Genomic DNA, 115,343 nt, shown 5'->3' with positions numbered 1-115,343 from the left:
AAAATCTACACTGAAAAAGACGCCAGCCTGGCCCCTCTGAAAGGCAAAACCTGCGCCGTCATCGGCTTTGGCTCCCAGGGCCATGCTCACGCCCTTAACCTCAAGGAAAGCGGCGCCAACGTCATCATCGGTCTGTATGCCGGCAGCAAGAGCCGCAAAGTCGCCGAAGAAAAAGGCTTCAAAGTCTATGACACCGCCGAAGCCGTGAAGCTGGGCGACGTCATCTTCGTCGCCGTTCCCGACACCAAAATCGGCGGCGTTTACAAGGCCGACATCGAGCCTAACCTCACCAAGGGCAAGACCCTCCTCTTCAGCCACGGCTTCGCCATCCATTACAAGACCGTCGTTCCTCCAGCAGACGTCAACGTCATCATGGTCGCCCCGAAAGGCCCCGGCCACATCGTCCGCCGTCAGTACACTGAAGGCAAAGGCGTTCCCGGCCTTATCGCCATCTATCAGGACCCTTCCAAAAAGTCCAAGCAGGTCGCCCTTGCCTGGGCACATGGCGTCGGTTGCACCCGTGGCGGCGTCATCCAGACTGACTTCAAGGAAGAAACCGAAACCGACCTCTTCGGTGAGCAGACCGTCCTTTGCGGCGGCACCAGCGCCCTCGTGCAGGCTGGTTTCGAAGTCCTGGTCGAGGCCGGCTACTCCCCTGAGATGGCCTACTTCGAGTGCCTCCATGAGCTCAAGCTCATCGTGGACCTTATGAACGAGTCCGGCATCGCCGGCATGCGCTTCTCCATCTCCGAAACCGCCAAGTGGGGCGACGTCAAAGTCGGACCCAAGATCATTGACGCCAGCGTCAAGAAGCGCATGAAAGCCGCGCTGAAGGAGATCCAGAACGGCAAGTTCGCCAAAGAGTGGATCAAGGAAACCGAAACCGGTTACAAGACCTTCAACAAGCTCCTCAAAGACGGCGAGAAGCACCCCATCGAAAAAACCGGTGCCCGCCTCCGCAACCTCATGCCCTGGATCAAGAAGCGCGACTTCAAAGGCCAGCAAGCCAGCTACGAGTGATGCCAAGGGTACCGTGGGCACTCCTGCCCTCGCTTCCCCCCTCACAAATCATCCGAAGGCACGGGACCGAAAGGCCCGTGCCTTTTTTTGAATTGTCACTGCATTTAACGAAACCGTTTCGTCAAAACCAGGGCTCTCTTTTCCGTGTGTTTCGTGTTTTCCGAGGCTTGTAAAACTCCCCGTCCTGGAACGGATTGCCTACCCCACATACTGCGTGATGAAACCCTCATTGCCCTCCGGGTCCCGGTAGCGGCCTAACAAAATGGGCTCTCCTTCCCGCTGATTCGGCGCATCCAGGATCTTCCCGCCCGACTTGGCAATCAGCGCCGCCACATCAAACACATCCTCAAACTGCAGGCTCAGTCCCGTCGGATTCACCGACCCGTCATGGCCGCCATGCAGTGCCAGGATGGCATCGCCAAAGGCCAGTTCCGACCAGAAATCGCTCACAAACACCTCCTGAAAACCCAGCACAGTGGTGTAAAAACGGACCGCGCGACGCATGTCCGCCGCCATCAGCATGAATTTGACTTTCTCAGGACGCATCCCCGGATTATGCGCTGCCGCAGCCACTCGTCAGTAAAAATCACGCATGTCAGCCACCTCCCAGCCCCTGGATGTAGTCTGCGCCATCATCCGGCGTGCGGATGCGCAGATCCTCCTGGCCCAGCGTCCTCCTGGCAAGGCCCTCGCCGGCCTTTGGGAATTCCCCGGCGGAAAAATTGACCCGGGTGAAACTCCTGCCCAAGCCCTTCATCGTGAACTGATGGAGGAGCTTGGCTGCCGAGTCACTCTCCTGCAGGCAGGTCCGCCCGTTTTGCATGAATATGGCTGGGGTTTCATCCGGCTTTTCCCCTTTTTATGTGAGCTGACAGCCTGTAGTCCGGCCCCTCATCCCCATGAGCACACCGCCCTACGCTGGGTTTTTCAAAAAAATATTTCAGAGCTGGATCTCGCCCCAGCCGACCTTCCCCTGATCAAATGGCTGGCGGACCTGGCCTGACTCTTGCGTCATAAAACCTTGGTTACAAAAGCGTTACGCATCACATAGAGATGTGGAAGCCAGGCTCGGTGATGTTCTAAAACGACAATGCTTTAGTTTTATTAATATTATTAATATTTTAAACACTTTCCATAATTATTTGATATTTGATACAAACCATGACAAAATTCTGACAAGCTTTCCACTTTGCCATGCACACTCCCGCACCACTCGTCAGTCCAGAAACAGCCTTCGCCAGCTTTGACCTCCTGAGCTTTGGTAAGATTCTCGTCCCGAACCATCCCCTGCGTTTTGGATTCCAGCTGGATATCGTGCCTTCAATGAATTCCTGCACGCAGGTCATCCTGGCACTTATTTCCCAGGACCGCGATGTACGCGACGGCGTCAGCCACAGCCATGGTTTCGCCGTGCGGGTGGATCTGGAAACCGGGGAAATTTGGGATCTTCTCAATGGCAGTGGCCTTGTCGGCTGGATTGAGCAGTCCATGGACAGCTTCACCGATGAAGAACCCCTCCTGCTGAGCTGGGAGGTGGAGCATTACGGCTCCGCCCTCATTCCCAAGCTCCAGATCGCCAGCGAGGTCTTCCTCTACCCTGCCCTCCGCCATACCCCCGGCATGGTCATGGACACCGTCGCCGGCAGCGAGTCCGGTGAGCTCTCCGCCTCCACCTTCATCCACCCCGCCGTGTGGAAAGAGTCCATGTAAGGTCCAGGTTCCTGCCCACAGCCTTGGTTAAAAATGACCCTGCCGGTTCCTCGTCTGGCAGCAAATGATTCCCGGGCTATCGGGTCTGGAGCGCTTTGAAAATGGCCGTGGTGATGGCTCCGGGATCGCCAAAGCCGCAGTTGGTCATGACGACAATCCCATTCTTCTGTTTGGGATAAATGACCAGGCGGCTCGTCGCTTCATTCTGCTTGCCGCCATGGGAGACGCGCAGCCCGTTTTGCCCGTCAATGGCGAAGCCGAGACCGTACCCGGCGGTTGTGCCGTCGTTGGTTTTCTGCGCGGTCCACATCGCCGTCTCCGTCTCGGCAGCAATCAGGCGATGATTCAGCACCGCCTGCGCCCAGAGTGCGAAATCCTTGACGTTGGATTTGTGTCCGCCTGCACCATGTTTCCAATAGTGCGCCTCCTCCTTTGCACGTGTCACCTGCCCGGCAGCGTCCTTGACATAGCCCGCTGCCCAATGCGGCTGGCGGTCATGATCCATGTCAAGCTGCAGGCTGGTCATGCCCAGCGGTTGGGCGATGCGTTTTTCTATCTGCCGGGGATACGGCTCCTTGCCGACACGCTGGACAACGGCACTGGCGAGAATGTAGGCATATGAGGAGTAGAGCTCCTTTTCCCCCGGTTTGGAGACCAGGGCGGTGCGGTTAAAGGTATCCAGGGCAAGCACCGGATCCAGATAAGGCGTCTTCGTTGGGTAGGCACGGCGGGTGGGAATGACCTTGCCATAGTGCGTGATGCCGCTGGTATGGCTGAGCAGATGCCGCATGGTGATGACGCCTTCTTTTTGCTTGGGAAATTCAGGCACGTATTGCCGCACGTCTGCGTCCAAATCCAGCAAGCCCTTTTCCATCAGTTGCATGGCGGCCATACCGCAGAGTGGCTTGGAGTTGGAGGCCCAGTTGAAGACGGTCTCGTCAGTCACAGGCTCGTTTTTCTCCCGGTCCGCCAGCCCGTAGCCCTGAAGATAGACCACTTCGCCTTTCTGCAACAAGCCCACGGCCACGCCGACCAGGTCTTGCCTCTCCATTTCCTTCGTTACCGCTGCATCCACCCTGGCCGCCACGTCAGCCGCCAGCCTGCCCGTCCCGGAGGCAGGCACCTTCTCTTGCGCGGCAAGCGGCAGCGCCACGGCGGCAAGCAAAAGCAGCCAGTGCAGGGCCAGACGCCTGGAGCAGCCTGTGAATGGATGACGGCCACTGCCAACATTGAATTTGTTCCATGGATGATGCATGAGAGAGAGATGAGGGAAAGTTTCGATTCGGCCAGCAAGACGGATGTGTTGAATCATGCATTCAACGACCCGGTTTAAGATGCATTAGCAACTCATTGACGAGAAAGTGTATTCGATTGCCTCCCCGCCACCTAACATCAAGTGTTTCGAAGGATCTCCAGCGGCGGATGGGTGGTGATTCCCCGGCTGAGGGCGAGGCCGCCAAGAATGGAAACGGCGGTGGTGATCGTGAACGTGGCCGCGATGACCGTCACATCCGGCGTGAAATCCGTTTTGAAGACGTAACTGGCCAGGACCGAGGTGGCGGCTCCCGCAAGAAGAGTACCGGTAAGCCCGGCGAGAAAACCAAGAGCTGCAAACTCGATGACAAGAATGGTCCGCACCTGCCTGGCAGAGGCTCCGAGCGTGCGCAGCAGCACGCTTTCGCGGAGGCGGACGTCCCGCCCGTTGAGCAGGGTGCCGGTGACGATGGGCAGCGCGGCGAGGAGCGTCAAGCCGCCAAGGAGGGTAACGACCTGTGAAATCTTGGAGAGAATATCGCTGACGGCTTCTAAAATCTGGGACAGGTCAATGGAGGTGACATTGGCGAAGTCGCGGGTGAGGTCTTGCAGAAGACGCCCCACTGCCGCCGGATCCGGAGTGCGGGTGGTCACCACGTGGAAGCCCGGTGCTCCTTCGAGCGCTCCGGGCGGGAAGACCATGAAGAAGTTAAGGTTAAAACGGCTCCAGTCCACCTTGCGCAGGCTGGTCACACGGGCTTCCAGGGCGATGCCCTGCACATCCAGCGTCAGGGTATCGCCGATGCTGACACGCATGTCTTTGGCGATTTGCTCTTCCAGCGAGACCGGGATAGGCCCCTCGGCATCCGGCACCGTCTCATGCCACTCTCCAGCGATCAGAGATTCGCTGGAGTTGAGATAGGCACGGTAGCTGGAGCGAAATTCACGGTTGGCGATCCAGCGCGGAACGCCTTCCGCCTTGGCAATCGCTACACCCTTCAATTCCATAACGCGCATGGTTACCATGGGCGCGGTTTCCAAAACCGGCAGCTCATGGCTTTTGACCAGCGATGTGACGCCCTCCACCTGGTCGGGCTGGACATCAATGAGGTACAGATTGGGACTGTCATCGGTGTTGGCAATGTGGAGGCGCTGCTGCAGAAGATCACCCGCAAGAAGGATGGTCAGCAGGAGAAAGGTACCCAGCCCGAGCGAAAGCAGAAACAGCAGGGTCTGGTTGCCAGGACGGTGAAGGTTGGAGATGCCCTGCCGCAGCAGATAAGGCCAGCCCGGCCGGACGATGCGGCGTGTGACAGCCATCAGCCCGCGGGCCACCGCAAGGACCAGGGCAAAGGCGGCAGCCAGCCCGCCCACCAGGCCCAGCGCCCGCCTCCAGTCAGCATCGTTGGTTAGGGCCAGCAGGATCAGCAGCGCGGTGAGCAGCAGGTAAACGGGGACTGTGCGGAGGGCGCTGCCGGGGAGCAAACCACCGCTGCGCAGAGTGGTGGCAGGTGAAATGCGGTGAATTTTCAGAATGGGAATCAGAGCAAATCCGCAGCACACCGCAAAGCCGGCCAGTGTGGTACGGAAGACGGTCTCCCACTCAGGGGAGGGCGTCACCGCAATGGGCAGACTGTCCCGGAACAGGCTCAGCAGACCCGTTTGCAAAAGTATCCCGATCCCCGCTCCAAGGACCGCCCCGAGCAATCCCAGCGCCGCACTCTGGGCGATGTAAACAGCGGCCGCGAGCTGGCGGGGCGCACCGAGACATTGCAGAATAGCGATGGTGGCCACCCGGCGGTTGATGTGAGACTGAACCGCTCCCGCCACGCCCAGCGCACCGAGAGCCAGCGACGCCAGCGCCAGGAGGCCAAGGTACCGCTGAAACAGATCCAGCGCATTGCCCAGGCTTTCCTGGCGGTCCTCCGGCGTCTCCAGCCGCCAGGAGGTCGAAGGAAACTCATTGCGCACGCTTTCCTTCAGTTCGGCCGAAGACGTTCTCTCGGGAATCTCCAGATGGAGAATGTGTGTCACCATGCTGTTGGCACCGATGAGCCCGCTCTGATGAGTATCCGAAAGGCGCACATAAACTTCCGGAGCGATGGCGCTGAAGCGGCTGGCGCGCGGAGCTGTTTTGTGAATGGCTCCGAGGATTTTCAAAGGCCTGCGCCCCAGCTCGATCATGTCGCCAGTCTTCATCTGAAACTGCTCCAAAAGGGAGGCTTCTAACAGGATGCCAGGTTCAGCGGATCTGCCCTGCCAGGCATCCGCCGGAACCGTTTCCACCGTCCCATAATAAGGATAATCACCTTCCAAAGCCCGCACATGCACCATCCGGGCACCGCCATTGGGAAAGGTCATCATGGTGGGAAAGGCCAGCTCGCGGGTGGTGCGGGTGGCCATCTGGGAAAGGCTGGCAGCATCGTCCGCAGAGATCGGCCGGGAAGAGGAGACCTGGAGATCCGAGCCGAGCAGCTCCTTGGCCTGCGACTGGATGCCCGTTTCCACACTGGCCTTTAGCGAGTGGATGGCGACGAGCGAGGCAATGCCGGAAACAATGGCGAGCGAGAAGATGAGCAAACGCACACGCTGCGTGCGGCTGTCACGCCAGGCCATTTTCCAGGTCCATGGATGGAGCAAGGCGGAGACCAGACCGGCAGGCAGCGGACGGGGATCAGACGGCATTTTCTTCCTCCGCGATGATCGTTCCACCGTCCATTTTGATGACGCGACGCGCTTTCGCCGCCAGGCCCGGATCGTGAGTCACGAGCACCAGAGCGGTGCCCGCCTCGCGGTTGAGGCGAAAGAGCATCTCCACAATAGGCAGGCTGGTGGCGGCATCGAGATTGCCGGTGGGTTCGTCAGCGAGCAGGATTTTCGGGCGATGAATGAAGGCCCGGGCCAGGGCGACGCGCTGTTGCTCGCCGCCGGAAAGTTGGGCTGGGTAGTGATCCAAACGGTCGCCCAGGCCGACCTCGCGCAGGAGGGCTTCAGCCACTTTTTGCTGGCCCCTTTCACCGCGCAGTTCCAGCGGCACGAGGACATTCTCCACCGCCGTGAGGGTCGGGATGAGCTGGAAGCTCTGGAAAACGAAACCGACAAGCTGGTTGCGCAGAGCCGCACGAGCATCCTGGGAGAGATTTTCGAAAGCGTGGCCGTCCAGTTTCATCGAGCCGGACGTGGCGTCATCAAGCCCGGCGCAAAGGCCCAGCAGCGTCGTCTTGCCACTGCCGGACGGGCCGGTGATCGCCAGCGTGTCTCCCGCCTCCAGCTTGAGGTGGATATCGTGCAGCACCGTCAGTTCATGACTGGCGGTGCGATGAACCTTTTTGAGTGCCTGGATCTCCAGGATGGGCCGTTTGACAGCCGGAGGCGATGATTCTAATCTGGCAGATGACATGGATGAAATGGCTGGTGTTCGTACTGCTGATGTCAGCATCGGGCGGCGGAATGGGTACGCTGCTGGCGCAAACCGCAGGCGAAGGAAAGAAAAGAATTCTCATTCTGGGCGACAGCATCACTGCGGGTTACGGGCTGGCCCGTGAGGAGGCTTATCCCGCCTTGTTGCAAAAGAAAATGGACGCCGAAGGGCTGCCTTATGAGGTGGTGAATGCAGGCGTCAGCGGCGATACCACCGCCGGCGGGCTGCGGCGGATTGACTGGGCGCTCGGCCAGCGCGGTGCGGACGTACTGGTCATCGCACTCGGCGGCAATGACGGCCTGCGCGGCCTGTCTCCCGAGCAGACGGAAAAGAACCTCGTCGGCATCGTCGCCAAAGCACGGGCCAAAAGCGCCTCCATCAAAATCCTCATCGCCGGCATGCAGATGCCAGACAACCTGGGACCCAAATACGTCGAGTCCTTCAAAAGCGTTTTTCCCAAAGTGGCAGAGTCCCAGAAAACGGAACTTCTTCCCTTCCTCCTCGAAGGCGTCGGCGGCAATGAAAAACTCAACCAGGCTGACCGCATCCACCCCAATGCCGAAGGGCAGCAGAAGATCGCCGAACTCGTCTGGCCGAAGCTCAAAGGCATGCTGTAAGCGGTTTGCCCGCCTTCCCAGACTTCAGTTCAGCCCCCTGGTCCTGATAAGCATCCCCGTATGGCCTGCTTCCCCAGCCGCAGAGCGGCGTCCGTATCTTAGCCTCACCTTTCAATTGGGCATCCTAGCCTTTATCCTTGATACTCCGCTTTCGAGCGGTGTGCTGCATTGGTTTTTGAGCCTCTTCTGCTTGCTCTTGAGCTGGGATGGCTGGGACATCTTCAAGGTCAGTCGCGCCAATCTCAATGGCACGTTCATGCAAAGCATTTTGGAGATCTTCCCGGATAAGATCAGGTTTAGTTTTGCAAACCCGTTGCACCACTTTGTAGGGATTAAGGATGAGGACATAGCTCAATGGTCCATTTGGACCTGAGGCAACTTTAATAAAACCCAGTTTGTCCAATATTTTGATTCGCTCGGACCACGTTTGGACTGCCCTCTGACCAGAAAAACCGGAATGAAAGGCCATTTCTGGCTGCTTATTCAGAACCACAAAACACTCATCATATGCTCGGCACCACAAGTCGAAATATGTCGAAGAGACAGGCTTATTCTTTGACAAAGAATCCATAATGACTGCCATTAGAGGCAGTATTCTGGGAATTGTTGTAAATCCGACGCGCGCCTTGCGAATCCAAAGGTCTTCTTCAGTAATGTCCGGCCATACCCTTTGACGAAGCGCGAGCTTTTGCTCTGAAATCTTAGCTTTGGTTTTTTCCGACATGGATGTATTTTAGAAAAGATTGGCGGACTGCGGCTTGGACCCCGCAGCCCTACAAACAGTGATTTTTTGCGAAACCTGCGGCGAGCGTTGTTTGGGGTTGGAATCCCATTCGGCGCTCGCCGCGCTGTTTGATACCTTTGATCCTACTTTCAGATACATTTTTAGCAATGTATTGTGCATAAAAACTCACCGAGTGACGCAGCATCATCGCTGATTCACCATCATGAGTTCAATTAAAACGTAAAAACTCAGATATTGAGATGCGATGAAAAATAATTCAAAAATTCTGCAAATACTTGAAAACCAAATGTTTAGCAATCCTTTCACCTGTACTCACAAGTTTTCAATGTACTGGATATGTGCTCACCTTGTTCTCCTGGTAGTCGTGGTATGGAGGGGTTGGAAAGGGGAGGATCTTGTCGCGTCCGAGTGGCACAATAAGAAAGTCGGCTTCGTCGGTCTGTCTGGCGCTATGGAGCTGACATCATATCTGCGGCATTACCACGCTACTGATTATCCCTTAACCCCTCCCCCCAAAATGGCCGCCTTCCCCAGCCGCAGAGCGGCGTCCGTCTATTAGCCGCGCCTTTCAAAGGCGCGCTTTCGCCCCCGCTGCACCTACCCCTCATCGCGTCGCAGCGCGACGCCCGAACCGCCTCGGTTCCCTTGCCCCCCATATCTCCACCCATAAACACCCAAATTTCACTGCAAAGGCATTACCAGGCGAAATTTGATCGCCGGACGGGTCTGACCGAAGCTCAAAGGCATGCTGTAAAGAGGTCAGCCAACGGTCCATTTCCACACGAACTGCACGTCCCATCCCGCATCCTGAGCCCAAACCGCAAAGTGAGAAGTTGCAGCCGCCGCTCCTCCTCGCTATCCCCTGTGCATGTCACTTAACCCTGAAAGCCGCATTCTCGTCACCGGTGGCGCCGGATTCATCGGCAGCGCCCTCGTCTGGGAACTCAACCGTCGCGGCTGCGAAAACATCATCATCTCCGACCGCCTCAGCACGGACGAAAAATGGAAGAACCTCGTCCCTCTGCACTTCCATGACTACGTGGACGGCGGCGACCTGGAAAAGCACATCCGCAGCTCCCCGGACAGCCTCGGCCAGTTCGATGTCATCCTCCACCTCGGCGCCTGCTCCGCCACCACCGAAAAGGATGCCGACTACCTCATGCGGAACAACTATGAGTTTACCAAGATCCTCTGCAAGTGGGCCTTGGAAAACGACACCCGCTTTGTCTATGCCTCCTCCGCCGCCACCTATGGCGATGGCACCCTGGGCATGGATGACCAGCTCTCCGATCTCCACTCCCTCCGCCCGCTGAACATGTATGGCTACTCGAAGCACCTCTTCGACCTCCATGCCAAGCGCACCCGCATGCTGGACAAGATCGTCGGCCTCAAATACTTCAACGTTTACGGCCCCAATGAAGACCACAAGGCCGACATGCGCAGCGTCGTCCACAAAGCCTACGGCCAGATCCTGGACCAGGGCAAAGTACAGCTATTCAAATCCCACCGGCCCGACTACAAGGACGGCGAGCAGATGCGCGACTTCCTCTACGTCAAGGACGCCATCCGCATGACCCTGCATTTGGCCGAGACCAAGACCGCCAACGGCCTCTTCAACCTCGGCTCCGGCCAGGCCCATACCTGGGTCCAGCTGGCCCAGGCCATCTTCGCCGCCCTCGGCAAAGAGCCTGATATCCAGTTCGTGGACATGCCGGAGCACCTCCAGTCCAAATACCAGTACTACACCTGTGCGGACATCACCAAGCTCCGCGCCTCCGGTTACACCCAGGACCTCTATACCCTCAACGACGCCGTCCGCGACTACGTCCAAGGCTACCTCACCGGCGACAAACGCCTGGGGGATGAAAGCTGAGCCGCCGATGAATCAGCCATCCTCCTCCCTGTAAGCTTGGCAGGATGGACAACCATTACAGGTCCGTCCGTTGCCGGTCAATCAGCAGCCATTCGATTTTGCGCGATGAATGGAACAATGACTCCATGAGCACCTTCGTTATTCAGACCAGGATCACACCTTCGGTTTGATGAAGAGGACCTCGGCGCGGTCAATCCAGCCCTTTCTCAAATCCATGCGGAACCATCCATCGCTGTTCTTTTTGTGAATGCGGCAGCCGGAGCGCGGGCCAAATTCCTTGAGGTCGTATTGCGCCCAGGTCTGGCCCAGGTCAGGAGAATAGATAATGCCGGTGGCATAGGTGGACGCCGGGGCGCAGTGGGTGGCGATCATCACGCCGTCCTGGATGAGCATGTTCGCGGATTCGAAGCCGGGATTGAACAGCATCTTGTGCGCGGCCTTGTTAGGAATGTCCGCCGGGGCGCAGGTAAAGATGCCCCGGTCATGCAGCGGGCCAAACTTGGGGCCGTTGGCATCGGCGATCCAGTAAACCTGGCCGTCCACAAAGTTGATGCCGCCGGACTTGAAACGGGAGTTGGAATTGACCGAGATGACCACCTTCCAGTCCCAGGCATCCGCCTGCGCATCATACGTGCCGCGCAGCCAGTGGCATTCGTTGCCGTGACCGCGATCAATGTCCCCCGTGCAGGCATAGAAGGCCTTTTCGGCCAGGTTATAAGTGACGTTGTGGATGTGCCGGGCAATGAGCTTGTTGGCCGGGTTGCCCAGCATCTCCTCGGGCGTGCTGCCCTTCTGCTGGAAGTGCGGATTCTGGCCAAAGGCGTAGGCGATTTTCACCGTCTCGCCGCTGTCGGTGGAATAGTAAATGTTCACCGGGACCTGGCCGCCCATGACATTGCAGTAGTTGCCCCAGACCAGCATCTCCTTCCCGTCCACGTCCCAGACATGCTCCCCATCCAGCGGATGGAAATACCAGCCGGGCATGTCCGGGTTTTTCGGCACATGCGGCAGGTAGTCGCTGCCGTCCGTGTTCTTCACCGTGATGGCGCGGTGGGTCTTCAGGTTGTCCGTGCTCAGAAAAAGCCGGTTGCGGGTGGCAAAGAGGACGTTACCGTTTTTCAGCAGGCAACTGAAGGTAATATTCTCCGCATCCTCAAACGCCGCGCTGTGCGCCCAGGTCTTCGCATTGTCCTCGGACAGGAAAATCTTGCCATCGGCATAACCAAAAGCGCGATTGTCCCGCTGCGAATCAATGTAAGGCCCCTCTGGTGCCAGGCGATACCAAAAATGATCCGTCGAGGCCACCTCGCCAGCGGCGGCATTCAGGCGCAACGCCTGCGGCAAAAAAAGCCCGCCCGCAGCTGTGGCAGTGGCTGCAAGAAACTGACGCCGACGAAGGGAGTGGGATGGATTCATGGATCGGTGAATGCGTGGATAGAACACTGATCAAACGGTGATCGAGACCGTGGAATCTGGTTCAAATATGAGGCTTGCCGATACTTTGCCGCCCATGGGGCAGGCCGGTACCGCAGCATTACACTGCAACGCTCCTACTCCCTAAATTTCCCTTACCCCATTCCCCCCGTTGCCCCGGAGCTTCCCGCACGCTAGGCTCAGGGCATGTTAAAATGGCGTTACTGGCTCATGCAGCTCCGCACACGGTTGTGGATCAAACCCGCACTTACCGGCCTCGCCGCCGTCGGCTGGATCGAGATGGCCTACCTCGCCAGTTCCTGGCAGATGAAGCCGCCCTTCGAAATTGACCGGGACGTGATGCTCAGCCTCCTGCAGATCCTCGCCTCCACCATGCTCACAGTGGCCATCTTTGCCGTCACGGCCATGGTCAGCGCCTTTTCCTCCGTCACCACCACCGCCACGCCCCGGGCCAGCCGCCTGATCATGCAGGACCGCAGCTCGCAAAACGCCCTCGCCGCCTTCCTCTCCGCCTTCATTTACGCCATCGTGGCCCTCGTCGCCGTCAGCGCCATTCCTTACGGCACGCTGGGCCGCTTTTTCCTCTTCGTCGGTTACGTCCTCATCATCGCCTGGGTGCTGGTCTCCTTCATCCGCTGGGTGGACCAGGTCTCCAATCTTGGCCGCGTGAGCGATACCATCCGCCGGGTGGAGACCGCCTGCCTGGAGGCCTTTACAGACCACGCCACCGCTGGCACCCTGGGCGCACGCCCGGCCCCCGCAGACGCGCCGGAAACCGGGCTCCTGCTCACCACCCAAAAAATCGGCTACCTCCAGTTTGTGGATGTGGAGGCACTCCAGGCTGCCGCTCACGAGTGGCAGGCCACCATCCGCCTGCATGCCCGCCCCGGCGCGTTTCTGGACCGCTGCCGCCCGCTCGCTTCCGTCATCGGGCCAGCCTCCCTCGTCCTGGATGACGCCATGAAAGAGCGCCTCCTGAAAGCCTTCACCCTGGGCGAAGAACGCCAGGCCGAATCCGATCCCCGCTTTGGCCTCCTCATGCTCGCCGAGATCGCCGACCGCGCCCTCTCCCCCGGCATCAATGACCCCGGCACCGCCATCGCCGTCATCGGCAGCCAGGTCCGCCTGCTCTGCCGCTGGGCCGATGCCACCCGCGAGTCCGAGGAAATCAAATACCCTGATGTCGAAGTGCCCCCGCTCACCGCCGCCGACCTGCTGGACGATGCCTTCACCCCTATCGCCCGTGACGGAGCCGTCATGTATGAAGTCGGCATGCGCCTGCAAAAAGCCTTCCTCGCCCTGCAGACCACCCATCACACCGGGCTCGCCACCGCCGCCCGCCATCACTCCCGCCTCGCCCTGGAACAGGCCCTTGCCAAACTCCCCACCGCCTACCACCGCGACAAACTCCAGGCCCTCGCCGAGCGCCCTCACTGACCGCCCTCTTCTGGCATCATTCATAGGGCCAAAACAGCTCCGCTGAATGCCCCATCAAGAAGGGTGTCACAAGCTGCGAAAACCGTCCACTCAGACGCTCTGAAAAGCTCCGTCAAATCATCCCCCAAGACACTCTACGCGGCCTTCCACAAGACGCTCTACATGAAGCTCTACAAGGGGTGCAAAAAGGGCCTCAAAACGCCCTCTTGTCGGCCTCCTCACCACCCACCACCCACCACCCACCACCCACCTCTTTGCAAAAGATAAATCTTTTGCTGTTGGGCGCAGCGCTTCGCTTGCCGCCCCAGCTGCGGAAGGGGAGCTAAAACTCTCGTTTTTTTGCATCTTTTGCTGGCATTACTTCCGGTTATGCGGCATCTTCTTCCTGACAAGAATCGCGAACACACTTTTGGTTATCTTTTCACTCTTGGTGCTGACCTTGACAGCCCTGGGAACGACTGTCAGCACCTCTGCGGCGGATGCGCCAAGCGATGAAACGAACGCCCCCCTGGGAACCCCAGGAAAACGTCGCCACGCTTCCCGGCAAGGCGGGCGTAAAGCTCGTGGATCGAGGCTTCTGGACCCAGCCTGACCCCCATGCGCCAAGCCTGTTCCATGCGGCGGCTGCAGGTATGGGCAGCCAACCGCCCCCTGGGAACACCCACCCCCAGGAAAATCAAACCAGGGGACAAATCTCGATCTCCAACGCAACGAGCCCGGGCGATCCGCAGCCCCCACCCTTCGGAATCCCCGCTACCGATGCAAAAGGCCAGCGCTCCGCAGCGCCAGGAACTGACCGCCTTTTCAGCCAGCCGAAGAAGGCTTTAAACCGGCCCGCAGGCTGAGGTCATGCCTGCACCAGCGGCCCAGGGAGTTCCCCAACCAGGCTCCCGTGGAGAGGCAAAACAGGCCGAGCATCTTCGCGATAGGAAAGCCGAAGCCTTTCTTCTGGCTGCTGTGCTGCGGCCAGCGCTTCTGGTTGGCCGCCGTTGCCAAATGCCGCCACCGACAGCGAACTAAATTCCGCAAAGGTAAATGCGAACGGCCAAATTGGAGTTGACAGGCTTACTGAACTCCTTCCTAGAGAAACCATGTCATCATTGGGAAAAAGACTTTTGCCGGCCAGCTTCCACGAGCGCCTCCAGGTGGAACGTTGGCATGTGCATCAGTTTGTCCGGACAGAGGCCATGCCTCTCATGAAATCAGGAATCAGGGTACTGGATGCGGGATCAGGACGCGCTCAGGAGCAGTTTCTGAGGGAAGAGTTACTCGCGACCGGAGCCACTCTGGAAACTTGTGATTTTTGTGAAGGCCCCGGTGTGGACTTTGTGGCGGATGTCTCCAATCTGCCGATGGCCGACAATACCTATGACATTGTGTTAAGCACGCAGGTGCTGGAACATGTAATGGATCCGCAGAGTGTGGTGGAAGAAATGGCCCGGGTTTTAAAACCCGGCGGCGCGTTATTCTTGACCACCCCCCAGTCCTCCCCACTCCACAATCTCCCCTGGAACTTCTTCAACTTCACCAACCTCGGGCTTCGGCTCCTGTTTGACAAGGCAGGGATGGTCGTGGTCAAAGAGCAGCCGCAGGGCGGGCACTTCACGTTGCTTGCTTACCAGCTTCACTGGACCATGAACCTGCTGCGTAAGTCCAACATGCCAACCCCGGTTAAAACACCATTGGAGATCATCGGACGCCTGACGTTAGGCTTGTTCCTGAAATCGATACTTGTATGGATGGATCAGTTCGACACAGAACGATTGAACACCCAGGGGTGGAACATTATGGCCCAAAAACCGCTGTTAGATAGCAAAGACCGTACTATTGCAAACGACATTAACTAGCTCATCTGCAAGCAGGCGATGCTGGCCAAGTAGTTGGGATTGCGGACGAGCTTGCGGGAGCGTTCATTGATGTTTTTGACGCTGTAGCCGGCGTGGACGTAGGCGGGAGGGGGTTCAGTTTTCGGCCTGCGGTTATCTTCCAGCGGAAGTGGGATCAGTCCGCGAAAGCTGGGTTGAAGTGTAGTAGTAATGCTTTTGGCTACTTAGGGTATGGAGAAGCAGAGTGGAGGTGAGAGGGGGGTTGGGGAGCAAAGCGGCTCCGCTGCGAAAAGGCTAGCTCCTGAACACTTCCTGCTGCAGGTCGGGGAAAAACTCGGCGAAGTCCTTTTGCAGGTGGTCATACTCACGGATCAGCAGGGGCATGGCGCCGGCGAGATGCACGGGCTTTTTGAACCGCCGTCCGATCCGGCCCAGGGTCTTTTCCAGAGATTCCAGGTCACCATAGGAGCCCAGCCAGTCCCATTTGCTCATGCCCTCCAGCGGAGGCAGTGCATTCATCGGCAGCTCGTGGCGGTGGTCTTTAAACTCCTCATAAAACTGGGCGGTGAACTCGGCCAGGGGCTGCCTGGAAAACAGCTCCCACTGGCGGCACAAAAAGTGGTCATAGAACATGTCCATGAGAATGCCGCCGTATCGCCGGTAGTCCGGGCCGAGCCTCATGATGCTGCGATGCACCACGGGATGCGAGTCAGTGTAGGCATCAATGCGAAGGTGCTGCCGGATGCCGCGCTGGTATTTCTCCGGCAGTCCGGCCAGATCTGGCAGACGGACGAGATCCGGCAGCACATTGCCGATCTTGAAGGCCGGGCAATGCTCGGAGAGAAAGAGATGGGCCAGCCAGTTCACGGAGAAAAATCAAGGAGGAGGGGCATGAGAGTTCGTCAGAGACCCTCGCACGAATGATGCCGTCGGACAATGGAACGTTCCTGGGCTCAGCCTGGATGTACGGGGGACAGGCGGCGAGGTATTTTTCGGTTATGCGATGACAGCATTTTACCACAGATGACACAGATGGACACAGATGGTGAAACAGGGCGGCGAGGCTGCGGACTCTGGACTCAGGGCATCTGTGCTATCTGTGACATCTGTGGTTCACTTTGGGTTATGCCGAAGACCGGTTTAACTCCAGATGTCACGGAAGGACACCGATAGGGATTGAGCCGATGTCTGCCTTTGGTCGTGGGAATGTGGGCCTTGGGGATGGTTATGGGTCACGAGCCTTAACCGCAGAGAGGCTCAGGGGCAGAGATGGCGGAGGATGGATCGGACCGCCTCCGTTGCTTGTTTGGCAGGCATCTTAATCCTCTTAATCCCAGATTCTGACTCCGCGCCAGCATCGAGGATATGATCCAGATTTAATGCGTTGATTGCCAATTTTTTAGCCTTTGCTTCTTTACTGCTTGCCTGGCATCCTATCTTTTATCTTTTATGGCAAAAGGTGACCCGTTCTCTGATGAGGAGTCAACCGGCTGGCGATGAGCCATTGGGTGCGATTAGATTTTATGCGATGAGTTTTTGAATTTGAGCTCTCGATCTTGGGTAGGCGTGCTCTCTCAACGTGCCCCGGCCACCCTGATCTGGCCCTGCTCTTTGAGAACGAAAATCTCAAACCGTCTCTCCTCGCCATGCCGAGACTTGAAGGTCCTGACGAAGGTCCAGCCGACGGAGTCCTTTTCAGGGGGCAGGTAATGGGATTCTCCTCCTGGGCTCATGATTGGAAAGGCTTTAAACGCCGGAATCATGTTCTGCTTGTAGTGCTCCTTCAGCTTTGCGCGACCGCCCATCCTGGCAACCGTGACTTCGCTGGTGAGAGCAACCATGGCATCCGCGTCGCCTTGGGAGGCGTGTCTGACGAAGCTCTTGAAGACCCGTTCATAATCCGCCGGATTCTCTTGCTGCATCACTTTTAAGACCCTCTCCATGTCGCGCTTTCCTGCGACGCACGATGGGATGAAAACGGGGAAGACGGCGAGGGCGAGCCAAGCGAATCGGATCTTCATGGCGGCAAAATGGGGTATCAAGTTATAATAACCTAACACGCGGCCTGTGACAACACACGCAGTATTTCCTTGCTTCTACGTGAAGAAGCGGGGGCTTCTCGCCCGCGACTTTCAACAGCGGTGCCGTAGTTCGCTGAAAGCGTCAGTGTAGAATCTGGCAGGCATCATATCCATGGCACATATCCACAATACTCTTTGCCTAACATCTCATCTTTGTTCTCCTTGGAGGTGCTTGGACATCGCGAAATTCGGAGCGGGATGGCCTATGATCACATTCGACCGGGCTTCGGTGACGATGAAGCCGCGTGACTCGAAAAATGCTTTCGCGCTCAGGCTGACATCAGCCTTCAGTTTGGAGAGGTTCATCCCGATGGCCTCCGATTCAAGTCTGGCGAGCAACATGGAGCCCACTCCTTGTCCCTGGAAATCAGGACTCACGTAAAAATAGTCGATGAAGCCATCCTCTTCGAGTTCTGCCATCCCCACGATTCGATCTTCGAGGATCGCCACGAAAGGATTTTTCTGAATGCAACGCTCACGCCACTCATTCATGTCCTGATCTGCCGGAGCCCATCGGTTGAGCAGATCGGCATGATAATCGCGCGAATTGGATTCGTGGGTCGCCCGGAAATAGACGTCCCAGATGGCGCTCTCATCACCGGGTTGGTATCGTCGAATGATCATGTCGCGGTTGGTGTCTTCCTGACGTTCCCATGTGCTGCCACTGCTGAACCCGCGCCAGGAACGAGGATCATGATGTAAATTAATGCGTTGATTGTCAATTTTTTAGCTTCTGCTTTCGTACAGTGAGCCTGGCGTCTTATCTGCTTGGCGTCTTATCTGCTCTCACGTTGCTTGTTTGGCGTGCAACATCATCATCTCATTCCCACCTTTTAGCTTTTGACTCCGCGCCAGGTTCGATGATATTGAATTGGATTTAATGCGTTGATTGCCAATATTTTAGCCTCTGCTTTTTTACGGTTTGCCTGGCATCTTATTTCTTTGAATTTTTACTCGACCCTGAATACAGTATGTTGCGCGTGTTCATTATCATAGTTTTCGCCTTTAGTTCTATGAGTTTCGGGCAATCCCGTATTCTACAGGAACCAACTTATGCAAGCGTAGAAATTTTTCACTTGGCGTTAAGAGCTTGGTGCGGTGCGGATTATGACTTACACTTTGACAGTGCTTTGACGCGCACATCAGGAAGAGAAGGCAGACCGGCCAGTCGGTGGATTATCAAAGCATCTGCAAAGGCAGATCCAATTGAGATTGAGCTTTCTACAGAATTGTCACCTAAGGCTATCCGGTTAAAGACATTTTACGGGGATGTGTGGTTCCGAATAATTAGCCCAGACGCGCAAACGGAAGCTTTTCTTAGACTGCGAGACCTCCCGACTGTTGACTCATGGTCGTACGCATTGCAGGTCCAAGTTGATCGTCTTGGTAGTATGGAGGAATGGAAACTAAAAAATTTCTCGGAACCGCAAAAGGGCGCTGTTTCGCAGCCTGCCAAGTAAGTTTGGCAGCGGTAGGGATATGGGATCCCCATGCACTCCTCACTCGAAGGCTTGCCGGTCACCGGAGCCGCAAGCATCTCCCGTGCTGCCTGATTCTACACCTTGATTTCATTGACGAACTTTCGACAAGCTTGTAAGCGGCTATTTAGTTTTAGTCTTTAGCTTGTATTTGGCCACCCTTGCCAACTCTGACAAGGTGGTGCCTCGCTGGGTTCCAAACAAATGGAGTTCCGAAAGTGCTGGATCACCTAATTTTTTTAAGTCTAATCTATACTGATCCGCTGTTGTCAGCCAATCTGGAACATTGGTAACCTGAGCTGTGTGTGAATTGATAATTTCCTCAAGAACAGATTCGACTCTTGGATCGGATGTTCCATATTCATATATTGCCACAATCGCCCGTCCGCAAGCTATTATGGTAGGATCATTGTAATCCAGCTTAACTTCCGATTCCTTTATAGCCTGCCAGTGAACATTTGCTAAACTTGTCAGGTTTAAAGTTAGGTCAGTTCGATCATCGGCATGCATGATTTGAAATGAAAATACCATGGTTATGAATATTGCCAGATGCTTGAAAAGCGGGATCTGGGTTCGGCAATTGAGAAAAGAGATGATCATGAGTGTTCTTGGAGTTTGATGCAGGCTTTCAACGGCTCGGACAGCCGACCTCTCTCACCGGCTTTTTCCAGGCGACGGATTCGCTGGCTCACATTGGTGGCGCTGCTCATGGGCAGTTTGCTGGCGATCCATTCACCTCTGGCTGAACCTTGGTGTGCGCGCATGTTCGAGTATAGTGTGCCTAGCATGGGTGGTTTGGCAGCTACGGGTGCCGCTGACTGGTCATTGCTTCCTTCTGAGAACCAGCGGCGCGACGCAAAACGAGAAGAAGAGTACAGCGGTTACCAACAACGGTCCCTTGAACTCATCAGATTCTGTCGCTGGCGATCTTGGCTCATTCGCTACAGCCAACCAAAGGATGATTGCGACCAAAAAGTAACTGAATACTGCAAAAATAAAAGTACACCCGAGTCTTTTTGTGTACAAATATTTTAGTTTTACAAAGTATGAATCTAATATTTTCTTCATGCTGAGCTAGTCTTCATTTATTTTTTGGCGGGCTTGCCTGGATAAGCCCACTCCCTGACCGCATGAATACGGAACTCCGAACGACTGAACTCAGCCCACCACCAGCGCATACCGGTCACCGCGTTCTTCGAGTTCGACGGGGGCGCCGTAGATTTCGCTTAACGATTCGCTGGTGAGGATGTCGGTTTTTTGGCCCTGGCTGTGGACTTGGCCGTCTTTTAACAGGAGGACGTGGGTGAGGCAGGGGAGGATTTCTTCGACATGGTGGGTGACCATGATGAGGGAGGGGGACTCGGGCCAGGTGGCGATCTCGGCCATCCAGGTGAGGAAGTGCTCGCGGGCGACGGGGTCGAGGCCGGCGCAGGGTTCGTCGAGGATGAGGACGGTGAACTGGGCCATGAGGGCGCGGCAGATGAGGACTTTTTGGCGCTCGCCCTGGGAGAGGGTGCCCCAGAGGGATTTGCGCAGGTGCTGGCTGCCGGTGGCTTTTAACAAGGTGGCGGCCTGGCGCTGCCAGGCGGGGGGCGGGTCCTGCCAGAGGTTCAGCTTGGCCTCGCGGCCGCTGGCGATGACGTTGATGACGGGCTCGGACGGCTCGATGAAGGTGGTGAGGGTGTTGGTGACGAGGCCGACGCGCTTGCGGACGTCCCGCCAGTCGCTGTTGCCGAACTGGTCCTCGCCGATCTGGATGTCGCCGGAGGTGGCGGGCTCGTAGCCGGTGATGAGGTTGATGAGGGAGGTCTTGCCGCAGCCATTGGGGCCGAGGATGCACCAGTGCTGGCCGGGCCGGACCTCCCAGGTGATGCCTTTGAGGATGCGGCGGCCGCCACGGACGAAGGTGGCGTTTTGAACACGGAGGACGGAGGTCATGGGGTGTCTGTAGCGCGACAATGGCGGGGCTGCAAAGAGCAAGGGGAGATTGATCTGGAGGCTTCTGGGGTGTAAGGTGGCACGCAGAATGCGCGTATCCGTACTATTGTGCGGCCTGTGGCCGTTCGGCATCGAATCCCCCTCAGATGACTTTTCAGAATCCTTTTTTCCTCCGGCTGATCGGCGGCAGTTTTGCCGTCGCCGGATCTTTTGCGGCTGCGGCGGCCCCGGCTGCGGGGAGCTTTTCGCCGGAGCAGATTGAGTTTTTCGAGAAGAGTGTGCGGCCGGTGCTGGCGGAGAACTGCTATGACTGCCATGGCGGGCACAAGCATGAGAACGGGCTGCGGGTGGACCTGAGGAGTGCGATCCTGCGCGGGAGCGACTATGGGAAGGTGGTGGAGCCGGGGAATGCGGCGGCTTCCAAGCTGATCAAGGCGATCAACCACGCGGACGGGGTGGAGGCGATGCCGAAGAAGGCGGACAAGCTGAAGGCGGGGGACATTGCGGCGCTGGAGAAGTGGGTGCAGATGGGCCTGCCGTGGCCGGAGGAGAAGCTGGCCGATGAGCATGAGAAGAAGGACCCGATGCAGCACTGGGCATTCCTGCCGGTGAAGAAGCCTGCGGGGACGGTGGACAGCCTGATCGGTGAGAAACTGAAGGAGGCGGGGCTGGACTTTGCCCCGGCGGCGGATGCGGCGACGCTGTGCCGGCGGATCCATGTGACGCTGACGGGTCTGCAGCCGACCTTTGCTGAGATGAAGGCCTTTGAGCAGGCGATGGCGAAGGACGCGAAGGCGGCGACGGAGGCGCTGGTGGACCAGCTGCTGGCGAGCCCGGCCTATGGCGAGCGCTGGGGCCGGGTGTGGCTGGATGTGGCGCGCTATGCGGACACGGACGGCTACCAGGTGGCGGGGAAGAACACGCGCTATCCGTATGCGTATACTTTTCGTGACTGGGTGGTGAAGGCGCTGAATGAGGACATGCCGTATGATGAGTTTTTGAAGTATCAGCTGGCGGCGGACAAGATGGTGCCTGCGGGCAGCCAGGATCCGCATCTGGCGGCGCTGGGGTATCTGAGCGTGGGGGACCGGTTCATCAGCAACAAGGATCTGCAGACGGATGACCGCATTGATGTGGTTTCCCGCGGGATGCTGGGGCTGACGGTGGGCTGCGCGCGCTGCCATGACCATAAGTTTGACCCGATCCCGGCGCGGGATTATTACGCGCTGTATTCGGTCTTCAACAGCAGTGAGCTGCCTGAGGCGGACGCGTTTCCGGTGATCGGCAAGGCGGCGAAGGAGGAGGATGCGAGGGACTATGAGGCGAAGGTGGCGGCGATCGCCCAGAAGGAGCTGGACTTCAAAAAGAAGGTCCATGATGAGATCCGTGTGCCGGAGCGGGTGGCGGAGTATCTGGCCTTTGCCCAAGAGGCGGCGACGATCAAGGACCGCAACACGCTGAAGGGTCGCGCCGGGGCGCTGAAGCTGCGGGACAAGGTGGCGGACCAGTGGGGTGACTTTTTGAAACGCCATGCGCTGAAGAGCAAGCCGCATCCGGTGATGCTGGCCTGGAAGGAATTTGCGGCGCTGCCTGCGGAGGAATTTGCCGCGAAAGCGCCAGACGTGGTGAAGGCGATGGTCAAGCCGGACAGCAATCTAAATGCGGTGCTGCGGAACGAGCTGGCGAAGCGGCCTGCGCCGAAGAAATTTGAGGACGTGGCGGCGCTGTATGCGGATATTTTTAACACCTGCCTGGCGGGCACTGAACCGGACAATGCCGACTGGAAAGAGGTGCGCGACATTTTGCAGACGGACCCCTCCCCGATGGCGGTGCCAGTGGAGCAGGCGAATCTGTTTTTCACCCGCAAGGACCTGACGATGACGGTGAAGACGGCCAATGAACGCGTGAAGCTGGAGACGGAGCACCCCGGTGCGCCACCGCGTGCGATGGTGATGCTGGACAAGGAGAAGCCGGCGGACATCAGCATCTTCATCCGGGGCAATCCGAGCCGGCGCGGTGCGGTGGCTCCGCGTGGCTGGCTGACGATGTTTGGCGGTGAAAGCTTCAGCGATGGCAGCGGCCGCCTGGAGCTGGCGGAAAAGATCGCCAGCAAGGAGAATCCGCTGACGGCGAGGGTGATGGTGAACCGGGTGTGGACGCAGCATTTTGGCAAACCTTTGGTTGGGCAGACGAGCGACTTCGGCGTGCAGACGGACCAGCCTGTGCAACAGGATGTGCTGGACCTCCTGGCCGCCACTTTCATGGAGGAAGGCTGGAGCCTGAAGAAGCTGCACCGGCGCATCCTGAACACCCGCGCCTATCAGCAGGCGGCGGTGAGCTCTGAGGAGAAAAATGTGAAGGATGCGGACAATGACCTCATCAGCCGGCAGAACCGCCAGCGCCTGGACTATGAATCCATGCGTGATGCGATGCTGCAGGTGGCGGGGGATTTGAACCTGGGCCAGATGGGCGGACGGGCCGTGATGCTGAATGACAAGCTGGCGGACAGCCGCCGCAGCCTGTACCTGCTGGTGGACCGCTATGAGCAGGCGACGGTGCCGGCGATGTTTGACTTTGCCAATCCGGACAACCACAGCCCGATGCGCTATGTGACCACGGTGCCGCAGCAGGCGCTGTTTCTGATGAACAGCCCGTTCATGCAGCAGCGGTCCATGAAGCTGGCGGCGGCCACGCCGGTGAAGGGCAGCACCATTGATTCTGAAGCGATCCGTGCGCTGTATCAGCGGGTGCTGCTGCGCAGTCCACAGCCGGAGGAGGTGGAGCTGGCGCAGCGATTCTGCAACGATGCGGATGCCCTGAGCAACCGGTCAGCGGCGTTTGTCTGGCGCTACGGCAGCGGTGTGGTGGAAACGGCTGCTGCGAGCGGCAAGGTCAGTCTGGTAGGGTATGCGCCTCTGCCGCACTTTGGCAAGGTGGGCCAGAGCACGCATCGCTGGACACCGGAAACGGTTTATCCGAGCAAGGAATTTGGCCATCTTTACATCGGCGCAGGCAATGGCCATCCGGGCAAGAAAGGGGCCGCCGTGATGCAGTGGACATCGCCTTTTGAGAAGGAAAAGATCCGCATCAGCGGCACAATCAAACGCAGCAGTCCGAAGGGCAACGGCGTGCGCGCCTGGATCCTCTCCAGCCGCGCTGGGAAGATCCGCGAGGAGCTGGTGAAGCCCGCCGGCAGTGTGGATCTGAATGCTGAGATCGAAGTGACCCAGGACGAGGTGCTGAGCTTCGTGGTTGACTGTGAAGAAGGCAGCACGGACAGCGACAGCTACTCCTGGGCGCCGAAGATCGAGCGCATGGATGCCACCGGCACGGTGACACCCGTGACCCGCGCCGACACCGATTTCTGCGGCCCCGATGCTTGGCCCGTGAACCGCGACAAACCCCAGTCTCCCCTCGCGCAACTGGGGCAGGTGCTGATGATGTCCAATGAATTCCAGTTTGTGGACTGAAGCTGACGAATGCCATTTTAACCGCCTGACAAACTCCCCCGCCCATGTCCCATCACGCCCCCAATCTCGAACATCATTTTCTCACCCGCAGGCAGTTGCTGGGACGTCTGGGCATGGGCCTGGGGACCATGGCGCTGGGGGATCTGATGGGGGCTGGCAAGGCGGAGGCGGCGCTGAATGCCAACAATCCGTTTGGTGTGCGGCAGTCGCATTTCAAACCGACGGCCAAGCGGGTGATCCACTTCTTCATGAACGGCGGGCCGTCGCAGGTGGACACGTTTGATCCGAAGCCGATGCTGGACAAATACGATGGCAAGCCGCTGCCGAACGTGCTGAAAACGGAGCGTCCGACCGGCGCGGGTATGAAGTCGCCCTTCAAGTTCCAGAAGTATGGCCAGTGCGGCCTGGAGGTAAGCGAGATCTTTTCCCGCACGGCGGAGTTTGCGGATGACCTGTGCGTGATCCGCTCCATGCAGGCGGATGTGCCTAACCATGAGCCTTCCCTGGGCCTGATGAACACGGGCGATGGCCGCCTGCAGCGCCCGAGCTTCGGCTCGTGGGTGACTTATGGACTGGGCTCGGAAAATGAAAACCTTCCCGGCTACATCTCCATGTGCCCGAAGGGCATGCCGACGCGCCGCACTAAAAACTGGCAGTCTGCCTTCCTGCCGAGCATCTACCAGGGCACCTACATCAACACAGAAAACACCGATGTGGACAAGCTGGTGGAGTTCATCAAGAACACCTCCCTGGACATGAAGCAGCAGCGCCGCCAGCTCGACCTGCTGTATGAGCTGAACCACAACCACCTCATCCAGCGTGACAAGGATCAGCAGCTGGATGCGCGCATCCAGAGCTATGAACTGGCCTACCGCATGCAGATGGAGGCGACGGATGCCTTTGACATCAGCAAGGAGCCTGAGCACATCCGCAAGGCTTATGGCGAGAACAACTTTGGACGGCAGACACTCATCGCCCGCCGCCTGCTGGAGCGGGGTGTGCGCTTCATCCAGCTCTGGACCGGGGCCGGACAACCCTGGGACAGCCACGATGAAATCCTGGACCATGCACGCCTGGCCAAGGATGTGGACGGTGCCATCGCCGCCTTCATGGCGGACATGAAGCAGCGCGGCCTGTTTGATGATACGCTCATGATCTGGGGCGGTGAATTTGGCCGCACTCCGGCGGTGGAGCTGCCGACGCCGGGAGCCAATGCGGGCAAGCAGCGCGGTCGTGACCACAACCACTACGGCTTCACCAACTGGCTGGCCGGTGGTGGCACCAAAGGTGGTTATACCCACGGCGCGACCGATGAGTTCGGCTTTGCCGCTGTGGAAAAACCGGTGCACGTCCACGAGCTGCACGCCACCCTGCTGCGCGCGCTGGGCTTCGACCACTCCAAGTTCACCTTCAAGTATGCCGGCCTGGACTTCCGCCTGACCGGGGTAGAGGACTGCAAGATTGTGCCGGAGCTTCTAGCCTAACCATAAGTTTACAAACCCAACATCTGCAGCATCATCGCTTTGGGAATGACGCCGCTTTGCCGGGCCACCTCGCGGCCGTCTTTGAAAGCGATGAAGGTGGGAATGCTGCGCACGCCGTGCTTGGCAGCGAGCTGCTTCTGCAAATCCATGTCCAGGCGGATGACCTTGGCCCGGCCTGCCACCTCCACGGCCAGCGCATCTACCACCGGCCCCACTACCCGGCAAGGACCGCACCAGTCGGCATAAAATTCCACCAGTACCGGCACTTCGGATGTCTTCAAGACAGCCAGCGACGAAGCGCCGCCGCTGGGTGATTTCGCAGGTACCGCCATGTCCATCACGATCCAGGCCCCCCATACCAGGAGTGCGACCGTGAGCCAGATGCCGATGTTGGAGGCTTTCATGCGGAAAGCTCCGCTCACAAGCCGGGAATGCCAACTGATTTTGCAGTTCCGCGCTCGCTCACGTCATCATCGCGGGCTGGCCGGTGCTCTCCAGTACGGCATGCCAGAGCTCGCTATGCGGGTCCACTTTGCGACGGCCATGGGTCACCATGTCCAGCGGCAGATGCACAAAGGCATTGTGCCAGCGACCCACCAGCATGGAGGTTTTGCCCGCCATCGCCGCATGCACGGCAGATTGCGCGAGGCGTGAGCAATAGACATTGTCCTGCGGATTCGCCGGTACGCTGCGGACGATGTAGCTGGGGTCAATGTACTTCAAATTGACCTCCATGCGGCGGGCCTTGAAGAAAGCGTTGATCTCGTCCTTCAAGTGCAGGCCGATGTCGCCATAACGTTTGTTACCGCTGGCATCCGTGCTGCCGTTGTCTGAAAACAGCTCCTGCCCGGCCCCTTCTGCCACCACGATGACGGCACTGCCGCGCTTGGCCACGCGGTAGCGCAGTGCCTCCAGCAGGCCGGTGGTGCCTTCCATGGTGAACTGCACTTCCGGGATGAGCACAAAGTCCACATTGCTGCCGGCCAGCGCAGCGTAACAGGCGATGAAACCGCTGTCACGGCCCATCAGTTTCAAAAGCCCGATGCCATTGACAGCTCCGCAGGCCTCCGTGTAGGCGCACTTGACTGCATTGACAGCCTCGGCAAAAGCGGTCTCAAAACCGAAGCTCTTGTCAAGGTACATGATGTCATTGTCAATGGTCTTGGGAATGCCGACCACGGCCTTGCGAAGCCCGCGCACGGCAATCTCTTTGGCGATCTCTGAGGCACCGCGCAGGGTGCCGTCACCGCCGATGACGAAGAGGATGTCCACCCCCATGTCTTCCAGGGTGTCCACCATGTCGCCAATAAGCTGCTGGCCTCGTGAGCTGCCCAGGATGGTGCCGCCAAAATTATGGATCTGGGATACGGACTCCGGCCTCAGCATCAACGGCGTGTGACCGTACCGCTGCACCAGGCCCTCATAACCATAGCGGAATCCATACACCCGGTTGATGCCGTACTGCCGGTAGCACTGGTTGACGATGCCACGGATGATGTCATTCAGCCCTGGGCAAAGGCCGCCACAGGTAACGATGCCCACCGTGGTGCGTGGAGGATCAAAGAAAATCTTTTCGCGCGGCCCGGCTTCTTCGAAGCTCAGCGCGCTGTTTTCCTCCTGCAGGCCCTGCACCGTATTGGTGTAAAGAATGCGGTCCACTTCCGTCTTGTACGGCACCTGCACACTGCCGATCTGATGCAGGGGGGAATGGAACTGGCATGGACCTAGGGAGGAGATGTCAACATTCAGCATGGGACGATCAATAAAGAGCACATCGGGTGCCATGCACGATGCGTGATGGCGTTTTTTGCAGGGTTGGGTTTACAATGCTCAGGCGACCCCGAGGTCGCTCATGAGCTGGTTGACAAAGATGGCACGTTCTTCCTCAGTGATGGTGCCTTCGCGCCAGCAGAGCGTCAGCACCAGGCGGCCGTTTTTCTCATTGGTGAAGACGCCTGTGCCCGGAGGATCTGAGAAGCTGGGCACGTGATATGCATTGGTCACCTGCGCCCCGGCGAACTCGGTCAGCTCAGGGGCAAAGACGCCCGTGTTGGAATGGTAAAAGGAACTGAACTTGCCCTTCATGTGCCAGTTGATGAAGTGCATGTGCAGGCTCGGCGGCATGGGGCGCATCATCCACATCAGGTCGCGGAAGGCATCGCCAATCTTGTCCTTGATGAAGCGTGTGTGCTGTTTGTGCAGGGCACCTGCAGCGGCATCCAGGGTGGTCAGTTCATCGGCCAGCAGATTGCAGAAAAACATGGTCAGATGGTTCTGGAAAAGCGGACCGCGCGTGCCCTTGCGCCGCACCTGGATGGGAATGCAGCACATCAGCGATTCCGGCTGCTGGCCGCGATGCGTAAAGACGCTCTGGTGCGCACGCATGGCGCAGGCCAGATGGAAGGGCATGTTGATCAGCGGCCCGGAGATCTCCGCGCTGCGGCGGGCGGCCTCGGCGCTTTGCTCCTTGGTCAGGGTGATGACCTGGAAGTGTGCCCGCCCGGAGGAAAGCTTGGCGGAGCCCAGTGCCTCGAAGGGCTTGCTCATCACCGTGTCAAAGAAGGACGGCATCACCTTGGCCGTCTTCCACCGCTCGCCCCAACCGCGCTGGTCGTTCAGGTCTGTGAGGTCAAATCCAGGGACCGGCTCGCTCTTTCCACCTAACAAACGATTCATCTCCAGCAGGAAGAACTCCGCACCGATGCCGTCCATGATGAGGTGGCTCCAGGAGAAAACGAAAACGCAGGAGCCGTCAGCCTTTTCCACCAGGTCAAAGCGCACATTCATCCAGCCGTCTTCATACTGAGGCAGGGAGGTGTTGATGATGTCATCCAGCTTCGTCTGCACATCGCTGAAGGGTTTGGCCCCATGCGGCAGCAGCAGCCCGGCGGATTTTTCATCGGACCAGAGCTCCAGTTCCAGCGGCCTCGGATTCGTGGCGGGCACCCAGAGCGGCAGGGAGAAAAAGCCGGGCTTCTTGAGCTGCGCCGTCAGGATGGGGAAGGCAAAACGGTCATGAAGGCCCGCCAGCAGCGTTTTCAGCGCAGGCACGTCCGGTGCCCGGTCCAGCTCAATGAAGGAGCGGGCGATGTGTCCGCCCTGGCCGGCCTGGCGCAGCATTTCATCAAAGGCATGCGTGAAGAAATCGCAGTCGCGCAGCGGCAAGCGGTCAAATTTGGCCTCCGGTGCGGCAGGAACCGCCGCCAGCGGTGGCGCGGCCACTTCCGCCATCGCGGCGGCGGGTGCGGGTTCTTCAGGACCGCCTTCGACGATGGTGTATCCTTGCTGCACAAGCAAGGCGGCAATGGTCTGCGCACTCTTAAAATTGGCCCGCGAGACACTGCCTACCGGGATGGCGACGGAGTAATGCTCCTCCAGTAGCAGCAAAAGCTGCATGATGGCCATGGAGTCCAGGCCGGCCTCAAAGAGGTCAGACCCGGTGCCGAATCCAGGCGGGGTTTGGAGGACTTCGTCACGGACGAGATCGAGCACACGCAGCTCGAGTTGGGACAGGGTGGGGGTTTCAGGCATTACGGAGTGAAACTGCACCGTACAAGCAGCAGCCACCGGGTCAAGAACTGCCGCACCGCAGACCGTCAATCTCTTTAGGATGCCGGGTGCACGGACACTCGTTTCACGCCCGCCGTCTCATCCTCCACCTGAAACCTCACCGGCAGGAATTTTTCAATCAGTTCGATGTTCGTCCGCGTGTGGTCGCTGAGCGGCCGGGTGAGATATTGGCCACCGCCCGCCAGCGACATCGGCAGCAGGAGCTGGTCCGCCAGATGCACGCCCACGGGAGCGGACGATGCGAGATAGGATTTCAGTCCTTTCGCCGCCCCGGTGGCCACGGATTCCGCCGATTTTCCCATCTGGGCGATGCCGCTGCTGATCTCGCACACATTGGCAAAGCACGCGCCCAGCAGCAGGGCATTGCCCGGCCCGGTGCTGTCATTGGCGTAGCGCAGGGCAATCCGGTCCGCCTCCCATTCCAGCACGCGCGCCGCCGTGGCGATCTCACGCTCGGCGATCTCCCGGTGCAGGTGGGCATGCAGCACGCGACCAAAGGTTTCTTGCAGCTCCCCGCGCTCCATCAGTTTCAGCTTCTTCCATTTCTTGATGGGCGAAACCGACGCCGTCAGCACGCCGCCTCCTGCCTGCATGAATCCATGCTTTTCCAAAGCCACACTTGCCTTCACTCCCAGCCCGTGAAGCTGCGGCAGAAAACATTGCGCGATGAATTCAAACGGCGGTGCCAAGGGATTATGCGTCCCGCCTTCGATGCGCAGCATGCTGTCTCCAGCGGCATAAAGAAGCGCAGGCAGCAGTGTCTGGAAAACCAGCGTCGTGCTGCCGCCGCTGCCAATGCTGAAGGCATAGTCCCCTGCCCTCACCTTGCCCGGCGCAAAGACCAGCTCCACGGATCCCAGTGCAGCCCCATCCACCGCCGCCTCGCAGATCTCCGCCGCCGCCTTCACGCAAGTCAGGTGCTGCCTCATGAGGCCCGGCTTCGGGCGCTTGCCCCGGATGTTCACCATGCGGAATGGCGTCCCCGTGACCATGGACAAAGCCAGCGCCGAACGCAGCAACTGGCCACCGCCGGATTCGCCGGAGATTTGGAGGAGGGGGGAGGTTTGCATGGTTGATTATTGCTTGCGGGATTTTAGCTCAATCATCCGCCTCCGCTGCATCCTTGATCACGAAGCGGGCCTTCAGCTTGCACACTTGCTGGGCGAGACCGGCGGACTCGACGCTGCGGAGGACTTCTTTGAAATCCTTGTAGGCGTTCGGGGCTTCATCAATCGGATACTGGCGGGAGTTGAAGAGGATGTCGTTAGACTCGAAGTCGGCGTCCACGGTTTTTTGGTCCAGCGCGCGGGCGGCAGCTTTGCGGCCCATGCAGCGGCCGGCACCGTGGTTCACGCTGTAGCAGCTTTTCACGGCCTCCGGTTTGGCCACCATCACGACGGAGCCATCGCGCGGATTTCCGGGCAGCAGGATCGGGTGACCGGTGGCGGCAAACGGTGTGTCCTTCAGTGCATGATGGCCCCCAGGGAAGGCACGGGTGGCCCCTTTGCGGTGCACCCAGGAGAGCTGGTTATCCACCACCTCCTGACGCGCGATGTTGTGGCTGATGAAGTACACCAATTGCCCGGTTGTCCCTGGCAGGACTTCTTGGAAAGCCTCCAGCACCAGGGCATTGATGAGCATGTGGTTTACGGTCGCGAAGTTGGCCCCCAGGGCCATGTCATCCAGATAGGCGTCCGCCTCCGGTGTACCGAGCGGCGCATAAACGAGCTGCTTGTCACCGGCAGGGAAATCCAGTCCCCAGGTGCGGAAGAAACCTTCCAGCGCCTTGAACTGGCGTTGCGCCAGGATGTTCCCAAACCCGCGCGATCCGCAGTGGCTCAGGAAGGCCACGCGGTCATCCTGCAGGCCAAAGACTTCCGCCGTGGCACGCATCGTCGGGTCGGAATCAAGCTGCACCACCTCGCACTCACCGAAGTGGTTTCCACCTCCGTAAGAACCGAGCTGCATCATCTTGTTTTCAAAGTTGGGGAAGGCATTGAAGGCGCGCATTTTATCCAGCCGCTCATGCAGCGTGGAAACGTTCCCATCATGCCCGTAGTGCTGGCTGTCCTCGCAGCGCAACGCCCACTCTGGCGGAATCCCCAGCGCTTCGCAAACGGCTTTGCTGGCCCCTTCGGTGCAGGCTTGCACTCCCAGGGCCGCAGACACACGGCGGGACTTTTTGGCCTCGCGCTGACCTCGGCCTGGACCCGTCGGTGTGCGAGCTACGATGGCCTCAATGAGACGACGGCGCACCGTGCGATCCACGATCTCATCCGACGGGATGTTCATTTGCAGCAGGGACATGGAGCACTTGATGTCCACCCCCACCGGCCCTGGATAAATGTGCGTTGGCGAGGCCATCACACACCCCACAGGCGCGCCGTATCCGGCATGGGCATCCGGGTTCAGCACCAGGTCCGTCACCCCCGGCGCGGAACGCGAATTCAGCGCCTGCTCAATGCAGGTCTGGTCAAAGCCATTTCGGATGGCCTCGGTTCCGATCACGGTGATCGGCTTACCCTTGTTATCGCGGGCAGGGAGAAAGGCTTCGGCTTCGTTGATGATGTGGAAAGGGGAGGTCATATGAGTGTGAGAAAAAGGTGGGGCGACAAGGTTTTGATGAAACGTTGGCTCTGCTCTACCAGACTGAGCTACGGTCCCGTCGAAAGTGGGACCGGTGGGATTCGAACCCACGACAGGAGGATTTGCTAATCGTGTAGTTCCATCGGGCATTCGCCCCGTTTAGAAAGGTTGGTTTAAAATGAAGGCTGGCGACAAGGGGGTGAGTGACAGTCCCTGAGGTCTTCAGGGGTACGGGTTATCAAGCCGCCATGTTTTGGGATGTAGTCACTCTGGGCATTCGCCAGGTTAAGGGGATGAATAGGAAAGAGGTGGCGACAAGGGGTGGAGAGACATGATGAATGCCTGTTACTAAGACAGGTGTGGGTTATCATGCCCACTATTTGGTGATGTAGTCAGCTCCGGCATTCGCCAGGATTTGATTTTGAGTTTGAAAAAGGATTGGCGACAAAGGAGTCGAGAAACAATGCTGATGCTCTACCTGCTTGAGCTACAATCCCCCGTGAATGGGACTGGCAGGATTTGAACCTGCAACCGTCAGATTCAATGTAGTTCCTCAGGGCATTCGCCAAAATGGGTTAGAAAGGGTTTGAAGAGGAGGCTGGTGACAAGAGGTCGAGCGACGTTTTTTCGCAAAAATGTAGTCATCTCAGGCATTCACCAGCCTCCAAGGTCTTCAAAGGGGTGTGTTTTCGATCTCGCCTACCCAGTGGTCAGGGCCAAGCTGGCCGCTGGCAAAGGAGGCGATGACTTGAAACACCTGGTCGGAGAAACCGCCGATGTTCAGGATGTCCTCGCGTTCCTGCGCCTGCGTCGTCGCATAGGGCTGGATGTCCAGGCACACCAGACGGGCATTCGGATTGCGCTGCTTGAACACATTCCATTCGCTCATCGTGCGTGTTGGAGATCCACCAAACCGGCCATGAGCTGGCGTGTCCATCCAGGACTCATTATCGGAGACATAGATGACCAGATCGGCCTTCGCCTTGCGGGCATTGAGGTCAATGAGCACGGCGCTGCAGTTGGTCCCGCCAGCGGGCAGCGAGGCCAGCTTTTGGGCATTCGTCATCACCGAATCACGGGGATTCAAAGACACCGGAACCACCTTGGTTTCAAAGGGAAGCACCTCGGCATCACGGTTCTGGCGAAGGAAGGCGGCAGCCACCAGGGCGGCCACATCAATGCAGCGGATCTTGCTCGTGGCCCCTTTGCGCACGCCGGTCACCGGGGAGTGCATGGAACCGGACACGTCAGGTGCCACGACCACTTTTCCGCTCACGACAGGCACATTGGAAACCGCGATTTCCATGGCGTCCTGCAGCGCTTCCTTCACTTCATGCGGCACATCGGCCCCCACATTGAAATAGGCGGCCATGAGCTGGTAAGGGAAGACACGGGCACGACGCACCTGGTCCTCGCTGCGCAGACGGCTGGCGATGAGGCGGGTCACCTCGGGATGAGTGAACACACCATGACGGGCAAAGGTGTTCAGGTTCATCCGGGTGGTCTGCCAGGTGGCACGGCGGGCGATGGCAAGCCATTGCTCCGTGGTCAGCGGCAGCGCCGTGAGCATCTGGAAGGGCACATCCGGAGGCTCACCCTGCGGGTCCAGCTTCCAGGCTTCAAACTCGCGCACCAGAGGTGGCAGAGCCTCGGCCTGATGAGCGCGACCAATGAGGTAACCATATAGCGCCTCACGGGACGGCGACCCAGGATGCGGGTGCACCATCTTGATGATGTCCGCCACGGAAGGAGACTGGCCCACATCCGCACGGAACACGGCTTCATCCGAACGGTTTTCAAACCACTTGCGCACCAGACGCTTCGGCAGCGATCCCAGGGACTTACGGCCGGTCACCCCGGAACGCAGAATCTGGACAAAGTTGCGCAGAATCTTCGCATCGTTGATCACGCGGCTAAAGATGAGCTCCAGACGCTCGGCATCGCGGGCGGCAAGCACGGCGCAAAGCAGCGCTGGCACATCCTTCATAAAGCCTTTTTCACGGCAGTGAAGCGCAGTCCGGGCGATGAAGTCCGTTGGCACCTTATCGCAGAGAGCCAGGATCTTCTGAAGCTGGTCCTCGGCGGTGGCGTAATAAGTGTGGTTCAGGCATCCGGTGGCCGCGTACTGGGCCAGGGCATGACGCGGGGTCATCTGGTAAGCCAGGCCACCGGCTTCGTTGCGAGTATCCGCCTTGGGGGCGAGGGCTCCGGCGATGGATTGGAAGAGTGTTTTGCTGGCCATGATGTTTTTCGGGTTGTTACGTTGTGCCAATCAGTAATGCCAGGACCGTGCCAAGTTTTGGCACGGAGGGGCCCAATGGCGCTGGAAGCCTTATGGATTAAGGGAAAGAAAGTTTTAGGGCGGAATGTCTTCTCCGAATGGCTGGAGAGATAAATTCTTTTTTTCTATCTTTCTGTAGATTATTTTATCCTTTTGGATAAAGTATATAAAAACACATCGTTTCACCCTCATGAACTCGCTCATTGAATTGTTTTTCGGCAGGAGGATATTCTTTTTATGATCCTCGAAACCATTCCGGCGCTTCACCATTTGACGGTGGAACAGAAGATGCGGCTCTCTTGCGAGCTGGCGGAAGAGGTTTCCAAAAGCGTGGACTTCACGCCTGAGTTGAAGGCCTTTCTGGATCAGAGGCTGGATGCGCATGAGGCCGACCCTTCCGCCGTCAAGACGACTGAGGAAGTCACCGCCGGGCTCATGGCCCTCAAGCAGCGTCTTTCAACGACCGCCTCCCATCATGGATGATCTCGTCTGGACACTGGCCGCTGAGAATGATGTCCAGGCCATCTATGAACGTCTGGAATTGAGGGAGGATGGCGCGGGCGACCTGTTTTATGACGAAATTCTGAAAACTGTCCGGCTGCTTCAACGGTTCCCTTTGCTTGGCCCTGGCCTGGAACATCGCAGATTAAGAAGGGTATTGGTTTATAACAGGAACTATGGATTGTTCTATGTGTCTGAGTCGCGAGGAGTCGTGCTGCATGCCCTGCTGGATCTGCGACAGGCGCCTGAGATGATCAAACGCAGGCTGAATGAACTGCCATGAAATCCACCGTCGTTTTTGGCTTTTTAGGCACCTCGTTGGACCGGGCGCAGGGGGTGGATAGGTGGTCGCGGTGGCGACCGACGGTGTCCATGTGCCAGCAAGAAGATTTGCTGATTTCTCGGCTGGAGCTGCTGGTGGAGCCGAAGTTCATGGACTTGGCGCAGCAGGTGGTGGCGGACATTGGCCTGATCTCGCCAGAGACGACGGTGGTGGTGAATGAAATCTGCTTTGCGGACCCTTGGGATTTTCAGATTGTGTATGAGGGACTGTATGACTTCATAACCAAGTATGCGTTTAAATCAGAAAAAGAGGATTATCTCATTCACCTGACCACGGGGACGCATGTGGCGCAGATCTGCTGGTTCCTGCTGAACGAGGCCAATTTCATCCCGGCGCGGCTGCTGCAAACTTCCCCCACCCGCGTCAATGGACGCGACACCAAGGCTAGCGGGCGCTATGAGATCATTGATCTGGACCTGTCCAAGTATGACCGGCTGGCCACGCGCTTTGCCCAGGAGCAGGAGAAGACGCTGGACTTCCTGAAGAGCGGCATCGCCACGAAGAGCAATGCGTTTAACAAGCTCATCAGCCAGATCGAACTGGTGGCGGTGAACTCAAAAGCTCCAATGCTCATTATGGGGCCGACAGGTGCGGGCAAGTCCCTGCTGACCTCGCGCATCTATGACCTGCGCCGCACACGAGCTGGCCTAACCGGAAGGTTTGTTGAAGTGAACTGCGCCACGTTACGAGGTGACCAGGCCATGAGCGCGCTCTTTGGCCATCGGCGTGGAGCTTTCACCGGTGCGCAGGCGGACCGGCCAGGGCTGCTGAAGGAGGCAGATAAAGGGCTCATCTTTCTGGATGAGATCGGCGAGCTGGGCCTGGATGAACAGGCCATGCTGCTGCGCGCGCTGGAGGACAAAACCTTTCTCCCGCTCGGCTCCGACAAGGCGGTCTCCAGCGACTTCCAGCTCATCGCCGGGACCAACCGAGACCTGCGTGCCGAGGTGGCGGCTGGCAAATTTCGTGATGACTTGCTGGCACGAATTAACTTGTGGACCTTCACCCTGCCCAGCCTGGCAGAGCGGCGGGAGGACCTCAGCGCAAATCTTGACTTCGAACTGGAACGCTTTGCCAAATCCCACCGCCGTCAGGTGCGCTTTAACAAAGAGGCCCGCGAGGCCTTCCTGAAATTCGCGCGAAGCCCGGAGGCAAAATGGAGTGCCAACTTCCGCGACCTGAATGCCGCCGTTACCCGCATGGCCACGCTGGCGCCGAAGGGCCGCATCACGGTGGAATGTGTGGAGCAGGAGAAATCGCGGCTGATGGAGAGCTGGAGGGTTGGGGAAGCCAGTGCACAGTGCACGGTGCTCAGTGAGGAAGAGCGGTCGAAGCTGGACCCCTTTGATCTGGTGCAGCTTGATTACGTTCTCGGCATCTGCCGGGAGAGCAAAACGCTGTCGGATGCGGGACGGAAGCTCTTTGCTGTTTCACGCGCCAGCAAAGCGAAGGCCAACGATGCAGACAGGCTGAAGAAGTACCTGGCGCGATTTGGGCTGGACTGGGAGCGGGTGAAGTGATTCACCAACCCGGACTGGCGATGAATTTGCCTAACTCTTTGTTATCCTTCGATGAGCTCACCCGAACCTCACCGTCATGGCTGGCGGTGATGACCTTCTGCTTTTCACCTGCGCCGAAAACGAGCAGCGCATTCACGCGGTCTTCATGTTTGGCCAGGGTGCTCCTGGTCTTGCGCGTCTTGGCATCAATGACACTCACCTGGCCGCTGGCACTTCCGGTTAGGGGCGTATTGCCATCCAGATAGCTCACGGCCAGCACAGCGGAGCGGCCTGCCGGGCGCAGGGTGGTGTCTTTCACGCCTTTGCCATCCAGCCCCCAGGGCCGGGCCTGGCCGTCGGCATCGCCAGAGATCAGCGTCTGGCCATCGGGGGCAAAGGCGATGCTCAGCACGGGCACACTGTGCGCTGTAAAAGTGCCCTCGATCTCACGTGTGGCCGTCTTCATCACCTTCGCCGTGCGATCCCGGCTGGCGGTTGCGACGTGGCTGCCGTCCGGGCTCATGGCCACGGCGAGAATCCAATCCGCATGAGCTTCGAGGTTCCAGATTTCCTTCCCCTCCGGCAGGGTATAACAACGGATGCGGTTATCCGCGCCGCCGGAGACCAGATACTTGCCATCGGGCGAAGTCACCACGCCCAGCGCACAGTCGCGCATCTGCGCCAGGCGCTTGCGCTCCGTGGGTTTGGCAAAATTCACCAGCCAAACCTCACCGCTGCGCCCCGGAGAGCCGCCTGCCACGGCCAGCCAGGGGCCGCCTTTGACAAAGCTCAGACCCAGCACACGCTCCGGCATGTCCGACAGCCGCGTCCGCAGCTTGCCCGTCTCCGGGTCCCAGGCCAGCACTTCATGATAACCGCTGGTCACCAGCACCTTGCCATCGCCATTCAGCGCCATCGCCGTCACTGGAATGGGCTGCGGATACTTTTCGGGTGATTGATTTTTCTTTTGCGGCAGCAGGGAGGTCAGCTCGGCTTTGTCATCCTGGCCGTCGAACTTTGCCCCCTCATTGATCCACTGGCGGATGAGCGCGATGTCCTTTTCCGGCAGCGCGTCCGCCTTCTTCGGCATGCGGTCCGCATCATCGTCGGCCACCAGCAGCTCATACAGCTCGCTCTCCTCCGCCTTGCCCGGCACGATGGGAGCCGCATCGCTGTCGCCCGTTTTCAGCAACTGCTCAAAAGTGTCCAGCCGGTAAGAGCCCTTGGCCTTTTCCGCCCGATGACATTCCAGACATTGATCCGCCAAAATGGGCACGATCTGTTTGGAAAACGACACCGGCGCAGCCATGGCAGCGCTGGAAAAAAAGATACAGGCAATGACAAATTTCACTGGAACATCAACGTCTGCGAAGGAGCCATTTAAACAAAGGAAATCCTCCCTTCATCCGCCCACCCAGGCCGCCATCTCCGCCGGGATTGGAGCCTCCCAGGCCAGGGAAAAATCCGCCGCTCTCACCTCCAGCCGGTGGGAATGCAGCGCCTGCCGGGAAAAATGCAGCCGGTTCTCCAGATCAGGCGTCCAGCCGGTCTCGATGAAATCCAGATAACAGCGCTCATCTTTCCCATAAATCTTATCCCCCAGGATAGGATGGCCCAGGTGCGCCAGATGCACGCGGATCTGGTGCATGCGTCCGGTCACCGGCGCGGCCTCCACCAGCGCCAACGGCCCGGCCACCGGATGGACCGTCTTTTGTAAAAGCCGGAAGCGCGTCTGGCAGGCGGCCCCGTCAGGATGCACCATCTGCTTCACCCAAATGGGCGATTCGGCCACGTCACCCTTGCGCAAGACCGGCGCATTGAGGTCCAGCTCCCCCCACTCCGGCCAGCCATGGACGATGGCCATGTAGGATTTATGAAACTGCCGCTCCTGCATGGCGATGCCGAAGCGCCGCGCCGCCGGCTGGTTCTTCGCCACCAGCACCGTGCCACTCGTCTCCCGGTCCAGCCGGTTGATGATGGAGATCTGGCCGCCATTGGTCATCTCATAGGCCAGCAGTTCATTCAGACCGTGCCATAGGGTCCACGTGCCGTTTGGCGTGCTGGGGTGGACTTGCAGCGGCGCAGGCTTGTCCACCACGATGAAATCATCGGTCTCATCCAGGAGGGTAAAGTCAGTATTGACGGCGTGGCGCACAGGGATCCCAGGATAGCACAGCCTGCTGAAACAAGCATTCCCTGCTACAAGAATAATGCTTGCATTCAAACTCTTCCTCTGCAACACCTCCGATGCGTCCACCTGTTTGAGGGTTAGGTCCAGAAGTTCATCAGGTGAATGTTTCGTCGGTGAGGGTTCTGGCTGATCATAATTCAGTGACCACTCAGCTATTACCGAAATGAATACGAAAATGTATGTGGGGAATCTCCCCTTCAGTGCCACCGATGTTGATCTGCGCGATCTCTTCTCCCAATTCGGCGGCGTTACCGATGTCTTCCTGCCGATGGATCGCGAGAGCGGTCGCCCACGTGGGTTCGCCTTCGTCAGCATGGACACACCGGAAGCCATGACAGCAGCCATTGAAGGCCTGAATGGCAAAGACTTCGGTGGTCGCTCCCTGACGATCAATGAAGCCCGTCCGAAAGAAGAGCGTCCTGCCTTCGGTGGTGGCGGCGGCGGCGGTGGCCGTGGCGGCTACGGTGGTGGCGGCGGCGGCGGCGGTGGTCGCGGCGGCTACGGTGGTGGTGGCGGCGGCGGCGGTGGCCGTGGCGGCTACGGTGGTGGTGGCGGCGGCGGCGGTGGCCGTGGCGGCAAGAGCTGGGACCGCGATCGCGGCGGCAAGGGTGAAGGCGGCGAGCGCTGGTAATCCTTCCCTGGCCTAGCCAGTCGAACATTTTGAAGGCGGAATCCGTGAGGATTCCGCCTTTTTCGTGCCCGTAGCCGCGCTCACCAGAGCGTGGTTGCCGGGATCACATGGCTCTTCAGCCACCTGCTTGCGCAGGCAGCTGATTGTAGCCGCGCTCGCCAGAGCGTGACCTCACCTTACCACGCCGTGCCCAGATTCCAGCGTCCGGCCAAGGAAAGCAGCTCCGGCCGCATCGGCCACTCATCGGGCCGGGCTTCCTGGCCTTCGTGTCGCTGGCTCGCGCCTTTCAGCATCATACAGCCGGTGTTGTCGCCGATCTCGCGGATCTCCTCGACCTCCTCCGCGCTCAGCACGTTTTCAGCAGGCAGCGCCGCCAGCTCTTCCAGTTTGCTTTCGATGCTGCGGGCACCCTCGCCAGCTTCCTGGATCAGCGTTGGCACCACGCTCTTCACCGGCTCCTGGGCCAGATCCCACAGGCAGGCCAGTTGCAGCATGGTCAGTCCGTGCTTGTCGGCAATGTGGCGGATCTTCTCCAGCTTCTCGCTGGCATGGTCCACCCAGCCCGCCGGACGGTAGCTGCGGTGGTCGCCATCGCGGAACTTGTGCCCCGGTTTCACATCGTCATGGAAGATGCCGCCGTAGTCCACCACCCGTGTCAGGATATCCACCCCGTGCTTCTTGGCGGCAGGCAGCACATGCTGGCCGGGCCAGGGCTCCAGCGGGTTCAAAATGATCATCGCCCACTCCATCCGGTCACCAAAACGCTCAAAGCACTCGATCATGTCCAGCGTAAAACCGTTCGCCGGTCCCGGAGCGATGCCCAGTCGGTCTGTCAGCCCCTTGTCCTTCAAGGCGGCCAGCCCGTCCCACACTGCTTCGCTCGTATAGCCCACCGTATCCGGATTATGCAGCAGCAGGCAGTCAAACTTGCTGGCCTGGCAGCGCTTCAGGGATTCCTCCGTGGCCATTTGCAGGTAGCCTGCGTACTGCTCCGGCTGGTGCAGGCTGGCTTCAGTGAAGCGCGGATAGCCCTTGGACCCAGCCCGCTGGCCGGAGTAAAAGTCATGACCCACGATGCCCACCAGGCAGTATTCATCACGCGGCAGCCCCTGCAGCGCCTCTCCGAGCATGGAATCCGCACGGCCCACGCCATAAACATCTGCGGTGACGAAAGTGCGGACGCCTTTGTCGAAGGAATCCCGGATCATCTGGATATACCGGGCGTCATCCAGCATTTCGCCGAAGTGCATGAATTTGCCGCCACTCCAGGTGCCGTAAGCTGTGCGTGTGAGGTTCATAGGGGGTTGGGGTCGGGTTGTTCTGAAAAAATTAAGCTGCCGGGCAGTAAAACAAATCGAAAAGAATGGCTCTATCTTGCGCCGCCTGCGCCTCTCAGCAAGCCCGGACCCGCCATGCTCAGGGCTTTCTTCACGGTAGAAGCGGCAGGCCATGAATCTCGGTTCACAGTTCAGCGCAAGACGGTGCAAAAAAGCCGGAGCATATGCTCCGGCTTTTGGGAATTAGGATGAAGAGGGGGGCGAACCGGTTTCCGGTTCAGGGCGTCTCCTCGCCCAGGAAGAGGGCTCCCGACAGGATTTCCGGACGGCTGGCGCTGTCCTCCGGCAACAGGAAGAAACCTGCCCCGCCCAGGCCAGGCACCATCAGGCCATAGGCCTTGGCTTTCCTGACTTTCGTCCCAGGCTGCTCAAAACCGCCGGTGATGATCCCGGTTTTGGCATTGATCTTCAGTTTGGTCTTCTCCCCTGCATCAGTCACCGTCACTGCGTTTTTGGCGCTCAGGGTAGCAGGATAGACCAGATTCACATCCCCGCCTCCCCACAGTTCCAGGATGATGTTTTCAGGCAGGTCAAGCACCCGTGCATTCTTGGCCGGTGGTGTGTAGAGACCACCGAAAACGCTGCATCTGGCAAAAAATCCGTCAGCGTAGCCGGGGGTTTTGCCCGTCTGCGGCAGCTTCAGCCAGGTCATGTCACCGTCCACCTCAGTGCCAGGATCCACGACGACCTCCATGAGCAGGCTGCCAGTCTTTTTATAAAGTACCTGGTAAAGACCGGCGCTGCCATTGGCACCGAGGGTGCTGCTGCCGGTGATCTTGGTGCCGTCAGCCAGCAGCCCGGTCCAGCTCACCGCCGCCCTGGGCTTGACCTTCAGGATGGCATAACCGCTGCCTTCGGGCCGCACGGTCGCATTGCCGGTGATGTCGTCAAAAGCCAGATTGTAGGAGCCGGTGGCCAGGCCGGTTTCCTGGGCCAACCACGCGTCTATCGCAGCGTTCTGGCCGTCAAGGGAGACCTGTCCGGCCAGCCTTCCGGCATTGCCGCCGGTGGCATCCAGGGGATAGACGGTGAAGGTCAGGTCCAGAGGATTCAGGCCTTTTTTGCGGTTGATGGTCACGGTGGCTTCAGGATTGCCGCCGCCTTCTGGCACCTCCAGAAAGCCCTTGAAACCATGGGTGTCAGCACCGTTTTTCAGGCTGCCACTGAAGCTGCCCTTCGTAGAAACCACCACCTTGATGCTGCCACCAAAGCCGGTGTCCGACCCCGCCGCCCCGTTGACGGCGGCCTGCCGGGACACAAGGCCGTTGAAGGTGCCGACGATGCCGTCGGCCAGAGGGGTGACCAACCACTGGATGGGATCCGTGCTGGTACTGCCTTCTTTGTTTTTGGCCGTGAACACCACTTCATAGGGCTGCACCTGGCCTTTGACCAGACGCGGGGCAGTGGGTGCGCCCGTAAGCTCACCCGTGAGGGGGTTGATCTTGACGCCTTTGGGGAGCCCTTTGGCACTGTAACGCGTGGGGGACTGGGTGGCGGCGATGGTCTGGTTTACCGGCTGGGCCACGCTGCTAGGTCCGAGGGTGATGGGACCAAACACGGGCTTGCCGCCCACCTGGGCCGTGGCGGTACCGGTGAGCGCGATGTCGAAGGGATTCTCATCCGCGTCGTTGCTGGCGATCTGGAGCGTGGCGGAGAAATCCCCCTCGGCGGACGGGCTGAAGGTCACATCAAAGGTCAGGCTCTGGCCGGCGGCCAGGCTGGTCTGGCCCAGACCGGTGTTGCTGAATCCTGCGCCGTCGAGGCTGAGGACCAGCCCGGTCAGGGCTTCATTGCCGGCATTTCGGATGGTAAAGGTCCGGGTGGCGGACAGACCGGCGGAAACGCTGCCAAACGCCACCGCTGGCCCGCCGTCCGCGAGCGCGGCGGCACCCACCTCCACGGCGATTTCCGGTGCGGAAATGCCGCTGCCGTTCAGCGTCAGATTGAAGGGATTTTCATCGCTGTCATTGCTACTGATCTCCAGCTGGGCGATCACAGGCACGGCAGCCAGGGGGCTGAGCGTGATTTCCACCGTGGCACTGGCCCCGGCGGCAATGGTGGCCGGCGCGGAAACCGTGACAGTGTATTGGGGCTGGCCAATGACATTGACGGAAATGCCTGTGAGCGGAGCATTACCGGTGTTTTTGATGACAATCTGCTGGCTGCCGGAGCCGCCGACGGGGACATTGCCAAACTGGATGGTGCCGGAGCCGTCCACCAAATTGGTGCCGCCGGAGGTTTCCACCACGATTTCTGGCATGGCCAGGGAGGCTCCGGTCAGGCTGATGTCATACTCGGGCTGATCAGGATCATTGCTGCGGATGCGGAGGGTGGCGGTGCGGGTGCCCGCCTGGGAGGGGGTGAAGGAGACCACCAGGTTGGTGCTGCCGCCCTCCAGCAAGGAGGCACCGGGAACGAACACCAAGCCGTAATCATCTTTGGCCGCACCGACGATTTCCACCGAGATGTTTTCCAGGGTGGCGTTGCCGGCGTTGATGACATTCAGGGTCTGGTTGGGCGTGGCGACACCGAGGGCGCTGCTGCCGAAATCCACCCGGCCACCTGCGGCAACAGGCGTGCCATCCCCGGCCAGTTCCACCTGGAGATCCGGCTCCTGGATGCCTTCGGCGGAGAAGGTGATTTCATAGGTGGAGTCATCCCAGTCGTTGGAGGTGATGGTGAGCGTGGCTATATGCACACCGGGAGAGGTAGGCGCATAGGTGACGAACATGCCCGCCGTTTTATCTGTTGCCAATGAGCCTATGGGCATCTCCGTGAAGATGCTGAAGGCCGGGTCCCCGCTGAGGACGGCGGACTGGATGTTGAGATTGTCCGGCCCCACGCTGCGGGCGATCACGGCCTGTTTCCAGGATTCACCCACAAGCAGGCGACCCAGGTCCACAGAACCGGCGCTGGGGCTTTCCGGAAGAGCCATGCCTCGAGGAGATTCCACCAAAATCTGGGAGCCTTCAGGTGCGGGCCAGTTCACAATGGAATCCGTCTCCAAGGTCAGCATGCGGCCATAGCTGGCCCCGGCAGCGGTATGGACCACCGCACGGAAATAATAAGTCGTGTAGGGGGCCAGTCCGGAAAGGGTGGCAGTGGACATGATGCCGATTTCCGAGGCAGCGCCAGGAGTGGCCGTGACCGTATTGCCCAAAGCGGTGGTGGGCCCCCATTCGAATTCCCAGCCAGTGATGGCCTGCTCATTCGGACTCACCATGGCCCTCAGCGTGGCATTGGTGCGGCTGGCATACGAATGATACAAAGGATTATAGGCTGAGTCAGGCTTCATCACTGTGGTCACAGCCGGACCTGTGCGCACGCGGTAAAGCATGCCGCCGCCAGCCGGGCTGAGGTCGCGGTTCAGGCCGCGGGCACTGTTGATGCCATAGAGGAAGCCGTCAGAGTGGGCATAAAACGCACCCTGGGGTAAATTGGCCGGGCCTTCTTGATATATCACGCCTTCTTCCAGGACAGTGGCCTTGGCCGCCACTGGGGTGGCCTCGGCTGGGTCAATCTGAAACAGAACCTCGCGAGTCAGGATGAGACTATCTGAATTTCTGGCGCTCTCCGCGACCACGAAGTTCAGTTTCCCGTCCTGGTCCGTCCCCAGGGTGCCAGGGTAAGCTTTGAGGTTTGGATAAACGCTGGCGGAGACAAAATCCGTGAAAAAGTTTTCCAGGGTATTGGTGGCGGTGTTAAACCGGAAAACGCCGGAGGTGCTGGAATAGTTCCACATGCCCCAAAGGTGGCCGGTGGCATCCATAAACAGGCTGCCACGGGGACCGCCGGCACGGGTGGAAAGCGGCTGGCCGGAATCATTGTTAAAATGGTAAACCACGGTCGTTGTGCCTGTGGCCGGATCCACCTTGAAGATGCTGCCGTCACCGTTGGCTCCGCTAACGGTGGTAGTGCCCCAAAGAAATCCACTGGCATCTTCTACAAGCTGACAGTCAGGGCTGCGACCGGTGCTGGTACCCGACACGAACGCGAACACATTGGTAAAGGCGGAGGTGGCGGTGTTGATCTTGAACACGATGCCGTTGGTACCGTTATTGGCCACGCCCCAGGCATGGGAGCCGTCCCCAGGCAGGATCAGTCCGCGCGGGCTTGCCCCGTTGCCGCTGGCGGTAAAGGCATGGACCGAGGTGAAGACCGTCGTATCGGGATCATATTTGAAAACGGTGCCAAAATTTCCCGCTCCGCCCAGCTTGGTGGTGCCCCAGACAATCCCATCTGCCGCGATGGCCAGCGTGCCGGAAGGCTCGGCACCGGCGGCCGAACCACTGGTGCCGGTGAAATGGACCAGCGTTTCCATCTGCCCGTTGACGGGATCCACACGGTACAACGTGCCAAAGCCATGCAAACCGCCCGCCGAGGTGCTGCCCCACAGCCAGTTGCTGCCCGGGCTGCCCACCACACCCGCCTGCGGCGTGTAGCCGGTGAGCACCTGGCCCGCTGCCAGCCGTGTGAACACGGCACCATTCGGATTGAATTTGTAGGCCGCCCAGCCGCCGCTGGCGGTGGTGGCGGTGCCCCAAAGCTGGCCGTCCGGAGTGCGCACCAGTGCGGAAGCCGGGCCGGTGATGTCCGCATTGGCACCGCTGAGGGAACTGAAGCTGAATTCCGTGGTCAGCATGTCTGTGCCGGAATCCACCTTGAACAACGAGCCTTTGTTGACGCCGTTATTTCCGCCAGCGGGGGTATAACCCCAGAGATTGCCCTGGTGGTCTCGCATGAGCTGGACAGCCAGATTGTTGCCGTTTTTGTTATAATCGGCCACATGGGTGGCGTTGCCTGTGGCGGCTTCGATTTTATAGACACTGCCAAAGGTGTTGTCTTTGGAAATGGTTCCCCACAGGAAACCCCGACCATCCGGCACCAGGCTGTTATTGGGAAAGGAGCCTGTGATCTTGCCCTCCTGCGGATTGGAGCCGGCAAAGATGTTGTACACCGTGATGGCCCGTGTGGACATGTTGAATTTGAAGACCGAGCCTGAGCCGCTTGTGGAACCGTTCCCGGCAGCTCCTGCGAACTGGGTCACACCCCACAGGTTGCCATTGCCGTCATTATGGAGGGTGCCTTGCGGTCTTGCGCCGCCGCTGGTACCGCCAGTTCCTGGAAAGGAATGCACGCTTTCAAACTCCCCGGTGATCTCATGGATGCGGAAAATTGTGCCTGCACCCGTGTTGTTATTGGCGGTGTAAAAAGTAGTGCCCCACAGGTTGCCATCCGCACTGCGCACCAGACCGCCCTGAGGCCAGCTTCCAGGAAACAAGCCCGTGTTACCGGTAAAGCGGGCCATCACCTGGCACTCGCCCGTCTCCGGCCGCAGGCGGACGATGCCGCCAAGCTGCTGGGCATTCCCCAGCCCGTAATTGGTGTAAGTGGTCCAGAGCCAGCCGTCTGAGCTTTCCACAAATTCACTGCTGGGCCGGGAGCCGGGAAAAGCTTGTTCGTTTTTTTCTTCCGTAAAGGACAGGCCCTGGATGCGGCCTGTTTCATCCATTTCAAAAACCGTTCCGGCTCCAAATGCCCCTCCTGATTGCGAAGTGCCATAGAATTTCCCCGTGGACTCTTTATAAAAAAGACCTGCACGGGCAGGCTGGCCGGGGCCAACACCGAATCCGGCGACGGGTTCCATAGAAGCTGCCGTCTGGGCATGAGCCGCTGCGGCGGACAGGAATAACAGCGAGATGGTAAGATAACGCAATAGCATGGGTAAGAGTACACGCTCATTCCTCCATTCTGGTTACCACTTTCAACACCAAAAGAGGAAAAAATCTGATACTCAGCCTAATATAAAGCAAAATGCAATAATGCGCACTTTTCCTTACCATCACACATCCATTCGCCTGGCTCATCAATGAAAACACAGCTCCTAGAATGCATCGTTTACCTGCCTGATTCTAATAAATTAACTCATCATTAGTTAGGCCAGCCAGGAGCGCAGGAAGGACCCAAAGTACAAAAAATGGAGGCAGATCCGGTGGACCTGCCTCCAAAACACCATCAATCAATCATCAAACTTAGATCAAACCAGCTTCCTTCAACGTCTTGAAGGCACCGTTTTTATCCATCGTTTTCAGAGCGCGGGCGGTCAGCTTGACCGTGACCCACTGATTAAGCTCAGGAACGAAAATACGCTTGTGGCGCAGGTTCGGGTAAATGACACGCTTCACACGCTTCGTGATGTGCTTACCGATACCACCTTCCTTCTTAGCTTTACCGCTGCGATGAATGTGGTGGCCGCGTGTGACGCCGACTCCGGTGATTTGACAGACTTTAGCCATGTGATGATTCCTGGGAAAAAAATTTGGGGTGCGAAACTAGCCGAGGACTTTCTCACGTCAACCTCGGAAACATATTTTTACACCGATTGGGGTTTAGTAACTGAAAATTTCGCCATCCTTAAAGAACCGCTTCAGCTCCACGGCTGCGGCTTCCGGGGAATCCGAGGCGTGAACGACATTGGTCATTTTGTCATCACCGAAGTCACCACGGATGGTGCCTTTGGCGGCGGCTTTGGAATCCGTCGGGCCAAGAAGGTCGCGGACGTGGGAAATGACGTCCTCACCGCCCAGCGCCACCGCGATGACCGGCTTGCTCTTCATGAAGCCAGCGACCTCAGGGAAGAACGGCTTGTCGGCAATGTGGGAATAATGCTCCTTCAGGAGCTCATCCGTGAGCTGGATCATCTTGATGCCACGCACACGGAAGCCTTCGGCCTCCAGACGCTTGAGGACTTCGCCATTAAGGCCTTTGGCGACGCAGTCGGGCTTCAGCAGGAGGAGGGATGTTTCTTGGGCCATAGTGGGGGATTTGAAAAAGGGCGCGAAAGGTGCTGTCCATGTCACCTCCCGTCAAGCAGGTAACTTAGATAGTTATGCACAATGCCTTGTAGCCCAGCCCCACCGCCGCACCTCCCATTCACGTCCCCACGATGTCGTGGATCTCGATGAGGTACATCTGCCTCCCCTTGCTGTGGGGGGAGTCAATGCACACCAGCCGCCCATCCCGGCTGCTGCGCGGGTGCGTATCGCAGCGCCACTCCCCGGTGTAGAAGGCGGGGCTGTAAAAGTGCCCCAGGTCCACCCGGCGGTCCGTCGGGATGTGGTAAAGGTAGGGCGTCTGTTTGCGCTCCTTGTCCGGATAACAGTCGTTCAGCACCCATTCATTGTTCGTCTTCGGCACATAGGTGTTGTGGCCGTTGCGGGGCATCTTGTCCTTGCCCACCACTTCCACTTCATTCGTCTTGTCCTTGTAGAGATAAAACCGGTCGCCATGGCTGGGGTGGAAGGCCCAGGCAAACACATGCTGCGGATCCCGCCAGACAAAGTGGGAGGTACGGCCCAATGGATCCAGCACATAGAGGTCCGTGCCATCCGCTTTGGCGGTGAACAGCCGTGTGTTGAAGCTCTTGTCCCCGTCACCCTTCCAGCGGTGCAGGAAAATGAAGCGGCTGCCATCAGGGGAGAATAACAAATGATTGAACCAGTGCTTCGCATTCGGGCTAAAGCCGCCTTCATACGGAATCGCCGCCGCCTGGGCAAAGGTGATGATGAGCTCTTGCGCCCCCGTCTCCATGTTGATCTTCCAGATGCCCGCATCCTCCGGCACCAGCACGTCCTTGTTCGGGTCAGGGATGCCCGCATAACCATAGCCAGGCCGCGTGTCATTCAGCCGCCGGAAGTCCGGGGCGATGCCCCACTTGCCATCCGGGCTCAGGTTATACACGGGGTTTGGCAGGGTGCGCTTCTTCTGCGTCTTCACATCCAGCAGATGGCAGACAAACTTGTCCCCCTCCCGGTCATTCCACATCACCGTGCTCTCCGTGCCCGGCACCCACTGCAGCATGCAGCCCTGCTGCCAGTTCCACGCGCGGCTTTCCCCCAGCTCCGTCCACTTGTCGCCATCCTGCAGGTCCACCATGCCCACCTTGATGACGTCTTCCGCTGTGGGTGACCGGTGCTCAAAGTCCACCTGGTTTCCCAGCACATAGCGGTTGTCCGGACTGAACTGCTCCTTGTCGTAATAGGCGAACCAATGATACTTCGGCCCTTTCGTAATCGCCCGCACCTGGATCTTTTCCGCCTCCTGCGCCGTTAAACCTAGGCGTGAGGCAAAGAGGGCAGTGACAGACGTTTGCAGAAAGTGGCGGCGGTTGTTCATCCCAAAAACTAGACCTTCGATCAAAAGTTTGTCGAACTTAAAAAGGCGGTGCAAGGCAGGAATGGGAAGGTTGAAGGGTAAAAAAACAAGAGGCGGAAAAATTCATTTTCCAGAGCCTGCACACTTCTTGCCACGGAAGATCGCAAAAGACGCACAGCGATTTGTCTGGCTCTCCCGCTCGCAGACTGTATCGTGATGACCTTGACAAAAGCCGCGCCGAAAGCCTCGACACGCAAACTGCGGCTCAAAAAGGATGCCGCAGCACCGAGCCCAATGCCTGCTGCCAAGGGCGGTTTTCCCATCGTGGGTGTAGGCGCTTCAGCCGGGGGTTTTGAAGCCTTTCAGGATCTGCTGAAACATCTGCCGGTGGATACCGGCATGGGCTTTGTCCTGGTTCAGCATCTGGACCCGCAGCATGAAAGTGCCCTCGTGCCGCTCCTTCAGCGCAGCACCTCCATGCCAGTGCTCCAGGTCACCCAGGGGATGGTGGTGGAGCGGAATCACATTTATATCATCCCGCCCAATGTGCTGATGGAGATCTCCAAAGGCGCGCTGATTCTGACGCCGCGCGGCCGGGTGCGGGGGGCCGCCAGGTCCATTGACTGTTTTTTTGAGGCCCTGGCGGAGGACCAGCGGGAGAATGCCATCGGTGTGGTTCTTTCCGGCACCGCGACAGACGGCACGATGGGGCTGGAATCCGTGAAGGGCGAGGGCGGCCTGACGTTTGCGCAGGATGACACTGCCAAATACGATTCCATGCCTCGCAGCGCCATCGCTGCGGGCTGTGTGGACTTTGTGCTGTCCCCGGAGGCCATCGCGAAGGAGCTGGCGCGCATTGCCAAGCACCCTTTTGTGGTGGCCGCCGCCCTGCCCCTGCCAGAAACGGGACGACTGGCATCTGAGGCTGAAAGGGAGAACGACCAGAGCGATCCTCCGGGCAAGGCGCTGGCCTCCGGCGGAAAGGGCACTCCGCGCACGGACTCCCGCCAGGCGCTGACGGAGGCCAAAGCGGAGCCGGACAAGGCCCAACTGGAAGGCTATGCGAAGATCCTGGCACTGCTGCACAGACATTGCGGGGTGGATTTCTCGTTTTACAAATCCAGCACCATCCAGCGGCGTGTGGCCCGGCGGCTGGTGCTCAACAAGCATGAGACGCTGGCAGATTATGCCGCCTTTCTGAAAGGCAATACCCATGAGCTGGATGCCCTCTACTCCGATGTGCTGATCAGCGTGACCAGCTTCTTCCGCAATCCGGAAGCCTTCGATATCCTCAAGCAAAAGGTTTTCCCAAAGCTCATCGGGCCACCCAAACGCGACGGTCCGCTGCGCATCTGGGTGCTGGGCTGCTCCACCGGGCAGGAGGCTTATTCCCTGGCCATGACCTTTGCCGAGGCGGTCACAGACAAACCGAATCCGCCGAAGCTGCAAATCTTCGCCACGGACCTCAACGAGGCGCTGCTGGAGAAGGCCCGCGCCGGGCTCTATGCAAAGTCTCTGGCGCAGGACATCGGGCAGGAAAGGCTGCAACGCTTTTTTACCGAGGAGGAAGGCGGCTACCGGGTGAACAAGGCGCTGCGTGAGCAGGTGGTCTTCGCCCGGCAAAATGTGATGAGTGATCCGCCGTTTTCGCGGATGGACCTCATCTCCTGCCGCAACCTGCTGATCTATTTTGAGCCGGAGCTGCAGAAGAAGATTTTCCCTGCCTTCCATTATGCGCTGAAGCCGGACGGTTATCTGTTTCTCGGTGCCAGCGAGTCCATCGGGCAGTTCACGGACCTGTTCACGGCGGCGGATAAAAAGCAGAAGATCTTTGTCCGGAAATCGGCCAAGACCCCTTCCTTTCATTCGCCGCAGCCGAGGGAGCGCAATGCGCAACGTCCGGGTGGCAAGCGCAGCCTGGAGGAAGGGCCGTTTCTACCAGATGCCAATGGCGGAGAATTCAATGCGCAGCGCGAGGCGGATCGAATCTCCGTGAGCCTGTTTGCGCCGCCAGGAGTGCTGATCAATGCGGAAGGCCAGATCCTGCAGTTCCGGGGGGCCACGGGAGCTTTTTTAGAACCGCCAACGGGAAAGGCCAGCTTTGACCTGCTGAAGATGGCGCCGGAAGGGCTGATGCTGCCGCTGCGTGCGGCCATCCAGACCGCCCGGCGCGAGCACGTGACGGTGTGCCAGGAGAATGTGCAGATGCGTAAAAACGGCATCCTGCGTGCGGTGAACCTGCGGGTGATTCCGCTGCGGAATCTGAAGGAGCCGTGCCTGCTGGTGCTCTTTGAAAATACGGAGGCCGCCGGCCCGGCTGGCCCAGGACAGCCCAGCCAGCCGCCGACGCCCAAAGGAAAAAGGGAGGCGGCCAACCGCATCACAGAACTGGAGCAGGAACTGGCGGAGACACGGGACTACCTGCTGTCCATCCAGGAGCAAAATGAGTCCTTCACGGACGATTTGCAGGCCTCCAGCGAGGAACTGCAAAGCGCCAATGAGGAGCTGCAAAGCATCAATGAAGAGCTGGAAACGTCCAAGGAGGAGCTGGAATCCACCAATGAAGAGCTGACAACGATCAACGAGGAACTGGTACACCGGGATGCGGAACAGAGCCGGCTCAATTCAGACCTGAACAACCTCCAGGCGAGCCTCCAGACAGCCATCCTGCTGCTGGGCCGTGATCTTTCCATCCGCCGTTTTTCACCCTCGGCGGAAAAGATTTTCAATCTGGTGGCTGCGGACCTGGGGCGGAATTTTGTCGGCCTGAGGCATCATCTTAACCTGCCTGGTCTGGCGGACATGCTGACCGATGTGATGGAATCCATCAGCCCGCGTGAAATGGAAGTGCAAGACCGCGAAGGCCGCTGGTTTTCCCTGCAAGTGCGCCCCTACCTGACGCTGGACAAGCGGATTGACGGTGTGGTGCTGGTCCTCAATGACATCAATGACCTGAAGCACCAGCAGCAGCAGATCGCGGCGGCGCGGGACTATGCCGAGGCCATCCTGAGGACGCTGCCAGTGCCGTTTCTGATCCTGCGGGCGGACCTTCGCGTGCAATCCGCAAGCGATGTTTTTTACAAGGTCTTCGATGTGGACGCCTCCGAAAGCGAGGGGCGGTTGATCTATGAACTGGGCAACCGTCAATGGGACATCCCGGACCTGCGCAAGCTGCTGGAGGACATCCTGCCGCAGAAAAATCACTTCACCGGTTATGAAGTGAATCACGAATTTGAAACCCTCGGCAGCCGGACCATGCTGCTGAATGCCCGGCAGGTGGACAGCGCGGACGGCACGCCGGACCGCATCGTCCTGGCCATTGAGGACATCACCGACCGCACGCAGGCCGAGCGATCCCTGCGCCATGCCATGGCGGAGATCGAGCAGTCCTCACGTGCCAAGGATGAGTTTCTCGCGGCTCTCAGCCATGAACTGCGGACCCCGCTCACCCCCGTGCTGATGACAGCCTCCGCGCTGGAGAGCGATACCACCCTGAGTGACGACCTGCGCAGCCAGCTAGGCATGATCCGCCGCAATGTGGAGCTGGAGGCGCGGCTCATTGATGACCTTTTGGACCTCACCCGCATCAGCCACGGCAAGCTGCAAATCTCCCCTGTGGTCTCAGACATCCATGATCTGCTGGAGCACACGGCGGAGATCGTCCGCAGCGACGGCCCGGGCAAGCAGGTGCGCATCCGCTTCATGCTGGATGCGAAGAACCACCATGTTCTGGCGGACCCGGCACGGCTGCAGCAGGTGTTTTGGAACCTCATCAAAAACGCCCTCAAATTTACCCCCACAGGCGGGGCCATCACCGTCAGGACCCAGAGCGACAAGGATGGCTCCATCCGCATCTCCGTGGCAGACACGGGCATCGGCATCGCGAAGGAATCCCTGACCCGCATCTTCAACGCCTTTGAGCAGATCGAAGCCAATGGCGTGCATCAGTTTGGCGGGCTCGGCCTCGGCCTGGCCATCTCCAAGGCCATCGTCATGGCCCATGGTGGAGAGATCATTGCCGAGAGCCAGGGCGAGGGCCATGGGGCCACCTTTTCCGTGGAACTCGCCACCGGAAACGCCCCGCAGATTCAACCCGTGAAAGCCGACCCCCCCGTCGGCCCGGACCACCATCTGCGCCTGCTCGTCGTGGAGGATCACGAAGCCACCCTGGCCGTTCTTTACCGCCTGCTCACCCGCCGCGGCCACCAGGTGACCACCGCCACCAACTCCCGCGATGCGCTCACCGCCTATGCCGCAGCCAATTTTGATGCCGTCATCACCGACCTCGGCCTGCCCGACGGCAGCGGCCTGGACCTCATGCGCGAGATCCAGCGCCAGCGCCCCGTCCCCGGCATCGCCCTCAGCGGCTACGGCATGGAAGAAGACTTCCACCAGACCAAAGAAGCCGGATTCTTCGCCCACCTCGTCAAGCCCGTGAACCTGGACCAGCTCAGGCTGCTGCTGAACCAGCTCCCCAAAGGCGTGTGATATCACCTCCTGGGGATCTTTAGCACCGTGGCAAATCCACCGTGGGAGCAGCGTGCACAGTCCTGCACTCCTCCACGGTCCAATCCCCCCTTCACAATCCCCGCTTGCTATTTCCATAGGCTGTGGAATCCTGCTCACCGGTTTTTTACCGCTTCCCCACTTGGGGCCGAAGTTTGACATGTAGCCCGCCAGATCTGGTGGTGATCCCGTCTCCCTCTCACGAGACGCCCTTACTGCGACAGGTTGCCCGCTCACGGAAGCCTACACACCGGCACGTAAAATACATGGAAAAGACATTCGCAGATCTCGGCCTTTCGCCCGAGTTAATGAAAGCTATCGAGGCCCAGGGCTTCGAACAACCCTCCCCCATCCAGGCCCAGGCCATTCCCGTCGCCCTCACCGGCCGGGACGTCGTCGGCCAGAGCCAGACCGGCTCCGGCAAGACCCTCGCCTTCGGCCTGCCCGCCGTGGACCGCATCGATGCCAACAGCCGCGACACGCAGGTGCTCATCATGTGCCCCACCCGTGAGCTGGCCATGCAGGTCTGTGCGGAAATCCACAAAGTCGCCTCCTTCAAAGAAGGCGTGCGCGCCACCCCCATTTACGGCGGCTCCTCTTACGACCGCCAGATCCGCGCCCTCCAGATGGGCTCCCAGATCGTCGTCGGTACCCCCGGCCGTATCCTGGACTTCGTGGACCGCGGCACGCTCCGCCTGGACAACCTCAAGACCCTGGTCTTCGATGAAGCGGATGAAATGCTCGACATGGGCTTTGCCGATGAAATCGAGCGCCTCATGCAGGCGGTGCCAAAAGAGCGCCAGACCATCTTCTTCTCCGCCACCTTTGATCCGCGCATCCGCCGCCTGATCGACCGGTACACGAACAACCCGGCCACCATCACTATCGAGCAAAAGGCGATGACGGTGCCGACCATCGAGCAGCGCTACTATGAAGTGCAGGGCCGCAGCAAGACGGAAGTCCTTTGCCGCATCCTGGACATGGACTCCCCCCGCCTCACCATCGTCTTTGCCAACACGAAGAAGGCCGTGGATGATACTGTGGATGCCCTCACCGCCCGTGGTTACGCCGCCGACCGCCTCCATGGCGATCTCAACCAGGTCATGCGTGAGCGTGTGATGCGCAACTTCCGCAGCGGCAATGTCGAAGTCCTTGTCGCCACCGACGTGGCCGCCCGTGGTCTGGACGTGAACGACATTGACCTCATCGTCAATTTTGAGCTCCCGTATGACACGGAAGACTATGTGCACCGCATCGGCCGCACCGGCCGTGCCGGGCGCAAAGGCACCGCCGTCAGCCTCGTCGCTGGCCGTGAAATTTACCTCATGCAGCGCATCCAGCGCTTCACCAATGCCAAGGTCACCCGCACCAAAGTGCCCTCCCAGGAAGAGCTGGAAGCCACCCGTGTGGACCAGACTTTTGAGAAACTCAAAGCCACGCTCGAAGCCGGCAACTACGCCAAGCACGAGCACACCGTCCAGCGCCTGCTGGATGCCGGGTTTGACTCCACCGATGTCACCAGCGCCGTGCTGGATCTCTGGATGAAGGAATTCTCCCGTGAGGGAGAGCAGATCATTGAAGACCGCGCCAACCAGCGCCCGCAGCAGGCCCAGCGTGAGTTCGTCCCCAGCCAGCAGTCCGCCGTCACCGGCCGCACCGCTGCCGCAGGCGATTTCGCCCCGGTTCCACGCCCGGCCGACAACGCCCCCCGCGCCGATGCCGCCCCTGCCGCCCCGCGCCAGGCCGATGAGCCTGCCCGCGACGAAGGCCCCCGCCGCCAGGACGCAGCGGCCCCGCAGTATCAGCAGGAAGCTCGCGATGACTTCGGCCCCGCGCCGATGCGCTCCCGCTCCTTTGTGCAAAAAGGCCCCCGCTCCGGCATGGTGCGTCTTTTCGTCAACATCGGCGGCATGGACAACGCCCGCCCGGGCGATATCGCCGGCATGATCTACAACACCTCCAAGATCCCCAGCGGCACCCTTGGCACGATCGAGATCTTCGAAAAATGCGCCTACGTCGAGGTTCCTGATGACCACGTAGAAACCGTCATGCAAACCGTCACCGGCACCAACTATCGTGGCCGCGACATCCGCATCAACCTGGCCGACCGCCAGGATGGCGGACAGGGCCAGCGCAGCGGCAACAGCTTCGGTCCCCGTGGTTTCGGCAGCAAGCCCAGCTACGGCGGCGGTGCCAAGCCAGGCGGCTTTCGCAAGCCCTATGGCGGCGCAGGCGGCAAACCTGGTGGCAAGCCCAATGGCGGTTTCAAGCCTCGCCGCTGGGAAGACTGATCCTGCCCGGTAAAGAATCCCCATTCAAAAGCCTGTCCCTCACCGGACAGGCTTTTTATTGCACCCGCGTCATTGCATCACCGGCAGCAGCACACGGGAGGGATGGGCTTTTTCGTGGAGAACGGTATGTGTGGCTTTTTGGGTATCTTGAAGCCAGTCCTTGTGCTGAGAACCGCCCGTCTGGCTGTTCGGCTCATACAATGGCGCACCTGTGCTGCTGACGGTGATGCGCAGGCGATGGCCAGCATTGAGTATGAGACTGGTGTGACCAATGGACCACCGCAACCTCGCGGGCTCGCCAGGGGTCAGAAGGACCTGCTTTTCAAAGCCATCGCGGTAGCGGGCACGCATGGGATAATCCATCAGCAGGATGCTGCGGCCATCCGGATAAACATCGGAGATGCGAAGGATAAAATCGGTATCCGGCGCGGTGGACTGCACCCAGAGCTCAGCCTGGATCTGGCCGGTGATTTCCAGCGGCTGGGTGAGCGGCGCGGTGGTCCAGATGCGGACATCCTTTTGCTGCTCAAAGGCACGCGCATCTTTGGCCCCGGGAAAGGAGCGGCCAGGGATCTCCATGGGGGTTAGCGGATCGGATTCGTAACTCGTGCCGCTGGAGGTGGCCATGGGGGAATCAGAAGACAGAAGGCCGTCCGCATGCAGGTAGCAGCTGGTCTCAGTGGCGGCGGGTGGCCAGTCAGCCGCTTCGCGCCAGACATTGCCAGGCGCACCGGACTCACCCACGGCACCCATGACGTAGTAGCGGACAGCAGGCTCCTTTTCGATGCCGTTGTCCACGCCTTTCAGCCAGTGATCAAACCAGCGGACCATGTGGGCGGCTTCGGGCCAGGTGGCGTTGTCGGGATACATGAGATCGCCAATTTTGTTGCCTTTGTTCAGCCGGCCATGAAGCCAGGGGCCTAACAAAAGTTGCTGAAAAGCATGCGACTTGCGGCCGATGAAACTGCGGATGCTGCCCTGGACCATGAAGTCATACCAGCTCCCGATGGTGAAGCACGGGACGTTCATTTTGGCGAAGTGGGGGCGGGTGTCTTCAGCCTTCCAATAGTCGTCATAGTCCGGGTGCCGGTCCCATTCGGCCATCAGTGCGGCGTTGTCTTCCGGGTTGCGGCAGTTGGCACCGAAATCGGCAAAGCGGCCTGGCCGGGTGATGCCACCGATGCGGTAGCCTTCATGAAAAAGGCTCGTGCCCGTATCCACCATGTACTGGCAGGCGAGATGGGGCGGCTGGGTGACCGCCAGGAAGTTCTGTGCAAAGCCGCCCTGAGAGCCGCCGAAGCTGCCGACCTTGCCCGTACACCAGGGCTGCACGGCGAGCCATTCGCAGGTGTCATAACCATCCTTTTGCTCTCCCCACCCGAGCGCACGATAACCGACGTAACGCCCCTCGCTGAGCTGCGCACCACGGAAGTTCACCATCGCCACGGCATACCCGTGACGGGCGAGCGAGGCGGCATTTTTCCGCCCGCTACTGCCGGTGAGGGAGGCGTATCGCTGCTCAAAAACAGCCGGCCATTTACCCTCGCCTTCCGGCAGATAAAGATAGGCGGAAAGCCGGGTGCCATCGCGCATGGGGATCATGACATGCTGCTCACGCACCCCCGGCAGGTCCAGCTTGGGCAGATCTTTGGCCTGGGCAGGCAGCAGGACAAAAACAAGAGCCAGAATGGCGAAGGCGGATTTCATTTCACACGTACGTGTTTGAAACGGCGCATCCATCGGAGCAATGCATCTGGGCTCTCCAAAATTAGACGCATTGCGTCTCGAATCGACCCGCCCCCCTACGATCAAGTTTACTGCGGGGAGAAGCAGAATGGCGAAAAGCCAGCCCAGCGAAATATCCGTAAGCAGGCTGCTTTTCCGCTCGACGGGTAAGCGGTCCCACTGCTTTACTGGACCACGATGCCTGACGCTTACGCCCTTGACAGTGAGATCCCGTCCGCCACGCGACCCATCGCGGCGCTCAGGCAGGCATTGAACGAAGTGCTTTTTGGCCAGGGAGAGCTCATTGATCTGGTGCTATGCGGAGTCATCGCTCGCGGCCATGTACTGCTGGAGGGCCTGCCCGGGCTTGGCAAGACGGAGCTGGTCAAAGGCCTGTCCAAGGCGCTGAACCTGACCACCAGGCGCGTGCAGTTCACACCCGACCTGCTGCCGGGGGACATCACCGGAAACCCGGTGCTCCAGGAGGTGGATGGACGGCGCGAGTTCGTCTTCCAGCCAGGACCCATTTTTACCAATCTGCTGCTGGCGGATGAAATCAACCGCGCCTCTCCCAAGACCCAGTCGGCCCTGCTGGAGGCCATGCAGGAGCGGCGCGTCACCGTCCTGGGGCAGACGCACACCCTTCCAGATCCGTTCTTTGTCCTGGCCACCCAAAACCCCATTGAACTGGAAGGAACCTATCCGCTGCCGGAGGCACAGGTGGACCGATTTCTCTTCAAGCTGGAAGTGCTCCGCAACAGCGCGGAGACGCTGGCCAAGATCGTTTCGCATCGTGAATTGGGCGTAGAGCCGGTGGTGCCGGCCATCACCACCCGGGAAGAGTTTGCGCACATTCAGCAGACCGCACGGCGGATTTTCCTGCCGGAGATTGTCGCGGATTACATCGCCCGGATCGTGGATGCCACCCACCCTGGGCAGTCGAAGGCTTCCGAAGGCGTGCGTTATGGAGCCAGCCCCCGTGCCGCGCTCAGCCTGGCCTCGGCGGCCAAGGCACGGGCATTGATGCATGGGCGGCCCAATGCCAGCTTCGAAGACGTGCAGGCCCTGGCACCCGCCGTGCTGAACCACCGCGTGCTGCTGGACTACACCGCCCGCATGGATGGCCGCAGCAGTGCAGGCATCGTGAAGGCCATCTTGGCCGAAGTGCCGGTTCAAAATCTGGCCACCCCAAGAACCCTCAAGGAGGCTGCATGAAGAGCACCCTTTCCAAAAAGCACTCTGCCGCCTGGATGGTCTGCTGCGCCGGTCTGATGTGCGTCTTCACCGGCCAGGTGCAGGCGCAAAAAAGCCTGGCGGATGAAATGCTCAATGACGCCAATGGCACCCGGCTGGAGATCCGCAGCGTGTTTGATCCACTGCCGCCGACGGGTTATGCCCCCCTGCGAATTGTGGCCACCAACGGTTCCAGTAGGGAGGAGGTGTGGCAGTTAGACTTTCATTCACAAACCCAGGAATTCCAGCGGAGCAATGCCTCACGGAGCAGCCTCAGCCTGGTTGTTGGACCACAGGCCACGCAATCCACTGTCTTTATGGCATCCATGGCTCCGGACTATGGCTCCACCACCTCCTATCGGAGCAACTCCCGGTCCTATAGCATCAACCTGAACAGCCCGGTCACGCGGGCCTATTCCAATTACGACCAGCCTCAGAGTGCTTTCCCAGCCATCGCGATGACCAAAACCCTGGCGGAAAACAGCCTCAGCGGACTGGAAGATGAGGTGGAAAAAAAGATCAAAGCGGCTTCCAAATACTTTGGAGGGGCCAACACCTTCGGGAGTCGTTTCAGCCTTGAAGAGACACCAGAGGACTGGCTGGGCTTCAGCGGTTTTGATTATGTGATGCTGACCGATGCAGACTGGCAGAAAATGACATCTGCTTCACGTCACGCCTTGCTGCAATGGACGCGCCTGGGCGGAAAGTTGCACTTTTACATCCGGGGGGAAAGGCCCGCCAGCCTGCCGCCCAACAGCAAGAGCTACGGCCTGGGCCAGATCGAAACCTTCACCTGGAATGGCAGCAAGCTCCTGGCGGCGGGGACGGTCGCCCGATATTGGAACAAACCGCAGCGCCTGAACACGCTGCAATCCGGCCACACCAATGTCCGCGGCTGGCCAATGCTGGATGCCCTCGGCAAGCGCAGTTTCAACTCCTGGCAGGTCATCGTTTTCCTGGTCCTCTTTGGCATCCTGGTGGGGCCGGTGAACCTTTTTATGCTAGCTCCCTCCGGCCGCAGGCACCGGCTTTTCATCACCACCCCGCTCCTGTCTCTGGGGGCCAGTGTCATGATGGTGGGCATCATCCTGGTCCAGGATGGCATCGGCGGCATTGGAGCGCGCGCCATTTACCTGCATCTGGAGCCGCAGGAGGCGGCTGCCTATGTCACGCAAAAGCAGATCAGCCGCACCGGCGTCCTTTTGGGAGCAGGCTTTGAAATGAAACAAGCCGCACTGGTGGAGCCTCTCACGCTGCCTGCCACGGACTGGGTGAAACTGAAAAACACCCACGACATGCAGCCCGTCAGCCTCACTCAAAACGGGCCGTCCAGAGGCGGCAATTTTTTCCAAAGCCGCGCTGAGCAGGCGCAAATGATCCGCACCGCCATCTCCACCCGCGCGCGGCTGGAGGTCCAGCCGGCGACCTCCGCTGAAGATCCCCCTGTGCTAGTTTCCGCCCTCGGTTTTACCGTGGAGGAGATGTTTTATGCAGATGCCACAGGCGGTATTTGGAGGCTCCAATCTCCGCTGGCCACCGGCCAGAAGGCGGACCTGGTCAAAGTGGAGCCGGATGAGTTGCGGCAGTGGTGGAATGACAAGAGAGAAGTTCTCAAAATGGATGGGGTGCAGGAGCTTGTGGTAGCACCGCAGAACGAATTCTTTGCCATCGCCAAAGCCGCGCCCGGCTTCACCCAGGAGACGCTGTCCTCCATCCGCTGGCAGACCGACAAGATCATCGTCCACGGCAGCGTCCCCCTTCCTTAAACATGCACCAGCCCGCACATGCCCTTCCGGAAATGGACCGCAGCCAGCCCGCCATTGAGGTGGTGAATCTGCAGCGCTCCTTTGGCAGCTTGCAGGCGGTGCAAGGCGTCTCCTTCACCATCGGTCATGGCAAGGTGGTCGGTTTTGTCGGGGCCAATGGCGCAGGCAAGACCACCACCATGCGCATCCTGGCCACACTGGACTATCCCAATGAAGGAACGGTGAAGATCGGCGGGCATAACGTCGTCCATTATCCAGCCAAAGTGCGTCGTTTGTTAGGCTGGATGCCGGACAGCTTCGGCACCTATGAGCACATGACCGTGCTGGAGTATCTTGACTTTTACGCCCGCGCCCTCGGTTACAAAGGGCAGGAGCGGCTGCAGCGCATCCAGGAGGTGATGGACTTTACCGACCTCACCCCGCTGGCGGACCGCATGAGCAACAAGATGTCCAAGGGCCAGACCCAGCGCCTGTGCCTGGGGCGTGCCCTTTTGCACGATCCGCAGATCCTCATCATGGATGAGCCTGCTGCCGGCCTGGACCCCAAGGCACGCGTGGAGCTGAAGCAGCTCATCCGCATCCTGGCGGAGGAGGGCAAGACCATCCTCATCAGCTCTCACATTCTCAGCGAGCTGGGGGAGATGTGCGACAGCCTGCTGTTCATTGACCAGGGAAAAATTGTCCATCATGGCGATGCGGATTCCATGATCCGGGGCACCGTGACGGAGGAGACGCTCGTCAACGTCCAGGTGGCGGGTGAACCGGGATCGCTGGTCCAGTGGGCGCTCACCGCCCCGATGATCGAGGTCATCGAAGAAACGAAGCGCGGGGCAAGATTGCGCGTAAATTCCAAAGATGAAGCCACGCTGGCAGGCGTTCTGCGCCGAATGATCATTGATGGATTGCAGGTTACCGACTTTCACCGCGAAGAGCGCCGGCTCGAAGATGCCTTCATTGACATGCTGGGCCAGATTGACAAAGGCACCTTCAAGGGCGACACCGCAAAGCATGTGGAGTGATGTGTATGGAGCTCAAAAGGGCATTCCCCTGCCCCGGTTAAGCTGGAGGCAATTCGTTGCCGCACTCCTCCTTGTCCTGTTGCTGCCTGCCGCAGCACAGGTGGCACCCGCCCCTTTTACCCTGCAGGAGGCCGGAGTCACAGTGACGGTATCCGGCATCGAGACCACCGCCTGGGATGACCTCCGGGACATGCTGCGGGACCAGCTCACCCTCTCAGGCAATACCACCGCCACAGAACCCCTGGCGGATGACCTGGCTTTTTTCACCCGCCAGGAATACATCCGCAAGGGCTGGCCGGACGCTAATGTCGAGTGGGAAGTCACAGGCAATGTCATCACCCTGGAGATTGATTCCGGCAGGCAGATCCGGGTAGGGGAGATCACCTGGAGAGGAGAGCTCATTCTCCCTGAGGAAGAACTGCGCAGCTTTTTGCTGCGGCCCAGCACGGAAAGAGAAGGCGCGGACAGTGCCAATCCCGTGTGGGTGCGAAAAGAGCTGGATGGCGGCGTGGGCCTGGTACAGCGCCGTCTCCGGGCCGAAGGCTATTTGCAGGCCACAGTGAAAATGACCCCGGCGCCGGACATCCAGCCTGACGGCCTGCGTAACCTGACGGTGGAGGTGGATGCCGGACCCCGCTTCACCTTTGGCAGCGTCGAATTCAGCGGTGCCCCCGCCGAACTGGACGCCAAAATGCGCGCCCAAATTGCCCAGACACCCGGCGAGCCCTTCAATGAAGCCCGGGTGCAGCAGATCGAAGGCCAGCTGACCACTATAGCCAAAGACCGTGGCTGGCTGAATGCGACCACCATGTCCGATTATACCTTGGGAAAAATGGGCGGCACCGTGGATGTCGTGATCCTCATGACTGCGGGAGAGCGCGTGATGATTACCCGCGTCGTCCCGCATGAGGATTTCAGCCGGGGATCCAGGCGTGTGCTCACCGCCAATTTCCGCGAAGCCGAAGGCAAATATTACCAGTCTGAGGATCTCGACATCATGTTCAAGCGGACGCTGGATACCGCCATGTTCGCCCGGCTGGATGTCGAGCCCCGAATGCTCCCAGGCGTCTCCCCTGCCGCGGCTGAGCTGCGCCTTAGCGGGGAGGAAACCAAACCCAAGACCCTGGGCTTTGAGCTGGGCTATGACACCTTTCTCGGTGCCCAGGCAGGCATTAACTATCGCAACACCAATTTTCGGGACCGGGGCAATACTCTAGCCGCCGAGCTCAACTACAGCGTCGCCGGTCCCCTGGGCTCCATCAAGCTGACCGATCCCGCCATCTTCAACTCCGGCTACAGCGCCTCCGTGCAGCTCGCCCTGGAAAATTTCAGCCTCTTTGAATACTCACGATACGGCACCAGCCTTACCCTGGAGCTGGCCCGGCGCGTCAGCAAAGGCTTCTCCTACACCGTCTTCGCCGGCTTCTCTGCCAATACCGTCTCCACCGACGTGCTGACCGATGTCGAGATCGGCCCGGACGCCTACGCCTTTGGCTCCATCGGCGCCAGCCTCATGCTGGACTACCGCGACAGCCCGGTGCTGCCCAAAAAAGGCTGGTTTCTCAGCGCCCGTCTGGAGACCACCGGCGGCACCGCCAGCTTTATCCGGACCGATGTGCGCGCTGCCATTTACCAGCCCATCACCAAAAAGTTCCGCTTCGCCGCTGGCGGTGGCTTGCTCAGCATCCAGGGTGCCTCCACCGAGGAGCTGCCCATTGACTCCCGCGTCTTCAACGGTGGCCCCAACACCGTCCGCGCCTTTGCCGAACGTGAGCTCGGCCCCGTCACCCCAGGTGACACCCCCCTGGGCGGCACCGCCGCCGTCTTCGCCAGCGCGGAGTTCAGCTACGAAATCTATCCCAACCTCGAGTTCGCCGTCTTCACCGATGTTGGCAGCCTCGCCGGAGCCAACAACGGCAGTCCATTCGATTACTCCTCAGACTTCCGCACTACCGTCGGTGCCGGCCTCCGCTACAAGCTCCCCTTCGGCCCCATCCGCCTGGACTACGGCCACAACCTCGACCGCCGCTCCGGCGAAAAAAGTGGCATGCTGCATATCACGGTGGGTTTTGCATTTTAAGGATGCACTGCCTGGTTGGCGGATGTCGCATTTGGCATAAACTTTGACGCAGAGCCGTGGTGGGGATCTGCGTTTAAAATAGCCGGGGGATGTAGCTTTCGCGCCTGGCCTCCGCAAACACCCTTTTTGTTATGCTCAAGACTGTCCTCCTTCCTGCCGTCCTCCTTTCTGCCTCATGGCTTCTCCATGCCACCCCACCCGCCGGGGCGCAGGCCATGCCTAACATCCTTTTCATCCTGGCGGATGATCTGGGCTATGGGGACCTGTCCTGTTACGGAGCACCGGACATCCGTACACCGCATCTGGATCGCCTCGCCGGAGAGGGGATTCGTTTCACGGATTTTTATGCCAATGGCTTCGTCTGCACGCCCACCCGTGCGGCGTTCATGACCGGGCGGTATCAGCAGAGAATCGGCCTGGAGGATGCGGTGACTTACCAGGAAATGGGACGCGGACTGCCTGAGGGCGGACGCACGGTCGCAGATGCGCTGCTCAATGCCGGCTATGCCACCGGGATCGTCGGCAAATGGCATCTGGGCTATGATCAAGACCGGCGTCCGCTGCAGCAGGGATTCGAGCATTTTTTCGGTCTGCTCGGCGGCAACCACCATTACTTTGAGCACATGGACCGCATCGGGGTGCCGGATCTGTGGCTGGGCAATGAGGCGGTGCAGCGCCCGGATTACAGCACGGACCTGTTCACGGCAGAGGCCATCGCCTTTCTGGAGCGGTCCCGTGAACAGCCCTTCTTTTTGTATCTGGCCCACGCCGCGCCGCATTTTCCCTGGCAGGGGCCGGATGACCGGGACAAAAAGGTGGAGCCCAAAAAGCCTTCCTGGCAGCAGGGAGACCGCAAGACTTATGCGGCGATGGTGGAGAGGATGGACCAGGGCATTGGCCAGGTGCTGGCCAAGCTGGAGGAACTGGGCCTCAAGGACCGCACCCTCGTCGTTTTCACATCGGACAACGGCGGCCATACCCTGTCGCGCAATGCCCCCCTGCGCGATTTCAAAGCCACGCTCTGGGAGGGCGGAATCCGTGTGCCCTGCATTGCCCGCTGGCCGGGGGTGCTGCCTGCGGGGAGTACGACCTCTCAGGTGGCCATCACCATGGACTGGACGGCCACCTTCCGCAGGCTGGCCGGTGCGGGGGCCGACCCCGCAGGCGAAGATGGGATGGACCTGCTGCCCCTGCTCACCGGCCAGGAACCCGCCGGGGAGCGCACCCTGTTCTGGCGGAGCAAAAAGCGGCTCCGCCAGAAGAACCCCGAAGGCAGGGCCGTCCGGCAGGGTCGTTGGAAACTGGTGGAATACGAGGACGGGCAGGGCGGGCTCTATGACCTGGAGGCGGACGCTGGTGAGGAGCACAACCTGCTACCGGCCAGGCCGGAGCTGGCCGCATCCCTGCGCCAGGAGCTGGATGCCTGGGAGAAACGCATCAGGTCATCAGCAAACCGCTGACACTCACTTGGCAATCTTCTCGTCCTCGTCCCCATGGCTGGCGGCGTCTTTCTTGGCTTTGCCGCCTTTTTTGAGACTTGTGAGATAAGCGACAAGATCACGCAGATCCTTCGGCGGCAGGGCCATGCCCATAGGCGGCATGGCGGAAACAGGCGGCGCGATGGTGGTGATGGCGGACCGGGCGAGCGTGGAGCTTTTGCCATCCATGGCGACGACTTCCACATCGGTTTCGGTTTCTTTGGCCAACCGGCCCATCAGAAGAGTGCCGTCCTTCATCGTGATAGCGGCCAGGCCGTAACCTGGTGCAATGACAGCGTTGGGATTAACCAATGATTCGACGAGTTTATCCGGCTGCATCCGTTGACCGATTTGGGTCAGATCCGGCCCCTGAATGCCTCCGTCACTCCCCACCTTGTGGCATTGCAGGCAGGCCCCCTGATTGCGGAAAACAGCCTCCCCCAGCCGGGCATTGCCGCCTGTTTCAGTGAGGCGGAAAACAGCATCCGGGGCGCTGTTCACATGCGCAGCCACCAGCGCCTGGCTGCTCGGCGTGGTCATCGTCTGCAGAGCCAGAAAGACATCCAGCCACAAGGACTTGCGCAGGCCGTTGCTCTCGCGGTCTTTCCACAGAGCCTCAATCTCCTCCGGATGGAGCGAAGCCAGACCCGCGATCCCCGCATGGGCGATGATCAGCGGCCCCTTGGTGATAGCCTGCCGGGCAGTATCGGTTAGGCCATCCAGCTTCAAAGCGAAGCCATGCGCCAGCGCGGCGGCGGTCACGGTGGGCGAGGCATCTTTAATAAGGCTACGCACCAAAGCGGTAGCCTCTGCAGGTGCGGACGAAACCAGGCTGTCCAGAGCGGCCGTGCGCACCTCATCAGCGAGCGCCTTGTTCGCAGCGAAATTCTGCAACGTTTTTGGCTCCAGGCGGACACCGGTTTCAGCCGCCAGCTTTAAGGCCAGGGATGCAAGTTGCGGCGGCAGGTCACCGGCCAGCAGGGCGCGGAGATCCGCGTCAATAACCTGCCCTAGCGCGGCAAGCGTGCGCTCGCTTTTTGGTAACGGCCGGTAGATGCCCAGCACCGGGTCCGTGACGATCTGTTTTTCCCAAAGTCGCAGCCCATGCAGCGCAGCGCTGCGCGTGGCATCCGCGAGTTTCTCATCACGAACCATCATGAGAAGATTCATCGCATTGGCCGCTGCACCCCGGCGATAATTGGCCGCCACAATGCGCTGCTGGATGGTGGGAGGGAAAGCGGAGGTCTCTTTGGCCAGAGCTGCGAGGGCATCCCCTGCCGGGCCGTCCACCGCAGCGGTATCATAGATCGCCCGCACAGCCTCACGGCGGATCAGTGGATCCGTATCTTTGAGAAACACCGCCGTCTCCGCGCTCTCATGACGGCGCAGGAAAAGCAGCGCCGTCAATCGCTCCTCACGATTCGCCGAAGAAGCGCGTGCCGTGGCTGCGGGGACCGTTCCCACCCGATCCAGCGCGGACAGGACCGCATGACGAAGCACTGCATCCACCGTGCCGGAGCCATTTTGCGCCGCCAGTTCATACAGCGCATCCGTGACCTGTACGTCACCGGGCTTCACCACGCGTTGCAGGGCAATGGCTGCCAGCGAGCGCACGCGGGGAGATTCATCCTTCAGCAGCGCCAGCAGGGCATCGCGGCTGTCCTGTGCGTGCACACTGCCCAGGGTGCGGGCGGCATTGGCACGGATTTCCACTTCCTTATCTTTGGTTAGGCCCAGCAAAGCTTCGCTCACTGGCGTGCCTTTTCTCCCCAGTTGATCCAGGCCCCAGATGCCATGCAGGCGTATCTTCACTGGCTTGGCAGCATCAGCCGCCAGGGCCGTGAGCGTGGCCATCTCATTCCGCTTCACCAGTTCAAATTGCGCCGCCTGGCGCAGGCGCCTGTCTGGCGATTCCATGTAGCCCACCAGCTTCGCCACCGCCTCATCCTTTAAGCCTTTGGCAAAGACCGCCTGCATCTCTGCACCAGCTTTTTTCTGGCCTTCATCCTTCGGCGTCAGCACCTCGATGGCACCGTTCGTGTTCACGCTCCAGCCACCGCCGAAGTCGCACAGGTAAATATTCCCGTCGTAACCCAGCTCCACATCACTCACGCCGACTCCCTCCACAAACACATCCTCTGAGCTGGCCGCATAACCCGCCCCTTTCGGCCTGATGCCAACAGACAGCACAGTGGTGACTTGTGATGCCCCGCGATAATTGGACAAAAGAAATTTCCCACGCAGATCTTCCGCCACACTCTCCCCCGTCAGCCACGTCACACCAGACGGGCCACGTGCCACATGCGAGGCCGGCGGATAGACCCACTGCGGCTGCTCCTCATTAAACAGGTCATACATCCTTTCCGCCACCCACATGGACTTTTGCGGATGGAAGTCCTCCCAGTCCAGCACCGTCACATACTGGTGTGCGGACTGGTGGCTCATGTCCCAGCCAGAGTCGCTGCCCTCCAGCGCATACACCATGCGGGCCACATCGCCGATGTCCCCCGTATTGTCGAAGGTGAAAAGGTTTCCCTCTTCATCGAAGGCCAGCTCCTGCGGATTCCGCAGCCCTTTGCAAAACACCTCAAAGCCGCTGCCGTCTGATTCACAGCGAAAGATCGCCCCGCGCCCTCCGCCAGCCAGCACCCGGCCATCCTTGGTCGTCACGTGATAGCCACGATCCCCCACCGAAAAATACAGCCGCCCATCCGGCCCGCGGGTGATGCCATGCAGGTCATGCCCGATGAAGGAGACCCTCACGCCGAAGCCCGTCACCAGCGCCTCCTCCGCATCCGCCACGCCATCATCATTCGCATCCGTCAGCTTCCACAGGCTGGGGATGCAGGTAAAGTACACCGCATCATCCTCCGCCAGCACCGAAAATCCGAGCCCATCCAGCGGCTCCTTAAACCGGTCCGAAAAAACCGTGCGATGATCCGCCGCCCCATTGCCATCGCGATCTTCCAGGCGGATCAGCCGGTCCGCTGTGCTCGTAAAAAAGTCCTTCGGGAAACGTGCCTCCCAGGTTTTGTAGAGCTTCGTCCGGTCCTCCAGCGTCTCCGCCTGGAAGTCCTCCCGGATCAGCTCATTCGCCCCGCGCAAGTCCGGCACCCCGCGCCAGAAACGGTTCGCCTCCGCTACAAACAGCCACCCCTTGGGATCAATCCCAAAACTCCCCGGATTCTCCACAAACGGAAACCTCACCCACGTATGGGCGTCATATCCCGGATGTTTGACAATGCCCGGAAATGGCTCCCGCACATTTTTCATCGGCGGCAGATCCTTCTCCGCCACCGTCGGCAGCGGCGTCTGCCGCTTGTTCATCTCCTCCAGCGTCAGGGCGGATACCGGAGCGGTGAGGAGACCTAGGGTCGGCAGAAGGAGCAAGTAACGCATCATACGGGAGTAGTGGCGGGCAGTTGAACGCGAATCTGCGTTATACGCCAGCCGCTCCGATTCTGAACGCAAAAAAGGCCAAAATCTATACCCCTAATTCGCAGCCTGAAATTAGAATGCCAAATTGATGACCGCCACTCTTTGGTAAACTGTCGTACATGTTCCCACCCGCCCGAACCGCCACCCTCATCCTGCTGGCCCTCGCCATCCGCCTAACCGGTACCTTGTCATGCCCCGCGCAGGCAGCCGAACCTCAGGAAGAATGGGTGTCGTTGTTCAACGGCAAGGATCTCCAGGGATGGACCATCAAAATAGCCAAGCATCCCCTGGGCGAAAACTTTGCCGATACCTTCCGGGTGGAAGACGGCATCCTCAAAGTCAGCTACGATGGCTACGAAAAGTTCGACCAGCAGTATGGGCACCTCTTCACAAACCTCGCCTACTCCCGCTACATCCTGCGCCTGGAGTATCGTTTCACCGGCAGCATGATGACGGATGCGCCCAAGTATGTGAACCTGAACAGCGGCGTCATGCTGCACGCCCAGCCGCCCCAAAGCATGCGCTTTGACCAGGGTTTCCCCGCCAGCCTGGAGATACAGTTCCTGGCCGATGAAGGCAAAGGCCCCCGCTCCACCGGCAACCTCTGCACCCCCGGCACCCACGTGGAAATGGGCGGCGAACTCATCACCAAACACATCGTCAAATCCAGCGCCCCCACCTTTCCTGCTGATGAATGGGTGCGCATGGAGGTGGAGGTGCACGGCCATGAGGAAATCATCCACCGCGTGAATGGCGTGGAAGTCCTCCGCTACCAGCACCCGCAGCTCGACCCAGACTGCAAGATCGCCCCCGCCAGCGACATCACTGCTGCAGGCGGCCCCCTCAAGCTCCGCTCTGGTCACATCGCACTTCAGGCTGAAGGCCAGCCCGTCTGGTTCCGCAAGATTGAGCTGAAATCACTCGAAAAACCGTAAGGCCTAACTACCATTCATCTCCAAGACAGCGGCCATGGTCCGCAAGCAGCATGGCATGAAATATCCAAACCCCGATTCTCATATGTCCGGTTTCCTCTCCCGCTTATGTTTCGCATTGTTGGTTATGCTCACCCTGGACACCCATGCCGGGATCCTGGATCGCAAGCCGGATTATTCGCAGTACGACATGCCGCTGTACGAGCAGATCACCAACCGCATCAAGGACGGCATCCTGGAGCGGCTGGGCGGCGGTCATAACTCGCAGGACCGCTATTTCATCGTCCCCTTCGCTTATCAAAACAAAGGTAACGCACCCGAGTTCTCCCACTCCTTCATCTCCGTCATCCGCGTCCTGGCGGATCGCAAACAGCTCCACCTCACCGAAGGCCTCCGGCGTGGCTTTTACAAGAACCGCGAGTTTGAGGCCTTCACCATCAGCTGGCTCCCGCATGATTTTGATACCAACCCCAACCTCTGCGTTTTCAAGGGCTGCGGCAGCCGGCTCTTCCCTCGCATGAACGCTTGCCCCTTCTCCCCCGGCAAGAGTTTTAATCTGGAGGAGACCATCCGCCTGGCCGTGAATGTGAAAAATGCTGTCTGCATGTGGGGTCCGTATGAGGTCACCCAGGCTGGCTTTGACCTCGGCGTGCAGCGCCTGCGCCTCCTGGAAGGTGGCACCATTAAATATCGCGCCGATGACCGCCTTTACCGGAAAGACCACATCGCCATCAATTGCTTCCACGCCATGGCCGGCCTGGACCAGCTCTACCCCAATGGCGGCCTCTTTGGCACCGGATTCAAAATGTGGGGCATCAACGGCACCGCCCGCGTGCTCATGGAATACACCGACAAAATCAACTTCCGCAGCCAGTTCCTGGAGCCCGTGGATGAAAAAAACGACCGCTACGGCTTCGTCTATGCCGATAAACCCGGCATCCGCCCGTATAACCCGTTCAAGCAGTCATCGGCGTATCGGCGGTGAGTGCAATCGAGGACACACCGTTTCAATTTCGAAAATTAAACCTTTTCAAGAAACGGCAAGAGCATCCAATCAACAGTCCAGCCAGGCCTAACACGAAGCATAGAATGGGCCAGAATAAGGGGCCTCCAATATCCCCTGATAACATTGCCAGGACAAACAAAAGGAAAGGTAAATAACAGCCACCCCATAGACAACCGCTCATTGGCGCTGATCGACCTTCCTCCCCTTTTGGCGCAGCACAGGCTATATCACTTTCAGGGAGTGAATGGGGTTCGTCGTTCATAGTCGGCCGCTGGGTCAATGAAGATTCAGTTCACTTGAGTGAGTAGGCATGTTCTTCTACGGCACCCACCCTGGCAATGCCGACGCCTGCTTCACCCAGCCTGTCATCTGCGATTCATCCAGTTCATCAGCTTCGTAGATGTCGATCCAGCGCGCCTCTTTGCTTTTAGGCGTGCCGCCGGGTGGGATGGGCTGCAGGGACGTGCCGTCGAAAAAGGTCACTTTCACATACCGTGTCAGCACATGAAAGGTCACAAACCAGCCCCCGCCCTCGCTCCCATAAAAGGGCGAGTTCCATCTCACCGCCTTGCGCACATCCGGCACGCTCCGGGTGATGATCTCATCCAGCCGCTTGCCCAGTGCACTCTTCCACCCCGGCATCGCTGCAATATAAGCCTGCACGGGCTCATCCCCATCCCCCTTCGCAATCTGCGGATTCCCCCCGGAGAGGAGGACCACCCCCTGCTCATTTTTCTGCATCTTGCCAGTCCCGGTTTCAGAGACACCCGGTCGGGCTTTCTTTGGCTTCAAAGATTGGCAGGAAGCAGACCGCTCCTCATCAGAATGGGATGTTTTGGATTTCATAGCTTCTGGCTGTCATGATACACGGGAAAATGTCACCCATAAATGTAAATGGCTTTCACTGCGGTCTCCTGAGCTCTTGCGGTGGTTAATTTGGGGCCAGATGGATCGTCTGTCGTCTCGCCCATAACCTCACCCAACCGGTCCAAAAGCTCCTCATTCGCCAGACCGGCAAATTTCACAATCTTATCCCGCATCTCCGCCTACTCAAACCGCTGCACCCAGAGCAACCTCGTACCATCACCCGCCTTTTCCAGTGTCACTGCCAGCACATATTTGGGGGCTGAGACGTGCTCGATAACGATCCGTCCAGGCATGGTGATTTCCTGAAAGACACACTCGTTTTTAAAGTCATGTCCGTCGGGGCTGTACATGGTTAATTGCCATTGGCCTCCCGGTTGAAAATCGAAAGTATGAAAGCTGTTGGTGAACCCCTTCGGCCCCCACCACCGGGCCAGCCGGACAGGATCTGAAAACGCCTCAAACACCCGTTCACGCGGATGCAGGTAGGTGCGGGAGTTGATGATATCGCAGCCTGAACTGCCAGGTTCCATGGGCTCTGAAATGAACCCGGAACGATGACAGATGTCTGCCTGTCCTGGCAATTCCAAACAATAAAAAATCCAGGCCCTTATGGACATGGATATTTAGACTTGGTCGCGCAGAATCATCATACCCCACGGAACCGGCGGCGGCGCAGCAGCACCATGAAGCCCACCGCAGCCAGCGCCAGACTCCCAGGTTCCGGCACCGGGGCCACGGAGAACGAGTTGAACTCCATGACCGTTTGGTTCCCGGTGATACCTCCCAGCAGGGCCACATTCGCCACTGTCGCGGCGTCAAATTCAAAGGTCAGTTCATCCAGCCCGCCCTCCGGCGCATAAAACTGAAAATCCACCGTCGCCGTTCCCCCGCCAATCGTCAGCAGATCCAGCACATTCAGCGTTTCCACTGCATTGATATTCTGAATCACGACCCCGCCGCTAAGCAACGTGAAATTTGCCGCGCTCAGCGCATCCAGATTCAGCCCGCTCCCGCTCGAAACGGAGAAACTGGCTGAGTAAAGCACCCCTTCGTTCAACGTCAGGCTTGTCACATCGGCGATTGAGTTCCATTGATTGATCGCACTGGCCCCGACCACATTGCTCACCACGCCATTGAGCAAGCCATCAAAGCCGTCAACCAGCGTGTTCACGGTTAGCTGCCTACCAAAGATCAGACTGTCAGCCGCCGTTTGGGTGTAGGCCGCCAGAGTTACATCCGCGACTTGCGTTTCGATAAACAGAATGTCCACCCGCAGTCCTGCCTGGACCAACCCTTGGGCCGTATGGGTCCACGACACCCTGCCGTCTGTTTGTGTTGGGGTGACATTTTGAAACTGCGTGGCCGTATCAACGGTTAGATCCAGCAAATTGGATCCTCCCGCACCGCGCGCATCAAAGTCGGGATTAAAGAATTCCCCGGAGGATATCAATTGTGCCTGAGCTGAGGTTGCCACGGAAAAAGCCAAAACAAGGGCCAATCCGCAATTTCTGATCCCCATCTTCACATCGCATTGTTTTTTGCACGTATTCATAAAAGCACATTTGGTTAAAATCCTCTCAGCGTAGTACTTCGAATTAAATATGCGATTCCGAATAGTTATGTGTACTATGCGTATGTAATATTTATGTATTGCATTATCACTGCATTTTTACCAGTTTACACTTGTTATTTTTTCAAAAAAAGTCGTTTTTTGATTAAAAATGAGTATTTAACAATGTCATTGCCATCATTAGTACTCATAAATATCTGTCACGCGCTAAATTGAGCTTAAGTACTAGTTTTTCCTTATTTCACGCGAAAAATGATCGTATTTCGTGCATATTAACCGAAATTCGGGGTGTTATCTGCCCCTAATTGAGAGCTGATTGTGTCAACCTTTGGGATATCGTTTCCCACATCTGTTCTTTTTTCATCCTTTAACAGCACCCCTGCAAACCTTGATGCCCTTTGATTTCAGGGTGATCGCAAAAAAATGTGACTGAAACCTGACCGCCTAATAAGCGTGAGTGCCAGACAGCTTTCAATTTTCTTCTCTCACAGCCGCAGATGCAAGGTTGTATCATTACTTTGTTTTATTATCCTAATAGACTTAGTTTATCAGCTCATGCTTTGAGTGTCTCCGGGCTAAATCGTCCAACAATCTCATCTTGAAGTCCTGAATGCGGGCTTCCCTAACCAAAAGCTCGGGTGGATCCTTTTCGATTGTTGCTCAGGAAATGCGTGCATCCAAGGTCTCGGCGTCTCATGCATTTGCTGAATGCCTCCCGTCATACCCAACGGGCAAGTTCCGGAAAGGAAATGGCCGCTCATCCGCTCAAGAGCTTTTCTGCGTATTGAATCCAGTCAGGTTTTCATCCAGCGGGATTGAATAACCTGCCACATTTCCATCTCCCCGCTACAGCACCTGTCCCGCGATCTCCTCCCACAGAGCATCCACTTCCTTGGGGCCTTTTGAAGGCTTCTTGGCCTTGGAAAACCAATAGTCCGCATTCCATTGATCCCCTTCGATCACATGCAGTAGCGCGTGGATCCACGAGCCCATCGCCGTGTGGATGTCCTGCGCGATGTTGTGCGCCTCCTCCCAGTTCCCCTGCTTCGTGTGCCAGAGCGACTGCGCCTCCGCGCTCAGACCAGCGGGAAGGACAGGGGCGGCAGCAAGCTCAGCAGGCGTCATAACCCCGCCATTTTCCCGTAAAACGCCTCCCCTGCAAACACAAAGGGCCCCGGCTTTTCACAGCCGGAGCCCCTTGGATAAGAAACCTCTTTCTGTAAGATCAATCTTCCGGCATTGCCCGGCCTTTCGTTTCAGGCAGGAACATCAGGGCGATCAGGCCGATCACAAACACCACGCTCATGTAGCTGCAGGCGTTGCGGAAGGCGTCCAGCTTCGCCTCAGGCGTCGTCGCCCCCGCTTTCAGGGCCGCCTGCAGACTGCCTAGGGTAAAGGGTCCGCTGGCCGCCACAAAACGGCCCACGTTATAACAAAAGCTCGTCCCCGTGCTGCGCAGGCTGGTCGGGAACAGCTCCGGCAAATAAATCGCAAATCCGGCAAACAAGGCGAGCTGGCAACCGCCCATCACCGCACTCATCCAGATATCACCCCGGCCATTAAACATCTGGAAATAACCGACCGTGCTCACCAAGGCCAGCACGAAGGCAATCGCGAAGGCTTTCTTGCGACCCAAGGATTGCGCAAACTTCGTGAACAGCAGCATGCCGATGAATGCCCCGATGTTCTGCACAATCGAGTTGATCCCGATCCAGGTCGTCTTCTGGCCGGCGATCTCGGCCGCAGGCACACCTTCAGCCTCCAACGAGCGCTGCATCACATCTCCCACCAATTCCGGGCTGAAGAACCCGATACCCCACAGGCCGATGACGCCAGAAATGCACAGTAGCATTCCCAGGAGCGCATTCTTCCGCCAGCGTACATCGCCCAGCAGGGCCGAGTAGGAACCGAATTTCACCCCTGCCGCCTTGCCAGCAGCGCGGGCCTTCACCCACTTCTCCGGCTCTTTCAGTCGCATCTGGATAAAGACACAGAGGAAAGCCGGAGCCGCCCCCACCAGGAACATATACTTCCAGGCCGTCCCGGGCTCGATGGTTTTCATGCCCTCAAGGTGGCCCATGTACATGCTCACCAGGCCAGCCGTTACGTTGCCCACGGCAGACAACGCCTGCAAAGTCCCCAGAGCGCCCGTGCGTGCGCGGTCAGGCAGCGTATCCGCCACCAGCGCCACTGCCAGGCCAAACACCCCGCCCACACCGAGGCCCGTCAGGAAACGGTAGATCGCAAAATCAATCCACCCTTTGGAAAAGGCCGAAAGACCCGTACACACTGAGTAGATCAGCACGGTCATCGTCAGCGTCTTCGCCCGTCCGATCCGGTCACCCACGGACCCAAAGATCAGTCCCCCCGTCGCCCAGCCCGCCACAAAGATGGATGTCGCATACCCACCATACTTGATCGGGTCCATGTCAGGCGGCAGCAGCGCCTTCATTGCCCCATTGCGTGCCAGCAGGAAAAGCTGCTGGTCCAGGCAGTCGAACAGCCACGCCAGGGAGGCCACAATAAAAACAAACCAGTGATACGAGGTCAGGAGTTTATACCACGGGGCGTTGTCGTCGAGGAGAGGTGCAGTCTGGCTCATGGGCGCGCAGAGTGAAGCACGCACGCCAGCGAGGCAAACAAGAAATGCATCTCCCAGGGAATCCGTGAGGCCATGGGCAGGGAATTTGGCAGCTCTAAATGACCGCCTCCGCCCTTGCAGCCGCCAAGAAGGCTGCCTTTTACCTGACGCCGTGCCCGGCCTTGTTGAAGTCTGTTCGCTCTGTATCATCCGCCATTCATTATGCCTGCCATCGTCAATCCGCTCGATCTCTCAGGCAAAACCATCCTGGTCACCGGAGCATCGACCGGGATGCCTGCATCTAGCTGTCAGAGCTGAGGGTAAAAATCATCCTCGTGGCCCGCATGCAGTAAGAAATGGTCAAAACGCTCGAGCGCATGACAGGTGAGGTCATCGCTGTTAATCATTCGATGGCACTTCTGATCTGACGGCGCTCCCCAAGAAGAGATCTTTTCTCAAATAAAATCTCTTTCTCCACTGCCAGGCTGGTTACCTGCATCAATGGCATCGACACCAGACGGATTTAAACGGTTGTAACACCCATGGCCACCCGTATTTGTTTACATCTGCCCTAGCGTGTCCAGCTAATTTTAGAATCCGATTCATGCCTGAAATCCTCCCAGTTCTAGCTGAAAACACACACCTTATCGCCGAATTTTGCTCCAGTTTCCCAGGGGATGGAAGATCCACGGAGTTCTGGATCCACCGCCTGAATCATTGGTGGAAAAATAACCCGGCCATGACAGAAGACTGGCCTCGCGGCAGCATGCTCATGGCGGAGGGATCCGTTCAGGGCATATGTCTTTGCATCCCGATCCGGCTGGTTGTTGATGGAAAAGTCCAGCTTGCGGCTTTGCGTTCCACCTGGCGCGTTTTGCCTGCCTACCGTTCGGTGAGCCTCCAGTTGCCTATGGCATTGGATGCCAGGATATCCCATTTGATCAATATCAATGGAACTCCAAACGCCACGGCAGTGAAGATCATGAAAATGTTCTCACACTATTGGACCTGCCTCCGGCCTGAAGTGATGTCTTCCATTCATTGGGGCAGCCCGCTCGCCGCATTATGCCGGATGCTCCGCTTTTCCATTCCCCACAAACGGCTTCCACGTTTCGTTGCATCCAATAAAATCACTCATGAAACGGCGGCAGAGCAGGTGGACCGCCATTGGGTAAACATTCAAAGTGCATCTCTAAACGGACCTGTCCGGGACTGGAATTACTGGGCCTGGTTCTCAATCAACAATCCATCCTTTTCGTGCTCGCTGTTTTACCACCCGCTTGTCATTAACGGGGCTGTGTTTCCTCTGTGTGTATTGATGACGGACTTTGGAGATGGCAGGCTCCAACTCTCCGATGTCTGGCCTCACGACGCGACAGTGAATCATCTCAGAGAAATGGTGAACTTGATCATCAAAACAGCCCGACGGCACGGATTTCATTCGATCCAAATAGCTCATTTAACGCCAAATCTCGCACAAGCTGCCGGTCGGACCGGTCGTTTTAAGACCCTTTCCCAGCAGGCAGATATTTGGGTCCACCAGCCTTCAAATGCATCAGCTTTGAACAGGGGACACTGGCCGCTTTATAACGGAGACGCTCTTTTGTAACAGTCGTGAAAAAACTGCCCTCTCAGGAAAAATAAACATGCTTTCTCAATTTAGAGACTTGCGTTGCAAAAATTAAGCGGCGACGCCAGCATCATTGCTCTTGCTCAAGACTCAATCCAGCGTGAAGTTCCTTGGAGCAATCCAAAACAACAATTCCAGCTTTCCACTTAAGCTCAATGCCAAAAATATTCATATGAATAAAAAAGAATTCTTAAATTTAATCGAAGATATCGTCGAATTGGACAGAAATTCTTTATCAGGAGAAGAAAAGCTCGCTGAACTTGAAGGTTGGGATTCCCTGTCCGTCGTGGCATTTATTGCTGCCACAGACAAGCACTTGGGTTCCCCACCCCCGCCTGCCTCCATCGTGGCGGCGGAAACGGTCGCAGACCTGGTCCGCACGGTGGAAGACCGGCTTTCCAACGATTAAAGTCACGCATTATGCCCCAGAGTGTTTTTAATCACGCATCCATTCGGGGGGTGGCATCAGCGGTACCTTCCCGTCGCGAAGGAGTGGAAGAACTGGCCGCGGTTTTTGGGGAAAAAGATGCAGGCAGGCTGGTAAAAGGCACCGGCGTCAAAGAGCGCAGAATTGACCGCAGTCTTTGCACCTCGGATCTTTGTGTTGCTGCCGCCGAAAAATTGATTTCTGAACTGGGCTGGGAGAGATCTTCTATCCAGCATTTGGTGTTCATTACCCAGTCCCCGGATTACCGCCTGCCCGCTACGTCTTGTGTGATTCAACAACGACTGGGGCTTTCTACTGATTGCACTGCCTTTGATGTGAATTTGGGATGTTCCGGTTACACTTATGGAATTTGGCTGACATCCAAGCTCTTGGAGCCAGGTCAGAGAGCTTTGCTTCTGGCTGGAGACACAAGCAGCGCCATGGTTGGTGCTGAGGACCGCTCCGCAGCCCCATTGTTCGGAGATTGCGGGACGGCAACGGCCTTCGAGTTCCCTGCTGATGGTGATGCCCTCAATGAAATCGCATTTATCGGAGGAACCAACGGGGCGGGGCACTCCAACATCATTATTCCTGCAGGTGGTTATCGCGAAAAGAGCAGCCCAATGTCCTGCGCAGCCCAAAAAGGTGCCGACGGTAATCTTCGAACCTCCGAAAACCTTCATATGAACGGTCCGGAAGTCTTTTCTTTTGGTATCCGGGAGGTTCCGCCTCTCATACAAAAGTGCCTCACTCTAAAAGGCTGGGACGCCAGTGAAGTGGATGCCCTCGTTTTTCATCAGGCCAATGCCTTCATGCTTTCCACGATCGCATCCAAAGTCGGCATCCCGATGGAAAAGGTCCCCATGAGCATTGACTGGTATGGCAACACCAGTTCCGCATCCATTCCTCTCACCATGACGGTCTGTCTGCGAGAAGCATTGACCCATGGCGGTGCAAAACTGCTGCTGGCCGGATTTGGCGTCGGCTGGTCCTGGGCTGCTCTGGCGCTGCAACCGGGTCCGATGGTCATGCCTGCACTTGTCGAAGTCTAAAATTGCTTTACTTCTTTCCTGTTCATCTATGCCTGCCATCGTCAATCCGCTCGATCTCTCAGGCAAAACTGTTTTGGTCACGGGGGCATCGTCCGGCATCGGCCGGGATGCCTGCATCCTCCTGTCTGAACTGGGTGCAAAAGTCATCTTGGTGGCACGCAGGCAGGATGAACTGGTCAAAACGCTCGAGAGCATGACGGGAGAGGGACACCATTATTATTCCTTCGATGTCACCCAGGTTCGAGAGACGGCAGCATGGATGAAAACCGTCGCTGTAGAATGTGGACCGATCGACGGCATTGTATGTGCAGCCGGAGCCACAAACACCGAGGCGATCCGCCATCTGGACTTTGATAAAATGGACCACCTGATGGATTTGAATTTCAAAGCAAGCATGGCCATGGTCCACGCGGTGCGCCAAAAACAAGTCCGGAGGAAAGACGGAGGACTGTCCGTGGTGCTCGTCTCTTCCACAGCAGGACATAAAGGCTTTCCTGGACTCAGCATTTATGCGGCCACCAAAGGGGCCATTGATGCAGCCGTACGTGTTTTGGCCATCGAACTGGCACGGGAATCCATCCGTGTAAATTCGGTGGTGCCTGGCCTGGTCCAAACAGAGATGGTCATCAGTTATGAGCAAAATGTAGCAGGCAAGAATGCCGTCAAAGCCGGATTTGATCTGCATCCGTTGGGTGCAGGATTTCCCCGAGATGTTTCCAATGCCCTGGCGTTTTTGCTTTCCGACGCCTCCAGATGGATTACAGGCACAAGTTTGGTCGTGGATGGCGGCAGGCTTGCTTAGAAGTGTCCCGGCCAATCGCAATTCCTGTGCCCGCCAAAAGGAACCGTTTCTAAAATGAAATCACTTTTGCCCGCCCTGGCCAGGTACCTGATCCCGTCTCAGGTTCAGGCCTTTCTCGCTGAAAAAGTGTTGTTCCAGCCTCAAGCCCTGTTTTTGCATGGAGTCGAGGAAGAGCTTATTGATGAACGCATTCAGAACCTGCACATCTGCCTGAATGATTTTGAGGTACTGACCAGATATTTGAAGCGGCGGTTTTGCCTGATTAACCTGGATGAATACCACCAAAGATTAACTGCAAAAGATGGCGATTTGGGCAGATGCGTCATGCTGACCTTTGATGACGGTTATCAAAACAACCATCGTCTTGCAGCCCCAATACTGCGCAGCCTGGATATCCCTTTCACACTTTATCTGACCACCTCATCCATGGAGACAGGTGACCGTTTACCCACATTCATTGCCCGGGCGGCCATCTTTCTGACTGAAAAGTCTCAGTTGCACATCCGGGACCAGACTTTGCCTCTAGGAAATGAAGAGGAACGGCGCGCTGCGGCAGCCCTCATCACCCATCTTTTCAAAACACGTCCGGCGGCCGAGGTACGTGAAATGATCCTGGTCGTCCGGGAGCTCCTGTCTCCTTCCCGCTGGGCTGAAGTCGAAGGAATCTACTCAAGCGACGCTTTAATGAACTGGGACCAGGTGGCTGACCTGCACCGTCAGGGGGTGGTCATCGGTGCCCACGGCCATGAACATTTTCCCCTCCACAGTCTTCATGGCAGGGATGAGATCTCACGACAGATTCACCTTTCTCGGGATGCCATCATCCGCCGCTTGGGGGTATGCAATCATTATGCCTATCCCAACGGGAACGCGGAAGACATCTGCCCCGAAGCAGTCGAAATTCTGGCCTCATCAGGCTTTCTTACCTCGGTCACCACATTCCCCGCCACCATTGCCGCTTCACGACATCCTTTGCTCATCCCCCGCATCTGCGTTTATAATGCCAGCCGGTTCCAAAAATTGGTTTTGCAAGACACCCTTTACAGACGGGGCCGGGACCTCCAAAAATGGCAGTCCGGCATGCCTGGCCAAGCTCCCGGCAGCTCGGCTAATTCACATTAACGGCATTTGAAATGAAGGCATCCATACTCGCCATAGACTACCATCTTCCGTTGGCAGTCCTGACAAACGGAGACTTGGCTGGAGAATTTCCAGAATGGAATGAGCAGGCCATTTTTGCAAAAACCGGAATCACGGAACGCCATATCGCAGCCACAGATGAATATGCTTCAGATTTGGCCTTTGCAGCAGCAACCAAACTTTTTTCACACCCCGGTCTGGATAAAACATGGGTGGAAGCCCTCGTGGTATGCACCCAGTCTCCAGACTATCTGCTTCCCAGTACTGCCTGCTTGCTGCAAGACCGGCTGGGGCTGTCCAGGACAGTTGCTGCGTTTGACTTTACTCTCGGCTGCTCGGGTTTTGTCTATGGCCTCAGTCTGGTCAAAGGCATGATCGAAAGCGGCCAGATCAAAAACGCAGTCCTGGTCACCGCCGATACTTACAGCAAGTACCTGGGGCCGGCGGACCGCAGCGTGCGAACGCTGTTTGGTGATGGAGCCGCCGCCTGCTGGATCACCGCTGTTGAGCAAGAAAAAGAAAGCATCGGACCTTTTGTCTTTGGGACCGACGGCAGTGGAGCCTCCCACCTCATGCTCAGGCAGAGCGCCTCACGTGGTTTTTCCCAGACAGACACGGCTCCATCACCGCCCTGCTACCTGACCATGAATGGGCCTGAGATTTTTCGGTTCACCCTGGATGCCGTCCCTGCCAGCGTTCAAGCCCTCTGTGTGAAGGCAGGCACCCGCATTGATGAAGTGGACCTTTTTGTCTTTCATCAAGCCAACGTGTACATGCTTGAGCATCTGCGGCAAAAGATCAACATTCCGACGGAGAAGTTTTATGTTCACATGCAACATTGTGGGAATACGGTCTCATCTACCATCCCCATTGCCCTGAAAGAGGCGGTTGATGAAGGGCGTCTCAAGCCTGGCATGAATGTCATGCTTGTGGGCTTTGGCGTCGGTCTTTCCTGGGCTGCCACTTTCGTTCGTTGGGGAGATTTCAAATCCCCATCTCTCCCCTGAGAGAGACCTGACCAGTTTCCGTCACAGGAGACAGACAGCCCGCCATCGGGGCTTATTTCCCCAGCACCGCCTTCAGTTCCGCAATGCAGCGTTCATTCTGCGGCATGGTGCCGATGGAAATGCGCACCCATTCCGGCAGCTTGTAGGAGGCCATAGCCCGCAGGATGATGCCCTTGGCCATCATGGCTTTGAAGACGGCATTTCCGTCTCCCACTTTCACCAGCACAAAGTTTGCGTAGCTGGGCACATACTCCAGGCCCATCGCCTCAAACTGCCCCTGCAGATAGTCACGCCCCTCATCGGTGATGGCCTTCGTCCTGTCCTGGTGCTCCTGGTCCAGCAGCCCCGCCAGCGCCCCGGCCTGGGCGATGCTGTTGATGTTAAACGGCTGCCGTGTCCGCTGCAGCACATTGATAAGCTCCGGATTGCCGATGCCATAGCCCACGCGCGTTCCCGCCAGGCCCTGGATCTTGGAAAACGTCCGCAGCACCACCACATTGCGCCCCTCACGCACATACTTCAGCGTATCCGGCGGGTTGTCCAAAAACTCATAATAGGCCTCGTCAAAGACCACCACCACATGCGGCGGCACCTGGTCCATGAAGCGGTCAATCGCCTCCTGCGTGACCAGAGTCCCCGTCGGGTTGTTTGGGTTCGCAACAAAGATCTCCTTGGTCTGCGGTGTGACCGCCGCCGCCATGGCTTCCAGGTCATGCACATACCCCGGGTCATCCACCTCGATCGTATCTGCACCGAAGAGCTTCGCCATCAGCTTGTAAACCAGGAAGGCGTGCTTCGCCGTGATCACATTGTCCCCCGGCTTCAAAAAGGCATGGCCGATGAACTCAATGATCTCGTTGCTCCCGCAGCCCACGATGATGTTCTCCATTTGCAGGTCGAATTTCTTCGCCAGCGCCTCCCGCAATCTGTAAGAGGCCCCGTCAGGATAGATGTGAACCTCTTTCACCGCCTCCTGCATCGCCGTGATCGCCTTTGGCGAGGGGCCAAGCGGATTCTCATTCGAGGCCATTTTGATGATCTCCTCCGGCTTCAGCCCCAGCTCCCTGGCCACATCCTCGATGGGTTTCCCAGGTTCATAAGCGACAAGGTCTTTCAACTGCGGGTTGGCGTAGTTCCAGATGGACATAATGAGCAATAAAAACGTCCCTCCTTTCGCCTTAGATCCCCTGTCTGGCAAGTCCCATCCCCTCCTCACCTCTTCGTTCCTGCCCGCCCGCCAGAACATTCGTCATTCGTCATTCCCACCACTGCCCCTCTTGACCTTTTCCTTTCCCTCACACACCCTGCGATCCCATGCGCAACCCTGACCGCACCCACACGATGGCCGTCTTCTGTGACTTTGAAAACCTGGCCCTCGGCGTCAGGGACGCCAAGTATGACAAATTTGACATGGGCAAAGTACTGGAGCGCCTCCTGGTCAAAGGCAGCATCGTCGTCAAAAAGGCCTACTGCGACTGGGAGCGCTACCGTGAATTTAAAAAGGCCATGCACGAGGCCGCCTTTGAGATGATCGAGATCCCCCACCTCCGCATGTCCGGCAAAAACAGCGCCGACATCCGCATGGTCGTGGATGCCCTGGACCTCTGCTACACCAAGGCCCATGTGGACACCTTCATCATCGTCTCCGGCGATTCCGACTTCTCCCCTCTTGTCAGCAAGCTGCGCGAAAACAACAAAACCGTCATTGGCGTCGGCGTCAAAAACTCCACCAGCGACCTGTTCATCGGAAACTGCGACGAATTCATCTTTTACGACGATCTGGTCCGCGAGCAGCAGAAGCGCCGCTCCACCCGACTGCCCCGCGCCACGGCCACCCCCTCCGCTCCCGCTGCTGAGAATGGCGAAAAGGAGCCACGTCCCTCCAGCCGCGCCCCTTCATCCCGTACTTCCGCTGCAAAAACAGCGGCTGCCTCTTCCGCCCCCGCCGCCGCCCAGGCAGAAGCCAGACCCGCCCTCGCCGACCCCAAACCCGCAGGCGACCCGGAAAAAGCCATCGAAATGCTCATGGAAACTGTGGATGCCCTCATTGGCGAGCAGGGCGGCGACCAGGGCGTCTGGGGCTGGAAGGTCAAGGAGACCATCAAACGCCGCACCCCCCAGTTCAGTGAGCGTTTCCACGGCTTCCGCTCCTTCAATGCCCTGCTGGAGGCGGCGGGCAAGCGCGGTCTGCTGGACCTCGTCTATGATGACCGCTCCGGCGGCTACCGCCTCCGTCTGGGGGCCGTTATTGAGGCCGGAGACGCCCTTCCTCCTGGAGAAGAATGACTTTTCTTTCTGCGCAGGTGAAGCCGCAAAAGATTTTTCTCGCATTTATCCCCCCGGCTTTGTCATACTCGTCATGCGGGTGCGTCTTCGGGCGTGCCTGCACATAACATCATAAACCAAACCATAAACGCACTACTACCATGAAACGAGCACTCCAAAGAGGTTTCACCCTCATTGAACTCCTGGTGGTGATCACCATTATCGCGATCATCGCGAGCCTGGCCGTCCCCACTTACAACCTTATCACCGTCAAGGCCAACCAGATGAAAGGCGGCAGCAACTGCCGCCAGATCATCGGTCTGATGATGACGTTCGCCTCCGACAACAACGGTCTCTATCCGGACTCCGTCACCAATCCGGTTACCGGCAGCGTCGCCCTCACCTCCAACGACGCCTTCCGCATGCTTGTGCAGGAAGGTCTCGTCCAGGATGAGACCATCTTCGGCTGCCCCGGCAGCATGTTCATGCCTGATAAAAACATCGGCATCGCACCCACCTTTGACCAGGCTCTCATCGCCGGGGAAAACCATTGGGCCATGACACAGGGCCAGTCCAACACGACGACCAGCATCATGCCCATCGTGTTTGAAAACCCCGTCGCCGCCGGCTGGCCACCCCAGTGGAATGCGGATGCTGCAGGCAAGCCTGTCGCCGGTCGTGCCTGGCAGGGCGGAACCATCCTCATTGGCAAAAACGACGCCAGTGTGGAAACCGTCAAGCTCATGGCCGCCCAGGGTGCAGCCGTCGGACCCCGCCTTCTTGGCAGCGGTTTTGACATGTTCACCATGGCCAGCCCGAACTCCCCGCAGCAGATCCTGAACATCGTCCCCCGTGGCGGTGGCAGCTTCACCAGCGATCCTACCCAGTCCGGTATGCCTGGTGCTCCTGGCGGTCTTCCTCCAGCCCCTGGTGGCTACGGCCAGCAGCCTGGTATCCCCCAGCTTCCCGGCGCCCCTGCCGGTGGCGCGATGCCTACCCTTCCTGGTGCCCCTGCCGGTGGCGGTCTGCCCCCTCCTCCTCCTGCGCAGTAAACACTGACCCCGGATAATCATCCTGCAGACGCCGCCCGGAGAAATCCTGGCGGCGTTTTTCTTGCTGCATCCTGCCCCCGGAGCGGCATCTTGAGCCTATGCTGTCTTACGTGATTCTTGAGTGGAACTGGCGCACCGTCACCCTGGCCATCCTTACCCTCTCCCTTAGCGTCACAGCCCTGCTTCACCTGCTGAAGCATCACCGCGACCACCGCTCCGCCGCCTTCTGGGTCGCCCTCATCCTTCTCTCCCCCCTTGTTGGAGCCTGTCTGTATGGTCTCCTCGGCATCAATTTCGTCCGTCGCAAAGGCAAGGACTACCGTGGCAGCATCGGCCCGGCCTATCGGGACCCGCTTCCTGCCTGTCCCAACTTTCCTGATGCCGATCCCGTCACCGCTGAACGGGACTGCTCCCTCGCCATCACCCTGGACCGCATCTCCCGCTTTCATTTCACTCCAGGCAACCAGGTGGAGCCCCTCATCAATGGCGACGAAGCCATGCCCGCCATGATCCAGGCCATCCAGTCCGCCCGCACCAGCATCACCCTCTCCAGTTACATCTTTGAGGCTCACCACATTGGCGCAGACTTTGTCCAGGCCCTCACCGCCGCCCATCAGCGCGGCGTCCAGGTCCGCGTCATGGTGGATGATGCCGGCACCCGTTATTCCTGGCCCCCCGTCACCCGCATCCTGAAGAAAAACGGCGTCCCCGTCCGCCGCTTCATGCCCAACCGCTTTATCCTGCGCCTGCTCACCATGAACCTGCGCAACCACAAAAAAATCCTCGTTGTGGACGGGCACACCGGCTTTACCGGCGGTATGAACATCCGCGAGGGCAACATGATCTCCCGCAGCCCCTCCCACCCGGTCCGCGACCTGCACTTCCGCGTCACCGGTCCCGTGGTCGCCCAGATGCAGCGGGTTTTTGCGGAGGACTGGTATTTCTGCTCACATGAAGTGCTGGACGGTCCCGACTGGTTCCCGGAAATCCCCGCCGCAGGAGAGACCCATGCGCTCGGCATCGTGGACGGACCGGATGAAGACTTGGAGGTCATGCCCGTCGCCCTCTTTGCCGCTCTCAATGCCGCCCGCGAGCGCGTCAGCATCATGACGCCTTATTTCCTTCCTACCACCATCCTCATGGCCGCACTGAAACTGTGCGCCACACGCGGGATCCAGGTCACCATCATCACCCCGGCCAAAAACAACATCCCTTTCGTCGCCTGGGCCTCCCGCACCCTCTACCCCGAACTGCTGGAGTCCGGCTGCCGCATCTTCGAATCCCACGCTCCATTCGACCACTCCAAGCTGCTCCTTGTGGACAACACATGGTCCTGCATCGGCTCAACGAACTGGGATCCCCGCAGCCTCCGGCTCAATTTCGAATTTAACCTCGCCTGCCGTTCCCCCTCCCTTGCCACCCGCCTTCAGACCATCTTCGAAGAGCGTCTGAAAGAGTGCACAGAGGTCACCCTCACCACCCTTCAGTCCACCCCCCTCTCCCACCGCCTCCGCAGCGGCTTCGCCCGCCTCTTCATCCCCATCCTGTAGCCTCCTTCATCTTCATTCTGTTCATGACCTTTATCATCATAAAACATTTTAAACCACTAATGCCCGGCATTAGTTTTCAATGTCTGTGAACTGCGAACCAAGCACTCTTAACTCCCTTCTACTGGTCCCCTGTCCTCACCAGTCACCCTTTCGCTTCTCCCCCGTTTCCTCCGCAGCCATGAAACGCCATCTCCTGCCCCTGCTCGCCGCCTTCCTCACCAGCGCCGCCTCGCTTCCCGCCGCCGAGCCCTTCCTGGAAAAGACCGACCTCTTTGAGGCTGGCCAAGACGGCTACGCCCTTTACCGCATTCCCGGCATCGTCGTCACCAAGACAGGCACCGCCCTCGCCTACTGCGAAGCCCGGAAACTGGCCAAGGGCGACTGGGGGCCCATTGACATCGTCATGCGCCGCAGCACCGATGGCGGCAAGACCTGGCTCCCCCGCCAGACCATCGTCCACATTGAGGGCGACCTCCCTGTCAACCCCCTCGCCGCCGCCCAAAACCTGGACAAACCCGGCGACAACACCGCCAACAACCCGGTGGCCTTTGCCGACCGCAACGGCTCAGTCCACCTCCTTTACTGTCTGGAGTACGCCACCTGCCATTACATCCGCAGTGACGATGACGGCGTGACCTGGACAGAGCCTGTGGACATCACCGCCACTTTTGAAAAATTCCGCCCCGGTTATGACTGGAAGATCCTCGCCACCGGCCCTGCGCACGGCATCCAGCTCCGCACCGGCCGCCTCATCGTCCCCGTCTGGCTTTCCCTCGGCACCGGCGGTCATGCCCACCGCCCCTCCGTCACCGCCACCATTTACAGCGATGACCACGGTGCCACCTGGCAGGCCGGCGCCATCGCCATCCCGGATACACCGGAGTGGGTCTATCCCAATGAGACCTGCATCGTCGAGACCCTCGTCGGCACCGTCATGATCAATGCCCGCACCGAATCCAAGAATCACCGCCGCCTCATCAACCTCAGCCGTGATGGCGGCGAAAGCTGGGCCAAGCCCCGCTTCGATGACAAGCTCCTGGAGCCCATCTGCATGGGCAGCATCGTCCGTTATTCCATGCGCCCCGCCGCCGATAAAAACCGCATCCTCTTTGCCAATCCCCACAACCTGGAGCGCTTGGACGGAAAAGAAATCCCCGGCAAATCCCGTGACCGCCGCAACCTCTCCATCAAGATCAGCCAGGACGAAGGCAAGACCTGGAAGTTCAACAAAACCCTCGAGGCCGGCTATGGAGGTTACAGCGACCTCGCCGTCCTCCCCAATGGCGATGCCCTTTGCCTTTATGAGCGCGGCACAGACGACGGTCTCGCCCTCAAAAAGTCCACCCATTACACCCACCTCACCGTCGCCCGCTTTAATCTGGAATGGGCCAGTAACGGCAAGGACAGCCTGAAAGGCCCCCTCAATGGCAAGCTCGATTTCGGCACTAAAAGGGAGGATTTCGAAGTCGCCGGAGTCGAAGGCTTCGTCCTCCATCCGACCAAACCCGCCGCCGATGGCACCCGCCCCTGGGCCTGGTATGCCCCCACCATTGGTAACAACCCTGGGGCCAGCAACACCTGGCTCATCCAGCGCCTTCTGGACAAAGGCTTTTACGTAGTCGGCCTTTACGTCGGGGAAACCTTCGCCAATCCGCAGAGCCGCCAGCAGTTCACCGCGTTTTATAAGCACCTTCGGGAAAACTACCAGCTCGCTCCCAAGGCCGCTCTCATCGCCCAGAGCCGTGGTGGCCTGAATCACTACAACCTCGCCGCCGACCATCCCGAGTGGGTCAGTTGCATCGCCGGCATCTACACCGTCTGCGACATCCGCAGCTATCCCGGCCTGGAACGCGCCGCCCCCGCCTACGGCCTCACCCCGGACCAGCTCAACCAGGAAATCACCCGCCATACCCCCATCGAGCGCCTGGCCCCCATCGCCGCCGCCAAAATCCCCATCCTCCACATCCACGGCGATTCCGATGTCGTCGTCCCCATCGAGGCCAACAGCGGAGCCCTCGCCAAAAAATACCAGGCCCTCGGCGGCCCCATCCAGCTCATCACCATCCCCGGCAAAGGCCACGAATACGACCCCGGATTTTTCGAATCTGAAGAGATGCTCCAGTTCATCCTCCAGCACAGCCTCCCCAAATAGCCCCCTCATCAAGAGGGTCGATTAGACCGCTAATACCCGGCAATGATCACTAATGTCAGAATCAGAGGCTTGGAGCATTAGTGCATATTGCTGAGCATTAGTGGTTTAAAAATCTTTTTACCTTCTTTCACCGGACACTGCTTTCCGCTCCTCCGCTGAAAAACGGAAACCGCCTGGGAGCCCTCCCTTCTAACAAGATGCGTTCCAGGGTTGTCAAATCCACGAACATGCTCTAGCCTGCGCGCCCCTCCGGCCTGGGCGCTGTGCCAGCCGCCATGCCGGACGGGACTTTTATCCGTCTTTAAGCCATGAACATCAACGTCGAACACCAGCCCAACTGCCGCGCCATCGCACACATCCGTGTGCCTGCCGAAGAAGTCGCCAAACAGCGCTCCTCCATCACCGCTTACTTCGCCAGCCAGGTCCGCCTGCCCGGCTTTCGCCCAGGCAAGGCCCCGGCCGCCGCTGTCCAGAAGCGCTTCGGCGATGACATCCGCAGTGAGCTGGAAAAGCAACTCATCAATGACGGTCTGCGCACCGCCATCAAAAACGAAGGCCTGGAAGTCCTGAACGTCCTCTCCGTCACCGACAAGATCCATCACGATACCGACAAGAGCTTCAGCTTCAGCGCCGAAATGAGCCTGGCGCCGAAATTTGAGCTGCCGGATTACACGGGCATCCCCGTCAAGCTCCCGCGCATCGAAGTGACCGACGCGGATGTGGAGCACGACATCCTGCACCTGCGCGAGCGTTACGCCTCCTTTGAGGACATTGACACCCCGGCCGCCAATGGCAACGTCGTCGTCCTTGGTTTCACCACCACCCTGGAAGGCCAGCCCCTGGCCGAAGCCATGCCTGAAGCCCCGGACCACCTCAAGGCCATCGAAGAGAACTGGTTCCTCCTGGATGAAGAGGAAGACTTTATTCCGGGCTTCTACGCCGGCCTGGTGGGAATCAAGAAGGATGAGCAGCGCACCCTTTCCCTGACCCTTCCTGAAGACTTCGCCTTTGAAGCCCTCCGTGGCAAGACCCTGGACCTGGCCATCAACTGCAAAGGCGTGAAGGACAAAGTGGTCCCGCCTTTGGACGAAGAGTTCATCAAGAAGATCGGCGGCGGTGAAATGAACGAAGAAACTCTTCGCTCAGAAGTCAAGGAAGCCATCCGCCGCCGCAAGGAGCAGGCGCGTGAGACGGCCAAGAGCAACCAGGTCATCGCCCACATTTTCGAAAAGGTGGAATTCGACCTGCCCCAGGAGCTGGTGAACCGTGAGGCCCAGCGCCGCACCAACGACATCGCCAACCGCGCTCTGCAGCAGGGCATCTCCCAGGACGAGCTGGTGAAGCAGCAGGACGAAATCCTGAGCAGCGCCACCAACCAGGCACGTCAGAGCGTGAAGGTCAGCTTCATCCTGGAGCAGATCGCTAAAAAAGAAGGCCTCACCATCGGCGACCAGCAGCTCACCTACGCGCTGGCCAATATGGCAGCCCGCCAGAACAAGCCCGTGAAGAAATTCATGGCCGAAGCCCAGAAGTCCGGCATGATCGAGCGCCTACGCGACGATCTGCTGCTGGAAAGCGCCCTGCAGTTTGTGAAAGACAAGGCCGAGGTGGAAGAAACCGAGCCTGAGCCCGAGCATTGCGACACGCATTCCCCGGCTGCCGCATAAGATTTATGCAGCCGAAAAGTTGATCCCACACGAACAGCGTCGGTGCCCCGGCGCTGTTTTTGCATTTCCTTCCGTATCCATGCCAGATCCACGCCGCATCCTCATCACCGGAGCCAACGGTACGCTCGGTCATGCGACCGCCCGATATTTTCTGGAGAAGGATGCTGCATGCCAGGTCTTCCTGGGCGTGCGGGAGCGGCGGGAAACAGCGGCGGCTTTGGTGGCGGCCTTTCCGGACCGCGCCTTCCTCTGCCCGCTGGAGATCACCGATGCGGAATCCTGGACAACGGCCCTGGCGCAGATCGAGGCCGCCAGCGGCCCGCTGTCGGTGCTGATCAACAATGCCGGGTATCATGACGATGCTCTGCTGGCCACCATGACGCTGCCGCAATGGTCCGGCGTGCTGGATGCAAACCTGAACGCCGTCTTCCTGGGCTGCCAGGCCGCCATGCAGCCAATGATGCGGCAGCGCTGGGGCCGCATCATTAATATCGCCTCCCTGAGCGCTCTGCACAGCCCGGCTGGCCAAACCAATTATGCCGCAGCCAAGGCCGGCGTGCTTGGCCTGACCCAAAGCCTGGCCAAGGAAACCGCCCGCATGGGCATCACCGTCAATGCCATCTGCCCAGGCCACATTGAGGGAGCCCTGCCGGCGAACTGGAGCGAAGACCAGATCAAAGCGGTGAAGCGCGAGACACCCATGCGGCGATTTGCACGGCCTGAAGAGATCGCCGCCGTTGTTTTCTTTCTTGCCAGCCCGGAGGCCAGCTATATGACTGGCGCTTCCTTAAAACTGGACGGCGCACTTGTCTGAAACCTGCTAATTCTTTCCTTTTTCCCTTTCACGAATGAACCTACGCCAACGCATCAAAGAAGTCATGGCCAGCGAGCTCATGCTGGAAGTCAGTGCCGAAGAAATCGCTGACGAAGCCCCGCTCTTTGGTCCTGAAGGCATCGGACTGGACAGTGTCGATGCGCTGCAACTGGTGGTGGCCATTGAAAAGCACTTCAAGCTCAAGATCAGCGATCAAAACAAAGCCCGCGAGATCCTCCATAGCGTGGACAGCATCGCCAAGGCGATTGAAGAGGCGGGTCTGGCCTGAGACACTCCGGGCACATGAAGAAGGCCCTGCTCATCCTGCTCAAGATCGGCATCACCACGGTGCTGCTCTGGATGATCTTCCGTGAGCACCGCTTCACCGTGGCCATCCTGCCGCATCTGAAGGCCATGCTCACCCACTGGGACTGGACGCTGGCGGGCCTGGCCCTGGTGGGTCTTTCCTGCTGGTTCCACTCCCTGCGCTGGCAGGTGCTTCTTATCGGCCAGCAGCATCCTGTTCCGGCCGCGACGGTGCTGCGGCTGACCTTTGTGAGCAACTTCTTCAACATCACCTCCCTGGGCGCCGTGGGCGGCGATGCGTATAAGGCCATCGCTTTGCTAAAGCGGCCGGGAGCGCGTAAACTGCCGATTATGGTCTCCATCATGCTGGATCACATGCTGGGAATCTACGGGCTGGCCATCCTCTTCCTCGGCTTTGGCTGGGCCTTTCGTGACCGGCTGGAAAGCTACGGTCCGGAGGTGCATGCCATTGTGAAAGGCTTCACCTGGTTCCTGGGAGGCTCCATTTTCGGTATCACCCTCTCTGCCATCTCCTTCACCCCCCGCCTGTATGGCTGGGGGGAAAGGCAGTTTCCAAAGCTGCTGGGCTTTCCCCCCTTAAAAGACTTTGCCCAGGCCTGTGATGCCATCCGGCGATCCTGGGGCTGCTCCCTGCTGGCCATTCTCCTTTCGGCCCTCATCTTTGCCGCGCATTTCCTGTCCTTTTACTGCGCCATCTTTGCCGTGGGCGGCCAGGCTCCGCTGTGGGAGGTCATGGCGGCCATGCCCATCGTGGATACCGCCGCCGGACTGCCCCTTTCCGTCTCCGGCCTGGGCGTGCGTGAAAAGACTTTTGAAACCCTCATTCATGCCATGACCGGCCTGCCCGAAGCCACCGCTGTCTCAGCATCCCTGGCCGGGTGGCTGATGATGGTGGTCTGGGGCCTGTTTGGCGGTCTCCTCTTCATTTGCGGCACTCATCCTGCTGAGTCACCTACGCCCTCTCCCCCCTCTGACGCTTGAAACCCCGCATCGCGATCTCCCTCGGTTCCTCCTTTCTTGGCTTTGCCACCCACGCCGGTTTCATGGCGCGCCTGCATGACCTGGGAATACGCCCGGTCGCCGTTGGCGGGTCCTCCGCCGGGGCCATCACCTCCGGCTTATACGCCGCCGGGGTCTCGGCCGAGAACATCCGCAAGGTGGTCTTCGCCCACCGTTTCCGCCGCTCCTTCGTCCGACGCACCCCCTGGCTGACGCACTACATCCGGAATACCTTTTTTGAATCCAACATGGGTGCCTTCAAGACCGACGGCGCAGTGGAATACCTCAAGAAGGTGGTGGGAGATGTGGACATCAAGGACCTCAAAGCCCCCAGATACATGGCGGCCGTGAGCAACCTCGAGACCTGCAAGACCCACTTCCTGACCAGCGGACCACTGGCGCATGTCATGATCGCCAGTTGCTGCATCCCGACGGTCTTTTCACCGATCACCATTGATGGCATGGCCTGCTTTGACGGGGGTGTGGCTCATGAGGCCCCCATTGATCCCTGGCTGGAACAAGAGGACATTGACCTCATCATCATGCACCGTGTGACCCACACACCGAGTGCTGCGCCGAAACTCTTCCCTTTCAATCTTTTCCACCTGGCCTCAAAGGCGCATGAATGTGCCAGCGAGCAGCTCCAGGAATATCGCGTCCGCCTGGCCGGCCTGCATGGCAAGCAGCTTCTCACTGCACGCACCGTGCATTCCCGGCCGGTCACCTTCTCCGGCAGCCAGATGCCCAATTATTATGCTGCCGGTGAAGCCGAGGCGCAGAGGCTGTATGACACCGAATTGAAGCACCTGTTATGAGTCGCCGGAGTATAGCTCCGCGAGTTCACGGAGGAGCTTTTCCAGATCGGCATAGTAGGCGTCTTCATCCATCTCAGCACGTTTGCCTTTGAGGACTTCAAGTTCGCGCTCCAAAGCATCGCGCTGATGTCTTTGCGCATCGGTGAGGCGCATCTCTTCTTCACTCAGGACGAGGGCAATCTGGGCGGCGCGGACACCGTCGGCCTTGGGGTCGCTGGCCTTGACGCCTTCGAAGACCTCGGACCGGGTGCCGATGCCGTCGCCATTGTCCTCGATGAGGGCATGTTCGGTGGCGAGGCGCTCTTCCTGCTCATAGAACTCGGCCACCTTCTTACTGGCATGCAGAAAGGCTTCGAGGAGGGAGACTTGCCTGTCCTGGTCCAGGTCGGCTTCGGGCAGACCGGCGATGGCGGGAGCAAAGAACTCGCCAAAGCGGGTGTAATAGATTTCATCGGCCCCTTTGGTGGCGCTGATGACGACTCCGTTTTTACCTAACAAAGGTTGCATAAAGGCAGCGCTGGCGGAGGCGGTCTGGATAAAGACAAGCTCACGCTGGATGGGGCGAAGCCAGTCGCCAAGCTGGCGGGCGGTGATGTCGGGGCCGCGCAGGTTGAACTTGGCCTCGCGGCCGTCAAAGGTGCCGTGGCCAATCATGACGAACCAGAACTGGCCAGTCTTGGCGGTAACGGCTTTCTTGAGGGCGGACTCGAGTTGCTTGAGGTCGTCTTCGTCCTTGTCCTGGCCGATAATGTTGAGCTTCACGCCCGCCTTGGTGCTGGCGTCCTTCCAGGCGGTAACCTGGGCATCGAAAAGCTTGGCATACTGGTCTTCGCCAGGGGTGCCGACGACGAGGAGGATGTCGAGATCACGCGCCTGGAGGGGGGAAGCAAGGCCTAACAAAAGGTTAAACAGGCAAAGGAGAACGGGCCATTTCATTGGATTGGTCATACCATGCCTCCTTTGCGACGAAGATACCATTCGAGAGTAAGGAGGGTGAGGACGAGGGCGAAGATCCAGGGGGTGTGCCAGAGGGGCTTGGTGATGGTTTCCTCGACGGGGACACGGATGTTTTTCAGCAGGTCGGGGAGAGAACTGATGTCTTTGAGAAGGAGCTTCTGGCCGCCGGATTCCTGGGCGATGCGGTCCATCCAGTCGTTGCCGGGTTTGACCGAGGCAAACTCGGCGGTGAGGGGGTCGTGGACCCAGCCGGTAGCTTTGGCACCGAGGATTTTATCAGCGGGGAGCGTGTTGTCAGCGGTAGATTCGACGGTGGCGGCGGCGCGATAGGGGCCGGAATCGCGGGGGAAAAACTCGGCTTCAAAGAGGCCGGCTTCTTTGAGGCTTGGCTCGGCGTAGAGGGTGGAGGGTTTACCATCGGGGCCGGTGACTTCGATCTTAACCATGGCATCGTCCTGGGCGCGAAAGGAGCGGTCGCGGACGCGGACTTCGAGCTTGATGCGGCCGTCCTCGGGAGTGCTGACGATCTGGATGCGGTCCGGGACATCCACGACGAGCCAGCGCATCATCTGCCGCCAGGCGCGCTCCAGGTCTTTGGCTGTAGTTTCATCGCGCATGCCCCAGCGCCACATGTCGGCGATCATCAGGGAGGCGACACGGCCTTCACCAAAGCGCTGGGCGGCGAGGGCGGGCAGGGAATCATGTTCATCACCGCTGACGGTGGCCAGGACGCTGGCTCCGGGCTTGATGGAGAAGGTCTGGTTCACGGATTGGAAGCCGGGCATCTGGGCCAGGCGCTGCTCGTCCTCCTCGCGCCCAGGACGCAGGCGGGTCCAGGGTTCCAGCCAGCCTTCACGGGTGAGATTGAGGCGGCCATTGGCGAGGGCAGGAGACTTGCTGATGCGGTCCAGATAGACGGGGAGCATGCGGCCGACGGGGGTGTGGTCGTATCCGCCAGCCTGATAGTTTTCCTGGCCGCCAAGCATGAGAAGAGCACCGCCGCGCTCGCTGACGAAACGCTCCATGAGGTTCATCTGTTCCTGGGTGAAGAAGGCGGCCTCGAGGTCGTCAATGATGATAGCGCGGTATTCGCCAAAAAGCTCTTCGGGGGATTTGGGGAAGCCGTCGCTGAGCTCGGCGGCATCGCGGGTACCGAGGCGAATGAGCACAGGCTGGTCATAACGCTGGGCCTCCCCCTGCTGGCCGAAACCGCGAAAGAGGGGATTGCTGGTTTCGCCGGTGCGGCCGCGCCATTCGAACTTGGGCTCGCGCTTGGCGATGCGGATGAGGGAGGGGAGCTGAATTTCGTCATCGCCCATGAGAGCGCGGCGGAGGAATTTATACTCCCAGTTAGGTCGGCCGGAGATGTAGAGGACGCGATAAGGACCGGCCCCACGGTCAATGGCGAGGTGGCGCTCGTTGTTGGCGAGCGTGGCTTCTTTGGAAAGGGTTTTCCATTCGTCCTTGGCGACCTTGGCTGCCAGTCCTGCCTCCATGACGGCGAGGCGGTAGAAGGAGACGCCGGGCCTGACGGCGGGGACGCGGAGACGGACCACCTGCGTGGTGTCATCTTTGGTTAGGCGGAGCTTTTCGCTAACAACGGCGCGGCCTTCTTCATCCAGGACGCAGACGGCGATGTCCTTGCCTGCGAAACCCTGACCGGCGACCTGGGCAGTGATGGTGACGGGGGTGTCTTCAAAAGAGGTCTGGGTGATGGTGTGGCCGACGATGTGGAGATCTGGATCCGGGGCGGACTCGCCGACGAGAACGGGGAAAACCGGGATGGAGGAAGAGGCTTCCTGGGTGGCCGCGATGTCGGTGGGGGAGCCGTCGGTGATGAGGACGATGGCGGCGACGCGGCTGGCGGGGCCGCCGCTGCGGAGGGTGCTGAGGGCGCGGTTCAGCTCGGACTTGGTGCCGGTGAAGCTGAGCTTGGAGAAGTCGGCGACGCTTTGCAGACGCTCATCAGCAAGCTGGGTCTTGACTCGGAACATGAGGCCGAGTTCGTCGAGCCAGGACGGCGGGGTGGTTTCGTCAGCGCCGAGGGCTTCGCGCATCTGGGCGGCGCGGGTGGGGCTGCCTTGTTTTTCGGTGAGGTTCAGGGAGGCGCTGTTGTCGGCGACGAGGATGACTTCGTTCTCGCCGGTCTTGGGCTGCTTGCGGGACCAGACGGGATCGGTCAGGCAAAGGGCGAGGATGGCCCAGGCGGATGCTTTGCAGGCAAGGGCGGCCCAGCGGGTGGGGCCGCGAAGAGGGGAGCGGCGGTAGCCGATGTAAAGCAGGACCAGCACGACGGCCATGAGGCCGAGGGAGAGCCAGAGGCGCTCAGGGTGCTGGAAGGTAAGGGTGGGCATGGGGAAATGGGAAAAATCCGAATGACGAATGACGAAGAGGTAGGTTTTTGAACCACTAATGCTCAGCAATAGGCACTCATGGATAAGTCTGATGTTTGAAATATTAGTGCTTATTGCTGGGCATTAGTGGTTTAATGAAGGTTTGGGGCGGTGTTCCGCGGGACGCAGAACTCTGCACGCGAGACGCGCGCGCTCCAGGCTGGCGGGTTAGTTGCCATTGCCGAGTTCTTGGTAGTAGCGTTTCACGAGTTCGCGGAAGGCGGGGGGGACGGGGTCGCGGTCAACAGGGACCATGGGGTTGTTGGTGTCGCGCTTGGCCAGTTCTTCGGCAACGCGGTTGCGGAGCTCGACGAGGGGCTGGGTGATGCGCATGGCGAGGTGGTCAGACTGTGGGGCCAGGTTGTTGCGCTGGTGGTCAATGCGCATGGCGCGGGCGTTGTCGAGGACCTTGGCGGCTTCGTTGCGCAGCTCGGGTTGGTTAAGGAGCTCTTCAACGTTGCGGAGGCGGTCGGCCCATTGGTCGTACCCTTCGCCGGTGAGGGGGCTGGGGTTGGGTTGCTCGGCGGATTCATCGAAGAAGAAGGAGCCAGGGCTGCGGCGGTCATCGCCGCCCCCACCGCCAGCGTTGGGAAGGAGGGAGCGGCGGCGGTCGTCACCGCCGGGACCACCTGGATTGCGGTTGGCGGTGGAGGGGCCGCCGGAAGGGGAATTGGAGCCGGGGGATTGGGACTCGCCGGGCTGGCCTTGGCCGGGGGATTGGCCAGGTTGTTGGTCATCTTCGTTCTGAGCCATTTGACCTGGCTGCTGGCTCTGCCCTTGCCCTTTGCCTTGGCCTGGTTTGGTGCCTTTGCCTTCGGTGCCAGATTCCCCTGGCTGCTGCCCTTCGCCGGATTGGGAGGAAGGTTGACCTTTTTCGTTTTGGGCCATTTGGCCGGGTTGCTGGCCCTGGCCCTGGCCCTGGCCCTGGCCTTGGCCTGGCTTTGTCCCTTTGCCTTCGGTGCCGGATTCGCCTGGCTGCTGCCCTTTACCGGGTTGGGAGGAGGGCTGACCTTCTGCGTTTTGGGCCATTTGGCCGGGTTGCTGGCCTTGGCCTTCACCGGGCTTTGTACCTTCACCTTTTTCGGCGGGTTCGCCGGGTTGGCCTTCTTTATTGGACTCGCCGGTGGAGGCTTGGGTTTGCTGGGAGTCGGTGGGTTGAGGGGTGGATCCGGGGACTTCATTGCGGACAGGAGTGTCCGCGCTCCTCTCGTAGCCTTGGGCTTCTTCGTTGCGGGCGAGGGCGTCTGCGGTCTTCTCTGAGCTTTGGCCAGATTGCGTCTGCTCGGATTCGATATCTTCGATGAGTTTGTCGAGTTCGTTGCGGGCGAGGCGGAGGGCTTCGGTCTCGCTGCCGAGGACGCTTTCGGCGGCTTTTTCGACGTTCTTTTGGAGCTGCTCGACGGAGGTGGTGGCTTTGCGCTCGGCGTCCTGGGCATCGGCGCGGTTGCCGTAGCGGGACTGGAGGCGCGCTTCTTCGAGGTTTTCTTCGAGGCCGCTGGTCTGGGCATCGCGGACGGCCTCATAGAGGCGGCGATGAAGGAGAGGGTTGTTACCTTCGGCCTGCTCGCTGATGCGGCGCATGTTTTCGAGGAGGTCATTGACCTTGGTGGTCTGCTCCTCGATCTGGCGGGCGACCTGGCTGCCATCGAGCATTTTTTCCAGGGCGCTGCTGGTGTCGGCGCTGGGCTCGGTGGTCTTTTGGTTTTCCAGGGATTCGCTGATCAGCTTTTGGCTTTCGGCGACTTCGCGGGCCTGCTGGCGGACCTGTTTCATTTCATCGCTGAAGCGTTTGGCGGTCTTTTGTTTGAAGTCCTCCTGCATCTGCTCGAGGTCGCGCTGGGCGCGGGTGGCAGCGTTGGCGGCATCGGCAAGCTGCTGTTCTTTGAGCTTTTCGGCCGCATCCATAACCTGCTCGCGGGTCTGCTCGAGCTGTTCTTTGGCCTCGGCCATGTTGGTGGCGTTTTCCGGGGACTCCATGCGCTCCTTGAGATCATCCACATCGCGGAGGAGCTGCTCCTGCTCTTCCTGAAGACGCTTGAGCTGGTTGGCGAGTTCTTCCTTTTCCTCTTCGGTTTTGGCTTTCTCGATCTGCTTTTGAAGCTCCTTCATCTTCTCGGCGAGGGCTTCCTGGCGGCGGGCGAGTTCTTTGAGGCGATTGAGGACCTGGAGGTTTTCCTGCTGCTCGGCGGTCTGCTCCGGGGTGGCCTGTTTTTCCTGTTCGTAGCGCTCCTCGTCCTGCTTGAGTTCGAGGTTCATGAGCTGGTTCTGTTTGGCCTGCTGGGAGGCGCTGCTGGACTGGCTGGGCTGCTTCTGCCGCATCACGCGGTGCTCGCGGCTCTGGGCGCGGTGGAGCCACTCGAGGGCGCTCTGCTCAAAGGTAAGGGCCTGGTTCAGCGGGGTGCGTTTCTTTTCCGAGGCTGCCTGCTCCAAGGGATCTAGGGCATCCTTCATGCTTTTCCAGGCCTCGGTGAGGGCGGTTTTGATCTCCGCGTCTTCCACCTCTTCCATCGCCTCCTTGGTCTGACCGAGGGCGAGAGTCTGGGATTCCTGAACGACCTCCACATCCGGGGCGGCGGCCTCCATGACGCGGCCGGCAGCGGTTTCCCGGACGAGGCGCCAAGTGGCATTGACGATCTGTTTTTGGAGCTCGACGAGCTTGTCGGTCTCGGTCTTTTTATCGGGCATGCCGGGCTGCGGCGGCGGGGCTTCGGACTCGCGGAAGATGTCTTCAAAGTGGCGGACGTCAGCAAAAAACATGTCGCTCATGGCGCGGCGGACTTCGCCCTGGGGTCCGGTATCCTCCGCCCAAAAATGGTAACTGACGAGCTGGCGTGGCTCAGCGCTTTCGTGCTCGAGGGCGAGCAGCTCTTTCACGTCCTGCTTTTTGGCGGGCTGGGTGGTGCCGTGTTTAAAAACGACTTCCTTGCTCTGGCCGGCGAGGCTGAAGCTGACGCCACTTTTGGTTACGCCGAGATCGTCCCAGACTTTCGCTTCGACCGGAAGCTCCTGGATGGAGGAGACCTGGATGTCACGCTTGGGGAAGACGATCTCGATTTTGGCAAGCTGGTTGGCCTGGACTCTGACACTGAGCCAGGGCGGATTTTTATTGGCGCGTTCCTTGTCATCCACGAGGTGGAGCCGCCATTTTTGGGATTTTTCCGCCTTCATCGTGGCGGTGAGGATAGTGGGGTCTGTGGGGGAAGGCGTGAGGGGGAGGATGGTTTTGTCCTCGCCAAAAAGCTCCGCGTCCTTGACGGGTTTGTTGACCTTGAAGGTGAAGGCGAGGTCGCTGCCTTCCATGGCGGTGACCTTGAGGGTGTTCTTGATTTCTTTGGGCGGCAGGCCGGTGTACTCAGGCGGGGTGATGACAACATCGGCCCGCTCCAGCGCGGGATAGACGAAGGTGGTGATGGTGTGTTCCTGGGATTTGCCGGGGCCGAATTCGACATGGTAGCGGGCGTCTTTGTCCACGCGGGCGATGAGGGCACCGAAGACCTGGCCATCAATGGTCAGGCGCATGGGGATGCGCTCGCGGACAGTGACCTGGCCATTGGCATCGGACTCAGGTTCGGTAACAACGAGGGTGGCCTCGGCGGGGACGTCCTGGGCGAAGGTGGCCTCAACGATGAGGCGGGAGCCGCGCTCGATCTCGGTATCGCCGGGGGTGAGGGTGACAGAGAGATTGGGGGCGAGAGGAGATGGGGCGGCTTCTTTGATATTGTCAGCCATTTCGTTAGGCTGAGGCTGATTGTGGACCTGAATCCAGCGGTGGTTCATGAAGAGGAAGGCATTCACCCACAGGAGAAGACCGAAAAACATGAGGCGGCGGAAGAGGCGGGCGCGGGAACGCGTGAGGGAGGAGGTCCAGTCGTGGCTGGCGGCGTGATCGGTGGCGGCGGAGATGACGCGCTGCTCAAGGATGTTGAGGTCCGGCTTGTCCAGGAGGCCCTCGGCGGTGAGCAGGAGGCCGTCCAGGCCAGGGTGGGCCCGCTCTAGGGCGCGGGCGACGGAGCGGCGCTGACGGATGCGCCGGGTGATGAAGAAAGCGATGCCAGCGGCGATGGGGATAGGGACAAGGAGGAGCCACCAGGGGGCGGTGCCGGACATCCACGGGAGGGCGCGAACCTGCCAGCCAATGAGAAAGCAGGCGGCGGCAGCGAGGACGTAGATGAGGAAGTAACTGAAGGAGGTGTGCGCGCCCCGCCAGCCGCGGTGAGCGGCCTGGAATTTTTCTTTGAGAATCTGTTGTTCGATCATGGCGGGGATTCAGTTTACAGTTTTCAGTCTTCCGTTTTCAGGCGTCAGACTGCAGGGCGAAGAGGGGGCGGGCGGGGCGGTTTTTACAGGATTAGCAGGATTTAGGGAGTTTGAATGCCGACGGATCGTCGGCACTCCATGGCGCTCCGCGTAGCTGAGGTTTGAAATATTAGTGCTTATTGCTGGGCATTAGTGGTTTTCAGATCTGGGCTTCAGAAGGCGCGACGCAGATGTCTTTATGAATACGTGGGCTGGGGGGTGGATTGGCGGATTCTTCCAGAGAGCCAGGTCTCGAGGGCGAGGATGGCGAGGATGGCGGTGAGGAGCCAGAACCAGGCGCGCTGGCGGCCTTCCTGCTCAGTGGTGGCCAGGCGCTCGCGGTCTTCGGCGGCGGTGGGGGAGGCAGGATCCAGGGCGGAGGTGGATTCGAGGCGGACGCCGAATTCGAGAAGTTTGTCAGGCTCTAAGGGGGTGACCCGGGTTTCTTCTGGGGGGAGGTTGACGGCGATGAGGCGGGGGGGCTCGGACTGGAGGGTGTAAAGCCCAGGCGCTTCGGCACGTGGTGCGAGACCATCCGGCAGAGTAAGGGGCTGGCCATCGGGTTTCATGATCTGGGTTCCGGCTTCTGCTGGAAAGACATCTCCTACTAACAAAGAAGCGGTCTGTTCGTTGCGAAATCCGGCGGCTTCGAGCCAGCCGTAGAGGAGGGGGACGAACTTGGTGGAGAGGGCGAGCTGGCTGTCGGCGGGGTGCCAGCCGCTGGTGAGCAGGATCAGGGTTCCCTGCCCTGGCGAGGCGGTGAGGATGGCGGGCGTACGATCATCAAAACGGGCGATGACTTTCAGGAACGGAGCGGCGGCTTCGGTGAGTTCCAATGGGCGGTGTTTCCAAAACCGGAGCTTGGTGAAGTCCCGCAGGCGCTCATCAGCAAAGGGGCGGAGCAGGGGGTGGGCGGTATCGACTTCGGCCAGCATGAGGTAATCCTGGGCGGGGGCGGGCTGGCCGAGGGTGATGGAGGTGGCGGGAGCGGAGGTGAGGGTGCTAAGGATGGCGGGCGGGGTGGCAGTGACATCCACGACGGCAACGACCATGCCACCTTCTTCCATGAAACTGCGGAGGGCCTGGGCCTGCGGAGGCTGAAGCGGGGTGCCGGAGGTGAAGACGATGTCGGTTTCCGCCAGGGCCGTGGGGGTGAGGGCGGTGGCGGAACTAACGGAAAGTTCGGGAACGAGAGTGGGGGTCTTTTGCAGGGCACGGCTGAGGTAGAAGAGAGGGGAGGCGGCTTCGTCGCGGGTGGATTCATCCCCGATGAAGAGGATGCGGACCGGACGGGGCTGCGGGGGGGTGATGAAGACGCGATTGTCAAAGTCCCACGCATCCCCGGTGAGGAGGAGGCTGCGGGCGAGAGATTCATCCGCAACGGGCGGGGCGGCGAGGATGCGGGTGGCACCGGGGGGAAGGTATCCGGCGAGGGACTCAGCACCGCCTTTTTCCCAGGCCAGGGTGAAATTGGCGGCTTTGGAATCGCGGCTATTGGCGAGGCGGAGGCGGGTAACGGGGCGGCGAGGTGTGGAAGTGGCGGAGGCTGCGGGGAGTGCTGTGTCAGGCGGGGTGGCGTTGTCATCCTCCTGGTTATCCTCCGGGCTGGTGGCGGCGAGGGAGAGGGAGAGGTTGTCAGAATCCGGGGCATCCAGGCGGTGGAGGGTGACGGCGATGGTCTCCGGCCAGACCTGACTGCGGAGGGCATCCAGGCGGGTGCCTTCCTGGAAATCGGTGAGGATGATGATGCGCTTTTTGAGCCCTGCGAGGCCGGGCTGGCTGGTGAAGCTGGAGACGGCCTGGACGAGGGCGAGACCGAGGTCGGTGGAGGACCAGCCGGGGGCGGTTTGCTCCAGACGTTGTCTGGTCGTGGCGGTGCGGGTGCTGGCGGATTCGGCGTCCTCGGCAAAGGTCCAGAGGGGGGTGAAATCGCGGTCAAAGGTGGCGAGCGCGATGCGGTCGGTGGGGGTGGAGGCGGCGAGCAGGCGGGCGGCTTCGGTCTGGGCGCGTGGCCATAGATCGCCGCGCTGCATGGAGGCGCTGCGGTCCACAAGGATGAGGGTGGCGTGATTTTGCCCCACGGCGGCGGTTTCCTCCCCCCGCCAGAGGGGGCGGGAGAACATGAGGGCGAGGAGGATGAGGGCGAGGCAGCGGAGAAGCAGGAGGAGCCAGTGCTCCAGGCGGCGCTTGCTGACGGGCATGGGGGTCTGCGCGTCCAGGAACATGAGGGAGCTGAATTCGACACGGTCCTGCGGCGGGCGGCGGCGCAGGTGCATGAGGATGGGGCCGATGATGGCGGCGGCTCCGAGGAGGTAGAGAGGGAAGAGCCAGGTCATTTAATGACGAATGACGAATTCAGAATGACGAAAGGGAGGTGGGCGAAGTGGGAGGCTGGGGTGGGGAGGGGATGTTTTTACGGGATTAACAAGATGACAGGATTGACGGGATTTTGGGGGAGGTTTTGAGGGAGGACGAGAGTGGTGTGGACTGGAGGATCTCTATTGAGGACAAGTCGGACGCGGCGCAGCGCGTCCCTACCCGGTGATCATCGGCGGGGGCCTCCTTTTTTGCGGGCGCGGGCGGAGAGGAAGTCGAAGAGGACGGACTCGAGGGGGGTGTCGGTGGGGGTCCAGTGGTATTCGATGCCCTGGCGCTCGCAGGCGCGGCGGATGAAGTCGCGGTGGACGGTGAGGCGGTTGAGGTAGGTGTCGCGGGCGGTGGCGGGATCAATAAAGCGCTCGGTGCCGGTTTCGGCATCGCGGAAGTGGGCAGACTTTTCGAAGGTGAAGTCAATTTCGGCGCGGTCCATGACGTGAAAGAGGACGACGTCGTGGCCCATCGCGCCTAACCAGCCGAGTTGTTTTTCCAATTTGTCCACGGGGGCGAGGAGGTCGGAGACGAGGCAGATGAGGCCGCGCTTGCGGACGAGGTCGGAGAGCTGTTTGACACTTAGGTCCAGGGAGGTGGCACCGGGTGGGGCGGGCTTTTCAAGCTCCAGCATGAGGCGGCGCAGGTGGCCGGGGCGGTTGCGGGCGGGGATGTGCTCCTGCAGGGTCTGGCCAAAGGTGGTGACGCCGACAGCATCCCCCTGCTGCATGAGGAAAAGGGCCATCGTAGCGGCGAGCGTGGCGGCGTATTCCGCCTTGGTCATGGGACCGGAGCCGAACTGCATGGAGCGGCTGTGGTCCACGACGAGCTGGCAGCGAAGGTTGGTCTCGTCCTCGAATTTTTTGATGAAGGTGCGGTCGCTGCGGGCCAGTACTTTCCAGTCAATGGAGCGGGGATCGTCCCCCTGGACATAAGCGCGGTATTCGCTGAACTCGACAGAGAAGCCGTGGTAGGGACTGCGGTGCATGCCTTTCCAAAGGCCCTCGACGATGACCTTGGCCCGCAACTCCAGGGAGCGGATGCGGGCGAGGGCGGCGGTATCGAGGTGGGAGGGCATGGGGGGGATTAATTCCGAATGACGAATCCTGAGGGGGAGGGCGGAGTGGGGAGAAAGATTTTGCTGTTATTTTGATATGCGTTGCCAGCCGGCGGGAAGGCCTGAGGCGCGACAGGTGAAGACAGGGATGCCTTTGGCAGAACCAAGACTGGCCAGGGATTCGAGCTTTTGGGTCTCTTCTTCGGAATACGAAGTGGGATGGGTGGTGACGACCCAAATGCCGTTGGCCTGCGTCTTTTTTGGCAGGCCTTCCAAGTGAGTAATGACCTCGTCGGCTGTCTTTAAAGCAGGTTTGCTGCGATCTACGGTGAAACCACCGTGCTTGCCGCTCAGCTTGGCCACGCGGTCTGGTAGCATGTGAACGGAAAGGCCTTCTTCACGGACAGGCTCGACAGCGGCAAGGCCTAGGGTAAAGAGGGAGATGACAAGGAGGAGCATGGTTTTCATGTTCTCTATTAAGGTATCTGAGCACTTGCCAGCCGGGGGCGTTTTCACTTCAGGGTTTCCAACAACCGGTCAATCACCTTTCCTACCGTCACCCCTTCCGCCTCCGCTCGGTAGTTAATGAGGATGCGGTGGCGGAGGACTGGGTGGGCCATGGCGCGGATGTCTTCAAGGGTGACGTGGGCGCGGCCGTGGAGGAGGGCGCGGGTTTTTCCGCCTAACACGAGGCATTGCGAGGCGCGGGTGCCGGCACCCCAGGAGACCCATTCATTGACGAAATCCGGGACGCCGGGGCGGCCGGGACGGGAGGCGGCGGAGAGCTTCACGGCGAAGCGGGCGACGTCCTCGGCAATGGGGACTTTTTTGACGACGCCGTGGAAGGCCTGGAGCTGGGGGCCGTGGAAGAGGCGCTGGACGGGCTCGGGCTTGCCGCCGGTGGTCCGGGTGACGACGGACACTTCATCATCCTCGCTGAGGTAATCAATGACGATGTTGAGCATGAAGCGGTCGAGCTGGGCCTCGGGAAGGGGGTAGGTACCTTCCATCTCGATGGGGTTTTGGGTGGCGAGGACAAAAAAGGGCTCGGGCAGGTGGAGGGTGTTGCCGGCGACGGTAACCTGGTGCTCCTGCATGGCCTCAAGCAGGGAGGCTTGGGTCTTGGGCGGGGTGCGGTTGATCTCGTCGGCGAGGATCATGTTGGCGAAGACGGGGCCGGGCTTGAAGACGAGCTTGCGGCCCGTGGGGGAGTCTTCCAGGATCTCGGTACCGGTGATGTCCGAGGGCATCAGGTCCGGGGTGAACTGGATGCGGTGAAAGCTGAGGTCGAAGACATCGGCGACGGTCTTAACCAAAAGTGTCTTCGCGAGACCTGGGGCACCGGTGATGAGGCAGTGCCCGCCGGAGAGGAGGGCGATGAGCATCTCATCAATGACCTGGGTCTGGCCGACGATGACTTTGCCGACCTCGGCAATGATCTTCTCGCGGGCCCCGGCGAGGGTCTCGATGACTTCCTTTTCTGTGAGGGCGGCGACGGCAGGAGGGGAGTCGGTGAGATCAGACATAAGCGCTGTTCTATCAAACAGCCTCAGTCATGCCAAGCTATCGCGGGGTTTGCGGGAAAATGGATTTGGCGGAGGCAGGCGGGGGCCTGAGAGCGGGAGGAGGGAGGCAGACCGGGGCGTCCGCGCTCCGCGTGAGAGGGCTCCGAGGTTGCGGGAGAGGAAGTGCGGGATCGTCTGGCCTAACGTTGCAGACAGGAGTGTCCGCGCTCCTCTCCAGGGCGTCGTGACGCCAGGGGGCTTTGTTTTGGTTTGCGGACGGGGGCGTCCGCACTCCGTTCAGACTCAGCAGGCGGGGTTGACGAGGGCGGGGCCTTCGGTGAGGCGCAGGCAGGCCATGGAGCTGGCTTTGATCTGGAAGGGGACGCTGCCTTCGATGAGGCGGGAGCCGGGCTCCAGAAAACCGGGAGAGAGGCTGGTATCAAAGACGAGGCCCCAGATGGTCTCGGGGCTGCCGGGCATAAGGAAGTTTTGGGGGCGGTCGCCGCGATTGAAGAGCAGAAGAAGGGGCGGGGTGCCATCCATGAGAGCTCCGAAGAAGGCGCGGCGGGGGTCGTGCCATTCTTCATGGCAGAGGAGGGTGGCATCGCCTTCCAGCCAGGTGACGTCAGCCAGGTTGCTGGTGGGATTGATCACGCCATCGAAATAGCGGGTGCGGCGCAGGCTGGGCAGCTCTTTTCGCAGGGCTATAATGCGGCGGGTGAAGTCGAGCATTTCTTCATCGCAATGGGCCCAGTCCATCCAGCTCAGGTCATTGTCCTGGCAGTAGGCGTTGTTGTTGCCCTTTTGGGTACGGCCGCGCTCATCCCCCGCATTGATGAAAGGAACGCCGATGGAGGTCAGAAGGGTGGCCATGAGGCTGCGGCGGAGGCGGGCCCGGAGATTGTTCACCCGAGGGTCCTTGGTGGGGCCTTCGACGCCGCAACTGACGCTGTGGTTGGCGTTGTCGCCGTCGCGGTTGTCCTCGCCATTGGCTTCGTTATGCTTGCTGGCGTAGCTGACGAGGTCCAGCAGGGTGAAACCGTCGTGGCTGGTGAGGAAGTTGACGGTGCTCAGGGCGGGGCGCTGGTTCCAGCCAAAAACGTCCTGGCTGCCACAAAAGCGCTTGGCAAACTCAGCGGTGGAGCCTTCATCGCCAGCCCAGAATTTGCGCACAGCATCGCGATATTTGCCGTTCAGCTCACGCCAGGGCTCAGGGAACCCGCCGACCTGGTAGCTGTCCATGCGGAAGATGTCCCAGGGCTCGGCGATGAGCTTCACCTGGGAAAGCACGGGGTCCTGGGCGACGGCGGCCAGGAACTGGGAATTGATGTCGAAGTTATCGTGCTGGTCGCGGGCGACGGTGACGGCAAGGTCAAAGCGGAAGCCGTCCACATGCATCTCGGTGACCCAGTAGCGGAGGCTGTCCAGGATGAGACGAAGGGCCGCGGGGGTGGAGGAATCCACGGCATTGCCGCAGCCGGTGATGTTAAGGTAACTGGCACCGGTTTCTTCAAACGCGTGACGGTAATACAGGCGGTCATCCAGCCCGCGAAACATGAGGGTGGGGCCGCGTTCGTCGCCTTCGGCAGTGTGGTTATAAACGACATCCAGAATGACCTCCAAGCCGGCAGCATGGAAGGCTTTCACCATCTCCTTAAACTCACGCACCTGGGCGGCGGGATCCGGGGTAGAGCCGTATTCATTGTGCGGGGCAAAGAAGCCGATGGTGTTGTAGCCCCAGTAATTGGTCAGCCCTTTGTCAATGAGAAACTGGTCATCCAGGTGCTGGTGCACAGGCAGGAGCTGGACGCTAGTGATGCCGAGGTCCTTGAGATATTCGATGACGGCGGGCTGGGCGAGGCCGGCATAGGTGCCACGTAGTTTTTTGGGGACGTGGGGATGCTTTTGGGTGAATCCTTTGACGTGCAGCTCGTAGAGCACGGTCTGCTGCCAAGGGATGCGCGGGAGGTCATCGCCCTGCCAGTCAAAGGCAGTGTCCACCACGGCGCATTTGAGGGCTTCGCGACCGTTGTCGTGGGCTCCTGGAAGTTCATCCGGGCCGCCATTGCCCAGCATGGCGGTATTGCCTGCGGGATCGCCGACAATGGCGAGGGCATAGGGATCCAAAAGGAGCTTTTGGGGATTGAAGCGGTTGGCGTGCTCCGGGGTCCACGGGCCGTGGGCGCGATAGCCGTAAAGCTGGCCGGACTTGATGCCGGGGACAAAGGTGTGCCAGAGGTCGCGCTCGCCCCGCCACATGCGGATGCGGGCGGTCTCGGTGGTGGGATCCGCCGGATCATACAGGCAGAGATCCAGATGGGTGGCGTGACGGGAAAAGACGGTGAAATGCGCACCCTCGGAATTGAGGGCGACACCGGGACGGTTTGGCGCGGGATGGGCCGGGTCGGGAGGCATGGTTATCGTTTCATGGAGCAAGGCGCGGGCCGCTGCATGAGGTATTTCTGGAATGGGGGTTTTCCTTTTGGCTGATGAGGCTGGCATGGAGATTCAAAGTGAAGATCGTGCCGGGCGTGGGCTTTGGACCTGGGAAGGATTGAGGAGGTTGAAAACCAGGCCAAAATGAAGAGTGCCAATCATAGGTAAGGCTGCCTTATGAGGACAAAACAAGGGGGAATGCACCCTGCGGCAAAAAAAGCCTGCATCACCTTCCCCGCGCCAGCCAGACGCCCAAAACCGCCACCACCATGCCGATCAGCGACAGCCCTGTCAGTGTCTCGCCAAAGATGGCCCAGGCCATGAGGGCGGTGACGGCGGGGACGGTGTAAAAGAGGCTGGCCACATTCACAGCGGTGCCGCTGCGAATCAGGTGGTTTAACAGGCTGATGGCCCCGATGGAAAGCACCAGGGCCACCCATAGCAGGGCGAAGACAAACTGACCGGTCCACTGCACCTCCAGCGGCTCGGTAAGAAGGGCCAGGAAGGCGGTAACGACGAGGCTGGCGGCGTACTGCACCACGGTGCTGGTGCGCAGGTCAAAGGCAGGGCAGTGACGCTTCTGCCAGAGGGTGCCGGCAGTGATACCGACAAGGGCAAGCAGGGCGGGAACGGTGGAGATGAAAGTGAGGCCGCTGCCGGTCTTGTGCGCGACGACGAGCACGGTGCCGATGAACCCCAGCGCCAGGCCGCCCCACTGCCGGGGCAGGACACGCTCTCCCAACATCATGCCCGCAAAGGCGGCGGTCAGCAGGGGTTGCAATGAGACAATGAGGCTGACGATTCCGGCCGGCAGGCCTAACCGCAAGGCGTACACACAACCGCTGAGATACAGAGCATGGATGAGCAGCCCGGCAAAGGTGAGGTGCGCCAGCTGCGCCCGCCCCTGAGGCCAGGGAGCCCGAGTCAGCAGGGCGATGGGGACCAGCACCACCAACACGATGATGTAACGCAGCGTGAGAAAGGTGAACGGCTCCGCATAGGGCACGCCCAGCTTCGACCCGATGAAACCGCTGCTCCACAGCAGGACGAACAGCCAGGGAATGATGGCGGCCCAGCGAGGAACTCGGGAGGTGGGCTTCATTCAGCTTTTGGAGTCAGCCCGGCCAGCTTTTTGAGCTCGTCATCGGTCAGGGCGCGGTCATACACCGCCAGTCCACCGAGATGGCCGGCGAAGAAATTTCCCCAAGTGCCACCGCGATGCACGGCCCCGACGGTGAAATCCGCGCCGTCCTTGCCGCCATCGTACAAACCGTCCGGATAGGGGAAGGGATTGTACTGCTCCAGCGCATCCAGCTTTCCATCCACATACACGCGGGATTCACGGCCATTATACTGCATGACCAGGCAAACCCATTTTTTCAAAGGAATCTCCGTAGCCCCGCTAGAGTAGGTGATGCAAAAGTCCTCGCCAGGCGTGGGGCCGCCGATGGCGGAAACGTGGCCGTGAATGCGGTTGGCCAAGGGGTAACGCTTCATCTCATCGGCCTTCGTTCCTCGTGGGGCGTTCAGGAAGAGACAATACTGGCGCTTCTTGCGGGTCTCATCCCACACCCCGGCGATGGCCTGCCAGGAGTCCTTACCCTGGCGCTTGACCCAGGCCACGACGGTCACTTCGGCCCCCTTGCCATGGATGTCCAGAGCGCCGATCTGCGCACGCGGGATCATGAGCCACTGACCGCGCTTGATGTCCGCCGCACCTGGGCCGAAGACGCCGCCATCAGCCCGCAGGATGGGGCCTTTCATCTCCTGCAATGCGTAGGCTCCCCTGCCCTTGTCCACCCGTGGCTGGCCTGCGGCTTCCTGGAAATCCCAAAAGGCCACGAGGCCTTTCATCTTCATGACGGTGGTGGCGGCGGTTTTCTTGGGAGCCTCGCCAGCGGCTTGGGTCACCGCCCGATGAGCCGTCTCCTGAAGGAAGCGCGCGTAGTCTGCGTCCATGTCTTTGGGGATGTAGTGGTTGCCCACAGCGCTTTCATCAAACAGCACTTCATACCACACGCAGGCCCCCAGGTATTCCCCGGCGATGTTGGCATGATGGCCGTCCATACCGAGGGTCTTTTTGCCCTTGGGGTTGTTCTTGGGGGCACGCCAGAGCCAGCCGGTATGCAGGGAATGCTTTTGGTTAGGCAGCTCGGGATACACAGCCTTTTTGAAATCAAAGGCCGTGTCCGGTTGGTAACCCCATTTGGCATCCGTATCCGCCAGGTACAGGGCATCCCCCACCGGCAGGCGGCGGGCACCGAGTTCCTTGGCGATGGCCGCATACGCAGCACTGAGACGTTGATACATCTCGGCCTGTGTCTTTGGCCCGTTAACCTCTTTGTTAGGCTGGGTGAAGCGTGGATCGTCTTTTCGATAGGCCCAGGTCTGGTGGACGAGCAGCTTCGCGGATGGCGCATTCTTTTGGATGATCTCCCAAAGCTGGCCTGCATGGGGCTGATACGTGGCCAGGTCATGGCTCTTGATGCTGGCCTGCTGAATGGTCACATAGTCCCACTTTTCCGCCTTCAGCTCCTGCACCAGGCTGCGGCCATTGGCATACAGCCCGGCCTTGTCCTTGGGATCTTTGGCATGGGCAATGGCCTTTTCCGAATGCAGTTCCAATGAGGCCCCGCCGACGACGATGGGCGTGTGAATGAGCGTGTGCCCACCTGCCTCGGCCAGATCATCCAGGTGGTTGGTCGCATTCCGCGAGAAACTGTTGCCGATGGTCAGGATGCGGACCGTTTTAGAGTCGGCGGCGAGCGCACCTGCCTGTGCCAGCAGGAGGAGCGTGAGGGTGGTGAAAAGAGCTCTCATAGTTGAATGAGAGAACCTCGGGAGAATCGCTGTAAAATCAAGGAAGGCCGATGCGCCAGACCCCGCACCTCACCTGCTTGTGCAGATAGCCACATGTCAATGGCACCCGCAACCGGTGCCGCAGGAACCGCCGCTGGATGAGGAGCTGCCGGAGCTGCTGGCACCACCCATGACACCGGTGCCGCCAATGGGCACACGCCGCACCGGCTGGCCACTGTCCGGATGCTGGGTCAGCGCATTGTCCTTCATGCTCTGGCGGATCTCGAAGCGCTTGGGCAGATCGCCTTCAAACTGGGGGATGGTTTCGTAAACGTAGGTGGGCATGGGGAGGGGTACAGTATTCGGTTTTCAGTTTCCAGTATTCAGCATGATGGGCGTCGTGGGCGCTTCGTCAAGAGGAGGGCATGAGTCCTTTGCGCCAATGGCAGAACGAAAAACGGCGTCCCGGTGAAGGGACGCCGCTGGGATTTAACTGGAGCTGTTGATGGCTTACGCCGATGCGGACTGCTCGTCCATGCGGACGACTTTATATCCGCCGATGGCTTTGAAATAAATCATCAGGAGCAGGTAGATCACCGCCATGGTGAGCGGGATGTACGCATCGGCCTTCAACGTGGCGCGGTCGCCTTGCTGGTCGGCGTCCACGACCAGTTGCTGGGCCGGGGTTTTTTCTTTGGCTTCTTTGGCTTCGGCCAGCTTCTTGCCGTCCAAACCATAGGCCTGGGTGGAGGCCAGATTCAAGAAGGTACTTGGCGTCTCCGCTTTGTATTCGGCATAGATGGCAGAATCAGCCTTCTGAAGGGCTTCCCCTGCGAAGCGGTCCTTGCCGTAGCCGAGACCCGGGCCACCAATCAAACCGGCGGAGAGCATGCCGATGCCGCCCATGATGGACATGGCCACTGCACCCGTCTGCGGATAACGGTCACCCACGACGGCCAGCATGGTGGGCCAGAAGAAGGTCTTGCCCACGGCATAGATGCCCAGGGCCACCAAGGCCATCCCAAAAGTCTGCATGCTGCTGGCCAGATTCAGGCCGACGCAAGCGATGACTGAGCAGGCGAGAAGCAGGCCAATGGGGGAGAGCTTCAGCTTGGTTTCGATCCAGTGAGCGCAGAAGCGCAGGCCAAACATGATGGCGGAAGTCCAGATGAAGAGATATTTGCCCTGCTCAGAAGTGAACAGGTTACCGGTTATGTTCTGGATCCAGCCGTCTGTGCCGAGCTCCACCGCACCGACGAGAGCATGGGTCACAAACAGGATGAACAGCAGGATGGAACCAATGGAGAACTTGGTGATGATGGCGCTGACGATGAGCAGCACCCCGCCGACGCCATAACCAATGGCTTTAGCATTGTCAGGAGCGAAGGCCTTGGCGATGTCACCAAAGAACAGGGAAAGCAAATAGCAGGCAACGACGGCTCCAAGAATGCCCACAGGCTTGAACATCTGAACGAAACTGGCACCTTTTTCAGCAGCCTCGGATTTCGGGAACTTCTGGCCCAGGAACATGATGGCATACAGCGCGGTCGGCACCAAATAGAGGGCGAGCTGCATTTTCCAGTGAAGCTGCATTTTGTCATCCAGCACCCAGCCAGCGACAGAACCCAGCACCATCCCGGCAGGCCAGGAGGCATGAAGGATGTTCAGGTAATGCGTGCGCTTGGTAGGATAAAGAGTGGCCACCAAGGGGTTGGCAACGGCTTCCAAGGTACCATTGGCATACGCAAAGATGAACATTCCCCAAAACAGGAAGCTGTAAGCATTCTCAGGTGTGCTGGCACCAAAGGTCACAAAAGCGGAAACGACGTGGCAGAGAAGGGCCAGGGCAACGAGCTTGCCGTAACCAATTTTATCCACGATCACCCCACCCAGGATGATGCCGAAGCAGAAGCCGCTGAATCCGGCACCGCCGATGGCCCCGAGCTGAGCGCCTGTGAAGCCGAACTCCTTGCCCCAGTTGTCAAAGATGCCGCCACGAATGGCGAAGCCGACGCCGGCGGCGAGGATGGCCATGAATCCGGCCCAGAGGAGCCGGCTGGCGTTGGGTGCGATGCCTTCTGATTTTGCTGACATGTGTTTTTCGGGTAGGTTGGGTTGTTGCGGTTGCTTGAACTGATGATGGAATGAGGGGAACCGGGAATGCCTGAACGTCGGGAACTACCCAGTCCTGGCAGAGGCGGGCTTGTTTTATGAGGGCAGAAGGCGGCTCACAAGGAAAAAAGTGCGCATAATCGTATCAATGCGCGCCAATTTCGACCGGCTTGTATCCGCCCCGGCTGCGGAAATACAGGAAAAGGCCGAGGTAGCAGACCAGCATGAAGCCCGGCAGAATGGCCGTGCGGGCAAAGGTCTTTTTCTTGAATTCGTTCTGGATCGTGGTGACGGTTTTCCGGTCCGCCTCGGGCAGATTTTCCACCGCCTGGGCGTTTACCGAGGGGGCGGAGCCGATAAGATTGGCCATGTCGTTGCCCTTCACCTGCTGATGGATGGCCGGATGCTTGTCTCGCAGGGCTTTGTCAATGTCCGTATCCTGCCAGATGCCCATGAGCGGGGCCCCGATGACCCCCATGCCTAGAACGCCAATGGCGGAGACGCCATTGAGGGATAGGGCACCGCCACGTGGAAACTGCTCGGACACCAGACCGAGGGTGGTGGACCAGAGGAAGGTCTTGCCAAAGGCATACAAGGTGGCCACGGCGACGATGCTCCAGCCAGTGGCCCCCTGCATGAGCAGCAGACCGGCGATGGCGACCCCGGCACTGACGACCAGCAGACCAATGGGGGACAGGCGATGTACAATCGGCCCGGCGAAGCTGCGCAGGATGGTCATGATGACGGAGGTATAGACCAGGATCCACGCGGCGGCCTTGCCCAGCTCCAGGCTCAGCAGGTCGGGCATCCAGGTATCCGTGCCGAGCTCGGTCGTGGCCAGGAAAGGCATGGTGATGAGGATGACGATGAACATGGGCCGCCCCAGGGAGCGGGTATAGCCCCCTGCCGCCAGGGCCACCACGGCGGCGGCACCAAAAACCACGGCCCAGTTTGCCGAAGTGCCCATGGCCTGGTAGATGGCCATGACCAGGAGGACGGTGAACATGAAAAAGCCAAAGGCCCCAAACTCGCCCAACATATCCCGGTAGCTGACACCGGCGGCCACACGCTCATTGACAGGGAATTTTCGCGGCAGGATGAGCAGGGTGTAAATGACCACAGGGATGAGGCACATGCCAAATTTCACCTGCCAGCTCACCTCCATGCCCCCCAACAGCATGGTGAAAATGCTGCCCAGGGCAATTCCAGCCGGCCAGCCCGCATGAAGGATGTTCAGCCACTTGGCCTTGTTTTTACTGAACAGCGTCGCCACCACCGGATTGATGAGCGCTTCCACCGTCCCATTGGCCAGCGCCACGGTGAAGGTTCCCCAATATAAGAGGTCGTTATCCGGCCTGGCCATGAGTGTGAGGCCGATGGCCAGGAAATGGCAGACGATGGCAAACAGCGACGCCACTTTGTACCCGATGCGGTCAATGATGAGGCTGAAAACAATGATGCTAAGCGCAAACGGCCACAGCCCCACACCCAAAATACGCCCCACATCCCCCTGCGAGAGCTGAAAGTCCTTCGCGATCTCCCCGATCAAGGTTGAGCGCACCCCGAACACAAACGACGTGGCGACGAGGGCGATGAAACAGGCCCAGAACAGTTTCATGTCGGGCTGGGTGGCAGGGGAGGAAGATGCAGCAGCAGAATCGGAAGTCATGATCGGGAGAATCGAGTTTGATTACAGGCGAAACGCCAGCCAAGGGCAAGACTTTCCGCATTTTACTGTATGCCAGGCATACAGTTGTTGACTGCGACGGCTTTGATGCTATGCATCGCCTCATGAAGGCCACTCAAACCACTGATCCGCAACGCGATGCGCTGGAGGCGCAGCTCGTGGGCGTGAATGCCAAGACCGCTCCCTATCCTGCCGCGCGCTCCTGGTCAGGCGGACGCAAACGGATCGTCGGCAAAGGCCCTTATGAGAGCTATTGCTACCACGTCATGTCCCGCACCTGCGGTGGCGAGGTCTTCTTCGATGACGTGGAAAAGGAGGCGCTCAAGCGGCTGATGTGGCGGCTCGCAGACTTCTGCGGCGTCAAACTCGCCACCTACTGCATCATGGGCAACCACTTCCACCTGCTGGTGGAAGTCCCCAAAAAAGACCTCTGGCTGGAGCGGTTTTCCGGGCCGCAGGGCGAAGAAAAACTCATGGAGCACCTCGCCATCCTCTACAGCAAAACCTACGTCGGACTGCTGCGGCAGGACCTCGCCGAACTCCGCCGCCAGGGCCTGGAAAACCGCGCGCAGGAGAAGCTCGCCGCCATCAAAAAACGCTTCTGCGACCTGTCCATCTACGTCAAAGAAGTCAAAGAACGCTACAGCCGCTGGTTCAACAAA

The 115,343-nt window shown here is 59.3% G+C and carries 84 protein-coding genes (1 of these 84 running past the window's edge); 38 read left to right on the top strand and 46 right to left on the bottom strand.

What is annotated here, in order from left to right:
- Positions 1-1,020 carry the 3' portion of a ketol-acid reductoisomerase gene (gene ilvC / locus WJU23_RS03170; RefSeq protein ID WP_346331083.1) on the top strand. Its footprint begins 9 nt before the window's first position, so 1,020 of the gene's 1,029 nt are visible here — the last part of the coding sequence; the start codon falls outside the window, past its left edge; its stop codon occupies positions 1,018-1,020.
- Between the two features lie 198 nt (positions 1,021-1,218).
- Here the strand turns inward: ilvC and WJU23_RS03165 are convergent, their stop codons facing one another.
- Entirely contained in the window at positions 1,219-1,566 is a 348-nt protein-coding gene (locus WJU23_RS03165) for a VOC family protein (protein WP_346331082.1), read from the bottom strand.
- Between the two features lie 46 nt (positions 1,567-1,612).
- Here WJU23_RS03165 and WJU23_RS03160 point away from each other — a divergent pair, with 46 nt between their 5' ends.
- Positions 1,613-2,023, top strand: a complete 411-nt coding sequence (locus tag WJU23_RS03160; protein WP_346331081.1) for a (deoxy)nucleoside triphosphate pyrophosphohydrolase — start codon at positions 1,613-1,615, stop codon at positions 2,021-2,023.
- Between the two features lie 191 nt (positions 2,024-2,214).
- Positions 2,215-2,730 carry a hypothetical protein gene (locus WJU23_RS03155; RefSeq protein ID WP_346331080.1) on the top strand — a complete coding sequence of 172 codons (516 nt, stop codon included), beginning with the start codon at positions 2,215-2,217 and terminating at the stop codon, positions 2,728-2,730.
- A gap of 76 nt (positions 2,731-2,806) precedes the next feature.
- Here WJU23_RS03155 and WJU23_RS03150 read toward each other — a convergent pair whose 3' ends face one another.
- From WJU23_RS03150 to WJU23_RS03140, 3 genes are all read right to left on the bottom strand, one after another.
- Complete coding sequence (locus WJU23_RS03150; RefSeq protein WP_346331079.1) at positions 2,807-3,985, bottom strand: serine hydrolase domain-containing protein; 1,179 nt, start codon at positions 3,983-3,985, stop codon at positions 2,807-2,809.
- 137 nt (positions 3,986-4,122) lie between these two features.
- Positions 4,123-6,669 (bottom strand): FtsX-like permease family protein, encoded by a 2,547-nt coding sequence (locus WJU23_RS03145; RefSeq protein WP_346331078.1) that lies wholly within the window; start codon positions 6,667-6,669, stop codon positions 4,123-4,125.
- Positions 6,659-7,384: an ABC transporter ATP-binding protein gene (locus WJU23_RS03140; protein ID WP_346331077.1), complete on the bottom strand. Its 726-nt coding sequence runs from the start codon at positions 7,382-7,384 to the stop codon at positions 6,659-6,661. Before WJU23_RS03140 ends, WJU23_RS03145 begins: the two co-directional genes overlap by 11 nt.
- A 2-nt stretch (positions 7,385-7,386) precedes the next feature.
- Between WJU23_RS03140 and WJU23_RS03135 the strand changes: the two genes are divergently transcribed.
- On the top strand, positions 7,387-8,022 hold the full coding sequence (locus tag WJU23_RS03135; protein WP_346331076.1) for an arylesterase: 636 nt from the start codon (positions 7,387-7,389) through the stop codon (positions 8,020-8,022).
- A 124-nt stretch (positions 8,023-8,146) separates the two neighbouring features.
- Here the strand turns inward: WJU23_RS03135 and WJU23_RS03130 are convergent, their stop codons facing one another.
- Positions 8,147-8,746, bottom strand: a complete 600-nt coding sequence (locus WJU23_RS03130; protein WP_346331075.1) for a hypothetical protein — start codon at positions 8,744-8,746, stop codon at positions 8,147-8,149.
- Positions 8,747-9,635: 889 nt separating this feature from the next.
- Between WJU23_RS03130 and rfaD the strand changes: the two genes are divergently transcribed.
- On the top strand, positions 9,636-10,640 hold the full coding sequence (gene rfaD / locus WJU23_RS03125; RefSeq protein WP_346331074.1) for an ADP-glyceromanno-heptose 6-epimerase: 1,005 nt from the start codon (positions 9,636-9,638) through the stop codon (positions 10,638-10,640).
- 153 nt (positions 10,641-10,793) lie between these two features.
- Here the strand turns inward: rfaD and WJU23_RS03120 are convergent, their stop codons facing one another.
- Positions 10,794-12,056, bottom strand: a complete 1,263-nt coding sequence (locus WJU23_RS03120; RefSeq protein ID WP_346331073.1) for a hypothetical protein — start codon at positions 12,054-12,056, stop codon at positions 10,794-10,796.
- Between the two features lie 228 nt (positions 12,057-12,284).
- Here WJU23_RS03120 and WJU23_RS03115 point away from each other — a divergent pair, with 228 nt between their 5' ends.
- Together WJU23_RS03115 and WJU23_RS03110 are read left to right on the top strand one after the other, a co-directional pair.
- On the top strand, positions 12,285-13,511 hold the full coding sequence (locus tag WJU23_RS03115; protein WP_346331072.1) for a DUF2254 domain-containing protein: 1,227 nt from the start codon (positions 12,285-12,287) through the stop codon (positions 13,509-13,511).
- Positions 13,512-14,602: 1,091 nt separating this feature from the next.
- The gene (locus WJU23_RS03110) at positions 14,603-15,358 is read left to right on the top strand and encodes a class I SAM-dependent methyltransferase (RefSeq protein WP_346331071.1); all 756 of its coding nucleotides are present in this window, start codon (positions 14,603-14,605) and stop codon (positions 15,356-15,358) included.
- Between the two features lie 273 nt (positions 15,359-15,631).
- On the opposite strand, the gene WJU23_RS03105 is transcribed toward WJU23_RS03110, so the two are convergent.
- From WJU23_RS03105 to WJU23_RS03080, 6 genes are all read right to left on the bottom strand, one after another.
- Positions 15,632-16,204: an ACP phosphodiesterase gene (locus WJU23_RS03105; protein WP_346331070.1), complete on the bottom strand. Its 573-nt coding sequence runs from the start codon at positions 16,202-16,204 to the stop codon at positions 15,632-15,634.
- A gap of 707 nt (positions 16,205-16,911) precedes the next feature.
- Positions 16,912-17,358: a hypothetical protein gene (locus tag WJU23_RS03100; RefSeq protein WP_346331069.1), complete on the bottom strand. Its 447-nt coding sequence runs from the start codon at positions 17,356-17,358 to the stop codon at positions 16,912-16,914.
- Positions 17,359-17,565: 207 nt separating this feature from the next.
- Positions 17,566-18,042, bottom strand: coding sequence for a GNAT family N-acetyltransferase (locus tag WJU23_RS03095; protein ID WP_346331068.1), 477 nt, complete (start codon positions 18,040-18,042; stop codon positions 17,566-17,568).
- A 977-nt stretch (positions 18,043-19,019) separates the two neighbouring features.
- Positions 19,020-19,496 carry a hypothetical protein gene (locus WJU23_RS03090; protein ID WP_346331067.1) on the bottom strand — a complete coding sequence of 159 codons (477 nt, stop codon included), beginning with the start codon at positions 19,494-19,496 and terminating at the stop codon, positions 19,020-19,022.
- Positions 19,493-19,660 (bottom strand): hypothetical protein, encoded by a 168-nt coding sequence (locus WJU23_RS03085; protein ID WP_346331066.1) that lies wholly within the window; start codon positions 19,658-19,660, stop codon positions 19,493-19,495. Before WJU23_RS03085 ends, WJU23_RS03090 begins: the two co-directional genes overlap by 4 nt.
- A gap of 394 nt (positions 19,661-20,054) precedes the next feature.
- A complete protein-coding gene (locus WJU23_RS03080) occupies positions 20,055-20,834 on the bottom strand; it encodes an ATP-binding cassette domain-containing protein (RefSeq protein WP_346331065.1) in 780 nt (259 codons plus the stop codon).
- A gap of 146 nt (positions 20,835-20,980) precedes the next feature.
- Between WJU23_RS03080 and WJU23_RS03075 the strand changes: the two genes are divergently transcribed.
- Together WJU23_RS03075 and WJU23_RS03070 are read left to right on the top strand one after the other, a co-directional pair.
- The gene (locus WJU23_RS03075; protein WP_346331064.1) at positions 20,981-24,304 is read left to right on the top strand and encodes a PSD1 and planctomycete cytochrome C domain-containing protein; all 3,324 of its coding nucleotides are present in this window, start codon (positions 20,981-20,983) and stop codon (positions 24,302-24,304) included.
- 44 nt (positions 24,305-24,348) lie between these two features.
- Positions 24,349-25,788, top strand: coding sequence for a DUF1501 domain-containing protein (locus WJU23_RS03070; protein ID WP_346331063.1), 1,440 nt, complete (start codon positions 24,349-24,351; stop codon positions 25,786-25,788).
- 8 nt (positions 25,789-25,796) lie between these two features.
- Here the strand turns inward: WJU23_RS03070 and trxA are convergent, their stop codons facing one another.
- The 6 genes from trxA to WJU23_RS03040 form a co-directional block, all read right to left on the bottom strand.
- A complete protein-coding gene (gene trxA, locus WJU23_RS03065) occupies positions 25,797-26,120 on the bottom strand; it encodes a thioredoxin (RefSeq protein WP_346331426.1) in 324 nt (107 codons plus the stop codon).
- A 130-nt stretch (positions 26,121-26,250) separates the two neighbouring features.
- Entirely contained in the window at positions 26,251-27,540 is a 1,290-nt protein-coding gene (locus tag WJU23_RS03060) for an ATP-dependent 6-phosphofructokinase (RefSeq protein ID WP_346331062.1), read from the bottom strand.
- Positions 27,541-27,618: 78 nt separating this feature from the next.
- Entirely contained in the window at positions 27,619-29,319 is a 1,701-nt protein-coding gene (locus tag WJU23_RS03055) for a phosphopantetheine-binding protein (protein WP_346331061.1), read from the bottom strand.
- Positions 29,320-29,393: 74 nt separating this feature from the next.
- A complete protein-coding gene (gene rtcA / locus WJU23_RS03050; RefSeq protein WP_346331060.1) occupies positions 29,394-30,428 on the bottom strand; it encodes an RNA 3'-terminal phosphate cyclase in 1,035 nt (344 codons plus the stop codon).
- 28 nt (positions 30,429-30,456) lie between these two features.
- Positions 30,457-31,944: an RtcB family protein gene (locus tag WJU23_RS03045; protein ID WP_346331059.1), complete on the bottom strand. Its 1,488-nt coding sequence runs from the start codon at positions 31,942-31,944 to the stop codon at positions 30,457-30,459.
- A 673-nt stretch (positions 31,945-32,617) separates the two neighbouring features.
- Positions 32,618-34,186, bottom strand: coding sequence for an RNA-binding protein (locus tag WJU23_RS03040; protein WP_346331058.1), 1,569 nt, complete (start codon positions 34,184-34,186; stop codon positions 32,618-32,620).
- Positions 34,187-34,462: 276 nt separating this feature from the next.
- On the opposite strand from WJU23_RS03040, the gene WJU23_RS03035 reads away from it, so the two are divergent.
- From WJU23_RS03035 to rtcR, 3 genes are read left to right on the top strand one after another with little or no spacing between them, the layout of a single operon-like run.
- Positions 34,463-34,708: a hypothetical protein gene (locus WJU23_RS03035; protein ID WP_346331057.1), complete on the top strand. Its 246-nt coding sequence runs from the start codon at positions 34,463-34,465 to the stop codon at positions 34,706-34,708.
- Positions 34,701-35,009, top strand: coding sequence for a type II toxin-antitoxin system RelE/ParE family toxin (locus WJU23_RS03030; protein ID WP_346331056.1), 309 nt, complete (start codon positions 34,701-34,703; stop codon positions 35,007-35,009). Before WJU23_RS03035 ends, WJU23_RS03030 begins: the two co-directional genes overlap by 8 nt.
- Positions 35,006-36,589, top strand: coding sequence for an RNA repair transcriptional activator RtcR (rtcR, locus tag WJU23_RS03025; protein WP_346331055.1), 1,584 nt, complete (start codon positions 35,006-35,008; stop codon positions 36,587-36,589). Before WJU23_RS03030 ends, rtcR begins: the two co-directional genes overlap by 4 nt.
- 1 nt (position 36,590) lies before the next feature.
- On the opposite strand, the gene WJU23_RS03020 is transcribed toward rtcR, so the two are convergent.
- Positions 36,591-37,877 (bottom strand): c-type cytochrome domain-containing protein, encoded by a 1,287-nt coding sequence (locus WJU23_RS03020; RefSeq protein WP_346331054.1) that lies wholly within the window; start codon positions 37,875-37,877, stop codon positions 36,591-36,593.
- Positions 37,878-37,970: 93 nt separating this feature from the next.
- A complete protein-coding gene (locus WJU23_RS03015; RefSeq protein WP_346331053.1) occupies positions 37,971-38,723 on the bottom strand; it encodes an RNA pseudouridine synthase in 753 nt (250 codons plus the stop codon).
- Between the two features lie 199 nt (positions 38,724-38,922).
- On the opposite strand from WJU23_RS03015, the gene WJU23_RS03010 reads away from it, so the two are divergent.
- The gene (locus WJU23_RS03010; RefSeq protein ID WP_346331052.1) at positions 38,923-39,390 is read left to right on the top strand and encodes an RNA-binding protein; all 468 of its coding nucleotides are present in this window, start codon (positions 38,923-38,925) and stop codon (positions 39,388-39,390) included.
- Positions 39,391-39,566: 176 nt separating this feature from the next.
- On the opposite strand, the gene WJU23_RS03005 is transcribed toward WJU23_RS03010, so the two are convergent.
- The 5 genes from WJU23_RS03005 to WJU23_RS02985 all read right to left on the bottom strand — a co-directional run bounded on the left by WJU23_RS03005 (position 39,567) and on the right by WJU23_RS02985 (position 48,956).
- Positions 39,567-40,688, bottom strand: a complete 1,122-nt coding sequence (locus tag WJU23_RS03005; protein WP_346331051.1) for an aldo/keto reductase — start codon at positions 40,686-40,688, stop codon at positions 39,567-39,569.
- Positions 40,689-40,944: 256 nt separating this feature from the next.
- Positions 40,945-46,449: a choice-of-anchor tandem repeat GloVer-containing protein gene (locus WJU23_RS03000; protein ID WP_346331050.1), complete on the bottom strand. Its 5,505-nt coding sequence runs from the start codon at positions 46,447-46,449 to the stop codon at positions 40,945-40,947.
- 310 nt (positions 46,450-46,759) lie between these two features.
- Complete coding sequence (gene rpmB / locus WJU23_RS02995; RefSeq protein ID WP_346331049.1) at positions 46,760-47,023, bottom strand: 50S ribosomal protein L28; 264 nt, start codon at positions 47,021-47,023, stop codon at positions 46,760-46,762.
- Positions 47,024-47,116: 93 nt separating this feature from the next.
- On the bottom strand, positions 47,117-47,542 hold the full coding sequence (gene ndk / locus WJU23_RS02990) for a nucleoside-diphosphate kinase (protein WP_346331048.1): 426 nt from the start codon (positions 47,540-47,542) through the stop codon (positions 47,117-47,119).
- 118 nt (positions 47,543-47,660) lie between these two features.
- The gene (locus WJU23_RS02985) at positions 47,661-48,956 is read right to left on the bottom strand and encodes a hypothetical protein (protein WP_346331047.1); all 1,296 of its coding nucleotides are present in this window, start codon (positions 48,954-48,956) and stop codon (positions 47,661-47,663) included.
- A 141-nt stretch (positions 48,957-49,097) separates the two neighbouring features.
- On the opposite strand from WJU23_RS02985, the gene WJU23_RS02980 reads away from it, so the two are divergent.
- Both WJU23_RS02980 and WJU23_RS02975 read left to right on the top strand, forming a co-directional pair.
- Positions 49,098-53,369, top strand: a complete 4,272-nt coding sequence (locus WJU23_RS02980) for a CheR family methyltransferase (protein ID WP_346331425.1) — start codon at positions 49,098-49,100, stop codon at positions 53,367-53,369.
- A gap of 326 nt (positions 53,370-53,695) precedes the next feature.
- Positions 53,696-55,678 carry a DEAD/DEAH box helicase gene (locus WJU23_RS02975; RefSeq protein ID WP_346331046.1) on the top strand — a complete coding sequence of 661 codons (1,983 nt, stop codon included), beginning with the start codon at positions 53,696-53,698 and terminating at the stop codon, positions 55,676-55,678.
- Positions 55,679-55,747: 69 nt separating this feature from the next.
- On the opposite strand, the gene WJU23_RS02970 is transcribed toward WJU23_RS02975, so the two are convergent.
- The gene (locus WJU23_RS02970) at positions 55,748-57,385 is read right to left on the bottom strand and encodes a CocE/NonD family hydrolase (protein ID WP_346331045.1); all 1,638 of its coding nucleotides are present in this window, start codon (positions 57,383-57,385) and stop codon (positions 55,748-55,750) included.
- Positions 57,386-57,601: 216 nt separating this feature from the next.
- On the opposite strand from WJU23_RS02970, the gene WJU23_RS02965 reads away from it, so the two are divergent.
- The 5 genes from WJU23_RS02965 (at position 57,602) to WJU23_RS02945 (ending at position 64,961) form a co-directional block, all read left to right on the top strand.
- Entirely contained in the window at positions 57,602-58,618 is a 1,017-nt protein-coding gene (locus tag WJU23_RS02965; RefSeq protein WP_346331044.1) for an AAA family ATPase, read from the top strand.
- The gene (locus WJU23_RS02960; protein ID WP_346331043.1) at positions 58,615-60,402 is read left to right on the top strand and encodes a hypothetical protein; all 1,788 of its coding nucleotides are present in this window, start codon (positions 58,615-58,617) and stop codon (positions 60,400-60,402) included. The genes WJU23_RS02965 and WJU23_RS02960 overlap by 4 nt, the downstream gene beginning before the upstream one ends.
- Positions 60,403-60,404: 2 nt before the next feature.
- Complete coding sequence (locus tag WJU23_RS02955; RefSeq protein WP_346331042.1) at positions 60,405-61,421, top strand: ABC transporter ATP-binding protein; 1,017 nt, start codon at positions 60,405-60,407, stop codon at positions 61,419-61,421.
- 100 nt (positions 61,422-61,521) lie between these two features.
- Positions 61,522-63,501, top strand: coding sequence for a BamA/TamA family outer membrane protein (locus WJU23_RS02950; RefSeq protein WP_346331041.1), 1,980 nt, complete (start codon positions 61,522-61,524; stop codon positions 63,499-63,501).
- A gap of 131 nt (positions 63,502-63,632) precedes the next feature.
- Positions 63,633-64,961: a sulfatase gene (locus WJU23_RS02945; RefSeq protein ID WP_346331040.1), complete on the top strand. Its 1,329-nt coding sequence runs from the start codon at positions 63,633-63,635 to the stop codon at positions 64,959-64,961.
- A gap of 3 nt (positions 64,962-64,964) precedes the next feature.
- On the opposite strand, the gene WJU23_RS02940 is transcribed toward WJU23_RS02945, so the two are convergent.
- Entirely contained in the window at positions 64,965-68,381 is a 3,417-nt protein-coding gene (locus WJU23_RS02940; protein ID WP_346331039.1) for a HEAT repeat domain-containing protein, read from the bottom strand.
- A gap of 155 nt (positions 68,382-68,536) precedes the next feature.
- Here WJU23_RS02940 and WJU23_RS02935 point away from each other — a divergent pair, with 155 nt between their 5' ends.
- Positions 68,537-69,352: a DUF1080 domain-containing protein gene (locus WJU23_RS02935; protein WP_346331038.1), complete on the top strand. Its 816-nt coding sequence runs from the start codon at positions 68,537-68,539 to the stop codon at positions 69,350-69,352.
- Positions 69,353-69,476: 124 nt separating this feature from the next.
- Positions 69,477-70,334, top strand: coding sequence for a hypothetical protein (locus WJU23_RS02930; RefSeq protein ID WP_346331037.1), 858 nt, complete (start codon positions 69,477-69,479; stop codon positions 70,332-70,334).
- A 339-nt stretch (positions 70,335-70,673) separates the two neighbouring features.
- On the opposite strand, the gene WJU23_RS02925 is transcribed toward WJU23_RS02930, so the two are convergent.
- The 5 genes from WJU23_RS02925 to WJU23_RS02905 form a co-directional block, all read right to left on the bottom strand.
- The gene (locus tag WJU23_RS02925; protein ID WP_346331424.1) at positions 70,674-71,096 is read right to left on the bottom strand and encodes a DUF1801 domain-containing protein; all 423 of its coding nucleotides are present in this window, start codon (positions 71,094-71,096) and stop codon (positions 70,674-70,676) included.
- 305 nt (positions 71,097-71,401) lie between these two features.
- The gene (locus WJU23_RS02920) at positions 71,402-71,752 is read right to left on the bottom strand and encodes an SRPBCC domain-containing protein (protein ID WP_346331036.1); all 351 of its coding nucleotides are present in this window, start codon (positions 71,750-71,752) and stop codon (positions 71,402-71,404) included.
- Between the two features lie 116 nt (positions 71,753-71,868).
- Positions 71,869-72,774 (bottom strand): PEP-CTERM sorting domain-containing protein, encoded by a 906-nt coding sequence (locus WJU23_RS02915; RefSeq protein WP_346331035.1) that lies wholly within the window; start codon positions 72,772-72,774, stop codon positions 71,869-71,871.
- Positions 72,775-73,638: 864 nt separating this feature from the next.
- On the bottom strand, positions 73,639-73,917 hold the full coding sequence (locus tag WJU23_RS02910; protein WP_346331034.1) for a hypothetical protein: 279 nt from the start codon (positions 73,915-73,917) through the stop codon (positions 73,639-73,641).
- 100 nt (positions 73,918-74,017) lie between these two features.
- Positions 74,018-75,394 carry an MFS transporter gene (locus WJU23_RS02905; RefSeq protein WP_346331033.1) on the bottom strand — a complete coding sequence of 459 codons (1,377 nt, stop codon included), beginning with the start codon at positions 75,392-75,394 and terminating at the stop codon, positions 74,018-74,020.
- 583 nt (positions 75,395-75,977) lie between these two features.
- Here WJU23_RS02905 and WJU23_RS02900 point away from each other — a divergent pair.
- From WJU23_RS02900 to WJU23_RS02875, 6 genes are all read left to right on the top strand, one after another.
- Complete coding sequence (locus tag WJU23_RS02900) at positions 75,978-76,982, top strand: hypothetical protein (RefSeq protein ID WP_346331032.1); 1,005 nt, start codon at positions 75,978-75,980, stop codon at positions 76,980-76,982.
- Positions 76,983-77,103: 121 nt separating this feature from the next.
- Entirely contained in the window at positions 77,104-77,412 is a 309-nt protein-coding gene (locus WJU23_RS02895; protein WP_346331031.1) for an acyl carrier protein, read from the top strand.
- Between the two features lie 83 nt (positions 77,413-77,495).
- A complete protein-coding gene (locus tag WJU23_RS02890) occupies positions 77,496-78,482 on the top strand; it encodes a ketoacyl-ACP synthase III (RefSeq protein ID WP_346331030.1) in 987 nt (328 codons plus the stop codon).
- Positions 78,469-79,284, top strand: a complete 816-nt coding sequence (locus WJU23_RS02885) for an SDR family oxidoreductase (protein WP_346331029.1) — start codon at positions 78,469-78,471, stop codon at positions 79,282-79,284. Before WJU23_RS02890 ends, WJU23_RS02885 begins: the two co-directional genes overlap by 14 nt.
- A gap of 66 nt (positions 79,285-79,350) precedes the next feature.
- Positions 79,351-80,406: a polysaccharide deacetylase family protein gene (locus tag WJU23_RS02880; protein ID WP_346331028.1), complete on the top strand. Its 1,056-nt coding sequence runs from the start codon at positions 79,351-79,353 to the stop codon at positions 80,404-80,406.
- An 11-nt stretch (positions 80,407-80,417) separates the two neighbouring features.
- On the top strand, positions 80,418-81,431 hold the full coding sequence (locus WJU23_RS02875; RefSeq protein ID WP_346331027.1) for a ketoacyl-ACP synthase III: 1,014 nt from the start codon (positions 80,418-80,420) through the stop codon (positions 81,429-81,431).
- A 52-nt stretch (positions 81,432-81,483) separates the two neighbouring features.
- On the opposite strand, the gene hisC is transcribed toward WJU23_RS02875, so the two are convergent.
- Complete coding sequence (hisC, locus tag WJU23_RS02870; protein WP_346331026.1) at positions 81,484-82,578, bottom strand: histidinol-phosphate transaminase; 1,095 nt, start codon at positions 82,576-82,578, stop codon at positions 81,484-81,486.
- A 167-nt stretch (positions 82,579-82,745) separates the two neighbouring features.
- Here hisC and WJU23_RS02865 point away from each other — a divergent pair, with 167 nt between their 5' ends.
- From WJU23_RS02865 to WJU23_RS02825, 9 genes are all read left to right on the top strand, one after another.
- Complete coding sequence (locus tag WJU23_RS02865) at positions 82,746-83,717, top strand: NYN domain-containing protein (RefSeq protein ID WP_346331025.1); 972 nt, start codon at positions 82,746-82,748, stop codon at positions 83,715-83,717.
- A 140-nt stretch (positions 83,718-83,857) separates the two neighbouring features.
- Entirely contained in the window at positions 83,858-84,748 is an 891-nt protein-coding gene (locus tag WJU23_RS02860) for a prepilin-type N-terminal cleavage/methylation domain-containing protein (protein ID WP_346331024.1), read from the top strand.
- Between the two features lie 98 nt (positions 84,749-84,846).
- The gene (gene cls, locus WJU23_RS02855) at positions 84,847-86,298 is read left to right on the top strand and encodes a cardiolipin synthase (RefSeq protein ID WP_346331023.1); all 1,452 of its coding nucleotides are present in this window, start codon (positions 84,847-84,849) and stop codon (positions 86,296-86,298) included.
- 178 nt (positions 86,299-86,476) lie between these two features.
- Positions 86,477-88,450 (top strand): exo-alpha-sialidase, encoded by a 1,974-nt coding sequence (locus WJU23_RS02850; RefSeq protein ID WP_346331022.1) that lies wholly within the window; start codon positions 86,477-86,479, stop codon positions 88,448-88,450.
- 308 nt (positions 88,451-88,758) lie between these two features.
- Positions 88,759-90,117: a trigger factor gene (gene tig / locus WJU23_RS02845; protein ID WP_346331021.1), complete on the top strand. Its 1,359-nt coding sequence runs from the start codon at positions 88,759-88,761 to the stop codon at positions 90,115-90,117.
- Positions 90,118-90,196: 79 nt separating this feature from the next.
- On the top strand, positions 90,197-90,931 hold the full coding sequence (locus tag WJU23_RS02840) for an SDR family oxidoreductase (RefSeq protein ID WP_346331020.1): 735 nt from the start codon (positions 90,197-90,199) through the stop codon (positions 90,929-90,931).
- A gap of 34 nt (positions 90,932-90,965) precedes the next feature.
- Entirely contained in the window at positions 90,966-91,220 is a 255-nt protein-coding gene (locus WJU23_RS02835; RefSeq protein WP_346331019.1) for a phosphopantetheine-binding protein, read from the top strand.
- Between the two features lie 14 nt (positions 91,221-91,234).
- A complete protein-coding gene (locus tag WJU23_RS02830) occupies positions 91,235-92,239 on the top strand; it encodes a lysylphosphatidylglycerol synthase transmembrane domain-containing protein (protein WP_346331018.1) in 1,005 nt (334 codons plus the stop codon).
- Positions 92,236-93,072 carry a patatin-like phospholipase family protein gene (locus WJU23_RS02825; RefSeq protein ID WP_346331017.1) on the top strand — a complete coding sequence of 279 codons (837 nt, stop codon included), beginning with the start codon at positions 92,236-92,238 and terminating at the stop codon, positions 93,070-93,072. The genes WJU23_RS02830 and WJU23_RS02825 overlap by 4 nt, the downstream gene beginning before the upstream one ends.
- Here the strand turns inward: WJU23_RS02825 and WJU23_RS02820 are convergent.
- The 13 genes from WJU23_RS02820 to WJU23_RS02760 form a co-directional block, all read right to left on the bottom strand.
- Positions 93,067-94,008 carry a hypothetical protein gene (locus WJU23_RS02820; RefSeq protein WP_346331016.1) on the bottom strand — a complete coding sequence of 314 codons (942 nt, stop codon included), beginning with the start codon at positions 94,006-94,008 and terminating at the stop codon, positions 93,067-93,069. The genes WJU23_RS02825 and WJU23_RS02820 overlap by 6 nt on opposite strands.
- Before the next feature lie 8 nt (positions 94,009-94,016).
- Positions 94,017-96,383, bottom strand: coding sequence for a glutamine amidotransferase (locus WJU23_RS02815; RefSeq protein WP_346331015.1), 2,367 nt, complete (start codon positions 96,381-96,383; stop codon positions 94,017-94,019).
- Between the two features lie 207 nt (positions 96,384-96,590).
- On the bottom strand, positions 96,591-100,679 hold the full coding sequence (locus WJU23_RS02810) for a hypothetical protein (protein WP_346331014.1): 4,089 nt from the start codon (positions 100,677-100,679) through the stop codon (positions 96,591-96,593).
- A 236-nt stretch (positions 100,680-100,915) separates the two neighbouring features.
- A complete protein-coding gene (locus WJU23_RS02805; RefSeq protein WP_346331013.1) occupies positions 100,916-103,054 on the bottom strand; it encodes a BatA domain-containing protein in 2,139 nt (712 codons plus the stop codon).
- A gap of 209 nt (positions 103,055-103,263) precedes the next feature.
- On the bottom strand, positions 103,264-104,163 hold the full coding sequence (locus WJU23_RS02800; protein ID WP_346331012.1) for a DUF58 domain-containing protein: 900 nt from the start codon (positions 104,161-104,163) through the stop codon (positions 103,264-103,266).
- 66 nt (positions 104,164-104,229) lie between these two features.
- Positions 104,230-104,601 carry a hypothetical protein gene (locus WJU23_RS02795; RefSeq protein ID WP_346331011.1) on the bottom strand — a complete coding sequence of 124 codons (372 nt, stop codon included), beginning with the start codon at positions 104,599-104,601 and terminating at the stop codon, positions 104,230-104,232.
- Positions 104,602-104,654: 53 nt separating this feature from the next.
- On the bottom strand, positions 104,655-105,668 hold the full coding sequence (locus tag WJU23_RS02790) for a MoxR family ATPase (RefSeq protein WP_346331010.1): 1,014 nt from the start codon (positions 105,666-105,668) through the stop codon (positions 104,655-104,657).
- Positions 105,669-105,950: 282 nt separating this feature from the next.
- Positions 105,951-108,062, bottom strand: coding sequence for a glycogen debranching protein GlgX (gene glgX, locus WJU23_RS02785; RefSeq protein ID WP_346331009.1), 2,112 nt, complete (start codon positions 108,060-108,062; stop codon positions 105,951-105,953).
- Between the two features lie 247 nt (positions 108,063-108,309).
- The gene (locus tag WJU23_RS02780) at positions 108,310-109,185 is read right to left on the bottom strand and encodes a DMT family transporter (protein WP_346331008.1); all 876 of its coding nucleotides are present in this window, start codon (positions 109,183-109,185) and stop codon (positions 108,310-108,312) included.
- Positions 109,182-110,903 (bottom strand): DUF4886 domain-containing protein, encoded by a 1,722-nt coding sequence (locus WJU23_RS02775; RefSeq protein ID WP_346331007.1) that lies wholly within the window; start codon positions 110,901-110,903, stop codon positions 109,182-109,184. The genes WJU23_RS02780 and WJU23_RS02775 overlap by 4 nt, the downstream gene beginning before the upstream one ends.
- 96 nt (positions 110,904-110,999) lie before the next feature.
- The gene (locus WJU23_RS02770) at positions 111,000-111,227 is read right to left on the bottom strand and encodes a zinc ribbon domain-containing protein (RefSeq protein WP_346331006.1); all 228 of its coding nucleotides are present in this window, start codon (positions 111,225-111,227) and stop codon (positions 111,000-111,002) included.
- Between the two features lie 165 nt (positions 111,228-111,392).
- Positions 111,393-112,976 carry an MFS transporter gene (locus tag WJU23_RS02765; RefSeq protein WP_346331005.1) on the bottom strand — a complete coding sequence of 528 codons (1,584 nt, stop codon included), beginning with the start codon at positions 112,974-112,976 and terminating at the stop codon, positions 111,393-111,395.
- Positions 112,977-113,139: 163 nt separating this feature from the next.
- Complete coding sequence (locus WJU23_RS02760; RefSeq protein ID WP_346331004.1) at positions 113,140-114,663, bottom strand: MFS transporter; 1,524 nt, start codon at positions 114,661-114,663, stop codon at positions 113,140-113,142.
- Between the two features lie 122 nt (positions 114,664-114,785).
- On the opposite strand from WJU23_RS02760, the gene WJU23_RS02755 reads away from it, so the two are divergent.
- The coding region (locus tag WJU23_RS02755; protein WP_346331003.1) for a transposase at positions 114,786-115,343 on the top strand (558 nt) is incomplete at its 3' end.

It is taken from the genome of Prosthecobacter sp. SYSU 5D2, from assembly GCF_039655865.1.
Lineage (GTDB): Bacteria > Verrucomicrobiota > Verrucomicrobiia > Verrucomicrobiales > Verrucomicrobiaceae > Prosthecobacter.
The sequence above is the reverse complement of the archived record's forward strand: the minus strand, read 5'-3'. Positions and strand labels throughout refer to the sequence as shown.

Bases quoted from the DNA above. Each gene is read 5' to 3' on its own strand.
- WJU23_RS03165 (WP_346331082.1), bottom strand. From the start codon at position 1,566: ATGCGTCCTGAGAAAGTCAAATTCATGCTGATGGCGGCGGACATGCGT.
- WJU23_RS03160 (WP_346331081.1), top strand. From the start codon at position 1,613: ATGTCAGCCACCTCCCAGCCCCTGGATGTAGTCTGCGCCATCATCCGG.
- WJU23_RS03155 (WP_346331080.1), top strand. From the start codon at position 2,215: ATGCACACTCCCGCACCACTCGTCAGTCCAGAAACAGCCTTCGCCAGC.
- WJU23_RS03150 (WP_346331079.1), bottom strand. From the start codon at position 3,985: ATGCATCATCCATGGAACAAATTCAATGTTGGCAGTGGCCGTCATCCA.
- WJU23_RS03145 (WP_346331078.1), bottom strand. From the start codon at position 6,669: ATGCCGTCTGATCCCCGTCCGCTGCCTGCCGGTCTGGTCTCCGCCTTG.
- WJU23_RS03140 (WP_346331077.1), bottom strand. From the start codon at position 7,384: ATGTCATCTGCCAGATTAGAATCATCGCCTCCGGCTGTCAAACGGCCC.
- WJU23_RS03135 (WP_346331076.1), top strand. From the start codon at position 7,387: ATGAAATGGCTGGTGTTCGTACTGCTGATGTCAGCATCGGGCGGCGGA.
- WJU23_RS03130 (WP_346331075.1), bottom strand. From the start codon at position 8,746: ATGTCGGAAAAAACCAAAGCTAAGATTTCAGAGCAAAAGCTCGCGCTT.
- rfaD (WP_346331074.1), top strand. From the start codon at position 9,636: ATGTCACTTAACCCTGAAAGCCGCATTCTCGTCACCGGTGGCGCCGGA.
- WJU23_RS03120 (WP_346331073.1), bottom strand. From the start codon at position 12,056: ATGAATCCATCCCACTCCCTTCGTCGGCGTCAGTTTCTTGCAGCCACT.
- WJU23_RS03115 (WP_346331072.1), top strand. From the start codon at position 12,285: ATGCAGCTCCGCACACGGTTGTGGATCAAACCCGCACTTACCGGCCTC.
- WJU23_RS03110 (WP_346331071.1), top strand. From the start codon at position 14,603: ATGTCATCATTGGGAAAAAGACTTTTGCCGGCCAGCTTCCACGAGCGC.
- WJU23_RS03100 (WP_346331069.1), bottom strand. From the start codon at position 17,358: ATGAAGATCCGATTCGCTTGGCTCGCCCTCGCCGTCTTCCCCGTTTTC.
- WJU23_RS03095 (WP_346331068.1), bottom strand. From the start codon at position 18,042: ATGATCATTCGACGATACCAACCCGGTGATGAGAGCGCCATCTGGGAC.
- WJU23_RS03090 (WP_346331067.1), bottom strand. From the start codon at position 19,496: ATGATCATCTCTTTTCTCAATTGCCGAACCCAGATCCCGCTTTTCAAG.
- WJU23_RS03085 (WP_346331066.1), bottom strand. From the start codon at position 19,660: ATGCGCGCACACCAAGGTTCAGCCAGAGGTGAATGGATCGCCAGCAAA.
- WJU23_RS03080 (WP_346331065.1), bottom strand. From the start codon at position 20,834: ATGACCTCCGTCCTCCGTGTTCAAAACGCCACCTTCGTCCGTGGCGGC.
- WJU23_RS03075 (WP_346331064.1), top strand. From the start codon at position 20,981: ATGACTTTTCAGAATCCTTTTTTCCTCCGGCTGATCGGCGGCAGTTTT.
- WJU23_RS03070 (WP_346331063.1), top strand. From the start codon at position 24,349: ATGTCCCATCACGCCCCCAATCTCGAACATCATTTTCTCACCCGCAGG.
- trxA (WP_346331426.1), bottom strand. From the start codon at position 26,120: ATGGCGGTACCTGCGAAATCACCCAGCGGCGGCGCTTCGTCGCTGGCT.
- WJU23_RS03060 (WP_346331062.1), bottom strand. From the start codon at position 27,540: ATGCTGAATGTTGACATCTCCTCCCTAGGTCCATGCCAGTTCCATTCC.
- WJU23_RS03055 (WP_346331061.1), bottom strand. From the start codon at position 29,319: ATGCCTGAAACCCCCACCCTGTCCCAACTCGAGCTGCGTGTGCTCGAT.
- rtcA (WP_346331060.1), bottom strand. From the start codon at position 30,428: ATGCAAACCTCCCCCCTCCTCCAAATCTCCGGCGAATCCGGCGGTGGC.
- WJU23_RS03045 (WP_346331059.1), bottom strand. From the start codon at position 31,944: ATGACCTCCCCTTTCCACATCATCAACGAAGCCGAAGCCTTTCTCCCT.
- WJU23_RS03040 (WP_346331058.1), bottom strand. From the start codon at position 34,186: ATGGCCAGCAAAACACTCTTCCAATCCATCGCCGGAGCCCTCGCCCCC.
- WJU23_RS03035 (WP_346331057.1), top strand. From the start codon at position 34,463: ATGATCCTCGAAACCATTCCGGCGCTTCACCATTTGACGGTGGAACAG.
- WJU23_RS03030 (WP_346331056.1), top strand. From the start codon at position 34,701: ATGGATGATCTCGTCTGGACACTGGCCGCTGAGAATGATGTCCAGGCC.
- rtcR (WP_346331055.1), top strand. From the start codon at position 35,006: ATGAAATCCACCGTCGTTTTTGGCTTTTTAGGCACCTCGTTGGACCGG.
- WJU23_RS03020 (WP_346331054.1), bottom strand. From the start codon at position 37,877: ATGGCTGCGCCGGTGTCGTTTTCCAAACAGATCGTGCCCATTTTGGCG.
- WJU23_RS03010 (WP_346331052.1), top strand. From the start codon at position 38,923: ATGAATACGAAAATGTATGTGGGGAATCTCCCCTTCAGTGCCACCGAT.
- WJU23_RS03005 (WP_346331051.1), bottom strand. From the start codon at position 40,688: ATGAACCTCACACGCACAGCTTACGGCACCTGGAGTGGCGGCAAATTC.
- WJU23_RS03000 (WP_346331050.1), bottom strand. From the start codon at position 46,449: ATGCTATTGCGTTATCTTACCATCTCGCTGTTATTCCTGTCCGCCGCA.
- rpmB (WP_346331049.1), bottom strand. From the start codon at position 47,023: ATGGCTAAAGTCTGTCAAATCACCGGAGTCGGCGTCACACGCGGCCAC.
- ndk (WP_346331048.1), bottom strand. From the start codon at position 47,542: ATGGCCCAAGAAACATCCCTCCTCCTGCTGAAGCCCGACTGCGTCGCC.
- WJU23_RS02980 (WP_346331425.1), top strand. From the start codon at position 49,098: ATGACCTTGACAAAAGCCGCGCCGAAAGCCTCGACACGCAAACTGCGG.
- WJU23_RS02975 (WP_346331046.1), top strand. From the start codon at position 53,696: ATGAAAGCTATCGAGGCCCAGGGCTTCGAACAACCCTCCCCCATCCAG.
- WJU23_RS02970 (WP_346331045.1), bottom strand. From the start codon at position 57,385: ATGAAATCCGCCTTCGCCATTCTGGCTCTTGTTTTTGTCCTGCTGCCT.
- WJU23_RS02965 (WP_346331044.1), top strand. From the start codon at position 57,602: ATGCCTGACGCTTACGCCCTTGACAGTGAGATCCCGTCCGCCACGCGA.
- WJU23_RS02960 (WP_346331043.1), top strand. From the start codon at position 58,615: ATGAAGAGCACCCTTTCCAAAAAGCACTCTGCCGCCTGGATGGTCTGC.
- WJU23_RS02955 (WP_346331042.1), top strand. From the start codon at position 60,405: ATGCACCAGCCCGCACATGCCCTTCCGGAAATGGACCGCAGCCAGCCC.
- WJU23_RS02945 (WP_346331040.1), top strand. From the start codon at position 63,633: ATGCTCAAGACTGTCCTCCTTCCTGCCGTCCTCCTTTCTGCCTCATGG.
- WJU23_RS02940 (WP_346331039.1), bottom strand. From the start codon at position 68,381: ATGATGCGTTACTTGCTCCTTCTGCCGACCCTAGGTCTCCTCACCGCT.
- WJU23_RS02935 (WP_346331038.1), top strand. From the start codon at position 68,537: ATGTTCCCACCCGCCCGAACCGCCACCCTCATCCTGCTGGCCCTCGCC.
- WJU23_RS02930 (WP_346331037.1), top strand. From the start codon at position 69,477: ATGCTCACCCTGGACACCCATGCCGGGATCCTGGATCGCAAGCCGGAT.
- WJU23_RS02925 (WP_346331424.1), bottom strand. From the start codon at position 71,096: ATGCAGAAAAATGAGCAGGGGGTGGTCCTCCTCTCCGGGGGGAATCCG.
- WJU23_RS02920 (WP_346331036.1), bottom strand. From the start codon at position 71,752: ATGGAACCTGGCAGTTCAGGCTGCGATATCATCAACTCCCGCACCTAC.
- WJU23_RS02915 (WP_346331035.1), bottom strand. From the start codon at position 72,774: ATGAATACGTGCAAAAAACAATGCGATGTGAAGATGGGGATCAGAAAT.
- WJU23_RS02910 (WP_346331034.1), bottom strand. From the start codon at position 73,917: ATGACGCCTGCTGAGCTTGCTGCCGCCCCTGTCCTTCCCGCTGGTCTG.
- WJU23_RS02905 (WP_346331033.1), bottom strand. From the start codon at position 75,394: ATGAGCCAGACTGCACCTCTCCTCGACGACAACGCCCCGTGGTATAAA.
- WJU23_RS02900 (WP_346331032.1), top strand. From the start codon at position 75,978: ATGCCTGAAATCCTCCCAGTTCTAGCTGAAAACACACACCTTATCGCC.
- WJU23_RS02875 (WP_346331027.1), top strand. From the start codon at position 80,418: ATGAAGGCATCCATACTCGCCATAGACTACCATCTTCCGTTGGCAGTC.
- hisC (WP_346331026.1), bottom strand. From the start codon at position 82,578: ATGTCCATCTGGAACTACGCCAACCCGCAGTTGAAAGACCTTGTCGCT.
- WJU23_RS02865 (WP_346331025.1), top strand. From the start codon at position 82,746: ATGCGCAACCCTGACCGCACCCACACGATGGCCGTCTTCTGTGACTTT.
- WJU23_RS02860 (WP_346331024.1), top strand. From the start codon at position 83,858: ATGAAACGAGCACTCCAAAGAGGTTTCACCCTCATTGAACTCCTGGTG.
- cls (WP_346331023.1), top strand. From the start codon at position 84,847: ATGCTGTCTTACGTGATTCTTGAGTGGAACTGGCGCACCGTCACCCTG.
- WJU23_RS02850 (WP_346331022.1), top strand. From the start codon at position 86,477: ATGAAACGCCATCTCCTGCCCCTGCTCGCCGCCTTCCTCACCAGCGCC.
- tig (WP_346331021.1), top strand. From the start codon at position 88,759: ATGAACATCAACGTCGAACACCAGCCCAACTGCCGCGCCATCGCACAC.
- WJU23_RS02840 (WP_346331020.1), top strand. From the start codon at position 90,197: ATGCCAGATCCACGCCGCATCCTCATCACCGGAGCCAACGGTACGCTC.
- WJU23_RS02835 (WP_346331019.1), top strand. From the start codon at position 90,966: ATGAACCTACGCCAACGCATCAAAGAAGTCATGGCCAGCGAGCTCATG.
- WJU23_RS02830 (WP_346331018.1), top strand. From the start codon at position 91,235: ATGAAGAAGGCCCTGCTCATCCTGCTCAAGATCGGCATCACCACGGTG.
- WJU23_RS02820 (WP_346331016.1), bottom strand. From the start codon at position 94,008: ATGAAATGGCCCGTTCTCCTTTGCCTGTTTAACCTTTTGTTAGGCCTT.
- WJU23_RS02815 (WP_346331015.1), bottom strand. From the start codon at position 96,383: ATGCCCACCCTTACCTTCCAGCACCCTGAGCGCCTCTGGCTCTCCCTC.
- WJU23_RS02810 (WP_346331014.1), bottom strand. From the start codon at position 100,679: ATGATCGAACAACAGATTCTCAAAGAAAAATTCCAGGCCGCTCACCGC.
- WJU23_RS02805 (WP_346331013.1), bottom strand. From the start codon at position 103,054: ATGACCTGGCTCTTCCCTCTCTACCTCCTCGGAGCCGCCGCCATCATC.
- WJU23_RS02800 (WP_346331012.1), bottom strand. From the start codon at position 104,163: ATGCCCTCCCACCTCGATACCGCCGCCCTCGCCCGCATCCGCTCCCTG.
- WJU23_RS02795 (WP_346331011.1), bottom strand. From the start codon at position 104,601: ATGCTCCTCCTTGTCATCTCCCTCTTTACCCTAGGCCTTGCCGCTGTC.
- WJU23_RS02790 (WP_346331010.1), bottom strand. From the start codon at position 105,668: ATGTCTGATCTCACCGACTCCCCTCCTGCCGTCGCCGCCCTCACAGAA.
- glgX (WP_346331009.1), bottom strand. From the start codon at position 108,062: ATGCCTCCCGACCCGGCCCATCCCGCGCCAAACCGTCCCGGTGTCGCC.
- WJU23_RS02780 (WP_346331008.1), bottom strand. From the start codon at position 109,185: ATGAAGCCCACCTCCCGAGTTCCTCGCTGGGCCGCCATCATTCCCTGG.
- WJU23_RS02775 (WP_346331007.1), bottom strand. From the start codon at position 110,903: ATGAGAGCTCTTTTCACCACCCTCACGCTCCTCCTGCTGGCACAGGCA.
- WJU23_RS02770 (WP_346331006.1), bottom strand. From the start codon at position 111,227: ATGCCCACCTACGTTTACGAAACCATCCCCCAGTTTGAAGGCGATCTG.
- WJU23_RS02765 (WP_346331005.1), bottom strand. From the start codon at position 112,976: ATGTCAGCAAAATCAGAAGGCATCGCACCCAACGCCAGCCGGCTCCTC.
- WJU23_RS02760 (WP_346331004.1), bottom strand. From the start codon at position 114,663: ATGACTTCCGATTCTGCTGCTGCATCTTCCTCCCCTGCCACCCAGCCC.